Genomic DNA, 115,343 nt, shown 5'->3' on the forward strand with positions numbered 1-115,343 from the left:
TTAATTAAACAAACGTGTCTAACTTTTTGGGGTCACTTCAGAAAGGGCAGCTTTTTTTGCTGTATCAGAAAGAATATACTTCACGACGAATCAATCTGATACACCATGAAAAACGAACGTTAAAGAAGGACTCGATACCTTCTTCGAGCGGGCTTGTAATGAAGTTTTTCTTATTTGAGTACAAGTTCAACGGTGATGCGGAGAAGCGGGGGTAAAAAAAGGGAAAGGTAGGCTTCATCGGCGAGGGTCTCCCCCAGTCGTCGCTGCGTGTTGTCCGGATAGTCCAGCTCATCAATGTCCGGTTGCGCACTCGGCAAAGGGGCTGTTCTTCCACAGTCGTAAACGGTCAGCAGTTTAGAATTTTTCCAAGAGCTCGCATACACCAAGTACGCAGTGCCTTCCACGAAATTGTATTGGCAGCTGCCATATGGGCTGAATACATGGATCTCTGTGGAAGAAGGACCTTTCCAACTCTTGCTGGCGGCGAATGTAATGTCAAAGCCGCTTTTCTGCTTCTTCACGCTGGTAACAGTTCCGACAAAGACGGCAGCGGCTCTGTCCATGGCTTCTTTCGCCGTGTCGGGGATGTCACAAGAGCAAGCATGAGCTGTTGACGGGATAAACGACATAGGAACGAGAACAACCATGATCAAAAGCAAGCCGATTTTTAGGATGGAATGCATGCTATCACCTCGTTAAGAAGACGAGGATAACAACGAAAACGTTTCCTTTTTATGTAAATTCCCTCTTATTGCGACAAGTCCTTCTCTTCCGGCAATTTGTCCCACACCACGATGATCAGCGTGGCGAGTGGGCCAAGCAACAACGATAAGAAAAACCAATTCAGGCCGCTGCGGTTTTTTCCTTGAGCGAGCCCCGCATTGATCAGTGCAAGCGTTCCCCAGCCTACAAAATATTGATTATCCATTTTGTTTTTCCTCCATGAGACTTAATGAACATATTCCGCCTGATAAGAATTGGCCCCAGCATGGACGGACAGCAGGGTGTTCGCGTATCCAACCAGTCTGTTGACCAGTTCTTCTGAGATTTGGTATACCAACGGGCTCACTTCAGGCATGCATAGGGCGGGATCGTCGTAGATGATCGTCGTATTGATGAAAACGTCCCGATTGCCGTAAAGATCATAGTGAATGATGACTTTTCCGGCTGCTCCGCCGGTCTGCGGATCTTTATAGCCTGGCAAAAATACATACCATTCCTCTGCGGTCGCCGAACGGAAATTTTTCGTAAAGGTCAGGCCGCTGATTTCTTCTTCGGCTTTCTTTTTCAACTCGGGGGTAAGAAGCTGGCGGATCTTGTCCATGTTCGATCACCTGGTTGGGGGAGATGGTATTTCCAATTTTAATATGGTTCATTGGGAAAAAGCGTACTCATTCATCCACCAATCTGCTGATCTCAAGTCCATACCACTGGATGTGGCCACAGCGGGCGCAGGTCAACGTATGCGCTTGGCGATTGGCAAAATCGAGGTTGAAAAACGTCAAACCGGCCGTATTTAATAGCTTGTATTGATGATGGAACTTATTGTGCTTGCAATGCGGGCAAAATATTTCCAGGCCGGCCGCTTCGTAGCTTTGCGGTTCGCGGATTTTCTCTATGTTCTTTCCGAGCAGCTTGAAAAAAAGCTTCACGTTGGACATTCATTCACCCACTATCATTTTTCTTTAAGACGCTATGAAATCATTTTTGGTAACAAATATATAAATATTTAACTAGATAACGAAACAATCCTTCGATATAATAATTCCTTGTGTTCTACGGCCCGATCTTTTTGCAAGAAAAAGATCAATAAAAATCAAACCAGAAAAGAGGTAATCATGAACATTACACAATGGAAAACGGAATGGGTGTCCAACATCCGCGGAGATATTTTGTCTGGGATGACGGTTGCATTGGCGCTGATTCCAGAGGCAATCGCCTTTTCGATCATCGCAGGTGTCGATCCGATGGTGGGGTTGTACGCCTCCTTCTGCATTGCCTGTGTGATCGCCATCGTCGGGGGAAGACCGGGGATGATCTCGGCGGCTACCGGCGCGATGGCGCTGGTCATGGTGACTTTGGTGAAAGACCATGGCATCGAGTATTTGTTTGCGGCGACCGTGTTGACGGGGGTGCTGCAAATCATCATGGGTGCGCTGCGGATAGGGAAATTCATCACCTTCATTCCGCATTCAGTGATGATTGGTTTTGTGAACGCGCTGGCCATCCTGATCTTCATGGCGCAGCTGCCGCACTTTGTGGGAGAATCATGGGTCATGTACGCCATGGTAGCGGGAACTTTGCTGATCATCTACACATTGCCCCGCTTTGTAAAAGCAGTTCCGGCGCCGTTGATTGCCATCATCGTTATGACGGCATTGGCGATCTTTACAGGGCTGGACATCCGTACAGTAGGAGACATGGGAACAATCACGCAGACGCTGCCTAGCTTCCATCTGCCGGCCGTACCGTTTTCGCTGGAGACATTGTCGATCATTTTCCCGTATTCCTTCGCCCTCGCACTGGTGGGAATTCTGGAATCGCTCTTGACCGCCACGATCGTGGACGAGATGACCCAGACGAAAAGCAATAAGAATACAGAGGTAAAAGGACAAGGCATCGCCAATATCGTCACAGGATTTTTTGGCGGCATGGCCGGCTGTGCGATGATCGGACAGTCCGTGATCAATGTGAAGTCGGGAGGGAGAGGACGACTCTCCGCGTTTGTGGCCGGCAGCTTCTTGCTGTTTTTGATCATGGTCTTGGGCGATGTGGTGACACGCATCCCGATGGCCGCTCTCGTAGGTGTGATGGTGATGGTATCGATCAGCACCTTTGACTGGCAATCGCTGCGGGATCTGCGCAAGGTGCCGTTGAGCGATTCCATCGTGATGATCACGACGGTAGCGATCGTGGTGGCCACGCACGATCTGTCCAAAGGTGTCATCGCCGGTGTGATCATGAGCGCGTTGAATTTCGGCTGGAAAATCGCACGCTTGAAAACGACCGTCACGCATAACCTGGAGGGAGCGATCGTTTATACGGTTTCCGGCCAACTCTTTTTTGGCACCATGAGTCATTTTGTCGAGCAGTTCGATTTTGCGAATGACCCTGAGCAGGTCGTCATCGATTTCAGACATTCGCATGTATGGGATCATTCCGCAGTGACGGCAATCGCGAAGGTGCTGCAGCATTATGAACAATTGGGCAAGCAAGTGACGATCAAAGGGCTGAACGAAGAAAGCCAATCCTTGATAAACCGGATAGGGCTAAGCGTCTCGGGTCACTAGGCGAATCGAAACGACGATAAGGAAAAGGTCTTGATGAGCGGGGATGGCTGCGCTGATCAGGACCTTTTTTTGAGCGGATGTTGAGTAACCCATGCAGCGAGGCACGCAAACAGCGCGACCGCTGGATTGCGGCTGTTTTCCAAAGCAGACTGGTTCCAGTGGAAACGACTTTCTGATATGTTTTGATAAAGGGACTGCCTGACTCATCGACAGAGGGAAAGGGAATGTATGACGTATACCATGGTTCATCTAGGGGAGATAACAATCAATGCGGATTCACGCCGCAAGCCATTGAACGAAAGGCAAAGGGCAGCGATCAGCAAGGAAAAGCGTTATCCGTATATCGGTGCGAACAATATCATCGACTACGTGGATGAGTATCTGTTTGATGAAAAAATTCTTTGTGTGGCGGAAGACGGGGGATATTGGGGCGCCGGGGAGCATTGTGCGTTTCTGTATGAGGGCAAATGCTGGGTGAATAACCATGCTCACGTACTGTTGGAGACGAGCCATGCCAAGCTGGAATATGTGAGGTTTTATCTCAATCATGCCGATTTATCCAGCCATATTACCGGTACCACCAGAGGAAAATTGACCAAGGCGGATCTAGAGCGAATCATCCTTCCGCTGCCATCGATACCCGAGCAGGAAAAGCTGGTCGCCATTTTCCAAGAAGCGGATGATCTGATCAACAAGCGGAAAGAAGCGCTGCTTTTGCAAGATCAGCTGCTGCAATCGTATTTTCATGAGCGCTTCGGGGATCTTGTCCAAAACCCCAAAAGCTTTGAAATCTTCCCGCTGCAGGAGCTATGCGACGTGAGGGATGGCACCCACGAATCACCTCGGTACGTGCAGGCTGGCTATCCGCTTATTACGTCACGGAATCTGGCGGGAGGAGACATCGATTTTCGCGGGGCAAAATGCATCAGCGAGAAAGATTTCCACGAGATCAACAAACGCTCGAAGGTGGATCGGGGAGATATATTGCTGCCGATGATCGGGACGATTGGCAATCCGGTGCTTGTACAGACTGATGCTGCGTTTGCCATCAAAAATGTGGCGCTGCTGAAGTTTCCGGATCAGGGGCGGATCACCAATCGCTATATGAAGGGTGTTCTCGATTCACATTATTTCACCAATTGGGTGGAAAAGGTCCATCGCGGGGGGACGCAGCGCTTCATCTCATTGGGCGATCTGCGGGCGATGCCGATTCCGCTGCCTCCCCTCCGTGAACAGATGGCTTTTGGGCAGCTGGCCGAGCATATCGAACGGCAGAAACGGATGATGCAAGCGCAGCTGACCGCCTTGGAGGAACAGGCGCAGAGTATCCGTCACTGCGCTTTTCAAGGGAAGCTAACCGGATAAATAGGCAAAGGCTTGGGGAATCCAAGCCTCTATTTATTTGTGTTTATCTTTTTGGTAATTGTATTAATTTTCATAAAAATCTGTCAAATATAATCAAATCTTTGCAAAACCCATTACGCGCTGGTTCGAAACGAAGTATAGTAATAACCAGAAAAGAAAAGGGGGAATATGGAAATGAGGAAAGGCTTGTTTGTTGCAGTCAGTTCGCTTGTTGTTTTCGGAACGGCATTGTCAGGATGCGCGAGTCAGCAGGCTAATCAGCCGCCAGGGAATCAGACCTCCGAACAGACCGCACCCCAGGCATCAGGAGAGCCCCAAGTGCTTCGGCTGAATTTACACTCTGAGCCACCCACTGCCGATCCGGGGCTAGCCGAGGATACCACTTCCGGAGCGGTCGTGCGGGCCACTTTTGATGGATTGACGCGAACCGGGGAGGATGGAAAGCCGCACGAATCGGCAGCCGAAAAGGTGGAGATATCCCCAGATCTGCTAACCTATACATTCACGATCCGGGAAGCCAAATGGAGCAACGGCGATCCGGTCACTGCCCAAGATTTTGAATATGCATGGAAACGGGCGCTCGACCCGAAAACGGCCTCCAACTATGCATATCAGCTGTATTTCATTAAAAATGGTGAGAAGTTCAACAAAGGCGAAGCGACGATGGATGATGTCGGCGTGAAGGCCCTGAACGATAAGACCCTCCAGGTAGTCCTAGAAAATCCAACTCCGTTCTTCCTCGAACTCACTTCTTTCTATACCTATTATCCCGTGCACAAAAAAACCGTAGAAGCCAATCCGCAGTGGGCAGCCGAAGCCAAGACCCATATCGGCAATGGGCCGTTCAAAATGACAGAATGGGTCCATAAGAGCAAGATGGTCCTCGAAAAAAATGAAAACTACTGGGATCAGGAGAAAGTGAAGCTTGACCGGATTGAATTCTCCATGGTGGAGGATGAAAATACTGAGTTAGCCATGTTTGAAAATGGGGAAATCGACTGGGCGGGCGCACCGCTGAGCGCATTGCCGACCGACGCGATCCCGGCCTTGAAGGATTCCGGCAGAATGGTCACGATTCCGATCGCTGGAACCTATTTATATAAATTCAATACGGAAAAACCGCCGTTTACTAATGAGAAGATTCGCAAAGCATTCGTCTATGCGATTAACCGGCAGGCCATCATCGATAATGTGACCCAAGCCAACCAAGAACCGGCGCTTGGATTCATCCCGACGTCCACTTCGGTAGGCAATGCCGCTTTCTACAAAGATAACGACATCGAGACGGCCAAGAAGCTGCTGGCTGAGGGTATGAAAGAGCTGGGCATCAGCAAGCTGCCGCCAATCGGCATCTCCTTCAATACGTCAGAGGCGCATAAGAAAATTGCGGAAGCTGTACAGGATCAATGGAAAAAGGCATTCGGAGCAGAGATCAAGCTGGAAAACAAGGAATGGAAGGTATATATCGAGGACCTGCATTCCGGGAACTTCCAGGTTGGCCGGATGGGCTGGCTGGCCGATTATAATGATCCGCTCACGTTCCTCGACCTGTTCAAGGATAAAGAGGGCGGTAACAACGATACACGCTGGGAAAACCCGCAGTACAAGGACTTTCTTAACAAGTCTGCGGTCGAGCAGGATCCCGAAAAACGAAAACAGCTGCTCGCTCAAGCCGAACAAATTTTAATGGCAGACATGCCGATCGCGCCCATCTACTACTACACGCAATCCTGGGTCAAAAAGGACAATGTGAAAGGCGTCTTTGTGGATGGTCTTGGACACGTCGATTACAAATGGGCCTATCTTGAATAACGATTGGCTCGATCGGATGGCCACTGGGCAGGAGGATTTTTGCCCAGTGGTTTTTTCTTGCACACATAGGAGCAACCGTCTTGAAACTCTCTGGCTGGCATGACTTGGAGAGTTCTGCCAGTTATAATAATAAAAAGAAGCTAACAAGCATCCATACATAATCGATTCTATTCCTCAATGAAAAGGGGTTGTACAGGCATGGAAATCTTGTTCCACGGTCATTCTTGCATCCAAATTACAGAAGGGGAGCACTCCTTAATCATCGATCCGTTTCTCAATGGGAACCCGGTCGCTGTCACTAAACCGGAGGATGTGCGTGTTCAGCACATCCTGTTAACGCATGGACATGGCGATCATATTGGAGATGCGGTGCAAATTGCGAAGCAAAACGACGCAACCATCATTTCGATCGTAGAGTTGGCAAGCTATCTGGGCTGGCAAGGCGCCAAGACAGTCGGCATCAACCTCGGAGGCTCTTATGCACTGCCGATAGGCCGGGTGAAAATGACGCATGCGTTCCACAGCTCGGCAGTCACGACAGATGAGGATCAAAACATTGTCTATCTTGGCATGCCCGGCGGCTTCTTGCTCGAAATCGGCGGCAAAACGATTTATCATGCCGGAGATACCGGACTGTTCGGCGACATGAAAATGCTTGGCGAGCTGAACCAGATCGACCTGGCATTCCTGCCGATCGGCGATCACTACACCATGGGACCAAAAGATGCAGTGATCGCGGCACAGTGGTTGAATGCGAAGCATGTCGTGCCGATCCATTTCAATACATTCCCGCCGATCAAACAGGATGGAGAGCAGTTTGTAGCGGCATTGGCCGAAAAGAACATCAAAGGAACCGTTGTAAAGCCAGGGGAAAGCATCACCCTGTAAGCCATGATAGATAGGGATGGGGAGTATGCATATTGATCGATTGGACCATCTCGTGCTGACAGTAGCAAACATCGAAGAGACTTGTGCCTTTTATACGCGAGTTCTCGGGATGGAAGTGGTCCGATTTGGAGAAAATCGGGTGGCTTTGCAATTTGGGGAACAAAAAATCAATTTGCATCAGAGCGGCCATGAGTTTGAGCCAAAAGCGGGTCGCGTGATGCCAGGCTCGGCTGATTTATGCTTTCTGACAAGCGTGCCGATCGATGAGGTCGTAAAGCATCTGGAGGAGAGTGGTGTGCAGATTCTGGAAGGGCCTGTTCCGCGGACTGGGGCGACTGGGAAAATCCTTTCTGTCTATCTGCGCGATCCAGATGAAAATTTGATTGAAATCTCCAATCCTCTGGAAGGACGTTAACTTCCGGGAGTGGTTCAGCAATGTGTCGGGAGGCAAAAAGGAATGGCGGAAGCGAACGAGGACAGAAAGCAAACGGATATCATGAATAAGCTGAAGCTGCATCGTCCAGGCATTCTCGGAGAGCAGCAATTCAAGAAAAATGCCGTTCTTGTGCCGCTGGTAACTACAGAGGAAGGAAAAACGGCTGTCCTGTTCACAAAAAGGGCAGCCAGTTTGCGTCGACAAGCGGGAGAAATCTGTTTTCCAGGCGGGCATTGGGAAGAGGATGATCGGACCGAATGGAATACAGCCTTGCGTGAAACGGTTGAGGAGCTGCGCGTTTCCCCAGAATCCATCGAGCATGTGGGGGATCTGGATATCTTCGTCACGCCTGCGGGGCTGATCATTTATCCGTTTGTAGGGAAAGTGACTGTCGCAGAGCCGATTCGTCCCAATCCCGATGAGGTGGACAGCTTTTTTACGGTTGATCTGGAGACGCTTTTGGCCATCCAGCCGCGCATCCATCATACGCGGCTCAAGGTGGAGCCCTCGGAGGACTTTCCGTACCATCTCGTGCCCAATGGTGAACAGTATCAATGGCGGACAGGTACGTTCCCTCAATATTTTTACGAGGTAGACGGACATGTCATCTGGGGATTGACGGCGAGAATCCTGTCCCACTTCTTGGACGTGATTCGCAGCTAGGGCCGGGTAGCAGAAGTCTGCTCATTTGAATGAATAATGAGGAAGGAAATCGGAGAAAACAGAGGGGGAATCCCCTCTGAATTTTTTCTCTTGCATACGTTAGGGGGGTATAGTATTATAAAGATGTAAACCATATGGAAAGGTGAGATCAACCATGCAACAAATCTCTCTGCAAGTGGAAGGAATGTCCTGCAATCACTGCGTAAACAGCATCGAGGGTGCTTTGAAGCGTGAATTGGCTGTAGATGCGAAAGTCGATCTGGCCGAGAAAAAGGTGAACGTTTCTTTTGATGAAACAAAAACCTCTCTGGAGAAAATCAAAGAAGTGATTGAAGAGCAAGGATACGATGTTGTCTCCGCGTAAGGATCATTGAGAAAGTGCCTCTGCTGGCTTGCATGAGGCGCTTTTCTTTTGCCTGCGGAAAGGATACAATCTGCGAAGACACCGGTTTATGCAAGGAGAGATTTCATGCCGAAATGGTGGTTACTGATTCTGTATGCAGCGGTCTCCATCGCTGCAGTTATCTACAAAGAGCCGCTTCTGCACTGGCTTGAGCAAGGGGAAACCAGAGATATCCCGTTGATGATTGGCGCAGCAAGCCTGTTTGCCCTTTTTCCTGTCCTGCCTTATGGCGTATTGGGCGGTGTAATGGGGGCCAAATATGGGGCCTTGACCGGCGGAATCATTAATGTGACAGGCTCAACCGTTGCTGCGGTGATCATGTTTTTTCTCGTTCGCTATGTGTTTGCGGAACGGGGACGAGCTTATGTGGCTCGGGTGAAACGATTGGAGCAGTTCACCGTCCTGATGGAGCGCCACCCTTTTTTCGCGATTCTTTTCGCACGCCTGATCCCGATCCTTCCGGCGGCAGCGGTGAATATCTATGCCGGGATCAGCCGGATTCGTCCGGTCATTTATATCGTCGCGACGATCGTAGGGAAATTTCCTGTCATGGTAGCTATGGCGATAGCTGGCGAGCAGTTGTTCAGCGAGCAGGGGAATGTGCTTGGGCTTGCAGTAGGGTACACGGTTTTTCTTGCGGCCGTCTACTTGCTTTATCGATGGTGGAGAAGAAGATAAAACGAAGATATAGGTCTTATGTACCAATTCCGATATGATGCCAAGGAAATTGTTACCGCTTTCCCAGCTTTTACAGGTAAAATAGATAAGAAATTACATTTATTCACCTACTACATACATCTCGAATATACGGAGGGTTGGTGGAGCGATGAAAAGACCTGTTGCTTCCGGGATCGCTGGACTTGATTATTTGCTGCATGGAGGGTTCCCCGCAGGTGCCTCCGTCTTGGTGGAAGGAGCGCCGGGTACGGGAAAGACGACCTTGGGCATGCAGTTTCTGTATCATGGAGCGACTGTTGATAAAGAGGCAGGCATCTATCTCACTTTTGAAGAGCTGCCCGAACAGATTTACGAAGACATGCTGGCGTTTGGCTGGGACCTGCGCCAGTTGGAAAAGGAGAATCTGCTGCGCGTCATCTGTATCTCGCCGGAAATCCTGTTGGAGCAGATGATGCAGCCCGAAGGACTTTTTGAGCAGATCGTGCGGGAAATGAACTGCCGCCGCGTGGTGATCGACAGCATCAGCCTGATGCATGACGGCCTGGACGCAGAAAGCAGAAAGAATGTTTACCGAATCCGAAATATTCTGCGAAAGCTATCGTTAACCTCTCTCCTGTTACGCGAGCAAACCGACCCGGAGCGTACGGAAATCACCTACGAGCATTACGTGGCGGACGGGGTTATCCGGCTTGCTTTACAGAAGCATATGGAAAAGTATCGGAAGCGCACGCTTGAAATCACCAAAATGCGCGGTACTCGGATCTTGGAGGGCGAGCACGTCTATCGGATTACGGATAAGGGGATTCATCTGATTCCTGCGCTGTCCATGGTGGAAGATCGCGGCCTTCGCAAGGATGTATCAGTCGTACCTACCGGGATTGCGCGATTGGACGAGCTTCTCTGCGGCGGAATCGCATCCGGCACCGCTTTTATTTTGGATACCAATAGCAAAGCCAACTATAAGTACATCATGGGCTCCATATTTGCCCAGCGCTTGCTGGCTGGAGAACGCACAATCTCCATGGTGCCCAGCATTTCAACATTGTTTGATTCCAAGCGAATCATGGCGCTCTTTGGTGTAGATCTGCTTGAGGCGGTGGAGCAAGGAAAGGCCTATTTTCTCGACCATTTCGAACGCCCTGCGCCAAAAGGATTTGAGCAGGCGGTCATTCAGCTGAACCATGTTTCGGATGAGGAATATCATCAGTACCTTGATGAAAAGCTGGGACCCATTGTTAACGAGAGCAGGGACAAGGGAGAAAATTGGTTTGCCTATTATGATTTGAATACGATGTTTTCCGAGCGTGGAAAATCGTTTGTCAAACGCTTCTTTGCTGAGGAGGTCAATCGGGCAAGGGCTGTAGGGCTTACCTTGATCATCCTTTGCAACTTTGCGGAAATCGATGATGAGACGTCAGCATTCCTGGAGCGGACCTGTAACGGGGTGATTCGGACGTGGGTAGACGGTGCCTATCAGTATCTGCAGGTGACCAAGTCGCCGCACGGCCGGATGTCAGAGCCGCTATTAATTGAAAATATTGCGGAAAAACCGTTTATTCGGTTGATATAGGAGGGGAGAAACATGAGTGACAGCTATATCGTCCCATTGCAAATGGAATGTACACTCTTCTTTCAAATGAACCCCCATGCTTATGAAACATTGGATGGATTGGCCTTGCGGTTGGGCCGAACGCCGGAGCATCTGGATCAGGTCCTGCAGAAGCTGGTTACCTTGAGCATCTTGAAACGGATGGGTGAAGGCGAACGTGCCATATACAGCTACAATCAACCAGATATGATTCACGTGAGTTAGCCTATGGAGAAAGTGCGAGAGCAAAACAAGTTGCAGGATTTGCAGGATGCCTATGCCGCATGGATGAACCGGACGATATGGATCAGCGATCGAGAGGGGAAGGCGCTCACAAAGCCTTCTGCGCTTACGCCCTTGACTACGCTGCTATTTGTTCACGATTTTTCGTCCTTGTTTGAACGGACGCGCCCCCTGATAACGGCAAGGCATCACGGGAATCAACCCATTGTCTTTGATGCGCAGCCGGGGATCAAAGTCATAGTGGCACCGGTCGTGATCGAGGGAGAGACTCAGGCTTTCATTTGGTCGGGTGTCTATATGGAAGCTCATGCGAGAGAGATGATCACCGAATATATTCGCACACAGGTAGCGGACTCTGCCCACTGGCTGGAGGCATTGGGAGAACAGAGCCCGCATCAGGACGGGGAGACACAGCAGGACCTGCAACGAATGGAGCAGCTGGCAGGAATTGTGGAAACGCTCGTGCAGGAGCATCAGCAAAAAGAAGGCCAGCAACCGTCTATGCAACCATTCATGGAGCTTTCATCCACCATCGTGAAGCAGGAGCGTTCAACGGCGGAGTGGCTGGAGCAGATCGAACTGGCAGGGCGAGAGCTGCAGTTTGCGGGATTTGCCTCAAAAGAGGATGACGGCAGCTTTGTGATACGTTCGGTCAGGGGAGAGAATGCCGATCGCCTACTGGATGCATGCTTTACGATCGGTGAAGGCTTCCTCGGCTTACCTGCTTTGACTGGTGAGAACGGGTATTGGGAGCAGATTGGACGTGATCCGCGTGTGCTCTTTTTTACGCAGAGAGGCGTTCACCCTCATGCTTTGTTTTGTTTACCGATCCTGCGGGAGAACACCATCATCGGACTGTTGTTTGGCGGGGCTGTGACAAGTCGGTCGATCCGTAGAGATACGATGGAGAAGGTGACGCTTCTCGCTTCTCTTTTCGGTCTCCAGTTGTCTTACTATTCCATGCAGAAGAGTATGGAAAGCCAGCTTTTGTACCTTGATACATTATTGCTGATTACCCGTACCATGACTTCTTTGCGTGATGTGAACCGGATCCTGTACATACTTGTCGACATGAGCCTTCACCTGGTCAAAGGCACGTCCAGCTGTGTCGTGGTCAAGACGGACGAAGCGCAAATACAGGTGATTTCACGGGGGATGGACAAAGCGCATGCGGACTCCTATGGAAAAGAAATCGCTGAGCATTATTTTTTGACTGAGAAGCACGGTAGCTCGAATGACACGGTGTCCTATCGAAAGCATGGGGACAAGACGTACGCGGAGTATCCGCTTATAAGCAATGGGCATGTGCAAGCCGTACTCAGTGTGACATATCCCCATTTGAATGAAGCGACAGCAGAGCACGACAGCTTTCTCATGAGCCTGGCCTCTGTGGGGGGAGCAGCGCTGCAATTAGCCAGGGAAACAGCGGAGCATACGGTCAGCAGCAGATATGCGGAGCATTTGCACAGGAGCTTGCGGCAATGGGACCCGGATTCCTATGCGAGTGCGAGCGAGGTCAAGGAGCTGCTTGAAGCTTTTGGGAAGGGACAGGACAAGCCGGCTGCGGAAATGCGCCCGCTGGTCCAAGCGTGCTTAATCGCAGCGTTTGATCTGGATATTTTGCGGGAGACCATCCCGGAGCAGACCAAGGTGCTCTCGATTCTTTCCGAGTACCGTGCTTTGCAGGAACGCAATCGGCTGCGAGATTCACTAGGAAACGTTTCCTATTCCTATGAGGCACAGCTGCTTTCTTTTTTCTATGATTACGTGAAGAATGGCAAGAAGCTGACCAGCCTCCATGAACCAATCAAGGGATATGATCCTGTTTTGTGCCAGCAAGCGTATGCCTTTTTGCAGAGCAGAGAGGTCATGGATCGCACGGTTACCTTGGGCAGCTCTGCTGACACCGCTGAAGCAGAAGGGGATCTGACCGCGCCGCTGCGTCAACGGATCGTGGATATGCCGCTTCTTTCCGGGAGGGAGAAAGAGGTGCTGGTTCTCGTCGTGCAAGGTGCGACCAACCGTGAGATTGCAGAGAACCTTTACATCAGCGAACATACCGTGAAGAACCATTTGACCAACATCTTCCATAAAATGCAAGTCACCGATCGTACACAAGCGATCGCATACGTCTATCAAAAAGCGTTGGATGCGAAAGAGTCATAGTCTGGAAAATACAGCTCCCTTCGAAAAGGGGGCTTTTTTTGTTCTACCTACCTTCCTATTCGCAATCTAGCAAAAACAGGAAACCATGGGGATATCCTTCCGCTGCAGAATTAGACAAAATATGGATAACGAGGGCGGCGGATGGCAAGCGCCTGTGAATGCGAAAAACGGGGTGGATGGTATGGTAGAAGAGTTTGTGGGGAAGAACAGCGTTTGGGAAACGACGAAGGTGGACCCAGCGGTTCGGCGTAAGCTGCAGTTGATCAAGGATCTGCAAGGTGCCCAAAAGCGTGGAGAAATGCACATTGCCTACCAGCCCAAGATCAATCCGTATAAACAGCAAATCGTAGGGATGGAAGCTTTGGTAAGGTGGGAGCATCCCGTGTACGGAAGGATTTCCCCCGACGAATTCATCCCGTTTGCAGAGCGCACCGGAACGATTATCCCACTCGGTTCCTGGGTCATCCGCATGGCCTGTCTGCAGCTGAAAAAATGGCATTCCGCCGGTCATTCGCAATTGCATATGGCTATCAATCTATCAGCCTATCAGCTGCAAGTGGAGGGCTTTGTAGAGAATGTGTCACAAATTCTCCAAGAATTGGAGTTAAGTGCAAATTTTTTGCAGTTTGAGGTTACAGAAAGCGCCGATATTTACTACAATCAGATAGGAATCAAAAGACTCCACGAATTGAAAAGATTGGGTATTCAAATTTACATGGACGATTTTGGCATTGGATATTCCGCCTTGAGCTGCTTGCAGCGAATGCCGGTTGACGGAATCAAAATCGATCGCGCCTTGACGAAGCAGCTGGGGAAGGATTCGGTCTATCAGATGATGAAAGCCATGATCCAGCTTGCTCAAGGATTACGCCTGAAGGTGGTCGTCGAAGGGGTAGATTCAGATGAAAAGATGTCTATCCTGAAAAAGTGGCATGTGCATGAAGTCCAAGGCTTTTTATTCAGCCAGCCGTTTCCGCCTGATGAGCTTACCCAACTGCTTGATCAAATCGGAGGGGATGAGGGATGAGATTGGCTGATCAAGTAAAGGCGCTGCTGGAACAGATCGAACGAAAAAAACAAGAACTGCTCGAACTGGCCAATCGGCGTTTTAGCCCACTGGATGCAGGATGTGTCTTGGAAAAGAGTCAGGAGCTTGATTTATTGATCGTGGAATATCAAAAGATGATCATGAAAAAATAAGAGTTCCCACACGCGGCAATAGTTGCTGGCGTGTGTTTTTTGTTTCTGTGCCCCATTTGCCAGTTTTCTTCACACTTTGTTCATTTACGCAAACGAAGATAGCCCGGTTGGGTCATACAATCCAGGACAGGCAACTTCGTATACTGATAAAGCGAACATACTGACAAGTTCACACGAATGGAGGAAACGATAAATGAAAAAAATGGCTTCACTTCTAACCGCTGCATCGCTTTCGCTGGCACTGTCCGTACCGGCATTCGCCCATGATGGCTGGTCCCAGACCAATGCGCCGATCATCGCATCTGGCGAGGTCTCCTATGTCGAGCTGCTCCTGGGGAACCATTCCAACCATCATGCCAGCTATCGGATTGAAGGAAAATGGAGCACCGATACATCCAAAGTGTTCGTCACGACCCCAGCAGGAAAGAAATCGGATATTACCGCTACTCTCTTTTATACGGGGGAAATGAAGGAAACGGAAGAGCCCGGTAAAAACAATTCATACATATCCACGTTTTCCGCATCCCAACCAGGTGCGTACATCATCTCGGTAGAGGGAGACAGCATTTTCAAAAGCGGGGAAGTGGCCAGCCGCACCCTGCGGAATGCAAAATCCTTTGTGGCGGTAAGCGACATTCCCACGTTGGAGAGGGTGAAAGGGCTGAAAGGCTTCAGCAAACCGGTAAGCCCGGATCGGGCAGAGCTGGTGCCTCAATTCAACCCGGCAGCCATCACTCCTGACCAAAACGTGTCGGTGCAGCTGCTGCTGAAAGGAAAGCCATTGGCGGATACCGAGGTCAGCATCATTCGCCGCAGCACTTCGGACGCTCAAGTGCTTAAGACGGATAAAGACGGCCTCATCAGCTTCAAAACCGGTCCAGCGGATTACTATTTGCTCCGGGCAAAGCCGACTACCGCAGAAAAAGAAGCCGGCAAATACGATACGACCAACTATGAGGCAACCATGACCTTTACCGTGCAAAACGGCAAATCCGCATTGTCGCCATCGGCTGCTGCAGGTAAACCGGCGCTCTATGTGAATGGAAAAGCAGTAGATGTGCAAGGCCTGGATATGCAGCAAGGAAAGTTCGTTCTCCCTGCAGAGCAAGTGAAAAACGCAGTGGATCCATCGTTCAACGGAACAGGAACCGTCGAACTGGACAAAGCGATCGAATCGCTCGGCGGGTCCGTCGAAGTGCTCGCACCGGTAGGCGCCATTCCGGCAGCGATCCATATTCACACTGACAAATAGAAAGCAAAGCGTGGAGAGTGAAGTCGCCGATGCGTGTCGGCGGCTTCACTATGTAAAAAGGGGGGGAGAAGGAATGAGACAACGAGGGATTGCACACTTCCTATGGCTATTCAGCATGCTGGCTCTTCTGCTATGCCCAACGATCGCTGACGCACATGCCTACATCGATCAATCGACCCCTATCCAGGAGTCAGAGATCGAGGAATCGCCCACGCAAATTCGTGTCCAGTTTTCGGAAAGCATCAATACGAATCTAAGCACGCTGACACTGCTGGATGCAGCCGGCAACACCATTCCGGGAACAAAGGAAGGAATGGGCGACAATGGGCTTGTCCTGCACATCAAGCCGTTGGAAGACGGTGTTTATAAAGTGGTGTGGCAGGTATTGTCGGTAGATACGCATGTCACGGAGGGATCCTACCGTTTTGCGGTGGGAGTGCCGCTGCCCAAGGCCCGACCGGCGGAAACCCAATCGCTGGATGAACCGGAGTCGGAGCCTGCCGCTGCATCAACGTCAGCACCAGAGGCCCAAACGCACAAGCAGGAAAAACCGATTGCCAACACTCCAGCTGCACCGGCTCAAGCCGTGGTCAAACAGCCGGTTGTGACCGTTGATCAGGAGAAAAAAGCTGAGGAAGCGGCTGTCACACCTGGACAGAATGCCAAGCAAGAGCAGCCCCGTGCGAGTGAAGCAATCTCCACCATAGCACAGGGTGGTCCATCACAAGGGGGCAAAGCGGAGCAGGGAACCAAGGCGAGCGAGGGATTAAAAACGCCGGAGGTACAGAAGGGATTGGATGCGAAAAGCGAGGCTCTCCCGGCAGAGGAAGGAAGCGTTGCTGATGTCATTCTGGAGACAAAGGGGCAGAAGGATCCAACGGCCGCCAATTCCTCCGAACCTGCCCCTCTATTACATGCACATGAACACGACTCCCCAAGCCCCTCCCATGCGGTCCATACGCGAATCCGCATCGTGGAAATTCTCATTGCGACAATGCTTGGAGCTATGGTATTCCTCCGCTGCTGGAAGCCGTTTGGAGAAATGATGGGAGGTTCCATACAGCGAGACGCTGGAGCGGAACGGTTCCTTTTGGCCGCAAGCCTTGTCGTGTTCGTGGTGGCAGGAGCGAGTCATGTATATGGCCTGGCCGCGCAATTGCAAGGAACCACAGGCAAGGTGGGCGACCTGGCATTGACCATTCTCTCCACTACGCTGATCGGATTCGTAAGCTGGTTCAGGCCCGTGCTCGTATTGCTGCTCATGCTGCTGGCCCGCTGGACATCCTGGCGGGAAACGGTTGTACAGATGGGAAGGGCAGGCCTCATCGTTCTCCTGATGCTGACTTTTCCGTTGACTGGACACGCGATGGGCTCGACGGGTTCGATCTGGATTCCGATCCTGCTGCATACGATCCACTTTTTGGCAGGTGCGGTATGGACCGGAGGATTGGCCGGATTGACCATCGCCTCCTTCACACTGAACAAAGAGGCTAAGGGAGTGGTACTCTTACACAAAGCAACCGCCCACTTTTCGCGGATTGCCCTCTTTACAATCGGTGTGGTCATCGCTACGGGATTGGTGTTAAGTGCCGATCGGCTCGATGATATGGATCAATTGATCACCAGCAGCTACGGCAGCACTTTGCTAGTCAAGCTCTCTATTTTTGTGGTTGCGCTAATCCTGGCAGGCTATCATCGCTTTTATTTGCTGCCGCGCATCCATCTTGTGATGCAAGCGGGAGAAAACGGAGGGGAGCAAATAAACGTATCCTCACTTTTCCACAGCTTGCGTGCCGAATTCGTGATCGCTTGTGCGGTTCTCATAGCGGCAGGTTTTCTATCGACCACCGCTCCGCCTCAATAAAAATAGAGAAAAGGCAGTTTCCTGTAGTCCGGGAAATTGCTTTTTTTAGTTCCAAAAGCCGCGTGAGGAAGGAAAGACCGGGACGGGCGGAGTCTTTGCCACACCAACAGAGGTGGAGCTTGCAAAAACGGTACATGCTTGTTGCTCAACCTCTACGTATGAGTACGCTTCCTTGAAACTTTTGCGCGACGTACCGTTTTAGCAAGCGGAACCGGAAAGTAACCGCTTCCTTGCAGGTGTGGGAAGAACGCAGCCAGCCCGGTCTTCCCTTCCCCCGCCACAATGTTCGCACAAATCCAATAAAACTTTTCTTCCATGTTGAAGAACTAGGCAGATCAAGGTTATGATTGGTAAATAGAGTATAAATTGCTTACAAAGACATAGGACAAAAGGGGGAAGTAAGCAATGAAGTTTTTACGCAATTATAAAATTTCGAAAAAGATTATGGTGCTTCAGGTCCTTGTCGTCATTTTCATGCTGGCAGTCGGGATGACCGGATTCCTGAACATGACCAAGATGAAGGCGAATTCGGATGTGATGTACCAAGACAGCCTGCTGTCGATCAAGACGCTCAATGATATTCGGTCCTATCGGGGGGAAATCGAATCGTATGTGCTGGAGATGATCCTCTCAAATGCGAAGGAGCAAAAGCAGGGAACCAAACGTAAGATCAATGACTTGCTGAAAAAAACGGACGAGCTGATCAAGCAGTATGAAGCTTCCCAACTCGATCCCGTGGAAAAAAAGAAATTCGCTGATTACAAGAAGGTGCTGAATGACTATCGCAATGAGCTCTTGGTCGTCATGCAGGAAGCGGAGCTCGATCATCAGAAAGAGGCGTATGAAGAATACGTAAACTATCTGTACAATTACCGGACGCAGGTAACGACTCTTCTCAATACGCTAGTCGAGCACAATGTCACCATGTCAAAGGAGCTGAACGAGGAAAGCTCCAAGCTCTCGCAGATGGCTTATCTCATCATGATTGCCATTACCGTGCTGGCGATTGTTCTGGCTGTGCTCGTAGGCTTGTTCATCACCAGGATGATTACGAAACCGCTCAGGGATATGCAGCAGTTGATGACGCAGGCGGGAAGCGGAGATTTGACGGTGCGGGGAACATATGAGTCGAAGGATGAAATTGGCTCGTTGACCACTGATTTTAATCGAATGATGGACGGTTTGCGCGAGGTTGTCACCAAGGTGAATGAGAGTGCCAATTATTTGTCGGCTAGGGCGGTAGAGCTTTCTGCCAGTGCAGAACATACCGTGCTGGTGGCCCAACAAATTTCGGAATCGATTCAAGAGGTTGCTGCCGGAGCCGAGACGCAGGCGGTCGGTGCGACGGAAAGCGTGAAGGCCATGGGAGAAATGGCGATCGGCATCGGACGGATCGCAGAGTCCTCTTCAACTGTATCCGAAGCCTCGCTGGAAACAGCGAAAGAGGCGGAGCTGGGGAACGAGGCGATCCAAAACGTAGTGCGGCAGATGGATTCCATCCGCGCCTCGGTCACAAGCTCTTCCCAAGCGGTGCAGGAGCTGGGAATACGCTCGCAGGAGATCGGCCAAATTGTAAGCGTAATCGTCGACATTGCCGCCCAAACCAATCTGCTCGCCTTAAATGCAGCGATCGAAGCGGCACGTGCGGGCGAACATGGCCGCGGCTTCGCGGTGGTGGCTGATGAAGTGCGCAAGCTTGCGGAGCAGTCCAAGCGATCTGCTGACCAGATTACGTTATTGATTACGGAAATTCAGTCAGATACAAGCCGGGTTGTCACGGCCATCGAAAAAGGAAACACCGAGGTGGATTCCGGGATTCAGGTCGTACAAGAAGCAGGCGAGGCGTTCCAGAAAATTTTGCGCTCGGTCCAGCATGTAGCGGAACAAATCCAGGAAGTATCCGCCGCGTCCGAAGAAATGTCTGCAGGCACAGAAGAAGTGACCGCATCCGTCGAGGAAATGTCCCGCATAGCGCGTGATACCTCGCTGCATACGCAAAGCGTCGTAGGGGCATCCCAAGAACAGCTGGGCATTATCAATGAAATCTCTAACGCGGTTCAATCGCTCAGCGAGATGGCCAAAGAACTGCATGATGCGGTGAAACAGTTCAAATTGGAAAAATAATCCCTCCACTGCTCGGGTCCATTGCGCCGGGCAGTTTTTTTATGCGAGCTTTCTACTTCAATTGCTTGATGGACAGATTCACCCGATAGTTTCCGAAGTGAAGGATATCATCGAGCAGCGTGTTTAACTTCTCCTGATCAGAGACAGATACTTTCAGTAGATAACAACCCTCGCCGCTGATGCGATGAGCCTCGATAATCTCCGCTTGCTTCTGGATAAAAGCTTGGAAGGGAGCATGATCGGATGTCTTCATAAAAATGGTAACAAGCGCGTGGATCGATGGCTCCAGCTTGCCCGGATTCAGGCGGACTGTATAGCCTTCGATGATCCCCAGCTCCTCCATTTTGCGGATGCGTCCGCCGACGGCTTGGCCGGTGAGATGCACCCGTTCGCCGATTTCGCGCCATTGAGCTCGGGCGTTTTCTTGCAAACATTTGAGAATCGCCATATCAATTGGATCCAGCACAGCTGTTCGTTCCTTTCATCGTGAAAAGAGGGAAAGCTCACTCTTTTCGCGGGGATAGGGTGGATCTATATATAATCGTCATAGGTAAACATACCATGTTACGCGGAGGGATTCACGATGAAAATGCAATTGGTGCGACATGCAACCTTGTTCATTGAGTATGGAGGGAAACGGTTTTTGGTCGATCCGATGTTCAGCCCCGCAGGCTCCTTGCCTGCTACGATCAATACACCGAATCAAAAAGAGAACCCGCTGGTAGAATTGCCGGTCGATTCGGAGCAGCTGCTTGCTGTGGATGCCGTGATCATTACCCATCTGCATCGGGACCATTTGGATGAGGAAGCGCTGGCTCAGTTGTCCAAAGAGATTCCCGTGATTGCGCAGCCAGTCGATCAAGAAAAGCTGAAAGAGCACGGATTTCAAGCCGTACATCCGGTAGAAGAACAGATGCAATGGGAGGGCATTACGATCGCGCGTACGGACGGTCGTCATGGAACCGGAGAGATCGGCAAGGCGATGGGGATTGTCGCCGGGTTTGTTCTGCGCAGCGAGCTGGAGCCGACCCTCTATATTGCCGGTGACACGATCTGGTGTGAAGAAGTGGAAATCGCGCTAGCAACGTATCAGCCGGATGTAACGGTGGTCAACGCAGGAGCTGCTCGTTTTCTGCAAGGGGACCCCATAACGATGACGAGCGAGGATGTGATGCAGGTGTGCCAGCATGCGCCTTTTACGAGAGTCGTGGCTGTCCACATGGAAGCGTGGAATCACTGCTTGCTGACGCGGGCGGAATTGAAGCAAGCCGCTGAAGCGGAAGGGCTGGCTGGGCAGGTGCACATTCCGCAGGATGGCGAATGGATGTCATTTGACAAATAAACACGCACGTAATAAAATGTTTTTACGTGAATAATATGTTTTGTGTGAGGGGGTGATGCTTTGCTGCAGGAGATGATGGAATCGTATGTTGTCGAGCAGCCGGAACAGGCGATGGTGCTGTTAAATCCGCTGCGTGCAGAGCTGCTTGGCAAATTGGTCGAGCCGGCCTCTGCGGCAGAGGTTGCCCGCACCATGGGTGAAACGGCGCAGCGGATCAACTACCATTTGAAGGCGTTGGAAAAGGTCGGGCTGGTTCGCCGCGTGGGGACGAGACAGGTGCGCAATCTGGTAGAGGTCTTGTATCAAGCGATTGCGAAAACCTTTATCTTGGCCGAATCACTCGGCTGGAAGGATGAGATGGTCCAAAAATTAAAGGATCAAGGCTCATTGTCCCACCTGGTAACGACCTCCGAGCGGATGAAGCGGGATGCGCTGCTTCTTTTGGAACGTTCAGATGGGGAAGAGGAAATTCCCAGCGCTACGCTGCAGACCAGTGTTGCGCTGGCTAACCAGGAAGAGCGGCAGGCATTCGTAGCGGAGTATGTGCACATGTTGCAGCAGCTCGTGAAAAAGTACAATGCGTCCAGTGATGGTGAGCAGCTTTTCCAAGTGATCATGGCTGTCTATCCACAGATTGAACCGGGAGGCGATCAGAAATGAATCCAGTGCTTGTATGGCAGGTGCGTAAAAAGGAAGACGTCCCAACCAAGGCAAACATGGTCAATCTTGTCGAGCAGACAAAAGAGGGACGCGTCATCCCGTTCCCTACAGCCACAGACAAAAGCGGGATCGTCCAGGAGTCGACGGTAACCCAATGGACGGTGGAGCAAGAGCAAAGCCCAAGTGCTGAGCCTGTCAGAATCACGATGGTGTCGTCCGGCTTTGGTGAAGCGCCAGCGAAAACAACGGCTCCGCAAGCCAGCATGCGCCTGGCTGCGTAGGCAAGCGAAAGGAGATGTTCAGATGAATTTGGTGCCTGTAGTAGTGGAACAGACGAGTTATGGGGAAAGGTCGTATGATATTTACTCCCGCCTGCTGAAGGACCGCATTATTTTTCTGGGCAGTGCGATCGATGATCAGGTCGCCAATGCCATCGTTGCACAGATGCTGTTCCTCGCAGCGGAAGATCCCGAGAAAGATATTCATCTGTACATCAATTCTCCAGGCGGTTCGGTGACCGCAGGCATGGCGATTTTTGACACCATGCAGTTTATCAAACCGGATGTCTCCACGATCTGTGTCGGGATGGCGGCATCGAAGGCATCAGTCTTACTCGCGGCGGGCGCGCCGGGCAAACGCTATGCCTTGCCCAATGCGGAGGTCATGATTCACCAGCCTTGGGGCGGCACTCAAGGTCAGGCAAGCGATATGATCATTGCGGCAGAGCGCATACTCAAGATGCGAGAGATGCTGGTACGGATCATCTCGGAGCGCAGCGGGCAGCCTTTTGACAAGGTCATGAAGGACATGGACCGCGACTACTACATGTCTGCAGAGGAAGCTTTGCAGTATGGGATCATCGACAAGGTCATCGAAAGGCTGTAAAACAAAAACAACGAGCCGAAACAGGCTGGCAGCTCTCGAAAAGAAGAGCTATTGCCAGCCTGTTTTTCGTTCCGGCTGAAACCAGATGTTTTTGAAAGGAACCCAGCCAAACGAGCTGAGCGTGACTCCTTTCAGGGATGGATCATAGTACGTAGTCTGCTTGTGGCGGCAGAGCGGTATGATGGCCCCGTGGTCAATGATCTGCTGAGCCAACCCTAAGAGTCGGGAGAACTGCTGCCCGGAATCGGGCTCGCGTAAAATCTGCACGATCTCCGCTGTCAGTAACGAGCTCAATGTCTCCCCGATCTGCGTATGAAAATAGCTGTTTTCGGTCTGCAAGGTTTCCAATAAGGAAAACAAAATATCGTCATCAAAGACCACGTCGGAACACATCAGATCGGCTTCGCGCCCCTTATCGGTAAACAAAATGTCCTCGATAGGGTGCAGGGATACTTCGATCGATATACCGACCGCCCGAGCCATTTCGGCGATCAGAAGGGATTCCTTTTCACGATGGGGATGGGTATAAAATTGCAAGGTCTCCCCTCGGTACCCGGCTTCCTGAAGCAGTCTTTTGGCCAGCGCGGGATCATAGGCGGAGGCAAGCTCCCTTGGCTCTTGCTCTGCCAAGAGACAGCTGGCCAAGACAAACGTTTTGTTGGAGAGTTCCTTGATTAGTCGCTCGTAGTCCACAGCATGCTTTAACGCTAGACGAAAGGAAGGATGCTGCTGAGGCCCCTGTTTGGACAGGTTGAGCGACAGATACTTGCAGCCCGCCTGCAGCTGCTCGATTCCCTTCCATCCCGGCAGGATCGTGTGGGAGGAATGGGAGGACAGATAGCGCATCTGGAACATATCAGTCTGGGCCGTACCATCTTCTGTCTTTGCCAGCGGTATGAACCAAATCTCCAAGCGATCAAGGTGGGCGCGCTCTTGAAAATAGGAAGGAAACGCCTCGAGAATCAGCTTAACATCATCATACTGGGTGACCTGAAAAGGCCCTGTCCCGACAGGCAATTGAAAAAAGGCCTTCCCTTTCTCGGCGACAAGCGCTTCCGGTAGGATGGAGACATGTGGAGCGGCCATGTAATGAAGAAACAGATGGTTTGGCTCTGCCAACCGGAACACCAGCGTATGGGAATCAGGGGTGAGGATGTCACGGACCTGTGTAAACATCCAGCGGTACGGAGAGCGTAGCTGGGCATCCATCAAGCGGCGAATGGTAAAAGCGACATCCTGCGAAGTGCACTCTTGGCCGTTGTGAAACAAGATATCCTTGCGCAAATAAAATGTCCACTCGGTGCGTGTGGAATCGGCTTCCCAATAATGAGAGAGATGCGGTTTGATCTGCTTATTGACCGGATCAAAGCTGACCAGCGTATCGAACACCTGCCGGACGATATGTGCTTCCTTGGAAAACAAAGCAAAGGCCGGGTCGATCGTACCGAAGGGGTTGCTTAGTGGAAACCGCAGCGTATCCACTTTCTTCTTTTCGCGTGCTTCTGTATAAAAACCGAATTGGCTGTTCAGCCACTCGACAAACTGCGTTTTATGGCGTGAGCTGATGTGGGCATCATTAATCAGGTCCAACGCCTCGCGAATTTCTCCTTTGCGCACCTGCTCTTGAGCTAGCTCAAGCAGGAGGCTCTCCGCTTCTGCATGAAAAGTGAGTTGAGAAAGATTTCCGCGGCCCCGCCCCGCTGTCCAGGCGATCCAGTGAGCCTCAATCATCCGTTTTAGCAGAAAATTCGCATTTCTGGTGGTGCAGCAGAGGATATCAGCGAGCTGTTGCAGGGATACAGCGACTCCTGTCCCTTCCTTGATGGCGGGAAAGTGGTTCCGCAGGCGTACATAATGGTTGACCAGGTGCATTCAGGTGCCCCCTCGAAAAAGATGAAAAACTCTGCTTTCACATTACACTTTTTCTTCATCTTTATCCAGATAGAATATAGCTATCGACAATATAGAACTGGCAGCTGAAACGTAACGAATAGAGAGAGCGGGTGGGTGGAGAATGGAATATCTAAGGCAATGGAAAACGCGGCTTACAGGCATGTACGACCGCTATGATACGGCCATCTGGGTGCGAGCTTGGGGGACAGCGCTCACGTCGTTGACCGGTTTTATGCTTCGGCCTTTTCTGGTTCTGTACTTGTATGAAAAAATGGGCGGATCCATCCTGATTCCGATGATTGTCGTGGGATTGCAGCCTTTGACAGGCATCCTGCTCAGCCTGTGGGGAGGTGGCCTTTCCGATCGCTATGGGCGAAAACCGGTGATGCTTGCGGCGCAGTTGATCCAGACCTGTTCCATGTTTGGCTTTATGTTTGCAGAGGAGGTCTGGCATTTTGCTTTTATCACGGTATTGAATGGATTGGGTCAGGCGCTGTTTTCCCCAGCGGCCAACGCACAGGTTACCGATGTGGTGCCACAGGAGCAGCGCGCTGAAGTGTTTGCCCTGCTGCATACGGCTCTCAACGTCGGAGCTGCAGCTGGTCCTCTGCTCGGTCTGGTGCTCTTCACGCAAAATCCAGTACTGGTCTTTGGGATCTCGGCTGCCGCTATGCTCATCTATGCGGTGATCCTCTGGTGGAAGGTGCCGGAAACTCTGCCATCTTCCCCGGAAGCGAAGAAACAGCAGGAAAAAGCTCCGCGGCTGGTCATACGGGAGCATGCCCCGTTGTTTTGGATGACGCTTCTGGCGGTACCCATCAGCATGCTGTATGCGCAGGTGGAAACGGTATTTCCGCTTCACCTGAAGGAGCGATTCGATCACTACCAGACGATTTTCGCTTGGCTCATGACCATCAATGGAACTACGGTGATCTTCCTGCAAATGTGGATCGCGAGGCGGTCGGAGCATATCGCCTCGTCAAAAGTCATCTTGTTTGCCTATGTGACCTTGATGGTGGTCGCGCTTGGCTATGGATTCGCCCCGAGCTTTGCGCTATTGGTTGCCGTAGAGATGCTGTTTACCGTAGGAGAAATGCTCGTCGGACCGCATATGCAAAAAGCGGTGTCGCTGATTGCCCCGCCGGAAATGAGAGGAAGATACTTCTCGGTGTATGGCCTGAACTGGCAAATCTCAAGAGGCATCGGTCCTGTACTGGGCGGCTTGGCCTTTGCGCAGTGGGGCGGGGAAGGGACGTTTGCCATCGTAGCGATCATGATGATTCTCGCTGGCTTGCTGCAATACCGGATGATACAGCGGGTTGAGCGAAAATGGGAGCAAGGGAACATGAACATGTCGCCCATTGCCCGATAATCAGGAGAGAAGCGCACCGTTCATCGTGGATGGTGTGCTTTTTTTCGATGGTTTGTTCCTTTTATTGTAAAAAATTCTCAAGTAACCAAAAGAAAAGTCCGATAAAATAAAGAAAAGGACTACCAATCTGGCTGAGGAGAGAACCCATGCACAAAGCAAACATACGAAGAACCTTATGCAAAGCCTTTTTCTCATTCCTGCTGACAGGCGCTGTTTTTGCCGGTGCTCTGAATCAACCGATCCATGCGCAAAGCGGCACCGTATACGTACAAGCGGAGCAGCAAGATGGAGAGGTGGCAAAGCTTACCGTCAACACCAAATCCGTGAAGCTGAAAAAAGGGGCAACGCAGCAGTTAGCGTTGACAGCCACCTATAAGAACGGGACGAGCGCGGATGTAACCGCACTGGCGGATTGGAGCTCGTCGGATAATGAGCTCGCCCGTGTAGAAGCGGGGCTGGTGACAGCCGTTGACTCAGGCAAGGTAAAGGTATATGCCAACTACAAAGGCAAAAAAGTGACCATCCCGGTCGAAATCGACGTGGTCTCCAAGCTTGCCGCAAACGAAAAGAAACTGACGCTGCGGGCAGGAGCGGCAGAGAAGCTGACGATTACAGCGACGTACTCGGATAAAACGAAGGCCGACGTGACGGAGCTGGTAGAGTGGACCGCTCAAGAAAGCGGGATTGTTCAGATTGAGAAAGGGACAGTTACCGCGATCGGTTCCGGAAAAACGAAAATTACGGCGAAGTATGCAGGCAAGTCTGTGACGATCCCGGTAGAGGTGGACTTGGTTTCCAAGCTGGAGCTGTCCGCGAAAAAGCTCTCCCTGCGCCAAGCGGAAACGGAGCAGCTGACGCTAAACGCCGTCTATTCGGACAAGACGAAGACCGTGGCTACAGAATCGGCTGAATGGACCACAGAAAACATCGCAGTAGCGACCGTTGAGAAAGGCGTCGTAAAGGCGGTCGGCTCAGGAAAGACAAAAATTACGGCCAAATATGGCGGAAAAACCGTTACAATCCCGGTGGAAGTTGATTTGATCTCCAAGCTGACCGTAGACCCGACAAGAGTAACCATGAAGGCCGGGGAAACGAAAACGCTGACCGCCATGGCGACCTATTCAGACAAGTCGTCGGATGCGGTAACAGACAAAGCGGAATGGACGTCTGCGGATAAGACCGTTGCGAGCATCGAGGGCGGTGTCATTACCGCACAAAAAGCAGGGAAGACGACCATTCTGGTAACGTACGGTGGGAAAATTGTAAAAGTGTCCGTCACTGTAAAATAACCATGGCAACCAAGCGCACAAGAGCAGCCGTTCTTGCGCGCTTTTTTATTTGAAGTTGTGCAATGCCACTACTGGATGAAAAATGTGCGTCCTTTTCTGGTTCGGCTTCAAGGGGCAGCTGGGCAGATAGGAGGGCACATCCGAAAAAAGCTTCTATCAACTCGTATAAAAGTAAGATGCAATAAACAAAACGCATTTTTCGACGTTTATCGACAAAATTTGCGTTTTTTGTTTTGAAGAAATCGTTTTGTGGTATAGGAATATGTAGGATGACAATATGTAGTTGCGACTGATGATGGAAAAATAGAGATGAGGGAAAAACGTGAAAATAAGGGGAAAACTAATTGTTGCAATAGGCGGAATGCTTCTGATTCTTTTAGGTTATACGGGGTTAACCAGTTGGTCGACCAATCAGATTACGTCTGATTATCAGGAAATGATGGGCGATCAAGAATTGCGGTTTTTAGTAAAAAACGTGCAGTATCGTATAGCCGGCATTTCGAATGATGAACGGGGATACTTCTTGCATGGGGATTCAGAGTTCGTCAAAGAGACGGAAGCGAAGGCTGACGATGTGCGCAAATCGCTATCGGATATGAAAAGCTATGCAGCAGATGACAAAAGTGAAATCGAAAAAGTAGAAAAGGCATTCGATAGCTTTTACCAAGCGAGCAAAGAAGCACGAGAGGCATATGCGGCTGGGCATAAAGAGGAAGCGATAAGCATACAGACCGGAACAGAACGGGATGCAAGAAAAGCATTGGAGCAGGAACTTGACGCGTTATCTAATCAAATCGGTCAGGAGTTGCTGGCTGATCTGGACTATCAAAAAGAACAAGATTCGGTTCGCATGACGACACGCATCGGGATTACCATGACTGCCATTATCTTCGGACTCATTATCGGATTTTTCCTTTATCGTTCCATCGCTGTCCCTATTCGTCATATTAACCAGCAGATGAAAGAAATCGCGGAGGGCGAGGGCGATTTGACCCGCCGATTATCCGTGACCACAAAGGACGAGCTTGGTGAGTTGAGCCATTCTTTCAATGCGATGTTGGCTAACTTGCGTGAGCTGATCCTGCAGGTGCGGGCCAATGCTGATCAAGTGGCAGCTTCCTCCGAGCAATTGACGGCAAGCGCGGAGCAAACGAGCAAAGCTACCGAAAATATTGCAATGACTACACATAGCGTGGCAAGAGGTACTGAGCAGCAGGTTGAGAGTGTAAGAAGAGGCTCGCAATCTATCGGACAGCTTTCCGCAGCCGTGCAGCAAATATCCGGAAATGCGGAGTCTGCATCCGCCAAGGCGCTGTTGACGGCAGAGCTTGCCCAGACAGGTAACCAAGGGATGGAAACGGCTATCACGCAGGTAGGTACCGCCCGGCATACGATGAATCAGCTGGGAGAAGTCGTCAAAGGTCTGGGGGTTCGCTCGCAGGAAATTGGCCAGATTGTGGAAGTGATTACGGGCATTGCTGCCCAAACCAATTTGCTTGCGCTAAATGCAGCTATTGAAGCAGCGCGTGCAGGAGAACACGGGCGGGGGTTCTCCGTCGTAGCGGACGAGGTCCGGAAGCTGGCAGAGCAATCCTCCCAATCGGCACAGCAGATTGCACAGCTGATCACGGATATACAGGCGGAAACCAGTAAAGCGGTAGACTGGATGGAAGCCGGGAAAAAGGACGTGACGGAAGGTATTGGTCTGGTTACAGCGGCAGGAGATATCTTTGCAGAAATTCATCAGTCGGTTCAGGTGGTTGCCCAACAGATCCAAGAGGTTTCGGGTTCCTCCCGTCACATGATGGAATCGACGGCCCAAGTGGTCCAAGCGATTGAAGAGATTGCAGGCACTGCAGATTCGGCAGCAGCCGGCACCCAGGAAGTATCCGCGGCAACCGAAGAGCAGCTTGCTTCCATGGAGGAGATCTCGGCGTCAGCGGCAGCCCTCTCGCACATGGCGGAAGAGCTGCAGGCATTGATTAGTCGGTTTAAAGTTTAAAAATGAGTTACTTTAGCAAAAGGAGCCGTCCCTGTAAGTTGGGCGGCTCTTTTTTACGTTGCTGCGGTGGGGAGAGCATGTTTCGCAACTCCGCTTCATTCTACGCCCTACTGGGAAGCGGAGACTGTCCGCTCCGCAGCAAATCGCGGGGGAGACGCAAAAGGTGTAGCCGCTACGTAGCCAGGGCATGTTGCGCTCCTTTATCCCGCGATTTACCGCTCCGCTGAGTAGGGCTCCGCAGGCGCTCCGTTCCGAAACATGCTCTCCTGCGTGGTCGGAGGCTATTTCAAAAAGATGAAACTGTAAATGATGCCCTCATCCTTTCTTTAATCTTTTATCCTTTCGATTTTATGCAATCGTCACGTGAGGAAGGGAAGAGAGGGACGGGCGGAGTTTTTGTCACACCTGCTGAGGTGGAGCTTCCCAAAACGGGACACGCTTGTCGCGCAACCTCTACGTATGAATAGGCTTCCTCGAAACTTTTGCGTGACGGACCGTTTTTGGATGCGGAACCGGACAGTCCCACCTCCCTTGTGGGTGGGACAAGTTCGCAGCACCGCCCTCTCTTCCCTTCCCCCACCACGATGTATGAACATCCCTACTTCAATCCCCACAGTGACATTCTCCGATATACCAGGAAAATCAACAGATTCCCCACGGCAGCTGCCAGAAACACATAGGAAGTGCCAAACCATTCGGCAATCCAGCCGGAGCCGAAAATCGTAAACACCATCCCCAGCTTGAAAATGGAACCGGTAATCCCGCTGATGCGACCGATCAGCCGTGTAGGCGTAGTCTCCTGGCGAAATGTCCAGATGCAGATGTTTTCAACCGTCCCGACCAGACCGCTGATGAACAGCGACACACACATCAGCCAGACATGATCGGCGAAGTACATCAGCAGGTAGGCCAGGCCGAGCGTGAATATGGTGAATCCGAGCAGCTTGCCGGTAGGGAGGTAATTGCGACAGGTTTCCACCAGCATGCTCCCGACCAATCCTCCCAGGCCGGCAGCGGAAAGCACAAGACCCAGCTGAGCGTTATCAAGCTGCAGATGATCTTTGGCAAAAAAGATGACCATGGCATCGAACATCCCGGCCGTGGCATTCAAAAAGATGACGAGAAGCGTGATCAGCCAGAGCGGACGGTTGCGCAGCAGCTCCCGCCATCCCTCCTGAAAGTCGTTCCAAAAGGAGCCTGCTGCAGGCTTCGCTTCAAATTGCTTTCCGTCCAAGAAGGATACGGTGAGCAGCGCCAGAAAAAAAGCGACAGCAGTGAGGATCAACCCATCGTGCAGGGAGGAAAAGAGCAGGATAAAGCCGGATATCGCAGGTCCCATGATCTCGATAAAGGTGCTGATAAAGGAAAACTTGGCATTTGCAGAGGTCAAAAGCGGTTGCGGCACCGCCTGCTTTACGATGCTCATGCGCGCATTGCCATAGCCATAGTTAAAGGTCATCAGCAGGAAGCCGCCCAGATAGAAATGGTATAAGTGAACCATCCCGGTTTCCACCAATGCATACAGGCCGAGGAGGATCAAGGCTTGCACGGCCACCATGGTTTGGATCCATTTCTTTTTATGAAAGCGGTCGACCAGCACCCCGATGAACATGGCGAGCAGCAGATTGGGGAAAAATTCGATCGCCCGCATGGATGCCATATAGATAGAGGATTGAGTCATCTCGTAGATGATCAGAGGCAGGGCCAACTCGTAAACTTTGCTGCCGAAGCTGAGGACGGCCCCCGACAAAAACAGGATGAAGAAGCTTCGATTGCGCCAGACACTTTGGATGAAAGGCTGATCCGCTCGAGCGGAAGAAGCGTCAGCGTTTAGGTGAGACATGGAAAACCCTCCTTCTTTGCGTACTCCTATTTTTCAATGGAAAAAGGGGAAGAAAAAGTGTAAGCTTATTGCGATTAAATTTCCCCTTTTGCGGGTGAAGGGACGGACAATATGCAGCTGGCTTATCATTACCTGCGGCTGTGCACTCATTTTTCCAGCGAGCGGGTTGACAGTCCGATCCAGACGACGCTGCAGGAGCTGACGGACGTTTTGTGCTGTACCACGCGCAACGTGAAGCTGATTCTCCGCCAAATGGCAGAGACGGGATGGATTGAATGGCTTCCGGGGCGCGGGCGGGGAAACCGCTCCTGGTTGATCTGTCGGGTCGAGATGGAGGCAATCCTCACACAGCTAGCACAGGAGCATGTGTTAAAAGGCAACGTGGAGGAAGCCATCCAATTGCTGCACGAGTGGAGCATTCGCTCCGAGGGGAAGGATCGTTTTTTTACCTGGCTGCTTCAGCATTTTGGCTATCAGGTCGAAGATACCCCGCAGCAGCAAGTGGATATCCTGCGGATGCCGTTTTATCGGCCGATACCGGCGATTGACCCGGCTTTTACGGTAAGGCGTACCGAATCCCATATGGTGAAGCAGGTGTTTGACACGCTCCTTCGCTATGAGGCTGCGACGGACAGGTTTGTGCCGCTGCTCGCCCACCATTGGGAGTGTGATGAAGAGATGCGCTGCTGGACCTTTTATTTGCGCAAAGGCATTCTTTTTCATCACGGGAGGGAGCTGACGGCAGATGATGTGAGAGCGACATTGCAGCGTATCGCCAATCCTGCTGTCAAATCGCCATTTGCTTGGATGGTCGCAGAGATCACCCATATAGAGGTCGTGAAGAAAACGGTCGTGCGCATGGAGCTGGCCAGACCGAATCCGCTCTTTTTGCATGTTCTGGCTTCCGATCGCCTGTCCATCGTGCCGGCTGAGATATGCGTGGAAAAAGGCCGGGACTTTTCCCGTTTTCCAATCGGGAGCGGCCCTTTTCGTCTGGTGCGTAATGACGATGCGCAGTTTGTGCTGGAGGCTTTTCCCCAGTATTTTCTGGGCAGGCCACATCTGGATCGGGTGGAGGTCTGGGTATTGCCCGAGCTGGTGAAGCACGGCGTCAAGGAGGGAGTGGACGGCTATCGTCTCGCTTACCTCCCGTTCAAGCGACAGGATGAATATCCGGAGCGTTGGCGATATATGGACAATATCGAGGTCGGGGCGAAATACGTGACGTTTCAGCTGAACAAGCCAGGGATCCAGCAGCATAAGCCGTTTCGCTTGCTGATGGAGCGGCTGCTGGATAGAGAGAAGCTGATCGCTGATTTGGGCGAAGATCGGTATTGTGCTGCCCACAGCTTTTTTCCGCATCGCAGCTGGCAAGTACAGGAGCAAAAAAAGGAAGGGCAACTTCTAGCGGACCCCGCCGAGGAACTGAGACAGTGCGGCTATCAAGGAGAGACGCTGCGATTATATACCTATGAGGGAGCGGGGAACGAGAAGGATGCGGCCTGGATCGCGCGTGAATACGGACGTTACGGGATTCGGATCGATCTGACCGTGCTGACGATCTCTCAGTTGAAGGAAGCCGTCCATGCCGGAGAAGCCGATATGATTCTGGCTGGCGAGGTGATGGATGAAGATATTCAACTTGCCATCGTGGAAATGTATCGGACGGAAAACAGCTTTTTCCGCTACCAGCTGAACGATGAGCTGCGCATGGAACTGGATGCGAGGGTGCAAGCCGCTGTAGAAGAGCAGGAAAGGGATGTGCGCTTGCAGAAGCTAGAGGAGATTGAAAATTTACTGGTGTCCGAGCAGACGATGATGTTTCTCTATCATTCCCGACAGCAGTCTGCCCACGATCCTGCGCTCAAGGGCGTTACGCTGAATTCGCTCGGCTGGATCGATTACCGTAATATTTGGTTTTAACGGAAAAGAGGGGAAGGCTATTGAAAATCTTTCGGTTTGACGCGCAGAGCGGAAAGGTGATTCATCAGTACGATAGCATCAATGTGGTCATGTCCCGGATCGTCCGGACTGCGGAAGGGGCGCATATCGGATGCATGCACATCGCAGCCGGCGGTGTCGTCGGGTATCATCAGGCAGGGATGCCCCAGCTGTTTCTGGTCGTCCAGGGAGAGGGCTGGGTAACGGACGAATCGCGGAGCAAAGTTCCGATAAAAGCCGGGCAAGCTGCATACTGGACGGCTGGCGAATGGCATGAGTCGGGTACGGATACCGGGATGATGGCGATCATCATCGAGTCGGATCATATGGACCCCAGCCGATCGATGACCGAGCTCATGCAAGGAATATCCGGAAAATAAAGACCCCTTCTCGGCAGCGGGCTGCAAAAGGGGTAAGGGTGAAACGTATAAAGGGAGGAGAACCAATGCCTGAAAAGATGGTAACAGCAGCGGTTCCTACTCTATCTGTTCCCGCTGAGTAAAAGCAGTAAACTGGGAAATTTTGAGCAAAGAGGGAGGAAAAAAATGTTTCAGACCCGATTTTGTGACAGCTTTCAAGTGCGATTGCCGATCGTCCAAGCAGGCATGGCAGGCAATATTACCTCACCCGCTCTGGTTGCCGCTGTCTCTGAGGCGGGGGGGCTGGGTACGCTGGGCGGAGCGTATATGGCGCCGGACGCACTTCGCTCAGCCATTCGGGAAATCAAGGCCCGGACAAACCAGCCTTTTGCAGTCAATCTGCTGCTGTATCCCGAGGTGGCAGCTCCGGCTGTGACGGAGGCTTATCTCGCCTGGCTGAATGAACAGCGCTCCCAAGTCGGCTTGCCGCCAAGCACAGGGGAACTGCCGCTGCAGCCAGATCCGATTGAGGAACGGTTTCAAATCATTCTGGAGGAAGGCGTGCCTGTGTTCAGCTTTGCTTTTTCTCCCTCTGGCACATATGGGGCAAGAGCAAAGCAAGCGGGGATGAAGCTGATCGGCATGGCGACCACGCTGGAAGAAGCGCTGGCATTGAAAAACGAAGGAGTCGATGCCATCGTGGCCCAAGGCGGGGAAGCGGGTGGACACCGCGGGACGTTTGCGGTCGGTGCGGAAGGGGATGGAGCCGTTATCGGCACACTGCCTCTGGTCAGTCTGATCGCCCAATCGATCCCTGAGCTGCCGATTATCGCAGCAGGAGGGATCATGGATGGGCGCGGCATGGTGGCGGCACTGTCCCTTGGCGCAGATGCTGTACAGCTGGGGACTCGCTTCCTCGCTGCACGCGAAAGCACGGCACATCCTGCATACAAATCACGGCTGCTCCAGGCCAAAGAGACGGATACGTGTGTGACGCGTGCATTCTCAGGACGCCCGGCACGCGGATTACATAACCGATTTATCCAATCGTTGAAGGATCATCAGGTACAGCCCTTGCCGTTTCCGCTGCAAAACCGGGTCACGAACCCGATACGCTCCACGGCTGCACAGAACAGCGACAGTGAAGCCATGTCCATGTGGGCAGGACAGGGGGTTGCCCAGCTGCGGGAAGAGGAAAGCGCGGCGGAGATCATCCAAAAGCTGTGCGCTGAGGCAGAGCAAGCGGTATCCCGTGTCGATCGGCTCTGGAAGCTATTGGACGGGAGGTAGGGCGCCATCGACTTTCGACTGCTGCAGACCTTTGTCATGGCGGCCACGAGTGAAAATTTTCACCAGACCGCGGAGATGTTGTTTATCGCCCAGCCAACGGTGAGCCAGCATATCCGCCAGCTGGAGCGGAGCCTGGGCATCCCGCTGTTTGAGCGAGTGGGCAAACGGGTGAGACTGACTCAGGCTGGTCGGCGCTTTTTGCCCCACGCCAAACGGCTGCTCGAGGACTGGAACAGCGGCTTGGAGGATTTGCGGGCATGGCGGCAGGGCTATACGGAAAAACTGCAGATCGTCGTTTCCCCGATGATCGCACGCACCTCGCTCGCTCATCTGATTCACCGCTATACCCGCCTGCACCCCGATGTGGACATTGCCATTCGCATTGAGGAATCCGTCGAGATCGGCGCCTATGTGCAAAATGGCGATGCCGATCTCGGCTTGTCCCGGATGATGCCGGGAGAGCTGCAGGTGGAGGCGCATGTCTTATCCAGAGACCCGATCGTTTTCGCTGTGCCGCACAATGGAGGAGATATGGACGCTCCCTTGCCGGATTGGGAGCAGGAGCTGACGACCCAGACATTGCTGACCCATAATCACCCCGGTTATTGGGATGAGTTGCTCCTTCAGCTGCGCCAGCGTGATTACTCGTTGCGCACCATGGTTGTCTCCCAGGTGGATATTACAAAGCGCTTCATCGAAGAAGGCTTGGGTGTATCCTTTGTCCCGCGCTCAGCGATCACACGTGAGGTCTTTGAAAATCGCTTCATGGAGCTGGAGACGCCGGGCTTGATCCTTCCCACTGTGGCTTCCTATCTGATCTTGCCGAAAGCCAGGCTTTCCAATACGGCCAAGCAATTCGTCGAAGTGCTGACATCGCTGTACGCTCCGTTATTGAAGGTGGATGAGTAATCTGCCTTGCTGCCCCATTGATTACGTTTTGTAATTAATATGGCGCTTTCATTCTATTTTTGCTTTCCATTTTTCCTTGGTATACTGAAAGATAACAATTGGATACAGAAAGATGAAGGGGTGGAAATGCATGAGTGGAAATATCGTCGCAATCGGTTTGGAAGGAATCGTTGTGGCTGAGACTGACCTGAGCCTGGTGGATGGACAAAACGGGTTGCTGGTCTACCGCAATCACTGGGCACGGGATCTCGCCATCAATCATACATTTGAAGAGGTCGCGCATCTTCTCTGGTACGGACATCTGCCAAGCGAGCAAGAATTGGCAGAGCTGAAAGCAGCGCTGACAGCAAATCGCGAGCTGCCAAGCCATGTAAAAACAGCCATCGATGCCATTCCGGCTGATGTAGACATGATGAGCGTATTGCGCACAGGGGTTTCCCTCTGTGGCAGCGCCGGGCACGGCTGGCCGCCAAGCCTGGAGCAAGTGATCTCCTTGACAGCAAAAATGCCGACCATCGTAGCGTATCGCAAAGCACGTCTGGATGGACGTGAACCGGTGTCTCCGCGCAGCGATCTTGGCCATACCGCCAACTACCTGTACATGTTAAAAGGGGAGGAGCCTTCCGCTGCACACGTGCGTGCATTGGACGCTTATCTGATCCTTACGCAAGAGCATGGATTGAATGCGTCCACCTTTACCGCGCGCGTCATTGCCTCGACCCAGTCTGATCTGGTGTCCGCGATTACCGGGGCGATTGGCTCCTTGAAAGGGCCACTGCATGGCGGAGCGCCTTCCGAAGTGACCGAGATGATCGAAGCGATCGGCACCAAGGAAAATGCAGAGCCATGGATCAGAGAGAAGCTGGAAAAAGGCGAGCGTCTGATGGGCTTTGGCCACCGCGTCTATAAAACGATCGATCCACGTGCAACCGCGCTGCGTGTCGTAGCTCAGTCGCTGTCTGGTGACGACCCGTGGTTTGACTTGGCTACCCATGTGGAAAAGGTAGGGATGAAGCTGCTGGCTGAGTACAAACCGAACCGCAAGCTGCACACCAACGTTGAATTCTTTGCCGCAGCTGTGATGCGTGCTGTCGGCCTCGATGACGAGCTGTTCACGCCATCCTTCGCGGTAAGCCGCGTCGTAGGCTGGTCCGCCCATGTGCTGGAGCAGGCGAAGAACAATCGGATCATCCGTCCGCAATCCAATTACACCGGCGTCATTCCGGAGTAAGCTGCACTTTTATTGAACCATGCGATAAAAAGGATGTCTATGCGAAGACATCCTTTTTTTATGGCTATCTTGTGAAAGTTTTCACCAATTAAAAAGGCATATTGCACCGGTAATTTAATTGAGCCTAGTAAATCGAAAAGAACCCATTTGGCTGACTTTCTCGGGGCCATTTCGTTCGGGACTTATGTACTCATTTTGGAAATGTCATTGAAATCAAATGGTTCAAATGGTGAAAATATGATTGTTCATGACGGGAGGGTGATTTCAGTTGTATGAAAAAAAGTAGGTTTATCTATTGGGGTTTGGAGTAATTTTGTTACTTGTACTATTGTATGGGTGCTCTACATGTTCTGAAACAGGAGAATCAAGCGCTTCAGTTGGATCCGATATTGAAGCAAAGCAAAATTAGGAGAATTAAAGGGAGTTTCTATTGGTATTAGCTCCACCAAAAAAGAAGTAATAGAAAAGTTTGGACAACCAAATCAAGCCGGAAATGCCGAATACGGATTTTCATTTTACTATGACGGTTTTAGTTTTGAATTTGAGGATTATGCAAACTCATTAGAAGAACTTAACGAAAATAGTAGAGTTGTTCTTATAAACGCTGATTCTAAAAAGTTGACATTACAGGTAACCCAGTAGAGGTTAAAAAATGATAGCACTCCAACACGTGAGTTTGTTGATGACACGGGTAACGATGCCTATATTTTGGAGTATGTCCAAAATGACTATCTGTTAAGGGCTACATTTGAGAGCGGCGATAGTCCGGTTAAACTCTTTACTATTCAGATTAAATGAACCGGGCTTTTTTTGCACCATAACTAGCATGATCGTGATCAACAGCATCTTGGACCATTACTAAACTAAATGTAGATATCTTGTAAAGTTGAAAAGCAATGAAAGAACAATGTATAGGTTGAATTGATCCAAATGAATGGCGGAATGAAATGGGACGCAATTGATCCAATTGCGTCCTTGTTTTTTTGTTTCAATATACGTCATGGGAAAATTAGTGAAAAAAGTGAACCGTTCAGTGGATTCATGTATCTATATACATGAGAAACAAACTTCATCGGGGGAAGGAAGTTGTTTGTGGAAGATGTGACACTGATTAAAGCTTGCCAACAGGGTGATTTGGAGGCATTCGAGCAATTGGTAAAACGATACGAACATACCACGATAAAAACAGCGTACCTCATAACAAGAAATAGGGAGTTAGCGAAAGATATTGTTCAAGAGGTGTTTATTCAATGCTATACCCAAATTCATTCCTTGCGACAGCCTGAGTACTTTCGAACCTGGTTGTATCGAATCCTCGTAAGATTAAGCTCTCGTGCGTTACAGAGAGAAAGGTGGAAGTCAATTTTTTCCCTGCAAAAATCAAACATTGATTGGGGTTATGACCCTAAAATAGTTGAAGAAGTTGAGAATAAAGAAACTTACAATGCTTTATATGATTCGGTAAACGCGTTACGGGAAAAATTCCGTGTGGTAATTATTCTTTATTATTTTAATGAGATGACTACAAAGGAGATCGCAAATATATTATCGATTTCTGATGGAACAGTAAAGTCGAGGCTTCATAAAGCAAGAAATCAAATCCACAAGTCATTAACATCCAAAGGAATAGAACATTCAATCGTTTCAATGGAGGGAGGAAGCAGTAATGTGGGAGACATACTTAAAAAAAATGCTGAAAGAACAAGCTGAGACAGTTGAAAATATGCCCAGCATATGGGAACAAATTCAAACGAAAGTTACCCGGCAATCTGTGAAAAAACACGGAAAAGCAAGAGGGAAACTCGTTCTTACTATTATCACCTGTAGCATGCTTCTGATATCTGGTGGTGTCTATGCGACGCAACAATATTACTATTGGAAGGTTCCCCGAAATGCGGAAGAGGTTAAAAAAAGTGAGGAACTTCACCAAATGTTAACCGAGAAAAAACTGAGTTCTGATGAATCAATAGCAGAGACCTTTCATCTTAATTTAACGAATTATAATTCAATCGATGTCAATGGATTATTTAAAAGCGATAGCTATGATCCTTTAGTCGATGTCGTAAGTAACATCATGGATCGGCAACAAGTGAATGATCGAAAACCAAGCGTATATATTCATAAACAAAATCAAAATGAAGGATTGATTTTGGAAGAAAGGGTAAACGCGTACGTTGTTCATTTCATTGAAAGAGCGAACGAAGAATGGAGAGTTAAAGAAAACAAAATCATAACAAAATGATGGCGTGTTTTAAAAACGAACAAAGTGTGTGAAGATATTTCTTTTGTGTGCAGAAGCTTTGAAGAAGAGGTCGGTGCATGCTATAAGGCAGTTCTTAAAACTGATCAATGGAAAGGGGATTATGTAATGCTTTCCAATCTAAAAAGATCACTTGGTGTCGGGATTTTAGGTCTATGTCTAGCTTTATCTGGAGTTACTATTGCTGCAGCTGTCAAAGATAAAGCACCTTATCAGCAAAAGTATTCGATGGAAATTAAGAATAAAAATGTGAAGGCGCATCACATTCAAAATTTACAGTGGCTAAATATTAAAACAAATTTGGATTCTTTAAGAAATTTAGACATTGTAACTGATGATGAAGGTGATTCATGGATTTATTGCTCCTTCTTAGAAAGTGGGTTGTTAATCGATCAAGTAAGGGAAAAATATTCAAAAGAAGCCGCCTTGTCTTTCAATGATGTGCAAGAGCGACTTCTGGATGATTTATCGAAAAAAGGCGATACAATGCCAGTCATATTAATTAATGAGGACTTAGATGAGGCAAAGTTTATCTTTACCCGTGAAGGTGGAAAGGGAGAAACAATCAAAAAAGAAATGACCTTTGACGAGGAAAGTCAGACATGGAGCCTTGTTCAATAATATAAGAGATGAGCAGCTGCCTCTAACGAGGATAAACAACTGAATAGTTGGAACCTGATGAATTACCCCCGAATCTCGGGGGTTTTTTAAAGAGTTTGCTGAACATTTACTGTTTAACAAAGATACCATTGCAATTGAGTTAGTAGCTAGAAATACAACCTTGAAAGGTTGACAAGCTGGCTGATCCCAGCACGAAGCTGTTGTTCATTCATATAGGAATAGCTTAATCGAATCCAGGACTGCTTCTCCCGCAGCGGATCGCAGATCGATCCGGGCACAAAGGTGAGAGAGTGCTCGATGCTTTTGGCCAGCAAGTGATCCATCGGGATGGTCTCCGGCAGCGAGATCCATAGATTGAAGCCGCCAGTCGGACTGATCCATTTCCAGTCGGTGACGGACAGCGCTTCTTCCATGACTTCTTTGCGGATGGCGAGAGCGGTGCGCAGCTTCCCGAGATGCTGCTGCATCCGTTCGGAAAAGAAATAATGCAAAAAGATCTTTTGGTTGAGCAGAGGCGCTCCGCTGTCTGACAAGGATTTGGCGGCCAGCAGCGCTTTCATGTAATAAGGACGGCAGGCGATGCAGGCAATCCCTAAGCCGGGTGCAATATATTTGCTGAAGCTGCGGATATAGATGACACAGCCAGCGGTGTCGTAGGAAAACAGCGGCTGTGGGGGCTCTTCCTCAAAATAAATATCGCGGTACGGATCATCCTCGACCAGCAGGCAGTGGTATTTTTCCGCAAGCTCGACCAGCCGTTTGCGCTGCTCGGCAGGGACGGTATAGCCGGTCGGATTGTGAAACGTCGGATTCATGTAGAACAGGCGGGGCTTATGGGTCTGCATCAGCCGTTCGACCTGCTCCAGATCATAGCCGCAGGGATGGATCTCGACCGGGATGATCCGCGCGCCCTGCCGGGAAAAGACATCGATGGCGGGGCTGTAAGTTGGCCGCTCCAGCAGCACCGCATCTCGCGGCTTGACCAGCACCTTTGCAACCAGATCGATCGCCTGCTGGGAACCCGTAGTGATCATCAGCTCATCGCGAGACAAGTAAAACTGATGCTGCTTGCTGAAATAATCGCACAAAGCCTCGCGCAGTTCCGCATCGCCCTGGGTGCCGGAATAGGTGCCCAGCACCTTGGGATACAGATCAAAAACCTTTTTCACATATTCGGAAAAATACAGATTGGGCAGCAGGTTCGGGTCAAGTAGCGCGATGGAAAATTGAAAGGCGGCCTGCACCTGATGAATTTCCGAGAGGTGGCTCTTCTGCACATAAGCGGACAGTACCGGATCATGCGTGGAATCGATCGTCATCCTGCCGCCGGGCTGCACGTAATAACCGGATTTATCTTTCACATAGACATGCTGCTGCTGCTTCAACAGCTGGTACGATTTCAATACCGTCAGCCGATTCACGGAAAGCTCCTTGGCCAATACCCGCACGGAGGGAAGCTTCTCATGCTCCTGCCACTCGCCGCGCTTGATTCGTTCCAGAACATAATCATACACACGCTCAAACAGCTTTTCCGATTGCGCGAATATAGGCTCAGCCTCTATCCTCTTCATGCACACTCCTCCCCTCCCTTCCATCATACACGTTTCCATTTCTCATCTGTTCTATTTTATCAAATCTGTTCTATTCCTTTAGCGTTATGATGAGGAAAAAAGGAGGGGGAGCAGGGATGATACTGTTCAACTATGTACTGATGTGTCTGATTTTCGGAACAACGTTTCTGGTGATCAAGGTAGGGATCGATGCGGGAGCGCCGCCTTTTTTCACGGCGGGGATGCGCTTTTTTCTGGCAGGATTGATCCTGTTTTCATGGATGGTGTGGAAACGAAAGGCGAGCGTATCGCTCTTGCTGCGCAAGGAGATGTTCTTTACGGGGCTGGGTCTGACCTTCGGGACATTCGCGACCTTGTATTGGGCGGAGCAATACGTGACTTCGGGGATTGCCGCGATCTTGTCAGCGACAGGGCCGCTGATGATTCTGTTGCTGCAGATGGGGATCTCTCGCCAAAAGGCTCCTGCGACTTCCGTAGCGGGCTGCATCATCGGATTTGCTGGTGTCTTGATCCTGCTTTTGCCTAGCGTGACGGTCAGCGTCAGCATGCTCTGGCTCTTTGGTTGCCTCGCGATTTTAATCGGAGAGCTGTTCTATTCATCGGGAGCCATCTATTCCAAGCGCGTGATCCAGCGTTTTCAGGAGACCTCTCCGATCGCTTTGAATGCTGCGCAAATGATGTATGGCGGCGGCATGCTGATGATCTTGTCGCTATGCACAGAGCGAGTGGAGGCGGCCGACCTGCTGGCGCCGAATGCGATCTTTTCGCTGCTGTATTTGACGGTCGTCGGCTCCATGATGGGGCACACCATTTTTTACTGGCTTGTCGCGAAAACCAATCCGGTGCTTCCATCGACCTGGCTGTATATTTCTCCGCTGCTTGCCCTGGGGCTAGGAGCTGTCCTGTACAATGAGCCGTTGTCGTTTTTCTCGCTGGCAGGGGGAGTCACGATCATCCTCGGGATTGTGCTGGTCAATCTCGAGACGTTGCGGCAGCTGGTGAACCGAAAAGCGCAGCAAACGATCTAAAAGAATTTATAAAACCATACAACGGTTGTTAAAATGGTCATAGTCAGATAGATTACGCCAAAACGCTGATAGTGGCGTTTCGTTTGTTTGCCATAGTTGGCTTCGGCCGGATTGATCCCGATCATGATGGTTCCGGCAAGGGCGATCACCATCAACAAGATGCTGGCGATTAGAATTGAGGTCATGCTCATCACAGTCACCTCCTGCTTGATGGCTTTATCATAACAATCGGCCGTTATCCTTTCTGTGATCGGTGTCACACTTTTTGCACGCGTCCAACATTTCAGGAACGTGGCTGCGTCTCGTCTACGTAAGAAAAACTTCCATAGAAGCCCTCGCGAAGAGGTTGTCGAGTCCTTCTTTAGAGGAAGTATTTCATGCTGTATCAGGCTGATTAGTTATGAAGATTATACGTTCTGATACAATAAAAAAGAGGGCTAGTCATGATGACGACGCCCTCTTCTTGTATGGTTATGAAGGTTACAGCAGGACGAGACCCATCGCTTCCTTCACACGCAGAATCACTTTTTCGGCTTCGGCCGCTGCTTTTTCGGCGGAATCGCGGAGAATCTTGTCCAATTGGGCAGGGTCATCCAGCTCGCGGTAGCGCTGTTGAATGGCGCCCAGCTTTTCGCTCATGACTTCGACGAGATCCTTCTTCAGATCGCCGTAGCCGCGTCCTTGGTAGCGCTCGACCAAGGTATCCACCGGAATATCGGCGAACAGACTGTAGATGGTGAGCAGGTTGGAAACCCCTGGCTTGTTCTCCCAGTCAAAGCGAATCTCGTTTTCCGTATCGGTCACGGCACGCATGATTTTTTTCTTGAAGACGTCCGGGCTCTCCAGGATCGCGATCCGGCTCGCTTCATTCTCAGCGGACTTGGACATCTTTTTGACAGGGTTGTCCAGCGCCATGATGCGTGCGCCAAAGGATTGGATGTGCGGCTCGGGAATGACGAAGACATCCTTCTCATAGCGCTTGTTAAAACGCTCCGCGATGTCGCGAGTCAGCTCGATATGCTGCTTCTGGTCATCGCCGACAGGTACATGGGTGGCATCGTAAAGCAGGATGTCAGCCGCCATCAGCACTGGATACGTAAACAGTCCGACCTGTACGTTGGCTTTCCCTTCCGATTTATCCTTGAATTGTGTCATCCGGTTCAATTCGCCCATGTAAGAGGCGCATTGCAACAGCCAGCCCAGCTCCGCATGCTGTCTCACATGGGATTGGATGAAGATGGTCGCTTTGGCAGGGTCCACACCGCAAGCCAGGTAAAGCTGTGCGATGGAACGCGATGCTTTCCGCAGTTCTTCGGGATCCTGCGGGACGGTCAATGCGTGCAGGTCCACGACGCAATAAAAAGCTTCTGCTTCATGCTGAAGTTCCACGAACTGTTTCAGGGCGCCCAGATAGTTGCCGATTGTCAGGTTGCCGGATGGTTGTACACCGGAAAAAATGCGTTTCATCTCTTTGCCTCCATCTCGCTATGTATCCCTTTATTTTACTGCAAAAAAGCGGACAAGCAAAGAAAAGAACGCATTTCCCGGAGCAGCTGGAAAATACGTTCTTGCAAGCACTCAATCCTCGACACGTGGCTTCGTAGGGTCGCAGTCCGGCGCATCGACTTCGGATACAGACGCCAGCTTCAGCAGGTAGTAGCATTCCTCGCGTGCCATATGGTCAGGCATGAGGGGAGAAAGCGCGCCGAGCAGTCTCGCGTCCAGATCCAACTCCTCGATCTCTTCCAGGAAGCGGGAGAACAGACGAATCTCCAGATCGACCTCTTGATTAAAGCGGGCCAGGGCAGGGAAACGCTCCAGATTGGTGCGCAGGTATCCGGCCAGCTCGGTGGCTTTGATATAGAAGGCTTCGAATTGCTGGGCAAAGTCGCTGCCTCTGGCGATGATCGGTTTTTCCACCGGATCGCTCAAGCTGGCGATGGTGCTCGCATGTCCCGCAGCATCCGGAAGCCAGAGCAGGTGATAATGTAGCGGATGGCAGGCAGGCGGCAGATCCTCTGCTACGAGGAATTGCGCGATCCGCAAGTACTCATCCACTTCATTGACCATGTGATTGAGGAAGGTGGGAGGCAGATTGATCGAGATATCGCCTTCCAATTGTCTCGCTAAAATGCTCAGCTTAAAGGTGCGTATTTCGGCAGCCTGTAAACAAGCCTGCTGATTCAAATGGAGAATTTCCCCATGGGATAGATCACGACGGGCAGTATCCAGAAGTTGGTCGAAAACGTTGATGAAATGATTGGCTGTGCATACCGCTTCCACTTCTGCAGGGGAGAGCGAGCTGAACAGAAAGCGAGCATGGTCGCCAAGGATTTGCAGCCAAAAGCGCTGCTCAAACAAGGCTGCCTGATCATAATGAACAGTACTCATGAATTTCCCTCCTTCATTACCAACAGCATTTTATGAAAGGAGGCGTAGGTAGGTGCCTATATGACTAGGAAAATTCCGGGTAACCGCGCTTTTAAACCTTTTAAACAAATGATTAAACCTTAGGTACAACCCCCGTCACGAGTGCTTTTTCTCCGCGATGGTCGGATCGGGCATGTCGATAAATTCATGGATGTCTACCGCCAAACGCTCGATCTTGGTAGGGACACCGCGGTAAAACACATAGCGGCCGCGTCGTTCGCTCCAGATAAAATCGGTTTCCAAGAGCAGCTTGATATGCTTGGAGACAGCCGGTTCGGTGATCCCGTGCAGATCCGCCAGCTGCTGAATGCAATAGGGGTGATCCAGCAACGATTTGAGAATGGCAGTCCGCGTCGGATCGCTGAACACTTTCATTTTCGCGATAAAGTCGCTGGCAATCGCCGTTTGTGCGGCGGTTCCTGGCACGTCGACGTGCATGCCCACCGAAATTTTTTCCGGGTAATGTCCCAGCATGAGATGAGGATTTACAAAGGAAGAGGGAAACAAATAGATGCGCTTCAAATCCGCATAGTTGAATTGATACGTCTTCGCCTTCTGAAACTGGACAAAGGTATCGTGCAGCTGCATGCGTGGGTGAATGCCGGATAAAAAGTGCAGCGGGTCTTCCTTCAGTGCTTCTTCCGTATCGTGCACAGCACGGATGAGCCAGGGCTCCACACGCCGTTCCTCTTTGCGGAAATAGGGGAGATAGGCATGGCAAAAATCCAGGAAGGAACGCTTGATGTTCTTTGGACGGACAATCACTTCACGCTGCTCCGGTTTTACCTGCTCATACAAGTCATCGGTTCGTCCCTTCATCCACGCTTCGACCTGCTGGCGGTGATAGATGGGGCCGATCATCCCTTCGATAAATTCTTCCGGAGTCAGGGCTTCGATGCGCTCCAAGGCGGCCTCTATAGACGGATAGGCGTGTTCGTTCCACGGTTCGATGAAATCGAGAATCTCGAGGAAATTATTGGATAAGGTACGGTAATAGGGCAGTTGTTCCACCAGCTTCGACGGGAGCTCCGCTCGCTGCTGTGTCGCCCAGGCTAATCGCGACGTATGATGCTCCGGGTTGGCCAGTACGTGCAGGCTGAGGAAAAATTCGTAGGCTGGCAAATAAAAGATGGAAACATGCTTTTTCAGCCACAGCTGTAAGTCTTGCAAGAACGGTATCCCCCCATCTATCATTATATGAATTAACTGCTTGGTTAATTTATAGATTGAAGTGCGAAAATTATAATTATTATGGAGATATAGGGATACTTTGTCAATCGGCAAATATGGGCACTTCTTCTGGACAATGGTGAAAGCCCGAAGCGTGCATGCAGCTGTCGCTTCGGGCTCTCTGCTTGTCTTTATCCATTTTTCAGAGCTTGAAAGCAGCTCTCCAAATGAGCCAGCTCTTCTTTTGACAGCGCCTGCTGCTGGTAACGATGCCGGTGGTACAGATCGGTAATTTGCGAAATCAGCGCGAACCGCCGGTCATTTCCCCACTTCTGCCCGATGCGCAGCAGGAACTCCTGGCTGGTTTCATCCTTTTGCATCGGCATGCCCTGCGCTTTCATGTAGCGTAAAAACTGGTAGTACAGATAGCGTGCCTGATCATCTTTTGGTGCAGAGAAACGTTCCATGAAAGATTGGACCATTCCTCCAAGGCCGGAGCCTGCCTTGCCCTGTGCCTCGACGGGGGAGATGCGGCCGGAAGCGCCCGCAGAATGAGCCTGTTCCACAGGCATTCCGGCAGGATAGCGCCGCTGCCACATTTTCCGGCCTAACCAGATTGCAAAACCTAGCACGATCAGCGCGATCAAATATGGCTGCAAGAGGGAAAATAGCGTCTCCTCCTGTCCAGACATGCCGTGATCGATCGTGTTCCCCGGTTGACCGTCATTGCCCGTCACGAGATCAATGCGCTGATCTTTGGACAGAATCTGGGCCAATTGGTTAATCCACTGCTCGATCAGCGCCAATAGCGGCGCAAACACAGTAAAAAGCAACGAGCCCAAGGGATTTTTGACAAGCGACCAGAGGACGGAACCGGCAAAGAGCAAGGCACTGACGATGGCCAGATAAGCCGCCAGCCCAACCAGCTTGATTTGCCCCAGCTCTGCGGCTATTCGCAGGCGAAGTGCGGCTGGAACGGACAGTCCCGCTGGTTTTTCCCGCGTGAGAAACTCGCCTTCGCTCGTGATCAGGTAGGTGAGGAGCAGCACGCTCAGCATGCCAAACAAGTCGCTGACTCCGGTCGTGCTCTCGGACAGCGAAACATAGAGAGCTTGATAGATCAGCGAGGCCAAAAAAATGAGCGTGGCGAGTCCAAACCGGCGCAGCAAATCAAAATGATACAGCCGCATGGTCACGATCGTATGGATCCGCCAGTAGAAAGCACCCGCGATCGCAAGGGCTGCGATCCACGAATCGAACCCCAGATAAGCGGCGATCCCCGCAAAGGCGATCAGCGGATAGAGCAGCAGATGGATCCACATGCTGCGCCCTCCGCCTTGATACAGCCACGCCCCCAGACCGAGCAAGCCGGCTGCCGCTGCCGAAAAGGCCAGCATCGGCCAAAAGCGGGTTGCCAAATAGCCGAACAAGGAGAGCAGCCCCGCTGCCATCAAAGCTTCGAGCCAAAAAATCGCCATCCAGCGCCACAGCATACGTCTGTTCACCGCGCTACGCCTCCCTTCCCAGCAGGAGGGGAAGCCACGGCAATCTGCTGATAGACAGGCCGTTCACCGGATACATCCATCAGGAGTACGGTGTGGCCGCGCCGCAGCAGTCGCTGCATCGACTCCCTGATAAAATCGTCCATACGGGGCGTGACGATCAGCAGTGCCTCTTTCTCCCGGCTATGCTCCAAGCGCCGCAGCAGCAAGGGAAGCGAGGTCGGTATGTATTGACTCAAGCGGGCGAGCTGCGTCATCGCCTGCACATAATGTTTCTTTCCGCTTCCTTTCGGCAAGTCAAAATGCTCCTTGCCGCGAAAACGTACGTTGAGCAGCAGCTCATAGGACAAGCCTTCCTGACGGCATCGCGTCGCCAGAGCGGCCAGACATGAGATGGTACGCTCATTGACGGCATCGTTAAAACGCATCAGGGTGGGTTCGTATGATGGCAGGATATGGCCGACGATTCGCCAGGAGGCACGGGCTGTGTACTCGTATTGCCGTGTTTGCAGCTCGCTGGTCTTCGCGCTCGCCTTCCAATCGATCGAGCGAAGCCGATCTCCGGCCGCATAGGGACGCAGCCCGCGTAAAAAAGTCGGGTCATCCTGCGTACGCTGACGGGACAAGCGATTCCCGACCGCTTCCGTCTCGCCCAAGGAAAACGACGGTAAAGGTAAAATGGCCGGATACACCAGCAAGGAAAACGGCATGGGTAAGACCATGGGACAGCCATCCCCGCCAAAAGGGTCCAACGCTTCCCCCTGCAGCTCGCTTAGCCAGATCACGCCGCGCTGCGAGGGGATCAGAGTCAAGCTGCGTTCCACCTGAGATTTTCGTGGAACACTGAGCCAGAGCTCGGCGATCGCGCGCTTTTGGCTGACTGTTACGGAGTCGGCACCCTCAATGTGGACATGCTCAGGCAGCGAAAATTGCAAGCGAGTCAACGGGAGCGGAAGCCATGAACGGTTCACCAGCGTCAAGAGTATCTGTACAGGGGTTCCCGGCATGACACGGCTTTGATCGGCCTCCCACGACACCGTGACCAGCTGCGGCAGTTTGGTCAGCCACCAGCGGCGCATGGCGTACAAGGCAAAAAAGCTTGTCCCCAAAAGCCAGAGGAACCAGCTGCCCGAAAACAAGGCGAAAAACAAAATGAGCGTCCCGAGAAGATGATAAAGCTGACGCAGACTCAACATGTTAGCGAACGCCCTCTTCCACCGGAGTCGGCACGCTTTGCAGGATCTGGGCGACCACTTCCGCTTCCGTCACATGCAGCTCCGCCTCCATGGAAAGCTGGATGCGATGAGTGAACAAGGCAGGCACCGCCAGCTTCACATCATCCGGCAAGACGTACGTGCGACCAGCCAAAAAGGCGAGTGCCTGTGCGGATCGTACCAGCGCCAACATGGCCCGCGGGCTGATTCCGACCGCTACCGCTTTATGCTGACGGGATGCCTCAGTCAGATCGAGGACGTAGCCTTCTACCGCCTCGCTCACATGGATTTGCCGCACCTGTGCCTGCATCGCGATGATTTCTTCCACAGACACCACCGGCTGTATCTGCTCCAGCGGCGAATCGTCGCGGAATCGGCGGAGAATCTCTCTTGAATCATCCCGAGTGCCATAGCCAAGGGAAAGCCGGAAGAGAAAACGATCAAGCTGTGCTTCTGGCAGGGGATAAGTGCCCTCTGACTCGATTGGGTTTTGCGTAGCGATGACAAAAAAGGCAGGGGGAAGCGGGAGCGTGACCCCTTCGATGGTAGCCTGCCGTTCCTCCATGCACTCCAAGAGGCCAGACTGCGTACGAGGGGTGGCCCGGTTGATTTCATCCGCCAGGAGCACATCGGTGAAGACGGGACCGCGCCGCAGCTCGAACTCGCTTTTTTGCGGGTTGAAATAGTGCAAGCCCACGACATCGGTCGGCAGCAGGTCGGAGGTAAATTGAAGACGGTGGAAACTGCCGCCGATCGCCTGCGCCACAGTTTTGGCGAGCATGGTTTTTCCCATGCCGGGCAGATCCTCCAGCAGCACGTGACCGCGAGCCAGCAAGGCGGCGATCAGCAGGCGAATCTGCTCTTCTTTTCCGACCATGACGCGAGAAACTGTATCGAGTAAGGCAGTTGTTTTTGGCTGGGTCATGTGAAAGCTCCTTTTCATAAAATCAATTGGGGATATATGGAATTATGTCATAGATCAACCGAATTTTCACACTTTTCTTTTCCCGCTCTTCGAAAAGGAGGCAGGAAGAAGGGGGAACCAAAATCATACTGTGACTATAGTCACCCGCGACCCAGTAGACAGATTTGGGTAAATTTGTCTGTCAACTGCGAAGCAGGACGAATTTTTTTCACCTGCTTTTCCTAGGAAACGTCCGCATTCGACGACATTTTTTGCGGGAAAAGACCCGTATCCGGCTGAAATGAAAGTCATAAGTGAACAAAAAGCCCGTAAGATAAAAAGGTGTTTGCCTGAAAAAACGTTTCGGCTTTTGACGAAATGACACCATGCACAAAATGTAGAAAAACACATGGAAATGGGAGGGATTTCGACAATTTCATCCCGTTGTCAGTCAATAAGTAGTCCGATAGTATTAAAGCTGCTGGGAATTGTTGGCTGGTAAAATATGAATGCGAAATATGGTGGAATTGTCATGAAAGGGATGTGGCAAGATTTACGCGTTTGCTTGTTCATTTTTCGCTGGTTCGTTTTTTTGGCCTCTTTTCTCTTTTTCGTGGAAGAGACGACTGGGGAATTCATGCTTTTATATTTCTTGGTCGTGATGAATTTATTTTATACCGTCCTGTTGTTTCGGCCGACGCAACGTTTTTTCATGATCTTGCTCACCTTGTTTGATTTGCTGATCAATATCCGATTGATCGCGGAGACGGGCGGGTGGAACAGTCCATTCACCATATACGCCTATACCACTCTGTTTTGGTTAGGAACCTATCTGGCTGGTTGGAAGCTCGTACTGACAACCATTCTCTTTTTTATCAGCAGCCTCGTATATGCAACAAAACCCACGAAAACCTACACCTTGTCTGATTCCTCAAATGAACTCATCATGTTTTTCCTGCAAGTGATCACCCTGTGCAGCATCTACTTTGCTCTTGTCTTCATTTCTTCCCATCTCATGAAGTTGTATCGACGCGTGATTACCTTCTATTTATTTTTGCGGAAGCTTTCGCATACCCAACAGACGGCAGAGCTTTGCCACTCTACGGAACGATTGCTGCGCCGTTTATTTCGGACCCATCACGCCTATCTTTGCTGGCTGGATGAGCCGCAGCCGACCACGGATTGGCGCCGGCTAAGCTACATGACCGAGCTTGCCGAGCGGGGCATGCTGGAGAAGAGCAAGCCGATGCTCCATACCTTTATCAATTACAACGGCAAGGAAGAAACGATTTATTGCTTTCCCCTGCGCGATGGGGGACAACACTACGGTGCTTTTCTTGTCTCGCTAAAAGAACCGCAGATGCCCTCGAGACTGATCTTTTTATACCTGATGCTGGTCTCCTCGGCAGTCATCAACCAGAAAAAACAACTGCAGATGAACCTGGAGATTGCTGCCGCTCTCAATAAAGAAATGCGCAACAAGCTGGCCCAGGATATGCACGATGGCTTGGCGCAGCAGCTGTTTTTTCTCTCGGCGCAGCTGTTTCAGATCAAGCAATCGATAGCTGCTGCAGCAACGCCTGATATCATCAGCAGGTTTGAGCATTTGGAAGAACAGGTGAAGCATTGTCATCTGGAAGTACGCGGCTACATTCACCATCTGTATGATACGAGAGAGACGGGGCAAATCTTTCAAGCGGTGCAAAAGCTGCTGCAGCGGATCACGACAGGACACGAGATTGAACTGGAATACATCACGCGGGGCAGCTACGCAGAGGAAAACCTTAATCTGCTCGAGGTGATCTACCGATTTGTGGAAGAAGCGGTCTACAATGTGCTGAAACACGCGCAGGCGACTCGATTGGAGGTCACCATCGAAGTCACGTCCGTCCAGTGGACGGTCAAAGTGGCGGATAACGGCGTTGGATTGCCGACCGAAAGGCTTCCTGAGCAGGAGGGGCATTATGGAGCGACTGGAATGAATGAACGGATCAAGCAGATGTCGGGTACCTTCCAGATTCGCTCGTGGCCTGATCGCGGTACGGAATTAATCGCTATTATTCCTAGAAAGGCAGTGAAACGTTATGTCTGAAGTACGGTTATTGCTTGCTGATGACCACAAGATCATCAGGGAAGGATTGAAGCTGATCTTAAACAGTTCTCCGCGATACCGCGTCATTGAAGAGGCGGCGAATGGAGACGAGCTGGTACGCAAAGCGATGGCCACCCATCCGGATCTGATCATATCGGATTTGAAAATGCCCGGTCCTTCCATATTGGAGACGTGCAAAATGCTGAAAGAGAGCATACCGGATGTGAAAGTGCTGATTTTAACCGCGTATGACGAAAGTGAGGACATCTTCCGCGCACTGGAGTCCAGCGTTGACGGATATATCAAAAAAGACACGCTCCCCGAGCAGATCCTGAGTACGATCGACATGGTGCTGATGGGGTACTCCTGCTTCCAGCCCAAGCTGAACCGGAAGAAAAAGGAGGAGGAGAGCGAGATCGCGCTGACCGAACGTGAACACGAGATTTTTCAATTGATCATGGAAAATCTGAGCAATCAGGAAATCGCGCAGCAGCTCTTTATTTCCGAAGCCACGGTGAAGACCCATGTCAGCAGCATTTTACGGAAAACGGGGCAGCCCAACCGGTCGCAGGCTGTGCTGTATGCCCTCAAAAAGGGATATGTGCAGGTCCCTTCCTAGTCAATCGGAACAGTATGGAAAAAGATAGCGAGGTTATCGGATGGAAAAAGTAAGAGACGAGATTCAACGATCTCTGGCGGAGCGAATTGTATTTTGCATGGCGGTACTCGTGACCATTGCTTTTCTCTTCGTATTGGGACAGTCTGTTTCCAGCGCGAAGCCATTGATGCAGGATCATTTGCTGTATGGGTGCGGGATGTGCGTGCTCGTGTACTGGTCCATATCACTGCTCCATCGATCGCGCACCTTGCGAACTTCTCTCACGATCAATGCAACCGCATTTTTTTGCCTGCTTCTGTTTTCATTCGGTGCGTTTTACAACCCGTTGCAAATCAAGGAAATCTGGATCGGCTTTCTCCTCTACCCGATCATCATCAGCCTCTTCCAGCATCGTCAGCTGTATCTTATCTGGTGTACCGCTTCCTTTTTGGTCTATGTCTTCTATTTTATGAGCCATCTGGAGGAGATTGCGCTTCCGGAGGCGCTCTCCATCGCCATCATCAGCAAATTGATGTATGCGCTGGTGGCCAATTCTCTGGGCTATTTGATCATCGAGCATCTGGAAGGGATGAAGGCCAGGTATTTACGCCTGAGCGATGAGCGCAATAAGGACTACATGTTTCATGTGCTTTATTCCTTGATTCCGATCGTGGAGAGGAAAACGCAGACATCGAGCAGTGAGATCGAGGAGTCGGCCCGCTTGATGAAGCAGATCGCGAGCTTCTATCCGCAGGAAAAGATTCACGACTGGGAGTTTAATCTGCTGGCGGTTCTGCACTATGTAAGCCGCATCAAGTGGCCGGATTATGTGTTTGAAAAAACGGGCCGGCTGACGACGTTTGAATACCAGATCGTCCAGGAGCATTGCTTTTTCGCCAAGGAAATCATGTATGGACAGCAGGAATGCGAGCGGATCATGGACGCGCTCAAATACCATCATGAACGATTGGACGGCTCCGGGTATCCGTATCAGCTGACCGCTGATGATATCCCGTATTTGGCACAGATCTTGGGAATTGTGGACAGCTATATGGCGATGACGATGTCACGTCCTTACCGAGCGGCTCGGTCGGAAGAGGAAGCGTTTCAGGATATTCAATCGTTGTCAGGCAAGGCGTATCATCCAGAGCTGGTGCAAGCACTATATCGTGCGATCGGATCGCCCGCTATCGAGGAACGGACGCGGGCGGAGCGAAATCTCCCTGCCTATGTAGGAGAAAATCAGTATGTTGGCTAAGGAATATCCGCCTCGATGATGATGTTTTCCGTTTCCTCGTCCTGCTAGGCTGAGAGAAAAGGGGTAACGGAGGGCTGTCATGCTGAAAAAGAGATGTGATCGTTGTAAACGGAGCTCGTTTGGCAACGATGAAATGAGAGAGTGGATCTGTCCGTATTGCCAAAAGGATATTACCCATATAAAGTCTGAGCCGCCCGTCTATTTTACCGTGCGCAACCATCATGCAGCGAAAGACCGCAGACGCAATGACAACCAGCCGAAATCCATTCTGCGGATAAGGGATTTGGCATAGCCGCGTATGGCGTGTATGCAGAGGAATTGAGATCAACCTCATGGAACCATAACAGCCTGCAGAGCTCCTCCTCAAAAAAGGGAGGAGTCTTTTTTTCTCAAGATCGGGTTTTCTCATCCTCAAGGAGGAGGTACCCTCAGCCTGATCGCCAATGAAGTTCCACCTGACAAGGGAGCAACGTCCTTCTGATGATGGAAGAGAAACGATCGAGTGGGACGCTACAATAACCAGAAGGAGGTATCGCCATGTCTCGCAGGGGCTTGCTTCTTGTCTTACAAGTTCTATTAGGTCTATTCGTATTGATGAATTTGTTTCTCTATGTATCTGCCAAATGGACACCAGAGAGAATGCCAGGAATCGCAGGCTGGCGAGTGCTCTCTGTGCTGACGGGCAGCATGGAGCCTGTCATCCGGGCCGGCGATATGGTGATTGTCGCAAAATACCAGGCCGATCATCCCCAGGTGGGTGACGTCATTACGTTTTGGCAGGATGAGGCCAGGAGCTCCCTGATCACCCATCGCGTCATGGAGCGGCTCGATGAAAATGGATATGTACTGACAAAAGGAGATGCCAATCATGAGACGGATGGGGGTTGGACGGCTCCGGATCGCATTCTGGGCAAGGTCGTGCTGACGATTCCCTACGCCGCAGCCCTGCAGAACTTTTTGCGGCACCCTGTTGTTCTTGGGTTGATGATATTGCTTCTGCTGGCTACCAGCTATCGACAATGGAAGCAAAGGAACCGGGGATCTGGTGAGACTCTTGGAAGAAATAAGGAGGATATGATTCATGAGCAGTCGGTTTGAAAAGATGAAGAATTGGCCCTGGAAACGGATCATGATCGGAACGGCCGTCATCTCTTCCATTGCGGCGAGCTCGAGCTTCGGCACCTATGCGTACTTTACCAGCCAGGTGCAAGAGACGAGTGCCTTTACAGCCGGCAAGCTGGAAATCGGGCTGGGGACGACCGAGACCAGTTTTCGTGCAGAGGGAGATGAGCCCTTTTTGCCAGGGGTTCGTTTTGAGAAAAAGCTGCGCATCGAAAACATGAGTGATGTCCCCGTGAAATATGCGCTGTTGGCCAACAAGCAAGGCGGCGATGATATCGTCTATGACCAGCTCATGGTGGAAGTCCGCAGAGGCGGAGCGGATGGAGATTTGCTCTACATGGGACGCGTCAGCCAGTTGACCCGCGCGAATGTCATCATTTCCGAGCTGGAAAAGGAAGCAGGAGATGACCTCCATTTTTCGGTCTACCTGCCGGAAAGTACGGGCAATGAAGTGCAGCAAAAATCGGCAGAAGTGGAATTTGGCTTCCTGGCCACCCAGATCGAAAACGGCGAGTACTTTGCGCAGAGTGGTCCTGTGATGACGCTGACTCCCTCCGATTTTGAAGAAGGCATCATGAAGGCGACCGAACGGGTGATGAAGGATACGGTGCAGGGTACGACCTTCATTTTGGCAGAAGGAAGCTACAGCCTGCCAAACGATTTTACCTTCCCGGCCCACTCGACATGGAAAGCGGAAAAAGGCAAAGAAGGCAAGGTGGTCCTTGACGCCGAGGACTTGAACGTGAAAGAGGTATCGTTTGACGGCATTACCTTCAGCGGCTCGGGAGTCGGCCTCTATGTCGATACCAATGTCAGCATTTCCAACAGCACCTTCGAAGGCTATGAAGCGGCGATTCAGACGACTCCTGGCGACAGCGAGGGACGCAAAGGGCTGACTGTGAAAGACAGCACCTTCAAAAATGTAGACAAAGGGATCGTGCTGGATCAGGAAATGAAGGCCGTGGTCATCGCAGGCAATACGTTTGAAAATGTGGAGCATGCGGTATCCGCTACGGGCGAGAAGGCATCGGAAATTCAAATCGTCGGCAACGACTTCACCAAGGTTAGCGGCTACGCGGTAGACAGCGACGGCGTCCGCATCGGGGATGGCATCACCGGCTTCAAGGAAGCGGCAGACGAGGACGGATCAGGCGAAGGGAAGCTGGCCGTGCATGTCCAGCAAGCAGACTTCTACCTGGAAGCGAACAAGTATAAATGATCGCAGACCAGAGTCAGTAGGGCGAAAGAGGGGAAACCACGTTGAGTATCAGGGACAAATGGATAAGCGGCGTTTTTCTCTTCGGTGTGACCGTTGCTCTCTGGGTGCAGCCATCCCATACGTACAGCTGGATGTGGAACGAGGCGAAGGACACGGGCCATGAGTTTTTCGTCGGCTTGCTCGATATCACCAGCAGCTCCTTTGACGAGAAATGGAAGGTTGTGAAAGGCGGAAATCAGACAGTGGACCTGGGGAAAATGATCCCGGGCGATGAACGGCAGCTGGAAGCGGTCCTCTCCAAAGGGGACAGCGATCTCGATTTTCGCTATAAGATTACCGCGGAGCTGAAGGACGGATCTGCTCCGGATGCGATTGCCAAGCTGGCACAGGTGCTCCGTATGCGCATTGAAAGCCAGGGAGATATCCTGTTCGATGGCTTGGCGAGTGAGCTCTTTCCGATCCGGCCAGGTGAGGAGCCGGTAACGGAACCGGTGACAGAGGAAAAAGAGAAGCAGAAAGAACCGGCATTGAGGGAAACGAAGATGGAACTGGTGCATCGAAAAGGCGAACCAAACAAAGTGTTTCTTATCACGGTGTACTTGCCGAACGAGGGTGTCGATGCTTCCTATCAAGGCTTGGCTGCCAAGCTTCAGCTGAGATTTGAGGCGAAGCAGGATACAACCGGCGCGATATACGCAGAGTAGGAGGGATCATGTGAAAAAGGCATTGCTATATGTAACCACGTTTTCCTCCCTCTGCTTGCTATTGCAACTGGATGGAACATCCGCCTATTTGACGAGTGACAAAATGCAGGAATCCTCCGTATCGCTCGGCACCAATCGGGATATGTTTGTCTTTGAGGAAAGGGACCTGGTCCTGACCACGTCCGTGCACAAGAAGACCAAGATCACTCGTACACAAGGGGCGGGCGGTCAAGGGGGAAGCTCATCATCCACCTCGGACACGAGCATTGAAAGAGGCAGCGCGGTCATTGTTTTCCAACCGATGCGGCCTCATTTGACGCTGGATGCGTCCAATTTTACCGTCACAGGCGACGCGGAGGATTATGTGTCGATCTCCCCGGCCCAATTGCCGGACCGGGCAACAGGACTGGCGTTTATCGTCGAGCACAAACTGGATGCGGTAAACAAAAAGAACGAAACGGTAACCGGACAGCTTCATGTGCAGGCATTGGGCGGATTTTATCATGTCACGGTACCGATAAAGATCCGCACGAATTATAAAGAGACCACGGAAGTGACGACGGTCAGCGCACCACCGCCAGCTCCCGGTACACCGTCAACTCCGCCAACTCCACCGCCATCAACCGATCCTCCTCCAGACTCGGGGACACCTACTCCAGGCGGTTCCGGGGGGAGTACACCACCGGATAGCGGCAGCAATCCGCCAGATGGGGGTGGCACGCCGAGTGATGGAGGCGGCTCTACGGACGGGGGTGGCTCTACGGATGGGGGTGGCTCTACGGATGGGGGCGGCTCTACGGATGGGGGCGGCTCTACGGATGGGGGCGGCTCTACGGATGGAGGCGGCTCTACGGATGGAGGCGGCTCTACGGATGGGGGCGGCTCTACGGATGGGGGCGGCTCTACGGATGGAGGCGGCTCTACGGATGGAGGCGGCTCTTCAGATGGGGGCGGCTCTACGGATGGGGGCGGCTCCTCGGATGGAGGCGGCTCCTCAGATGGAGGCGGCTCCACAGATGGGGGCGGTTCTTCGGATGGAGGCGGCTCCACAGATGGGGGCGGTTCTTCGGATGGAGGCGGCTCCTCAGACGGAGGTAAATCCTCTTGATGCAGTTACCCATATACCCGTTGTATGTGCAGTAGACCCAGTGAGGATCCAATCTTCACTGGGTTTTTTCTTGCCGGCGAACAGGTCCGTATCTGTCGAGTCCCCCCGCGGATGAGAGTGCCCTCCTACTTGAGGATGAGAGAGGAGGAGGCGAGGTTGTAGGCGGGGTTCATTCGTACATCTGCCCGATTTCACCCTGATGCAGGAAGTTAGCTGCTGGAAAAATCCGTATGATTAAAACTGTGAACGGCATACGCGAGCCGCACGAAGAAAGAGAGGAATGCTTACTGTGGCAGTCGTCAAAAAAATCGTATCAGTGCTGACCACGACGTTTCTGGTACTGGTGATCCTGCTGAGCGTGTTCATTTTTGCCGGAAAGTTTAACGGAGGCAAAACGACATTGTTTGGAAATGAGCTGTTGGTTGTACTCAGTGGCTCGATGTCACCGACCTTTGATACGGGAAGCATCGTGGCAATCAGACCGGTTCCTTTCGAACAAATTCAAAAAGGGGACATCGTAACCTTCAAGGACAAGGATGATTTGACCGTCACCCACCGTGTGATCGACTTTGTCGAGAACAAAGGGAAAAAACAATTGGTCACTAAGGGTGATGCCAATGACGGCAAGGATGGCAATCCGGTTCCAGCTGATAAGGTTCTGGGCAAAGTGCAGTACTGGGTGCCGCTGATCGGCTATCTGATCGAGTTTGTCCGCTCGAAGGTTGGCATGCTGCTCTTCCTGGTCGTTCCCGGGCTGTACATCATCGTGAGCCAGATCTGGAAGCTGATGGGCATGATCAAGCAGCAAGAGGCAAACACAAACAACCAGACGTAAGGTGCGGATGGTATCTTGTAGCATGGAATCAGCCGCGTGCTGATTCCAGGTTGCAAGTCATCATATAAAAACTAAGAGATAATCGGGAGGAATTTCAAAATGAACCTGAAAAAACAATTTGCACTGACTTTGGCTTCTGTAGGTTTGGGCGCAGCACTCATCGGTGGAGGAACGTTCGCTTACTTCAGCGACACTGCAGAAGTGAACAACACATTCGCAGCTGGTACGCTGGATCTGTCCGTCGATCCAACTGTCGTGTTCGACCTCGAAAACATGAAGCCTGGTGACTGGTCCACTCGTGCATACAGCATCATAAACGATGGCACCCTGGACATCGGCAACGTATACCTGTCTACCGAAGTAACGGAGACAGATGCAAAAGGCGACAATGGCGGCGAAAGCTTGGATGAGCACATCTACGTAAACTTCAAATGGAACATCGACAACGGTTCCGTTCCAGTATTCGATATGTCCCTCGCTGAGCTGAAAGAAAAAACCGGCACAGATCGTCCAAACATCGCTGAAGCTTGGTGGGCTGCTACTGGTACTGACCTGCCTCCTGGCGACCTCGACGACATCCTGGTTCAAATCGAGTTCCGCGACAACGGTGAAAACCAAAACAAATTCCAAGGCGATTCTATCCAAGTGAAATGGACCTTCGAAGCTACTCAAGGCGAAGGCGAAGCGCTATAAGAAAGCAATGGCTGAAGGTGGGTGCAACGCCCACCTTCTCCTTATAGAGAGAAGCTTTTTTTCCTAGACAGAGATAGAACTGACGCGTTGGAGGCGATCGGAAAATGAACTTGAAAAAGCGATTTGCACTTACCTTGGCATCCGTAGGGCTGGGGGCAGCCTTGGTCAGCGGAGGCACATTTGCTTACTTTAGCGATACCGCAGTCGTCAACAACACCTTTGCCACGGGTACTCTGGATTTGAGTGTGAACCCGACGGTAGCCTTTGATGTCGCCAATTTAAAGCCTGGCGATTATATGGTGCGCTATTTTGAAATTACCAACAGCGGCACGCTGGATATCCAGGATGTCCTGATGAAGACGACCTATACCATCGAGGATGCAAAAGGCGACAACGGTTCCGAGGATTTCGCCAACTACCTCAATGTCGAGTTTTTGACAAGCGATGGACAGGTCGTGCTGCTCAACCAATCGCTGGCAAAGCTAAAGCAGCTCAGCGATAGCGGCAAAGCGCCGGATATCTCCTCCCTGTATGGCTTCATGAAGCATCTGCCGGTAGGCGATTCTGATGTGATCTGCATGAAAATCGTCTTTACCGATACCGGCCTTGATCAAAATATCTTCCAGGGCGATAAGGTGAATCTGAAATGGACACTGGAAGCACATCAAGGTAAAGGGGTCGCCAAGTAAGGGACACAAAAGAGGAAATGGGGAGAAAGCTCGGCGGGTCTAGTGCCTGACGGGCTTTTTGACTGTTTGGAAGAAGCGTGCTATGTTGGACTTATTGGAAAATTTCGGAACAAGGAGGCGGGTTGCATGTTCAAACGGCATGAAGTCCTGTTCAATCAATTGCAAGCTTATCGGGATGAGACGCTTCAGCTCGTGGGAGATGTAACGGAAGAAATGGCGGATCGTATTCCGGCAGGCTTTCGCAATAACATTCGCTGGAATCTGGGGCATATTTATCTGGACCAGTACTTGTGGATTCAGCATTTGACCAAAGAGACGATTCAAATGCCGGACGGGTTTCAGGAGTGGTTCGGCTATGGGACTAGCCCTGCGGATTGGCAAACGAATCCCCCTTCTCTGGAAGCGCTTCAGGAGCTGCTGAAAGGCCAGCCTGGGCACATTCGCGATACTTATGGCGAGCGATTGGAAGAAGAGTTTCCTGCAACGGAAATGGGCATGCATACGATCGAGCAGGTATTGATTCGCACGATATTCCATGAAGGAATGCATATCGAGGCGATCAAGGCGATTCGCAGATTTTTATGAGCCAACATACAAGAAGGAGCTGGCGATAGCAGCTCCTCTTGTCATGATCGAAAGATATTCCGTTATTTCAATGTAAAATGGGCCGCTGCATCAGCCAGTTCTTTCGTTAGACTGTCAATTGTATGCACCATTGACGCCAGCTGTTGGACCCGCGCTGACTGCTCGACCATGGTAGCGGTCACTTCTTCAACGGACGCAGACACTTCTTCGCCGGATGCCGACAGGTTTTGGGCAGATACCATGACTTCGTCTTTTTCCTTTTCCATGAGGGAGACTTCCTCCACCACCCGTTTAATCTGTTCAGTAATATCGGTGATTTTTCCCAGAATGGCATGAAAGGCTTCTTGTGTCTGACCGACATACTCGTCTTGCTTGCAGGCGATTGTACGGATCTCATTTACACTTTGATTATTCTCGGCTACATAAGCCAGATTTTGTTGGATGATGGCATGTATTTCGTTTGACTGGTCAGAGCTTTGCTCGGCAAGTTTGCGAATTTCAGCTGCCACGACTGCAAAGCCTTTTCCATGTTCTCCTGCCCGTGCGGCTTCAATCGAGGCATTTAGGGCAAGCAGATTGGTTTGGCGCGCAATCTCGCTGATCGCACCGGTAATGTTGCTGATCAGATTGGAGCTTTCCTGAAGCTTCAATGTGATCGTGGAGATCTTTTGGACCTGTTCTTCATTCTGTTCGTTGATCTGGATCAGCTCTCCGACGACATGTTTGCTGCTGTGGAACACGTTGATGATTTCCTCCGACCGTTCTCGTACGGCTAAAGCCTTGGCGCTCATGGAAGCGAATTTTTCCCCGAATCCGTAAAACTTGTTCACGATATGTTCGGTATCCTGTGCTTGAGATTCCATCGCCTTGGCGATCTCCTGGGACGTGGTTGACGTTTCGCTGACCGAGGTGGCGGTTTGCTTAGTGGAAGCATCCAGCTCATTCGTGCTGATGGACAGCACCTCTATCGACTTATTCATTTTCGTAATCAATTCTTTGTTTTGCTCAACCATGCGATTGAAACTGTCCGCCAATATTTTGAATTCGCTACGGTACTTGTCATCAGCCGTAACCGTGAGATCACCCGTCGCCAGCTGCTTGAATAGTTTGGTTATTTCCATAAGCGGGTTGACAATCGAACGGGAAAGCACCAGCCCAAAGCCAATCGCAAATAGAATGATGACGATCGTAATGATAGCGATGATCACAAACATATCCTGTATCGGCTGTTGGATGTCTTCATAAGAGTCGAGAATGGTAATGGTCAAGTCCGCCCCCGGAATTTTGTTAATCCGCATGTAATCCCCATTCAAGTCCATGCTGGAGGCTTTTATCTCTTTGGTGGCCCGTTCTTTCAGGAATTCCTCAACACCGGGTCCTTCCAGCTTTGTCCCAACTTTGGCATCGTCCTGGGAGTTGTAGAGGATCGTTCCGCCGCGGCTTACAATCTCGATCCTTCCTTCGCTGTTGATCTTGATATCCTTCAGCTTCCCTACAAAAAACTTGCTGTCCACGGTGGTTGCGAATACCCCCAGGATTTTTCCGTCACTGTCCTTGATTGGCTGAGAAAAGGCTAATAATATTTTCCCGCTGCTTTTCGAGATGATGGCATCGCTGATGAAAGCTTTTCCTTTGAGCGCTTCGGTAAAATACTCCCGATCCGAGCGGGACTGGCCAATATTGTCAACATTGGTTCCGGCCAAGATGGTCCCCTTGGTATCCAGGATCAAATAGGATTCCGTATCACTTGTCCCTTCCAAGCTGGATTTCAACGTCAGGTTAACATTGTCGAAAAAGGGATTGCGTGAAGAGAAAAAGTCCGCATCTGACATGGTCCCGGCTTCCCGGAGCTTCAGCAAATCACGATAGGAGCTGTGATTGGAAACCAGGTAGGTTGCTTGCTCCTGCAATTGGAGTGCAGTCCACAAGCCTTCTCCGAGCCGGTCCGCCATGCTGTTGATTTCATCTTTGCTTTTTTGCAGCACCAAATCAGAAGAATAAATATAGGCTGCCGTGGAAGTTGCCAGAAGTGCGGTAATGACCAATAAACTGATCAGAATAGGCAATTTCACACGAATAGAGGCATTTCTTATTCTATTTGCGAAGCTTCCATCACGACGATTCATACAATTCACGAACTCCTCTTGTTTTGATGTTTATATAACGGCGATTTCGCTTAGGAAGTTAATACCAAAAGATACTCATGTTACGTGCATATCTGATCTTTCTCTGGAAAGAATACCATTTGATGTATTTCCTTAATCCGTTTCCCCCAGAGGAGATCAATGAAACATGAACAATGAGCAAACAGCTGTGGAAACGAAGATCCGGACAGGCCCTTTCTTCGCCGTGATGTTTATCGGGGCGTTTATTGCGTTTCTCAATCAAACGCTGATTAATACCGCTTTGCCGCAGATCATGGACGTTTTTCGGATCGAAGCCGCGACGGCAGACTGGCTGATCACGATTTACATGCTGATCAACGGGATCGTCATACCGATTACGGCCTTTCTCCTAGAACGGTTCACGACCAGACAGATCTATCTGACGAGCATGGGGCTGTTTACGATCGGGACGCTCATTTGCGCGCTTGCCCCCGGTTTCTATACCATTTTGATCGGTCGGGTGGTCCAAGCGGCAGGTGCCGGGATCTTGATGCCGCTCATTACCAACGTGATTTTTACGTTGTTTCCGGTGGAGAAGCGCGGTTCGGTCATGGGGATGCTGGGGATTGCCATTAACTTTGCGCCTGCCGTCGGGCCCACGTTGTCAGGCTGGATTGTCGATGTTTTTTCGTGGCGTGTGCTGTTCTACATTGTTTTTCCCATTGCCTTGGCGAATTTGCTCTTTTCGCTTTTCTTTATCAAAAATGTGTCGGAAACCGCTCGTCCGAAACTGGATGTGTGGAGTGTCATTTTGTCCACGATGGGCTTCGGCGGTGTTTTGTATGGTTTTGCACAAGCAGGTACTGCGGGGTGGAATGATCCGCAGGTGGTCACCATCCTCATCGTCGGAGGGCTTGGCCTGATTGCCTTTATATGGCGGCAATTCACCGTGAGCCATCCGATACTAGAATTCCGGATATTTCAAAATCCGATTTTCTCGCTCACGACGGTGATCAATGTGATTGTCACGATGGCGTTATTCTCGGGAATGATTCTGATCCCGATATACATGCAGCACGTACGGGGGTTTACAGCCCTTCAGTCTGGGCTCATGCTTTTGCCGGGGGGCATTGTCATGGGGCTGATGTCACCGGTGACGGGGCGTTTGTTTGATCGATTCGGGGTGAAATGGCTGGCCATCATCGGGCTTGCGATCACGGTCTTGACGACGTATGCGTTAACGAAGCTGGATACAGATACTTCATTTTCTTATGTGACATGGGTCTATACGCTGCGCATGTTCGGGATGGCGATCTTGATGATGCCGATCTTTACAGCGGGGCTGAATGCGCTGCCGCTGCACCAGAACCGGCATGGCACTGCGATGGTAAATACTTTGCGCATGATGGCTGGGGCGGTTGGCATGGCGTTTTTCGTGTCTGTGATGACGAATCAGACGGCTGCCCACATGAGGGAAATCACGGCAGGAGCGCATGCTGCTTCCGTTGATTCCGGATCGATCCTGGCGAACCCGGCGATCCTGGATTTGAGAAATTTGACCACCGGGGTGCGGATCGCGGCTGCCTCAGATGCCGAGATGGCGCTTGTTGCGCAGGCGACGGTCATGGCGATCAATGACGCGTTTATGATTGCGACGGTGCTGACACTCATCTCGTTGCTTTTCGCGTTTTTTATTCGAAGCAAGGATCCCATGGACAAGAAGGCGACGTAAAAATAAAGCATCGAAAACGAACAGACACCTCTCGCGAAAAGAGGTGTCTGCTTGTTTGGGCAGGGTTTATACGGAAACGGGAACCGCCTGTTTTAATGCCTGTGACAAATCCTCCAAGATATCGTCGATCGCCTCGGTCCCAACAGACAGACGGATCAGCGTAGGACTGACACCGGCCAGGCGCTGTTCTTCCTCTGTCAGCTGCTGGTGGGTCGTGCTTGCCGGATGGATGATCAACGATTTGGAGTCTCCCACATTGGCCAAGTGGGAGAATAGCTGGACGGATTCGATCAGCTTGCGGCCTTCCGCCACTCCGCCTTTGATGCCAAAGGTGAGGATGGCTCCCTGTCCCTTGGGCAAATATTTCTGCGCCAGCGGGTATTGCGAATCTCCTTCAAGCCCCGGATAGCTGACCCATTCGACAGCTGGATGGGCAGCAAGGAATTTGGCGACAGCCAGTGCGTTTTGGCTGTGACGCTCCATCCGCAGGTGCAAGGTCTCCAAGCCTTGCAGGAACAAAAACGAGTTGAAAGGCGATACCGCTGCGCCAATGTCGCGCTGCAGCTGGACACGCGCTTTGATGATGTAAGCGAGATTGCCGACCGCTTCGGTATATACGACGCCATGATAGCTGGGATCAGGGGTGGTCAGTCCGGGAAACTTGCCGTTATTCCAGTCGAATTTTCCAGAATCGACAATGATGCCGCCAATCGAGGTGCCGTGGCCGCCGATGAATTTTGTCGTAGAATGGACCACGATATCCGCTCCGTGTTCGAAGGGACGGGCCAGGATCGGGGAGGCGAAGGTGTTGTCCACGATCAAGGGAACGCCGTGTTCATGGGCGATTTCCGCGATTGCCTCGATATCGGCAATGTCGATGCGGGGGTTGCCGATGGTTTCGACAAAAACAGCCTTCGTTTTATCAGTAATGGCCGTACGGAAATTTTCGGGATTGGATTGATCGACAAAATGAACCTTGATACCTAATTTCGGCAGCGTATTACTGAACAGATTATACGTGCCGCCGTATAGGCTGGAAGAAGAGACGATTTCATCACCGGCTCCGGCAATGTTCAGGATGGAAAAGGTGATAGCGGCTTGGCCGGATGCGGTGGCTAGCGCACCTACGCCGCCTTCGAGCAGGGCGACGCGCTTTTCAAACACATCTTGGGTGGGATTCATGATGCGGCTGTAAATATTGCCGAACTCCTTCAAGGCAAACAGATTGGCTGCATGATCGGCGTCGCGAAACACATATGATGAGGTCTGATAAATCGGGACAGCGCGCGAGCCCGTTGTCGGATCGACTTCCTGCCCGCCGTGCAGTGCAAGCGTTTCTAATTTCCATTCGCGTTTTTCTGCCATTTCCCATCTCTCCCTTTAGAAAATAATAAAAGCCTTCCTCTGGATAGAAGAAGGCTGCGTAGCTGCTTTCACGCGTGTTCATCTCCCAGAATCAATTGGATCCTGCAGGATTTAGCACCTTGCATGCTTGCCATGCCGGTTGCCGGGTTTCATCGGGCCAGTCCCTCCACCACTCTTGATGAAAAATATGGAATTCGTAAGCGTTGTTTCCATTTTACGTAAGGGAAAGTGGGCTGTCAACTCTTTTTTCCGAGTAAATGGATAGGAATAAGGAGAATGGAAAAGTAGGATAAATCACGGTAGGAAAATAGCTGTAGTTCCACTTGCAGCAAGGAAAAATGGACAATTTTTTATAAGCAAAAGGACCTATGGATCAACCGGCTAAAATGGGGGAGGACAAAGTGGGTAGAGTGGGGAGTGATGACAAGCGAACAAGGTGTGGCGAACGAATGTTTCATTATATGCGCGGATTTTTAATTCCAGTTCATTTGAGAATACAGAAAAATGCGATTATTTTAGGAAAAAAGGACTTTTTGCGTTTTTTCTAAATTGTCCACACATGGTATAATTTTCCTTGTACAGTAGTAACGGCTCCTCAAGGGTGGTCGGCTCATCCCGTTGAAAGGGGGTGGGTTTATGACAGTCTATGAGTCGATATCAGTGATGATCGCCTTTGGCACGCTGATAGTGGCAATGCTGTCCTTCGCTAAAAAGAAGTAGATCACCCTTGAACACATCCATCCAGGTGATCCACAACAAAGCCGTATGAGTCGCCCCCCTTGTGGGGAACGCCTATTGTACAGGACCGTTGGTGTAGCCGCACCAGCGGTCTCACTTTATCTCCGCAAAAACCATCAACATATTCCATTTTACCATAATGGTTCCAAAAAATCTACAAGAAGTATCCCCAAAAAAATTACAAGGTTGCTCGATTTTTGTCGTCATGGCGCAGCAGCCAGCGGTGGTATACATACTCGATGATTCCTAAAATCAAGGCCGTTAAAAATACGGCATCCAGAGGTATTCTGGCCCCCGGGAGGAACACATCGAAGAGCAGGAGAGCCACAATTGTCACCGCGATATCCAGTCCAGTGGTCATCCAGAGAGTGCCGCTGCGCAAGAGTGACCGCTCCATGAAGTAGCCAATCACTGCCAAGACCAAACCTACCAGGATGGCTTGCGTAAAGGAAGGGAAATACAGACTGCCGATCAAATAATCCAGAAGCAGTACAGTGATGGGGATGAGTAGCAGTTTGATCAGTAATCGGGACAAGCTGACCCCTCCATATCTACATGTTACCATGTATGTTTGCGATTTGGCGGTTTTTGTATACGTTTTTTTTTCACACTGCGCATCATGGCAGCGGGCTCATTAGAAAATCATGACAAGCTATGGTATGATAGGGCGAGAGAAGGACTACGGACTGGAGGTTTCACGCATGGAGATGGAAGTGAAGGAAGTTACGCCGGTTGAGGTATTGGAAAAGCTGAAAAACGGTGAAGACATTCAATTAATTGATGTACGTGAAGTGGAAGAGTGGAATGAAGGACATATCGCACAGGCCAAGCTGATCCCGATGAGCAGCTTGCCGGCCCGTATGGATGAACTGGACAAAGAGAAGCCGATTATCATGGTATGCCGCAGCGGTGCACGCAGCCATCGCACCTCTGAATATTTGCTACAGTATGGATTTGATGTGGCGAATATGGTAGGCGGTATGCTGGCTTGGCCTGGGGACATCGAAAAAGAATAAGGCAACCATAATTAGCCCGCTTTGCGCTGGATAGTAACGCAAAGCGGTTTTTAACGGAATAAGAAAGGTTACGCTTCGCACGACACCTTTGAAAAGCTTCAATCGAAGCTTTTTTTAAGACGAGCGGGGCTGCTTGCTCTCCAGTGTGATGGACAACAAGTTTTTATGGAGGAGGGAATCCAGGATGAAAGGCATGTGGTGGACTGTTTTACTCGCAGTATGTCTCGCGATCGCTGGCTGCGGTAGTGAAGACACGGCAAGTAACGGTCCGTTGACCTTGACAGCCACAGAAGGCAGCTACCAAGGAAAGCTGGCGGTTTCATCGGCGATTGTCGGGCCAAATACGTTTACGTGGTCGCTCACCGACGCCAACAATCAGCCTGTAACCAATGGGAAGGCTGTGCTCCACTTTTCGATGGAAGGGATGGACCACGGAAAAAGCGAGCTGGCGTTGCAAAAGGAGCAAAACGGCACGTGGACAGCAGATGGCCCCCATCTCATGATGGAAGGGGACTGGAAGCTTCAGGTCGTATGGACGGATGACCAGGGAGAGAGCCATCCGTTTGACTATACCTTAGAAGCAAAAATCAAGTAAGGTGGGAATGGTTGTGCAAGAGAAGGGCTTTATCCAAAGATATGGGATCTATCTGGCTGCGCTTGTTCTGGCAATAGCGGCGGCCGGGGTCATGTACTACAATCACCAGTACAATCAAAAGCTTCCGGTGCTCAAGCCGATGGAGGACTTTACACTGGAACAGCTGGACGGCAAACCGTTTCATTTGTCGCAAACCGACGGAAAAGTGCGCCTAGTCTCCTTTATTTTCACGAATTGTCCGGATGTCTGTCCGGCGACGACCGCTTATATGGTACAGATGCAGGAGCAATTAAAGCAAAAGGGATTGTACGCCTCACAGGTCGATTTTCTGAGCATTTCCTTTGATCCGGAGCGAGATACACCCGAGGTGCTGCAAGAATACGCCGACCGCTTCCGTGTCGATCAGAGCGGCTGGCACATCTTGCGAGGAGAACAGACGGCCGTGGAGAAAGTGACGAAATCCTTTGGCATCGGAGTCTTGAAGCAACCGGACGGAAGCTACGTGCATACGATGGTTACCTTCCTTTTGGACAAGCAGCATAATCTGCGGAAGATGTATGGCATGGGTGCCGATATGAACACCGAGGAAATCATGAAGGATATGGAACTGCTGGCTGACGAATAGGATTCATTGTACGTTCTTCCTGCTGAAAGCGGACAGACAGCACCTTTTCTGTGCGAGTTTCAAAGGTAATCCGCACAATAACCTCATATCGCTGCTTCCCTTCTTTCAGCCATAGCCGGAACGTTTCCTGTGCGGCAGAGGGGGAAAGCTCTTTACGGCCGACATGTTTGTAATCGACAATGTCGGCCTTTGGGTATTTTTTCTTGGTCTCCTTCATCGCCATTTGTCCCCACTTGGCATAAGCGGGCTCAGCGTGTGTGGTCATGGCAGGAGTTACGAACAAGGGAACACACGCGCAAAGGCTGATTGAGAGCACAGTCGACAACAGATGGCTAGTTTTTTTCATCAGACTTCCTCCCGGCAAAGTAGATGTTTGGCCCAGCCATGCTTGCGCTGGATAGGCCGCAGACACAGTATGCCCGAAAGAAATAACACCATGTGAAATGTGGTATACTTAATTTCCATGCAAGGATTGGTAAATACTAAGGGAATGGATGGAAGTACTTGTGTTACAATAAGTGAAGAGTGCGTGTGAACGGCCATCAATGGCATTGACGATATAGGAGGTATTAGCTTGAGTGAGGTTAGAATTTTCGCCATGGGCGGATTGGGAGAAATTGGGAAAAACATGTACTGCGTCGAGGTGGAGGACGAGATCGTCATTATCGACTGTGGTGTAAAGTTCCCTGAGGACGAGATGTTTGGGATCGATCTGGTGATCCCGGATATCACGTATTTGAAAGAGAATGAACATAAAATCAAGGCAATGCTCTTGACGCACGGTCATGAGGATCATATCGGAGCGATCCCCTATATCTTCAAGCAGATCAATCCTCCCATCTATGGAGGCCGGCTGACGCTGGGACTGGTCAAAGCGAAGCTGGAAGAGCATCGGATGCAAAACGATGTGCAATTAATCCCGATCAATGAAGACACAGTCATTCCTTTCAAACATATGGAGGCGTCTTTCTTCCGCACCAACCACAGTATTCCGGATTCGTACGGAATCGCGATTGAAACGCCGGAAGGTACCGTCGTACATACAGGTGACTTTAAATTTGACATGACTCCAGTGGGAGCGACTACCGAGTACGCCAAAATGGCACGCTTGGGCAACGGCGATGTCTTGGCGCTGTTGTCAGACAGCACGAATGCGGAAAGACCAGGTTTTACGATGTCGGAGCGGGCGGTTGGCGAAGGTATCATGGAAGTGGTTGCCCAAGCAAGAGGCCGGATTATCCTCGCGACCTTTGCATCCAATGTCCACCGTCTGCAGCAGGTGGTAGAAGCGGCCATGGCATATGATCGGAAAGTAGCCGTGATCGGCCGCAGCATGGAAAAAGCGTTTTTGATCGGACAAGAGCTAGGGTATATTCAAGTGCCAGAGGGCATGCTGATTGATATCAAAACGATTGATAACTACGCGGACAATCAGATTCTCATCATCTGCACGGGAAGCCAGGGGGAACCGATGGCAGCGCTGACTCGGATTGCTGCCGGATCTCACCGCAATGTGCAGATCTACCCGGATGACACCGTTATCATGTCTGCCTCTCCGATCCCGGGCAATACGGTAAATGTATACCGCACCATCGACAAGCTCTTCCGCGCAGGGGCGAATGTCATTTACGGCACTTACTTTGATATCCACGCATCCGGGCACGGCAGCAGTGAAGAACTGAAGCTGATGCTCAACTTTATCCGTCCGCGTTACTTTATCCCGATCCATGGAGAGCATCGGATGCAGCGTACCCACGCGAAGCTGGCAAAGCAAGTGGGGATCGATGACAAGAATATTTTCATCATGGACAACGGGGACGTGCTGAGCTGCACCCGCGAAAGCGCGCATCTGGAAAAAGTGCATGCGGGAATCGTGCTGATCGATGGAAGCGGAATTGGCGATGTCGGCAATATCGTGCTGCGCGACCGTAAGCATCTAGCGGAAGATGGCCTCATGGTCGTAGTGGTCAGCCTGGATATGAAAAATTTCAAGATATTGACCGGTCCGGACATTGTGAGCCGAGGGTTTGTTTACGTAAGGGGATCTGAATCCCTGATCCAGGAAGCGACGGATCTGGTGAAACAGAAGCTGACGCAGGCTCTAGATCGAAAAACGAGAGAGTGGAGCGAACTGAAAGCACAGATCAACGAGGTGCTGAAACCGTACATTTACGAGAAAACAGGGCGCAATCCAATGATCCTGACTATTTTGATGGAAGTATAATCATGTGAAAGTGTCCCGAGGCATTCTCCTCGGCCAATAGAAGGGATATAATAGCGGTAATGGCATGTTGCAAAGTTACGATAAAGGAGAGGTTTCCCCATGATGTCCTATGAAGCATATATGAGTCAGGTCATTCAACCAATGCGCGATGAGCTTACTCGAATTGGCTTTCAAGAATTGAAAACGCCTGAAGATGTAGATCAGGCCTTTACCAATATGAAAGGTACCGCGCTGGTTGTGGTCAACTCCGTGTGCGGCTGTGCAGCAGGTTTGGCTCGTCCGGCAGTAGCGCATTCCCTCCAGCATGATGTGAAGCCGGATCATCTGTATACGGTGTTTGCCGGCCAAGAAAAAGAAGCGACAGCGAGAGCCCGTGAATATTTCGAAGGGTTTGCGCCATCCTCGCCATCTTTTGCACTGATGAAAGATGGAAAGCTGCTGGGCATGGTTGAGCGTCATCAAATCGAGAACAATGACCTGGCAACCATTTCCGGACTGTTGACTTCTATGTACGATCAACATTGCAAATAAGAATAAAGGTTTGATGAAGGCGCCTGCGAGGGCGTCTTTCTCTTAGGGGAGAGGGGTTATGCTTCGTGCTGCGGTGGAGGAGAGCATGTTTCGAAACTCCGCTTCATTCTCCACCCCGCTGTGGGTCCATGACTGTCCGCTCCGCAGCAAATCGCGGGGTGTGCAAAAGTGGGGACGCTTCGTTGCTGCGGTGGAGGAGAGCATGTTCCGAAACTCCGCTTCATTCTCCACCCCGCTGTGGGTGAGACTGTCCGCTCCGCAGCAAATCGCGGGGGTGTGCAAAAAGTGGTAAACGCTTCGAAGCTTAGCCAAGTTTGCCCCCCTTTGCCCGCGATTTACTGCTGCGCTGGGTCGGGTTCCGCAGGCGCTCCGTTTCGAAACATGCTCTCCTGCGTAGCAAAAGCTTTTGTAGAGGAATAAAGTTGAATGCAGCCCTTCGGAGCATCCAAATGATTATGTTTACTTTCAAAAGGGCTTCAATTCCTTTGCCTTTATTCCGTCTGAGATTTTTTTCAACAACAGCCACGTGAGGAAGGGAAGAACGGGACGGGCGGAGTCTTTGTCACACCTACCGAGGTGGAGCTTGCAAAAATGGTACACGCTTGTCGCGCAACCTCGACGGTTGAATACGCTTCCTCGAAACTTTTGCGCGACGTACCGTTTTTGCAAGCGGAACCGGACGGTAAACACTCCCTTGCGGGTGTGGCAAGAACGCAGCTCCGCCCGTTATTCCCTTCCCCCACCACTATGTTTGCACTACAACACAAACTACAGGAGGAGCACACCATGCAAACAAGAGCGTTCGGACGTGATCCGCATCAAGTCTCGTTGCTCGGTTTCGGCGCTCAACGAATTGTCGATGAGCACGATTGTACCGAGGAGGAAGCAATCGCCATCATCCGGCGAGCTGTCGAGCAGGGTGTCAATTATTTTGATACCGCTCCCAGCTACAGCGCAGGTCAATCCGAGACAAGGGTTGGCCTTGGCCTTGAAGGCTTGCGTGATCGCGTATGGCTGGCCACGAAAACAGGCGGGCGGACACGTGATCTGGCTCTGCGAGACTTGGAAGGCAGCTTGAAAAGGCTGAAAACCGATTACGTCAATGAATGGCGCATACATAATGTCATGCAGCCCCACGATCTGGAAGCGATTTTCGCCAAGGGCGGGGTATTGGAAGCGATGTTAGAGGCAAGGGAGCAAGGTCTCGTCAAAAAAATCAGCATCAGCGGACATACGGATCCACGGTTGTTGGCCGAGGCGATCCGCCGCTTCCCCTTTGACAGCGCACTGGTTGCCTTGTCAGCGCTCGATCATTTTATTTACAGCTTCGCCCATGAGTTTGTGCCATTGGCTGTCGAAAAAGGAGTAGCGGTCATTGGCATGAAGGTCATGGCGCTCGGAAAGCTTGCTCCCTGGACGGAGCAGGCGCTTCGTTATACGTGGAGCCTGCCTGTTTCCACCGCGATCCTGGGTGTCAGCAAAATGGACGAGCTGGAAGCAGACCTGCAGGCAGCACGACATTTTCAGCCGATGGACGATATTGAGCGTGTTGCCTTTTTCCAAGAGATCATGCCGCTGGTAAAAGCCGATGTTCTTCGCTGGAAAGCCGGTGAGTGGATGTCCGGGGAGTGGTATCGGTTGCCGCAGCTTTCTTTTGACGCCTAAAAAGGAAAAATGCTGACACAAACAAAATGAGGGCAGGACAGAACACAAGAAAGATGTTCTGCCCTGCTTTTACTCATATGTGAACCCACCTGACGAATTATCTAAAAATTCTAATTGTAAACCTTTACATTTCTATTGTAGAATATCACTAGGAAAAAACAGGCAGATACAGCTTATATCATCCAACATTTATGTAAACCTTTACATGCAGAGAGAAGTTGATGATCACGATGGCAACCATACATGACGTAGCAAGGCTGGCAAAGGTATCCATTGCCACAGTCTCCAGGGTCATGTCAGGGGCAGACCCGGTTAATCCGAAAACGCAGCAACGAGTCATGGAAGCGATGGAGCAGCTCAATTATACGCCAAATGGATTGGCCCGCAATCTGCGCAGTCTAAAAACCAATGTTATCATCGCGCTTGTCCCCGATATTAAAAATCCATTCTTCTCGGAGGTGATCCGCGGCATTGAGGACGGGGCGAGAGAGGCAGGGTTTCATGTGCTGGTCGGAAGCACGGACGGTGACCGGGAGAAGGCCAAGGCGTACATGGCACTGCTTGAGGAGAGCCGGGCAGACGGCCTCATTTTGACGACGGCCCAGATGGACCAGGCATTCATTGAAGATTTTGCTGCCCGCCGGCCCATGGTCCTCGCATGCGAATACATCGCAGGAAGCGAGATTCCGTGCGTCTCGATTGACAACGAAAGTGCGGCAAGGAAGATCACCAAGCATTTGCTGGCCCTGGGCCATACGCGGATCGCCCATATCATGGGGCCGAGCAATGTCGTTTTAAGCCAGGCGCGCCTGAATGGATACAAGCAAGCACTCAGGGAACACGGTATGCCTGAGGATGAGCTGCTCGTGCAGGAAGGTGATTTTTCGATCGAATCGGGATATGCCGTTGCGAAAAAGCTGCTGTCCATCGAACGGCTTCCGACAGCCATTTTTGCGGCTAGCGATGTGATGGCGATCGGCGCACTGCGGGCCATCCATGATCACGGCCTGCGGGTTCCCGATGATATCGCGGTGGCGGGCTTTGATGACATCAATATGGCTTCGTATGTTTCCCCAGCGTTGACGACGATCCATCAGCCGCGATATGAGATCGGTCAGCGATCGGTACAGATGCTGGTCAAATTGATGAAGGCGGAAGAGCTGGGGCAGGCGCAAGTGGTGCTGGAGGACACGATGATCATTCGGGAATCCAGTGGGAAAGGACATGAAGAGAAAGGGTGAAGGAATTTTGGCAGAGGTACGAAAAGGTCATAAACCGTTGCGTGTAGGGATGATCGGTTACAAATTCATGGGCAAGGCGCACACCCATGCGTATCGAGATGTTCCGTTTTACTTCGATTCCCCGCTGCAACCGGAGCTGACAGCCATCTGTGGCCGGGATGAAGCGGGCGTGAAGGAAGCGGCGGAGAAATTCGGATTTGCATCCTATGAAACCGACTGGCGGACTCTGATCGAGCGGGACGATATCGATTTGATTGATGTGGGGACGCCCAATAACTCGCATGCGCAAATCGTCCTGGAAGCTGTAAAAGCGGGCAAGCACATTATCTGCGAAAAGCCGCTGGCGATGACATTGGCTGAAGCTGCTGCGATGTGGAAGGCTGCCAAGGAAACAAACATCGTACATATGGTTTCCCACAACTACCGGTTTGCCCCAGCCATCCAGCTGGCAAAAAAGCTGATCGAGGAAGGCAGACTGGGCAAGCTCTATCATATCCGCGCGGCCTATCTGCAGGATTGGATCATGGATCCGGATTTTCCCCTGGTCTGGCGTCTGCGCAAGGAAGTGACAGGCTCGGGAGCGCTGGGTGATATCGCTTCCCATATCATCGACCTGGCTCGCTTTCTGGCAGGAGAAATAGCGGAAGTGACCGGCATGATGGAGACTTTTATCAAGGAACGGCCGCTTGGCGAGATGGCAGGAGGTCTGCACGCCTCCAAGGAAGCGGGAACGGGAAAGGTTGACGTGGATGATGCGGCGGCTTTTCTTGCCCGCTTTGAAAATGGCGCACTGGGTGTGTTTGAAGCGACTCGCTTCGCTGCGGGAAACCGCAATCGCAACTGCATCGAAATCAATGGCTCCAAGGGTTCGCTTCGCTGGGATCTGGAAAATATGAATCTGCTTCAGGTCTATTTCACGGACGACGAGCCCGGTGTCCAAGGCTTTCGTACGATCAATGTCACAGAGAGCATCCATCCGTATACAGGCAACTATTGGCCAGCTGGTCACATCGTCGGCTATGAACATACCTTCATCAGCATGCTGTATGAGCTGATGAAAGGGATTGCCACAGGTACGGGCGTGACCCCTTCGTTTGAGGATGGTCTGCGCAACCAGGCGGTGATGGAAGCGGTGGAAAGATCGGCTGCCCAAAAAAGCTGGGTAAACGTAAACAAACTGCTCCAGGAGGCCCTGCAAGAAGCGTAATCTTGAAAACGATTACAACTAGGCGAAGACAACATTCTTACCATCATTCATTCTTTTATGAAACATACAAGGGGGATGTCGATCATGAAGAAGTGGAATGTCATTTCGAAGTTGGCTTTGACGGGAATTCTTGCAGCAGCGTTGGCCGGCTGTGGGGGAGGTAAGGAAGCAGCACCAGCTAGTGGGCAGCCAAGCGCAGGCGGGAGCAGCCAGAGCGCGGAAAAGGTCATCGGTCTCAGCTTTCCGTTCGCCGATCACGGCTGGATGGGCGCGGTCATCGACTATGCGAAAAAACAAGGGGAAGAGTCTGGCGTCAAGGTGGAAATGACCACGGCGGATAACCCGAATAAACAGATGAATGACGTAGAGGACCTGGTCACGAAAAAGGTCAATGCGATCGTCATGCTGCCTATGGAGACCGACGCGTTAACCCCTGCGGTAGGAAAGATCAAGGAAGCCAATATCCCGCTGGTCGTCTTTGACCGGGAAGTGGCAAACGGCGATTACACCGCTTTGATCAAAGGAGACAACGAAGGCATCGGGAAGAACGCAGCCGAGTATCTCGGGGAAAAGCTGCAAGGAAAAGGCAATGTCGTCATCATCTCCTCTGACCCAAGCTCGGTCAATACCCAGCGTGTCGGCAGCTTTACCGATGTCATGAAAGCAAAATATCCGGATATCAAGATCTTGGCTGACCAAAACGGAAAGTTTCAAAAGCAAAAAGGCTATGAAGTGATGCAAAACCTGCTGCAGGCGAATCCACAAATCGATGCGGTGTACACCATCGACGATGAAATGGCACTGGGTGCGCTGCAAGCGATTCGGGAAGCGAAACGAACCGACATCAAGTTTCTGACGGGCGCGGGCGGAGCGAAGGATTTCTACAAGGAGATCAAAGAGGCGACAGATATCACGCTCGCTACGTTTACGTACACCCCCTTGATGGTGAAGGAAGCGGTAAAAACCGCTGTGGATATCGTGAATGGCAAACAGCCTGCGCAAAAAGACACCGTCCTGCCAGCGGAAAAAGTCACGAAGGAAAACGTGGACCAATTCTATGTAGCGGATGCCCCTTACTAAACCACCCATTCGGGCAAGCGTCATGCTTGCCCCTTTTTCTAGCTGAATCGGTCAGGTAACCATCGGGGGGGTGACGGTGTGAATCGCATTCGATTGGAAATGAAGGGCATTCATAAAGCATTCAGCGGTGTTCATGCCCTCAAAGGAGTGGACTTCACGCTCCAAGAAGGGGAAATTCATGCGCTTCTGGGGGAAAACGGTGCAGGAAAAAGCACGCTGATGAACATTCTCGGCGGCGTATTCCAAGCGGATGCCGGCGATATTTTGCTGGGCGGTGCCAAGGTGCAGATCATGAGCCCGCAGGATTCCAAAAGTCTCGGCATCAGCTTCATTCACCAAGAGCTGAATCTGATTCCCGATTTGACGGTCTATGAAAATCTGTTTCTGGGCTCGGAGATCATCACCCGGTATCGTACGGTCGATACCAAGCGGATGATCGAAGAGGCGGAGCGGATCATCGACATGGTCGGTGTCCAGCTTGATCCGAAAGCGCTGGTGGGCGACTTGGACAGCTCCTTGAAGCAGGTCATCGAGATTGGCAAGGCGTTGCTGCAGGAGTCCAACGTGATCATCATGGATGAACCGACGACATCGCTTACGGATAAGGAAATTGACAGCATTTTTCAAGTGATTCGGACCCTGCGGGACAAGGGGGTATCGATCATTTTCATTTCCCATAAGCTGAAGGAGGTCATCCAATTTTGCGATCGGTATACCGTGCTGCGGGATGGAGAGCTTTCATCGACAGGCTGCATCCGGGATACCGATGAGGAGCGGCTTGCCCAGGCCATGGTCGGGAAAGACCTGTCCCACCAGCAGGTGTATCGGCGTCGGACGCTTGGACAGGTCGTGCTAGAGGTAAAAGGGCTGTCGAGCGGGCATGTATGCAGGGAAGTGGCGTTTGCGCTGCGAAAGGGAGAGGTGCTGGGGATCACGGGCCTATCCGGAGCGGGTCATTCGGAAATGGTGGAGTGTCTGATCGGCTATCGGAAAAAAGAGGCGGGAATGATTCGCGTCCACGGGAAAGAGGCATATATTCGCCATCCGAAGCAAGCGCTGGCTAGCGGGGTGGGACTGGTTCCGAAGAATCGCAAGGAGAACGCCATCATCAAAGATTTAAGCATCCTGGAGAATTTCAGTTTGCCATCACTAGGCAAATTTCTGCGAGCGGGGATGATTCGGAATCAGCTCGAACGACAGCGCTATCTGGCCCATAAAAGCCAGATCAACATCAAGGCGAATGATCCGTCGCTGCCAATTACGAGTCTGAGCGGAGGCAACCAGCAAAAGGTCATTCTGGCCAAGTGGCTGGAGGCAGATGCCGATATCATCGTGTTGGACAATCCGACCCAAGGAGTCGATGTCGGGGCGAAGAATGAAATCTATCAACTGATCATGAAGCTTGCCGGAGAGGGAAAATCATTTATCGTGCTGTCATCGGAGATCCCGGAGATTCTCAAGCTGTGCGATCGGGTCATTGTCATGTACCAAGGGGAAATGACCGCTTGCTTGGAGCGGGAGGAAGCAACGGAAGGGAGGATCATGATGTATGCAACCGGTGCAAAGTCATGACATCGGCACGAGAAAGCCGGCGATGCAGCTGCAAAGATTATGGGAGAAATACAGCGTCGGCATCGCTTTTGTCATTCTGATCGTGATCGCCGCGGTGATCAACGAAAACTTTTTTACCTCGGGAAATCTGATCAATATTTTGCGGCAGGTGTCGATCATCGGGATCATCGCCTTGGGGCAGACCATCGTGATCCTGCTCGGAGGGTTTGATCTGTCTGTAGGCGCCTCGCTCGCGCTTTCCGGGGCGATGGGCATCACGGTCATGAACCAGACGGGGAGCATTACGCTCGGAGTATTGACCACCATCCTCTGTGCAATGGCCATTGGTGCGATCAATGGCAGCATGGTCACCAAAGGGAAAATCGCTCCGTTCATTGCCACGCTGGGCATGATGGCAAGCGCCAGATCCATCGGACTCTATTACTCGGATGGCGGGAGTCAAACGGGGAAGGTAGAAGGCTTCGCAGAGCTAGCTAACGGGGAAATCCTCGGTATCTCCTATCCGGTGTATCTCTTCTTTCTCATTACCGTCCTGATCTATCTGCTCATGAAGAAAACGCGCTTTGGCCGGTATGTGTATGCGATTGGCAGCAATGAAAAGGCGTCGCTGTTATCGGCGATTCCGGTGAACCGCATCAAAATGCTGGCGTACACGCTGTGCGGCATGCTCGTCGGGGCGGCGGCGGTCATCGAATCATCCCGCCTCAATTCCATCTCCTCCTCCAGTTCGGGGATCAGCTACGAACTGGATGCGATCGCCGCAGTGGTGATCGGCGGCACTCGCTTGTCCGGCGGAAAGGGAAGTATTTGGGGTACCTTGTTTGGCGTGTTGATTCTCGGTGTGCTCAACAATATGATCAACCTGATGAACGTATCCCCTTATTTGCAGGGACTCGTGAAGGGCTGCATCATCATCATTGCCGTACTCTTGCAAAAAAAGGAGTAGGTAGGAACCTTAGCCTTTTCATCAGGCTAAGGTTTTTCTGTAAAGAGGCTGAGGTAGGGAGAGCCTGTTTCGCAACTTCGCTTCATTCTACGCCCGGCAGTACGGGAGCCCCGCTCGCTTTTCTCCCCCCCATCACTACGGTTGCTCAGCGAATATTCCCCGAGGGGGGTTCTTCCCTATTTCCCAACATTTGCAATTTAGACAAAAATGTTGTAAGAAGGAAAAAGAGATTAATTACGGCAAGCTCTGGATGAGGGGTAAAAGCATGGATAAGCATGGGCATATGGATCATCTACCCGAAGCGTTTATGGTGTTGGGAGAGCGGTTTCAAATCATGTATGCAAATGAGGCAGCCGCTCATATGATGTCATGCAAAAAGGAAGACCTAGTGGGAACATGTTTGTGGGATCGGTATCCGGAAGCTTTTCGCTCAATCTACGGGGAGCAGTATCAAAAAGTGATCGACGGCCAGGAGTCAGTCCGTTTTCAGGTGTACAATCAGCGGTTTGAACACTGGTACGATGTACTAGCCTATCCTTGCGGGGAGGGGATCGCAGTCTTGTTTCACGATATTACGGAGTTGAAACGGGACGTGGCCAAATACAAAAAGGCGGAAATGCTGCTGAGAGAAAGCGAAGAGCTGTACCGATTCATCTCGGAAAACTCGCAGGATATCATCTCCTACAGCACCCCGGATGGTATCATTCGTTACGTCTCGCCGGCGATTCGCACCGTGCTTGGGTATGAGCCGGAGGACGTCATTGGAGAAAATAATTTGGATTACTACCATGAGGACGACCTGAAAATGCTGGCTGAAATGGACTTTCAAGAGAAGCAGGTGTTTGCTTGCCGATTTCGCCACAAAGATGGTCATTACGTCTGGATGGAAAATTCGGTGAAGCAGATTCGCAATGAGCAGGGGGAAGTCGAAAAAATTTTGGAAACCTGCCGGGACATCTCAGAACGCCGTGCGTCCGAGGAGTATCTGCGCCGGACAGAAAAACTCACGATGGCAGGACAGCTCGCGGCGGGGATCGCCCACGAGATCCGCAACCCGCTCACGGCCATCAAAGGGTTTCTCGACATGATGCTGCAAGGACAAAAGCTCAAGGATGAATATTTGGGCATCATGAAATCGGAGATCAACCGGATTGAAGCGATTTTAAACGAGCTGTTGATGCTGGCCAAACCGCAGGATATGAAGGTGCAGGACAAAAATCTCCAGGACATTTTGCTGCAGGTCGTGCTGCTTCTGGAGACCGAAGCCCATATGAAAAACGTCACCATCACCACCAGGCTAGAGGAACCTTCCTTGATCATTAAATGCGATGAAAATCAGATCAAGCAGGTTTTCATCAATTTTATCAAAAATGCAATCGAAGCGATGCCGGCAGGAGGAGAAATCGTGGTCTCAACCCAGTCGTTTGAAGGGTATGCCATGATACAGGTGTCGGATCAGGGACATGGGATCGCGCTCGAGATGATGGAAAAGGTCGGTCAGCCTTTCTACACGACCAAAGAGAGAGGAACGGGGCTCGGGCTAGCAGTCAGCTTTACGATTATCGAGAATCATCAAGGAAAGGTCACCGTGACCAGCGAAGTGGACAAGGGGACGACGTTTTTGGTGAAATTGCCGTTAGTGGAAACTGCCATACAATAAACGGGCGTGCTGAAACATTTTCCATCCTTTTTTCTTGTGGACATGTGCTATATTGGCTTTGTGAAGAAGTATTTCACTTTATGAAATAAACCTTCTGGAGCACAACCATGTACAAAACAACAAGAAAGAAGGATGAGTGGATGAAGTACCCTTATTCCAAGAAAAAATGGATGAGCCTGATGCTGACTGCGGCTGTGATGCTATCATTCCAACCGGCGGGAACTCAGGCAAGCAGTGATACAAATACGACAACTTCTCAGGAGCAGCCAGCGGGCGAAGCGATCCATATCACCGTCAATGGGAAGGAGATTCAGCTTCCGGGTGCCGAGGTGTACATCGAAGCAGGCAGCCAACGGACGATGGTGCCTGTTCGCTTTGTGAGTGAATCGCTGGCAGCATCGGTTGATTGGGCAGCCGAGAAAAATCAGGTAACCATTACCCAAGCCGGAAAAACGATCGTCATCACCATCGGCGAGGCTAAGGCAAAAGTGGGAGAGCAAGAATTGACGCTTGATGCGCCGGCTTCTCTGCGCAATGGACGTACGTATGTGCCATTGCGGTTCATCAGCGAGGCATTGGGAGCGACTGTCGACTGGAAACAAGATGAACGCTTGATTTCCATTCAGACAGCAAGCGCAGCGACGACTCCGGATACTACGAAAGCAGAAACTGCGCCTTCGACCGTAAAACCTGCGGATGTCCTGGTTTCCCCGGACGTAGCCAATCCGCCAAACCAGACGGAAGTATTTGAGCCAACCGGATCAACCTTGGCCATGGCGGATGCCGTGAAATTGGCCATGCAATCCAATGCGGATTTGAACACATTGCGCTTGGATGCCAAAAATGCGGATATTAATGCGCGTCTGGTCAGCTCATCGGTAAGGGATATTCCTTCCGAGATGATTGATTCACTGCAGATGGCGCAGCAAAAATATGTGAACAATGCAAAAGCTGCGATGGCCAAAAAGGTCAATGAGCAGTTCCTGAAGGCAACGGAAAGCAAGATCAAGCTGGCAGTCGAAAAAGCGTACTATGACCTGTTGAACGCAAAGGATGATCTCGCGTTGAAACAGCAGGCATTGAAGCGTGCAGAGGCCCAGTTGAAGATTGCCAAAGTCTCCTACGAAGTAGGTACACGCGCAAAAACGGATGTATTGCAGGCAGAAGCGGGTGTATCGGCAGCAAAAGCAGCGCTGGCAGTCTCTGAAAGCAATGTCAGCATTGCCAATATGAAGCTGAATGATGTGATGGGCACATCCCTTACGAAAACGTGGGAGGTTGTCCCAGAGGCGCTTTCCGCAGAAAGCCGCAGCATGAGCGTAGACAGTGCGATTGCGCTTGCCGTCAAACAGCGTCCGGAAGTCATGCAAAAGCAAGAAGAGCTGAAAGTAGCGGAGATTAACGTGGAGCTGATCGCCAAATATTCTGCGCTCTCCACCTATCCGGGGAAAATCAGCCGCAACGATGTGGAAAAAGCCAAGCTGGCGATCGGTGAAGCGGAAAGAGCTGTTTCGGTAGAAGCCGCTCAGGCATATTACAACATGGAAGCAGCGCGCAAGGCTTTGGAATCCTATGAAAAGGCGAAAGCCGCTGCCGAGGAAAACTATCGTCTCAGCATGCTGCGCTATGAAAACGGAATGGCGACAACCTTGGAAGTCTTGCAGGCAGACGAGGAGCTGTCCAACCGTGCAAATCAGCACCGGTCTGCAGTGTATCAATACAATCTCGCCATCATCAGCTTTGATAATGCAATAGGCAAATAAGCAAAAACCTGAAAAACAGCCTTTCTCCTCCTAGGTGAAATGAGCTGTTTTTTTCTTTGTGAAGGATTATTAAACATTCTTACAGAATATAATTATGGTTTTTATTATGCTATATTTCCAATTGTTTACTTCCGCTGAAAAAAGGAAAGGAGAGGAAAATAATTGGATGTGAAAGACGCGAAAAATGACTATGTGAATAATGAATTCCATTTAAGCCAATTGGCCTCGGTAGGTCAAATCGCTGCGGGAATTGCCCATGAAGTGAAAAATCCGTTGACGGCTGTAAAAGGATTTTTACAATTGCTAAAAGAAAACCATGTGGATGAGTATGTCGATATTGCGCAGGCTGAATTAAACAATGCCATCTCGACCTTGGAAAATTTGCTGCATGTGTCCAAACCGGATCTGGAGGATGAACCCTTCCAGTCGGTTTCGATGTCTGCTGAATTAGAGCTAATGTCTCATCTCTTTCAAGACCAGATGTATCGTGTCCAGATTATTAAAAATTTTACCGATACGGATGCGAAGGTATTTGGAAAGAGGAACCAGTTGAAAAAAGCGCTGTTCAATCTGTTTAAAAATGCGTTTGAAGCCATCCCGGACAAGGGAACGATCAAAGTTGAGCATTATGTGCAGGATCAGTATATCGTGATCTCGATTGAGGATACTGGGGTCGGCATTCCCCAAGAAAAAGTAAAGATGCTGGGGACTCCTTTTTTTACGACAAAAATACAAGGCACTGGTATGGGCTTGACACAAGTGTTTTCGGTGATCTATCAACATGCGGGCAATATTCATGTCCAGAGTGAAGAGAATGTGGGAACCAAATTTGTGATCATGCTGCCGAAAGAGGCGGAACTGGCTGGAACTGGGGTGAACGAGTTGGCGTTAAGCTATACGGAAGGGCAACAATTGAAGGAGTTTTTTTGGGAAAATAAAAACGATTTTGAGAAAGCGTTGCTGGCCCATGCCGTAAATGTTGAGGGAAAAATTGAAGAGATTCAGAACGTAGGTAATATCGATTTATTGGCGAATGCGCATCGACTCGTACTCTACATTGTGGAGGGGCGAGAGCATGAAATGATCTCCTTTGCCAGGGCCGAAGGGATTGCTTGGGCCAAATACTCGTTGACCATTGCCTTTAAGCTGGAATGGGTACAAGCGATTCGGCGTGTGCTCTGGGACTTTTTATATAATTTTGACCGGCTTTGCGGTCGCACCGAAGATAGCTTTGAACGATTTTACGTGCAGGAAAAGAAGATTAACCAGCTTGTCGATCAATTTCTCACTTACTTTTTTATCAGCTACACGGAGTATAAAGATCTAGTACTGCAAAAACAAAGAGAATTGGTCGAGGATCTGTCTGTTCCGATCATTCCGCTTACGGGAACGACGTGTATCGTTCCGCTGATCGGGAATATCGATGCCTATCGGGCAAATACCATCGAAGATAAAGTAATCACCCATGTGGGGACATTGAGAATCGAGAACCTGATTTTCGACTTGTCCAGTGTCGCAGAGATTGAAAACGAGGCAATCTTGCATTTTATGAGGATCCTTGACGGATTGAACATGATGGGCTGCAAACCAGTGCTGACCGGCTTGCGACCTGAAGTCGTGAAACAAGTCATACGCCTCAACCTTCCCTTCGATAAAAAAGCCGATGCGAAAGGTAGCTTGCAGCAAGCGCTGGCAGAGTTTTTGGGAAGATGAACATCATGGTCACGCCATAAGTGGCCTCGGATACATAATTGTAAACAAAGGTGGGCTGCATGTTGCGGATTATCTGCAACATGCAGCCCTTTTTTGGCCTGTGCAATCGATTGATCGGATTGTACGTCGTTTTCCTTGCTCATCTCTTCCTCCTTCATCGCCTTTCATAAGTTAGGCTTGGCCGCATAGATATGAAGATGAGACGAGCACTGGAGGCGATGGAAAACCATGCAAGCGAACAAACCTTGGTATCAGGTCCCGGTAGAGGAGGCAACTGATCTGCTGGGAAGTGACAAAGAAACCGGATTAGACCGGACTCAGGCAGAGGAGAGGCGAAAGCGCTACGGCCCCAATGTGCTGCAGGAGTCGAAGCGGGTCTCCCTGATTAGCGTTTTTTTGGGGCAATTCAAAGATTTTATGGTTGCGATACTGGTAATTGCGACTGTGATCTCCTTTTTTCTGGGTGAGTATCTGGATGCGATCACGATTGTCGCGATTATTTTCATTAATGGTGTGCTCGGCTTTATTCAGGAGGCAAGGGCAGAACGCTCCTTGCAAGCATTAAAGGAAATGGCCGCACCGATGGCGAGGGTCATGCGGGAGGGGAAGATTGATTTGATTCCAGCCTCCTCGCTGGTGCCGGGCGATGTGGTCCTGCTCGAAGCAGGCGACCGCGTGCCGGCGGATTTGCGGCTGGTGCAGGCTTCCCGATTGGAGATTGAGGAATCCGCGCTGACGGGTGAATCCGTGCCTGTGGGCAAGCAGACAGATGTTGTCCGAAATGGTCGCGATGGCGAGCAGATTCCGCTCGGCGACCGCAAAAATCTGGCTTTCATGGGTACGCTGGTCACAGGCGGTACGGGCAAAGGGATTGTTACTTCCATCGGCATGGACACCGAGCTAGGCCGCATCGCCCATCTGATCAATGAGGCAGAAACTTTGGAAACGCCGCTGCAGCGACGTTTGGAGCAGATGGGGAAAATGCTTGTTGTGGTTGCCATCCTGCTGACGATTGTCGTCGTGCTGGCAGGAGTCTGGCATGGGCATGAGCTGTTCACGATGTTCCTCGCGGGTGTCAGCCTGGCGGTGGCGGCGATTCCGGAAGGGCTGCCCGCAATCGTGACGATTGCCTTGGCGCTCGGGGTGCAGCGCATGATCCGCAGAAATGCCATAGTCCGCAAGCTTCCTTCCGTTGAGACACTAGGCTGCGCATCCGTGATCTGCTCCGATAAGACAGGGACGCTGACGCAAAACAAAATGACGGTCACACATGTCTGGCAGAGCAACAAGAGCTACGAAGTGACTGGCAGCGGCTATCATCCGGCAGGGGAGATCAAGCTGGGGGGAAAATCGATCTCCCTTGCCCGTGAAGAAGGGCTGCTGCAGTTGTTCAGGGTGGCGGAACGCTGCAATAATGCCCAGCTTCTCACTGAGCAGGAGGAGGAAAAATACGGACTCTTCTCGGGAAAACGGGAGCCTTCCTGGCGGGTGATCGGGGATCCAACCGAAGGAGCGCTGCTAGTCCTGGCAGCAAAAGCGGTCGGAAAACAAGGCGCAGGGAAGCGGCTGCTGCCTGCAGGGCAACGGGTAGATGAATTGCCGTTCGATTCGGATCGGAAAATGATGTCGGTCATTGAAGAGACTCCTAATGGAAAACGCACCTTGCTGAGCAAGGGCGCAGCCGAGGCAATCCTGGCACGCAGCACGCACATCGTCTGGGACGGGGAAGTGGTGCCGCTGACCCAACGATTGCGTCAGACCATTGCTGAGGTAACCGAGCAGATGGCTGGGAAAGCGCTGCGTGTCCTGGCTTTTGCTTACCGCCCGCTGGAGACATCACAGCGAGTGACGCAATCGATGGGGATGGAGTCAGGGTTGATTTTTCTCGGCTTGGCAGGGATGATTGATCCGCCCCGCCAGGAGGTCAAACAAGCAATCGGGCTTTGCAGACAGGCAGGGATCAAGACCGTCATGATCACGGGCGACCACAAGATTACAGCAGAAGCGATTGCCCGCGAGATCGGGATCCTGCGTCCGGGCTCGGAGGTGCTGGAAGGCGCGGAGCTCAATCGGATGAGCGATGAGCAGCTTGCCCAGGAGGCCGATCATATTGCCGTCTATGCGCGTGTCTCCCCTGAGCACAAACTGCGGATCGTACGGGCCTTGCAAAGCCGCGGCCATGTGGTTGCGATGACAGGCGACGGGGTCAACGACGCGCCTGCCATCAAGACGTCCGATATCGGGATCTCCATGGGCATTACCGGCACCGATGTCACGAAAGAAGCATCCGATCTCGTATTGCGTGATGACAACTTTGCGACGATCGTTTCCGCGATTGAGGAAGGCCGCAACATCTATGACAATATCCGCAAGTTCATCCGGTATCTGCTGGCCTCGAACGTTGGGGAAATTTTGGTGATGTTTTTCGCCATGATGATCGGTCTCCCTTTGCCGCTCGTACCGATCCAGATTCTCTGGGTCAATCTGGTCACGGACGGACTTCCGGCGATGGCTCTCGGAGTTGACCCAGCCGAGGACGATACCATGTATCAGCGGCCGCGCAGAAGAAACGAAAACATTTTTGCTCGCGGACTTGGCTGGAAGATTATCAGCAGAGGCTTTTTAATCGGGTTGATGACGTTGGGTGCTTTTTGGCTGACTTTGCGTGAGAATCCAGACAATCTGGTCCATGCCCAGACCGTTGCTTTTGTTACGCTGGTGATGGCCCAGCTGATCCATGTATTCGACTGCCGCAGCGAACACTCCGTCTTTCATCGCAATCCGTTTGAAAACATGTATCTGGTCTGGGCCGTCATCTCCTCCTTGCTCCTGGTGCTGGTCGTGATCTACTGGCCGCCGATGCAGCCGATTTTCAAAACGACCGCGCTTTCTTTCCGCGACTGGGCGCTGGTTTTCGTGGCAGGAGGGATTCCGACCTTTGTAGCAGGAATCGGGGGAGCGCTTCGCCGGAAACCGAACGAGGCATGAAGCCGGAAAAAGTTGCTGTCCCATCTTTTGTCGATTTTCAGGTATACTGAGAAAATGGACAAAAAAACGGGCAAACCGTTTACATCAAAGTGTGATGGGATAGAGGTGCGTACTGCTTGAAATTGCGGACAAAAAGCATTTTGTTTTGCTTGCTCTTGCTGTTGGTCGGCGGCGCAGGCTATTACGGCCATGCTTTTTATTCTTTCCTTACAGGTGTTCAAGAGCCGAATATCATAGCGCCGGGCAAAACCGATGAAGAACCAAAGAAACCCGAGAGCGAGATTCCGGTCTGGGGCGGAACGGAGCGGGTAAATATCCTGCTGATGGGAGTCGACCGCAGGGAGCTGCGGCCGGATGAGCATCCGCGTTCCGATTCCATGATTGTGGTGAGCATAGATCCGGAAACGAAAACATACGATCTGTTCTCCATTTTGCGTGACACCTATGTGAAGATCCCCGGCTACGGCTCTTCCCGCATTAACAGCGCGTTGGCAGAGGGAGGACCGGAGCTGGCGATGTCAACCGTCAGCGATTTTACAGGGGTCCCTGTCGATCGCTATGTTATTACCGATTTTGAAGGCTTTAAAAGTTTGATTGATGCAGTAGGCGGCGTGGAAATCGATGTCGAGAAAAATATGCGCTATCGCGACCCGACAGACAAAGGTCAGTATGATATCGATCTGAAAAAGGGACTGCAGCGTCTGGATGGAGATAAGGCGCTCCAATACGTGCGTTTTCGTCACGATGCCACGTCTGATTACACCCGGACGGAGAGACAGCGCAAACTGCTGGCGGCCTTGGCTGTCCAGATGCAGAAGGGCACCAATCTGATCCAGCTTCCAGCCATTTTGGACAGCGTCCGCCCATACATCCAAACGAATATGAGCAGCGCCGATATGGTAAAACTGGCAGGCTTGTCGCTTAGCCTGAAGTCCGACCAGGCTGGGCAGTTCCAACTCCCGCCCATGGGGGCCTTCCGGGAAGAGAATCGAGGCGGCTCCGTACTTGTGCCGGATGAGGATGCGGTGAAGCAATTCGTCCAGGAGCAGATGGAACGTGGACAGCTGGCAACTGAGCAAACACAAACAGAGCAATAAACTTGATGGAAAACAGTGCGATTTGGTTGCACTGTTTTTTTATTTGGAATTAATCAGATCGATATGTTCAACAGCTACGTGAGGAAGGGAAGAACGGGACGGGCGGAGTCTTTGCCATACCTACAGAGGTGGAGCTGCCAAAGACGGTACAAGCTTGTCGTGCAACCTCATCGGATGAATACGCTTCTTTGAAACTTTTGCACGACGTACCGTTTTTGGAAGCGGAACCGGACAGTTTACACTCCCAAGCGGGTGTGGCAAGAACGCAGCCCGCCCGTTCTTCCCTTTCCCCACCACGATGTTTGCACAAACTCCAAACTTCCCGGAAGGATACTGGAAAAATTGCTCATACTAAAGCTGAATCTTTCCACACGCAGGGAAGAGGTGAAAAAGCTTGGATAAAGAGGTATGGAAGAATTGGTTTTCCCACACCGGGGACATGCAGGTCATAAATGTGGATGAAACGGAAGGGCGGATCAAGCTTTACTATTTATCCAGCATGGCGGACCAAAAAGTGATTCATGAAAGACTGCTGCCCCGCATGAAGCGGTTGGACTTGAAAACGGCGAGTATCAGCCAGCTCGAGCAGGAATTGGCGATTCCGGCAAACCAGAGGGTAACCAAGCCGGAAACCGTCATTGAGAGACTTCTCCAAGGCAACATCTATATCCATGTTGATCAGGAAAGCTATGGCTTGTCCATTCCGACTGAGGGGAAAACACATCGGAATGTGACAGCACCCGAGATCGAAGCGATTGTCATTGGGGCGCAAATCGCTTTTGTGGAAGAGCTTGATACAAACCTGTCCATCATTCGCAAATATTTGCCAACCAGTAATCTGTATTGCGAAAAATATGTAGTGGGAGTATCGATTCCAACGGAAGTGGCTGTCCTCTACATGAATGGAATTGCGGAGCAGGAAAATATCAATACGATGCGGCAACGGATCGAGTCCTTGCAGGTAGACAGCATTGTAGACGCCAGCGTATTGGCTCAATATTTGAGCGATAACGGTTTAACGGTATTCCCGCTCATGCAGCAGACCGAACGTCCGGATCGCGTTGTCTCCGGGCTCATGCAGGGACAGCTGGCCGTGATTGTGAACGGAAGCCCCTTTGCGATATTGGGGCCAACCAGCTTGATTCAATTTCTTCATTCTCCCGACGATTTTTACTTTCGCTGGGGGATTGGTACCTTCGTTCGGCTGCTGCGATTCGTTGCGATCATTCTTTCTCTTTTGCTTACGCCTGCCTATGTCGCTTCTCTTACCTTTCACTATGAGCTGATTCCAGCCGATTTGCTCATCTCTTTGGCACAGTCGCGTTCCCGCGTGCCATTTCCGCCGTTGATAGAAGCGCTGCTGCTGGAAGGCGTGATTGAACTGCTGAGAGAAGCAGGGGCACGATTGCCTACCAAGGTAGGTCAGACAATCGGTATCGTGGGTGGTATCGTCATTGGGCAAGCGATTGTGCAGGCTGGTTTTACGAGCAACATTCTGATCATTATCGTTGCGCTGGGGGCGTTATCTTCATTCATTGCTCCAAGCTATATGTTGGGGGCGACTGTGCGTGTAATCCGTTTTCCCATGATTCTTTTGTCGGGCATGTGGGGTGGTATTGGCATTGCTGTCGGGTTCAGTTTTCTGATCACACATCTTCTGCGGCAGAAGAGCCTGGGGAGACCGTACCTCAGTCCATTTTTTCCATTGCGCATTTCGGACTTGAAAGACAGTGCCGTACGATTGCCGATCAAGTACTTCTCCCGGTTGCCGGTTTTTTACTCGCGTGACCCAAAGCGCCGCTTTTCACCAAATGAAGCGGATAAAATTGACGACATCGATGATTAGGTGATGCAGATGAAGATTAATGTAACACCCAAAGAAAGCAACATGCTCCCTACTTATTTGGTATGGGTGCTGATTTGCTCGAATCAGATCGGTGTTGGGATCCTTGGATTTCAGCGGATTATAGCCGAGAAGGCAGGGCATGACGCATGGATATCGGTCATCGTGGCTGGGATTATGGCACACTTCACCATGTTGATCATCGTCAAGACGCTAAAACGGTATCCGTCCGCGGACTTGTACGGGATCCATATTGATGTGCTGGGGAAGCGGCTGGGCAAACTGGTCAGCCTGTTCTTCATCCTTTATTGCATTGCCACGGCGATGATGATTTTGCGCAACTATATTGAAGTGATCCAGACCTGGGTGTTCCCGGAAATCCCGACAGGTTTGTTCGCAGCGGTTTTTTTGTTCCTGGCGCTGTATACCATGTTGGGTGGAATCCGAGTGATCGCCGGGTACACCTTTCTCACCGTGATTGTGGTCATCTGGCTTCTCCTGGATTTGTATTACCCGTTGCAGATTGCCGAATGGAACCATTTGCTGCCGGTGATGGAGGCGGACATCTCCAAGATCTGGGGCGGTGCCATGTCGATGTCGCTTACCATTATCGGCTTTGAAATTATTTACGTCTTGTATCCATATATCAAAGAAAAAAAGAGTGTAGGAGCATCGGCGCAATTCGGCCTTTTCCTTACCAATCTGATTTATTTGGTGCTGATGGTCGTGGCACTGGTCTTTTTTAGTGAAGGACAATTGGCCAAGACGATCTGGGCAACCCTTAACTTGAAAAAGATGGTGTATCTGCCGTTCTTGGAAAGGTTTGAGTTTGTCGCCATTCCTTTATGGCTGTTTGTCATCATGCCGAACATCATGCTGTATTCATGGGCAGCCGTACGTGGTTTAAAGCGAAATTTTAATTGGAGCCAACGGAAGTTTAGTTATGTGGTGATCATTTTGATGTTTATCTCTTCCCTCTTTCTCATTACTCGTCAACAGATCGAGACTTTAAATGACATCATTGGCAGGGTGGGGCTGATCGGTTCTTTTGCCTATCCATTTATCCTCTATTTACTGGTGGTTATCAAACAGGCGTGGAGACGGAAACGGGAGGCGATCAACGATGAGTCTGCAAAATAGATCGTTTCATCAAACATTCAGATGGGTCATGGCGCTGCTAGCACTAACGACGGCAGGCTGTGCGGAAAAACAAATTTTGGATGAGACTGGTCTTGTGACGGTCATTGGTTATGATCAAACGGAGGATGGGTTAATCCGTGGAACAATTCTGGTTCCTGTGATTAATCCGGAGGCGGATGAAAAGATACAGGTCGCTTCAGCGGTAGGGTTGACGAGCAAAGGCATCCGGGATAAGGTCAATCTGCAGATGGACAAGCGTGTTCTGGGTGGACAGCTTCGGGTAGCGCTGTATGATGAAAAGCTGGCCAGGAAAGGGATCATCAGCATTGTGGATACGCTGTACCGCGATCCTACCATTGCAAGCCGCCTTTATTTGTGTGTGACAACCGAAGAAACCAGCAAGATTATCACCTTTCCCTATAAGGAGGAAGGGAACATCGGCATGTACCTGTACCGTATGATCGACCAAAATGTGCATGGGGAGAAAATTCCTTCATCGACGATCCACGAATTCCTCCGTTCTTACTTCAGTGCGGGTAGCGATCCGTTTCTCCCGCTAATCGAGCCAAAGGGGGATGAGCTGCGGATCAAAGGGCTTGCCCTCTTTCATAAGGACAAATACATCGGCTGGATTGATACCAATGAAGCATTTTTGATCAAGCTCATCCGCGATTTTTTTGAAGCCGGCAGCTATGAGACTTCCCTGCCGCGCTCCGCACTCGGGCTTCCGAACAAAAAAAACAGCGCCAGGAGGGCAGACCGCTTTTATCTGGTGTTTGACACGTTGTCCAGTCAATCGAAGGTGAAGGTGACGCGGAAAAGTCCACCCAACTATGAAGTAACCATCAAGCTGAGTGCTCGCATCTATGAACTGGGGGAGCCCATCTCTTTGACAAAAGAGATGCTAGCCAAAATAGAGAAGGCCTTGGAAGCGGATTTGGAGCAGAAACTGAAAAATATGCTCAAAAAGCTGCAGAAGCTCGAGGTTGATCCGATCGGGTTCGGAGAGATGTACCGGGCGAGCACACGTGGAGCCCGTCAGATGAAGCATGACGAGTGGCACAATCTGTACAAGCAATCCACGTTTCAATGGAAGGTAAAGGTCAAGCTGGTTCGCTCCGGAATCATGGAATAGCAGGCCGTTTTAATAGAAAATATTTTACTGTTTTTTCTATTGACATGGCATGGGTAATTTACTAATGTTATATTTGCTTCCTAAATAAACATAGTAAATTGGTTGGAATTATCAACCATACAAAATAGATTCGATTTGCGGCAACGATGAGGCAGATCAGATAGGGGAAGGGAGGGACAGCTGATGATCAGTCTGAAAGGAATTACGAAAGTATTTAAAAATCGATTCGGTTCCTTCCACGCGTTGGATAATGTTGATTTATCCATCAACAAGGGAGAAATCTTCGGAATCATTGGATACAGCGGTGCAGGGAAATCTACCTTGGTCCGCATGATGAACTTGCTTGAGACTCCTACTAGCGGCGATGTCTCCGTCGGCGATACACAGCTGACGCAATTGCCGCAGAGCCAATTGCGCAAGGCACGTCGGAAGATCGGGATGGTCTTCCAGCATTTTAACCTGCTATGGTCCCGTACTGTGGCGGACAACGTAGCTTTGCCTCTGGAAATTGCCGGCGTACCCAAGCGAGAACATGCACAGCGAGTGAAAGAATTGCTGGAGTTGGTTGGTCTGGCAGATAAGGCGGATTCCTATCCATCCCAACTCTCAGGCGGTCAGAAGCAGCGTGTCGGGATTGCCCGAGCTCTGGCCAATCAGCCGGACGTGCTCCTCTGTGACGAGGCGACCTCCGCGCTCGACCCGAAGACGACCGATTCCATTCTGGAGTTGTTGAAGGAGATCAATCGCAAGCTGGGCCTCACCGTCGTATTGATTACGCACGAGATGCACGTGATTGAAAAAATCTGTGATCGCGTGGCGGTGATGGAAAGCGGACGAGTGATTGAACTGGGCGATGTGGTCGATGTCTTCTCCCGTCCGAAAACGACGACAACCCGTGAATTCATCAGTCAGGTGACGGGGGCGGAGCAGCTCGAGGATGAGGACCTGCGACAAATTGGACCAGGGACATTGCTGCGCTGCACCTTCTTGGGAGAATCAACGAATCAGGCTGTCATTAGCCATCTGATCCGCGATCTTGGCGTAGAGGTATCGATTATCCAAGGTCAGATCAAGCGTTTGAAGGAAATCGCCTTCGGTACGCTGTACATTCAAGTGCACGGTGATCTGGATGTAGAAGCGAAGGCAGTGGCTTACTTGAAAAAACAAGGCGTCAACGTAGAGGTCTTGCAAAGCGTGGAAGGAGGTGGAGCGAAGTGATGGAATTTCTGCTGACAACCATGCCGGATGTAGTCAAGTTTTGGGATTTTATCGTAAAAGCGATCTGGGAGACGATCTACATGGTTTCCGTATCCCTGTTGTTTTCAGCGCTGATCGGAATTCCGCTTGGCGTGCTCCTGGTGATCACGAGCCGCAACCATTTGACACCGATGGTCGGTTTTAACCAGATCCTGGGCTTTATTATTAATATTCTTCGTTCCATTCCGTATATTGTGCTGGTCATCATCTTGATTCCTGTATCGCGCAAATTGATCGGGACATCGATTGGTCCGGAAGCGGCGATCGTCAGTCTCGTGGTCGGCTCTGCGCCATTCATCGCAAGGCTCGTGGAGACAGCGGTGCGCGAGGTGAACCGCGGTGTGATTGAAGCCGCACAGTCCATGGGTGCAACGACCTGGCAAATTATCTGGAAGATCCTTTTGCCGGAATCATTGCCTTCCATCGTCTCAGCGGTGACGGTAACGGCAGTCGGCTTGATCGGCTACTCGGCGATGGCTGGGGTGGTAGGCGCTGGCGGTCTGGGTTCCATGGCCTTTACGCATGGTTTCAATGGATTTAAAGAAGATATCCTGTTTGTCACCACCGTATTTCTCATCATATTGGTCCAAGGGATTCAGATGCTCGGGGATTACATTTCCCGCAAGCTGGATCACCGTTAACCACATACAAAAAACAAAAAATGGAGGGAAAACCGAAATGAAAAAAATCCTGTCAACGCTGATGGTTGGTGCGCTTGCTCTGTCTCTGGCGGCTTGCGGACAATCCAGCACAGAACAAAAACCTGCTGAAGGTACGGATCATGCAGCACATGGCGGCGGGGAAGCCATCACGCTGAAAGTGGGAGCTACAGCAGTTCCTCACGCAGAAATCCTCAACCAAGTGGTAAAACCACTGCTGGAAAAAGAAAATGTGAACCTTGAAGTCGTGACCTTCCAAGATTATGTATTGCCGAATACACAGCTGGCTGAGAAAGAACTGGATGCCAACTACTTCCAACACATTCCTTGGTTGGAGCAAACCAACAAAGAGAAAAACCTGAACCTGACTTATGCAGCGGGCGTACACATCGAGCCAATGGGTGTTTACTCCAATAAAGAAAAAGCATACAAAGATCTGGCTTCTCTCCCTGCTGGAGCAAAAGTAGCGATCACAAACGGACAAGGTGAGCATGGCCGCGTGCTGGCGCTCTTGGAAAAAGCGGGCCTCTTGAAACTGAAAGAAGGCGTAGGCATTAACGGTACGATCGCCGACATCGTTGAGAAAAAAGTGGAACTGGTTGAGCTGGAACCACCAATGCTGCCACGCGCTTTGGATGACGCAGCAGTTGATGCAGCGGTAATCAACTCCAACTTCGCGATGGAAGCAGGTCTGAATCCTTCGAAGGACGCCATCTACCTGGAGTCCGGTGAGAACAACCCATATGTAAACGTATTGGCTGTTCGTGAAGACAACAAAGACAGCGAAGGCATCAAAAAGCTGGCGAAAGCCCTGACTTCTCCTGAAGTAAAAGACTTCATCGACAAAACATACGGCGGTTCCGTATTGTTCGTAGGCGAAGTAAAATAAGAATCGTCTTGAAACGACCGACCCATTTCCCGGGTCGGTTTTTTTATTGAACCAATAAGCGATGCTGCGCTGAGGAGAGCATGATTCGTGGCTGCGGTGGGGAGAGCATGTTTCGCAACTCCGCTTCATTCTACGCCCCGCTGTAAGTGGGGACTGTCCGCTCCGCAGGCGCTCCGTTACGAAACATGCTCTCCTGCGTAGCAGAAGCATTAATAAAAGATAAAAAATCTACAGAGCAATTCACTCTGACTGCATGCTATTAATCATTTTTCGTTTCAACATATGCAATCGCCACGTGAGGAAGGGAAGAGAGGGACGGGGCGGAGTTTTTGCCACATCTACAAAGGTGGAGCTGCCGAAAACGGTACACGCTTGTCGCGCAACCCCGTCGGTTGAATACGCTTCTTTGAAACTTTTACGCGACGTACCGGTTTTGGAAGCGGAACCGGACAGTCTCCGCTCCCATGCAGGTGTGGCAAGTTCGGAGCCCCGCCCTCTCTTCCCTTCCCCCACCACCATGTTTGCACAGTTATTAATGATTCTTTATGAAGGGTACAGGACGTTAATAATCGTTAAGATTTTTTAACAATGACATAAAATTTAATTAAATCTAAACATAATGTATTTTCAGATATCTCCGCAAAGTGTATATTATTCCCAATCGTTAGATAAACAAGGGGGATATAAAGATGATGAATAAGAGTGTTTTTGCCTTGATGAGCACCGTCGTGGCTCTCAGTGCAGTAATCGCTGGATGTGGCGGCGGCAATCAAGCGGCACCGGCCAATACACAGACTGCGGACAACAGCGCTGCTCCTGCAAAAAGCGATGTGCCTCAAGTACTGCGGATTAACATCCACCAAGAGCCATCAACTGTTGACCCGGGCATTGCGGAGGATAACGTCTCTGGCGGGATCACACGCGCGACCTTCGACGGTTTGACTCGTCTTGACAAGGATGCGAAGCCGATGAACTCGATCGCTCAAGACGTGAAAGTGTCCGAGGATGGACTGACCTATACATTTACCCTGCGCGATTCCAAATGGTCGAATGGCGATCCGTTAACTGCGCATGACTTTGAATTTGCTTGGAAGCGCGCGCTGAATCCGAAAACCGCTTCCAACTACGCATATCAGCTCTACTATGTGAAAAACGGGCAGAAGTTCCACACTGGCAAAGGTACAGCGGACGAGGTAGGAGTAAAGGCGCTGGATGACAAGACGCTGGAAGTGAAACTGGAAAACCCAACTCCATATTTCCTGGAGCTCACCGCTTTCTACACCTACTACCCGGTTAACAAAAAGGTGGTAGAAGCCAATCCAGACTGGGCGAAAGAAGCGGCAACCCACGTTGGCAACGGTCCGTTCAAAATGACCTCCTGGGAGCATAAGAGCAAAATCGTTTTGGAGAAAAACGAAAATTACTGGGATAAAGACAATGTGAAGCTGGAAAAAATCGAAATGGCCATGATCGAGGATGAAAACACCGAGCTGTCCATGTTCGAAAATGGCGAGCTGGACTGGGCCGGACAACCGCTGAGCCAACTGCCGACCGATGCGATTCCAGCCTTGAAAGATGCGGGTACGCTGGTGATCCATCCGAAAGCTACCATGTACTGGTACAAATTCAACACAGAGAAAGCACCATTCAACAACGCAAAGATCCGCAAAGCGTTCGCTTACGCAGTAAACCGTCAGGCGATCGTGGATAATATCACGCAAGCAGGCCAGGTGCCAGCGATGGGGATGCTGCCGCAAACGATGGCGGTCAAACCGGAAGGCTACTTCAAGGATAACGATGTGGAAACAGCGAAGAAGCTGCTGGAAGAAGGCATGAAAGAGCTGGGTATCACCGAGCTCCCGCCGATTACCCTCTCCTACAACACGGTAGAGCGTCACAAGAAAATCGCCGAGGCTGTTCAAGACCAATGGAAAAAGGCCCTGGGCGTAGATGTGAAGCTGGCCAATAAAGAAATGAAGGTACACTTGGAAGACTTGCACCAAGGAAACTATCAAATCGGTCGAATGGGATGGAACGCCGACTTCAACGATCCGATCAACTATATGGAAATGTACCGCGATAAAGATGGCGGAAATAACGATACACGTTGGGAAAATGCGCGCTACAAAGAGCTGATCATCCAATCTGCGAAAGAGACAGATCCGGAAAAACGCAAAGCGCTTTTCGCGGAAGCAGAGCAAATTTTCATGGATGAAATGCCGGTAATCCCCATCTTCAACGACGTAGATGTATGGGCACAGAGTGACAAGGTAAAAGGCGTGCAAGTGGATGGACTTGGTTTCGTTGACTTTAAGTGGGCGGAAATGCAGTAATAATTCCCAAGAAAGAAGTGCAAAGTAAGGAAGAGGAGAAAACCTCTTCCTTTTCTTTATGCGTACAAGCCTTTTTATCATTCTTAATAAAGTTTATAAATCAATAAAATTAAATTAAATATTGTTCAATTATGTTTCAAACAATTTTGAAAAGCGGTATATTGATAAACAGATTTAGAAAGGGGGATTTACGGTAACATGAAAAAGAATATTTTTGTTGCGATGAGTTCAATCCTCGTTCTTGGCGCTGCCCTTGCTGGTTGCGGCGGCGGAAACGCTGGAGATAATGCAAATAGCGGACAAACAGCACCTGCTGAAAGCACAGGACCAAAAGTACTGAAAATGAACCTGCACTCCGAGCCGCCGACTGCTGACCCGGGTCTCGCAGAGGATACTACTTCCGGTGCGGTAGTACGTGCTACATTTGATGGTTTGACTCGAAATGTTGACGGTAAATCAAAAGAGTCGATGGCTGAAAAAATCGAGGTTTCTCAAGACCTCATGACTTATACGTTCAAACTGCGTGATGCAAAATGGAGCAACGGTGACCCAGTTACCGCGAAGGACTTCGAATTTGCATGGAAACGCGCGCTCGATCCAAAAACCGCTTCCAACTATGCGTACCAGCTGTATTACATCAAAAATGGTGAGAAGTTCAACAAAGGCCAAGCGAAAATGGAAGACGTTGGCGTAAAAGCGCTCGACGACAAAACGCTGGAAGTGAAATTGGAAGCGCCAACTCCATTCTTCCTCGAGCTGACTTCCTTCTATACGTACTATCCAGTGAACCAAAAAGTAGTGGAAGCGAATCCAAAATGGGCTGCTGAAGCTGCTACCCACGTAGGTAACGGTCCGTTCAAAATCGAGACGTGGGAACACAAAAACAAAATGGTTCTCGTGAAGAGCGACACTTACTGGGATAAAGATGCTGTCAAATTGGACAAAATCGATTTCTCCATGGTAGAAGACGAGAATACCGAGCTGTCCATGTTTGAAAACGGTGAAATCGACTGGGCAGGACATCCGCTCTCCGCGCTGCCAACCGATGCGATCCCTGCTTTGAAGGATTCCGGCAAAATGGTGACTCAACCAATCGCGGGTACTTATTTCTACCGTTTCAATACGGAGCAAGCCCCTTTCAACAATGCGAAAATCCGTAAAGCCTTTACCTATGCAATCAATCGTCAAGCGATCATCGACAACGTATTGCAAGCTGGACAAACACCAGCAATGGGTTATATTCCGCAATCCATGTCTGTAAACGCTGATCCATTCTTCAAAGACAACGACGTGGAAACAGCGAAAAAACTGCTGGAAGAAGGTATGAAAGAGGAAGGCATCACCAAGCTGCCACCGGTCACTCTTTCCTACAACACCTCCGAAGGTCACAAAAAGGTTGCAGAAGCGATCCAAGACCAATGGAAAAAGGCATTCAACATCGACGTGAAGCTGGAAAACAAAGAGTGGAAAGTATATCTGGATGACGTTCACCAAGGAAAATACCAAATCGCTCGTGCGGGCTGGCTGGGTGACTTCAACGATCCGATCAACTTCCTCGAAATGTTTAAAGACAAAGACGGCGGAAACAACGATACTCGTTGGGAAAATCCGAAATACAAAGAGCTCCTGAACAAGTCTGCGCTTGAAGTGGATCCAGAGAAACGCAAACAACTTCTGGCACAAGCAGAGGCGATCCTGATGGAAGATATGCCAATCGCGCCGATCTACTACTACACCGATTCTTGGGTAAAAGCGGATAAAGTAAAAGGCGTATCGGTTGATGGTCTTGGACACGTAGACTTCAAATGGGCTACTGTTGAATAAAAAGTAAGCGATTAAAGAAAAAGGCACCCGCGGGTGTCTTTTTTCTTGCGCAATCGGGACATCCGACCAAACAAGTATGCCGCCTCCATCATAGAGTAAAGAGGGAAGAAGCTTTGTGATCAGAAGGAGGAGTAGGCGTGGATCTTAGTAAACTGCTTGGTGTGGTTAAATCAGTCCCGAAAGATAAGCTGAAGACCGATTCCGGTTTGAAAGAAGTAATTCGAGAGTTGGCCAGAAAAAGCGGGAAAAGCTTGAGCGAATCCGAGCTCAACGGATATGTCTCCCAATTCCGTAGAATGCAGCGCACGGAATCGGTAGGCAGCTTGCTGGATAAGTTGTCGAAGAAAGGCGTAAGCCAAGGGGACCTCTCTGCCATCAAAAAGAAATTTAAAAAGTAATGCAGCAGGGCGCAGCATGGCATAAGGAGGTGTACCCTTATCAGCAAGCGAGCGAAAAAGCGCACAAACAGGACGAACGAAAAGTTTTCCCAACTGATGGACCAGATGAACCAGATGACCGAGACGCAGCGGCAGTCGAATGACAAGGTCCATGAAGAGATCACACTGGTTCGTCAGAATATTGATGAAGTAAAAGAAATCTTGCAGCAGTTCAAGGTGGTCTCACGCTCCAAGCGCGAGTCGCGCAGGGGACTCTTTACCCGTCGCCGCCGTCCGATCCCCGTCGAGGTGGTGCCAGAAACCAATGTAAAATCACCGCTGCGGCTCGATGAATTGCTGCCGCTCCTGCCTCAGTTAGGCGGGATGATTCCGCAGCTCAACAATCCGAAGGTCGCAGAGACGCTGAAGATCCTGTCGAATCCGGCTGTGGCTGGCATGATTCAGCAATTCATGGCCAATACCGGAGGAAAGGCAAAGGCGGCGATGCCGACGCGAAGAAGGGCATAGTCATGGCGCCCACACGACAGAAAGTTGCCGTGTGGGCATCCCTAAAAAATACCGTGCTGTAATTTTGGTTCCAATCACCTATAAACTTTTATAGACAATCTGCGTCTAACTTTATGTCGAAAGCTGGCGGATAATAGACGCATGAAGGAGGGCGTGATGAAAAGAAGTACCTTGTTGATCTGTTTCTTATTGGTTTTGGTGATGTTTGGAGGTGGACAGGCTTTCGCCGCATCCGCAGATGAAGCGGTACAGCTGATGATGGATGGAAAGCTGATTACACCGGATGTACCGCCGCTTGTGAAGAATGGACGGACCTTGGTTCCTGTTCGCGTGATTGCGGAAGGGCTGGGTGCAGAGGTCGGCTGGGATCAAGCTACTTCGACGGCTACGATCACACGCGGGGGACAGCGAGTTGTCTTGCAGCTCAACAACAAGCAAGCGTACATAAACGGAAAAGCGGTGACAATGGAAACACCGCCGCTCACCTACCATCAGCGGATGCTGCTGCCTTTGCGCTTTGTCGGAGAGGCGTTGGGTGCGACGGTCGGTTGGGATGACGCGGCCCGCACAGTGATTGTGCATCACACGATTACACTGACGCTCAACCAGCAGGATGTCACCTCACAGTTCAGACCGCTTTTGCTGGGAGAACAAGCCTATATTCCGGCGCAAAAACTGGCCGAATACATGGGGGCTCCCCATCTGGAAAATCTGCTGCAAGGGGTCGCCAGCAAAACGCTGGACGGACAAGCCTATGTAACCATCGATCAGGCAGAAAACATACTGGATGCCCGGATCAAATGGGAGCGAGAAGAAAATCGGATTGAAGTGAAGCGGGAAACCGAGCTGGAAAAGATTGAAGCGGAAGACACGACGATTTTTCTTGCAACGTCCAGAGCGATTACTCCGAAGCACTTTACGCTGCAGGGACCGCACCGGATCGTTTTGGATTTGCCACAGACCGTACTTTCCGATGATTTGGAAGAATCATTGAATGCCGATGGTCAAGGGACAGCGCGACTGCATGAGCCTGATGAAGATGAAGAAGACCAAGTAGAGCTGGACACAGAGCAGTCGCTGGAACAGGCAGGAGATGACGAGAATAGCGGCGAAGATCAAATGAGTACGATGGAAGATCAGCTGGCAATAGCCGAGTCTGCATCCGAATTGGCGGAATCATCGCAAGCATCTGCCGAGGAGGACAGCTTGATCAAAGCGATTCGTTACTCCCACTATACACAGTCGCCTGATTCCGTGCGAGTTGTCATTGAGCTCAATCAAAAAAGCAAGTACACGGTGGAGCAAAAAGAGGACGGCTTGCAAATCACGCTCAACCCGATCCCGCGCAAGACCGGCTACCTGATTGTCGTGGATGCTGGCCATGGCGGCAAGGATAATGGAGCCAAAGGGGTCAGCGGGAATGTGGAGAAAGATTTCAACCTGAGCGTCAGCAAGATGCTGGTGGAAAAATTGAAGCAATACCCCGAGTTTCAGGTCGTAGCGACGCGCAGCACGGACGTTTTTTTGGAGCTTTCGGAACGGGTAGAGATCGCGAATGAGCGCGATGCGGATCTGTTTATCTCCATTCACGCCAACTCAGCTTCTCCGACATCACGGGGAACGGAAACGTTTTACTACAATCAAAACAGTCAAGTGTTCGCTCAGGTGGTTCATCGTCACCTGTTAGCGGCTACCCAATTCCCTGACCGGAAAGTCAAAAATACCGGCTTTTACGTCATCAAGCATACCAAAATGCCAGCCGTCTTGACGGAAACCGGATTTCTCTCCAACGCCATCGAAAATCAAAAACTGAAATCGCCTGAGTTCCAGCAAAAGGTCGCGGCTGCGTTTGCGGCAGCGATCCGAGAATACTACCTTACCGTTCAGTAGTTCATAGAAAAGGGGGGCTTGTCGTATGAAACGCATGATCATCGTACTGTCACTGTTCTTGATTGCCCTGCTTAGCGCTTGCGGTACAAAGCCCGTGGAACAGACCAAGCCGGCAGAAACACATACGTCGGCAGTGGCGCCACAGCCACAGCCCGCAGAAAACAGTGCAAATAGTGGAGCGCAGACGGTGCCCAAGCAGAACGTAACCAAAGAAAAGATCGCGGTCTATTTTACGGATGCGGATCTGACACAGCTGATCAAAGAAGAACAAGAGATTCGCTACAGCGATCAGGTGGACAAATACAAACAAGCCATCGCATCTCTGGAAAAACCAGCGAACGCCGGGCATGTGAAGCTATGGGAGAATTTCGGGTATCATTCGGTTACCTTCAGCGAGGGAACGGTAACCATCGACACCAAAGGCAGTAACATCTATAATGTGGGTGCATCAGGAGAAGCTCTCGCGCTGGATGCCCTGAAACAGACCTTGTACCAGTTCCCCGAGGTCAAAAAAATTGTCGTGCTGCAGGATGGCCAAGCCATCGAGTCGTTGATGGGCCATATGAGCCTGGAAGAGGCATTGGCAAAATAACTACCGGTTGAATACGCCTTGATCCTTGTGATCGGGCGTTTTTTCATCATTTCTTAACGCTGTCTCCACGCTGCCTTTGCGGCTGTCTGCTACTGTTAACAGGAGTGCAGAAAGGGGGCATATAGATGGATATTCAGATTTCATTGGCAAATCGTGAAGACTTTACGGACATGATTTTACTGGCAGGGGCAACCTTACCGGATCGAATGAATTTGCACGAGCTGAAAAAATACTTTGAGCTATTCCCCCAGCTGCTCTACAAGGCGACGGATCAAGGCTGCCTGATCGGCTTTGCCTGTGCGGGGGTAGATATGTTCCAAAAAACAGGCTGGCTGCTTTACAGCAATGTGGCAGAAGGCTATCAAGGGAAGGGCATCGGAAAACGCTTGATTGAAGCGCGAATCAATGCCCTCAAGCAAATACCGAGCATCGAGCGCATTCGTGTAACGGTCAGCGAGACGAACACCGCATCGATCAAGGCACTGCAGGCCCACGGCCTTCGCTTCTCCCATCAAGAGCTGAATTACTACGGCCCCGGCAAGCATCGGGATATCATGGAGCTGTCCATCATACCAGCAGTTGCGGATCAAGTGAATCTGGCGCTGATGCAGGAGCTGCCGGAAGCAAGATAAAGGTGAACCTCCTCCCTCTTTTTTCTGTGCTATGATAGACTGAAATGAAATATTATTTCAGAAAAATGGAGCATGTTCGTGAAAGAGCGGGAGGAAATCATGAAGTCATTCGCCATACTGGAGAAAATCGAAAACCACATGGAGCATTTTACGCAAGCAGAGAAAAAAGTGGCGGCCTACATCATGACACATGCAGAGCTGGTCCCCAACATGACAACCAAGGATGTATCCAAGCATGCGGGTGCCAGTGAAGCGAGCGTCGTGCGGTTTTGCAAAACGATCGGGGTATCCAGCTTTAAAGCTTTCAAAATCGCCCTGGTTCGAGAGCTGACGCGCTCCGATTCCAATATCAGCGATTTTTCCGTGATCCAGACACAGGATGCGCCGTATGATCTGTTTCAAAAAGTGCTCTACCACAATAAAACGGCCATCGAGGAGCTTACCACCACGCTGGAGAAAAAAGAGCTGGAGCGGGCGATTGAGGCCATTTTAGCGACGAAAAACATCATATTCTACGGGGTCGGAGGATCCTCGTCGGTATCGCTGGATGCCAGTCACAAATTTCGCAAGATCGGCTATCATTCCGACATCACCACCGATTATCACATGATGCTGCCAATCCTCTCCAACCTGGCCAAGGGGGATGTGCTGGTCGCCATCTCGAACAGCGGCAGCACCCGTGAAGTATTGGATGTGGTACGCTTTGCCAAGAAAAAAGAGATTACGATCGTGGCCATTACCAGCCTCATGAAATCACCGCTTTACAAGGAAGCGGATATCCGGCTGTGCACGCCGAATATCGAGCCGGACTTCCGGATAGGCAGCATTGCGTCACGGATCATGCAGCTGACGATCATCGATACGCTCTTTGTCAGCATTTTCAACCGGATTGGCGGTTCAGTGATCGACAAATTCAATGAAGTGCGTGAGGAGATTGTACAGTCACGGAGATGAGGCTTGCTGTTATCGGCAAGCATTTTTTTGGTCTAAACTGAAATTTTAATTCATATATTTAGATAATTACGTTGATTTATTATTTCATGATGGTACAATGAAAGCGTAAACAAAGTGAGGTAGAGGGTGAATGCATGCTGGATAAACTAGTCACCGAAACCCGGAATGAACGAACCATGAACCTAGATGAGATGTCGATTATGGAAGTCCTGCAGGTGATGAATGAGGAAGACAGCAAGGTTCCGCAGGCGATCAAGAGCCAGCTTCCCAAAATCGAACAAGCCATCCAGCTGGTCATTCAGTCATTCAGAAAAGGGGGACGGCTCATTTACGTAGGGGCTGGCACGAGCGGACGCCTGGGCATCCTCGATGCAGTGGAGTGTCAACCTACCTTTGGTACTGATTTTGATATGGTTCGCGGCTTGATCGCAGGAGGCACCGATGCCTTTACCACGGCGGTGGAAGGGGCGGAGGATGATCAGGGACAGGGAGCGAAGGATCTGGAGGAGATCCACCTGTCTCCTCTGGATACGGTCATTGGCATCGCGGCTAGCGGACGCACGCCCTATGTCATCGGGGCGCTACAGCACGCCAAGCGGGTCGGGGCGAGCACAGCGAGTCTGGCTTGCAATAAGGACGCTGAGATCAGCCGATACGCGGATGTGTCCATCGAGGTCGTGCCCGGACCCGAGATCTTGACGGGCTCCACACGATTGAAGGCAGGATCGGCGCAAAAGCTGGTGCTCAACATGATCTCTACCTGCTCCATGATCGGAATCGGCAAGGTGTACAAAAATTTGATGGTCGATGTGCAGCCTACCAATCAAAAGCTGGTCGAGCGTTCCAAGCTGATCATCATGCAGGCGACGGATGCCAGCTATGAAGAGGCAGCGCAGGTCTACGAGCAAGCAAACGGCAATGTGAAAGCGGCGATCGTCATGGTACTGACCCGTTGCTCGTATGCGGAAGCGGTGGAGCGTTTGGAAAAGGCAGAGGGCTTCGTCCGCAAAGCGATATAACGATACGGATACACACTTTTTATATAGAAAAAGGGGGATGAAGTATGAAAGTTCTGTTTGTCTGCTCCGCTGGTATGTCGAGTGCCATCGTGGTGAATGCGCTGAAAAAAGAGGCGGAAAAACAAGGGCTGCAGGTGGAAGTGAAAGCGGTCAGCACACAGGAATTTGGAGAGGAGGTGAAGCAGGGCTGGGATGTCGCCATGGTCGCTCCGCAAGTCAGACACCGTTTTGATCAGTTAAAGCAGGAAGCGGATGCCGCGCAGGTGCCATGCGAGCTGATTCCGCCGCAAGCCTATACACCATTAGGCGGTCCGCTGCTCTATAAAAAAGTGATCGAATTGGCAAAGAAATCGTAAATCTTTTGAGGGGAATCAGGGGGGATTTGCATGGACAAGATTGTCAATTTTCTGGATCAGCACTTTTCCGGACCAGTTGCCCGGCTAGCGGAGCAACGTCATTTGCGAGCGATCCGTGACGGTGTGATCTCAGCCTTGCCGTTCATCATCATCGGCAGCTTCTTTCTGATTATTGCGTTTCCGCCTGTGCCGCAGGACTCTGCCATCGCCCTGTGGGCAAAAGCGCATGTAGCCGACATCTTGATTCCTTATCGTCTCACGATGTTTATCATGTCGCTGTACATTGCATTCGGGATCGGGCACAATCTGGCCAAAAGCTATAATCTGGATACGCTGGCAGGGGCGCAAATCGCGATCTGTGCGTACTTGCTGACCATCATGCCAAAGGTCATGGACGGCGTTGGCTTTGTCCTGCCGATGAGCAATCTGGGCGGCCACGGACTGTTCGTAGCGATGCTCTCTTCGATTTTCGCGGTAGAAGTGCTGCGCATTTGCAAGCAGAACAAATTTACCATCAAAATGCCAGATCAGGTGCCGCCATCTTTGATTCGTTCGTTTGAAGCACTTATCCCCATCGGTATCGTTATTATCATCATGAGCCTGCTCACGGTTGTCTTGGGCCTTGATCTGCATGCATTGGTGGATAAAGCGGTTGGCCCGCTTGTATCTGCCGGAGATAGCTTGCCGGGTATCTTGATCCCGATCTTTTTGATCACGTTCTTCTGGTCCTTCGGGATTCACGGTGTCTCCATCGTGGGAACGATCGCGCGTCCGCTGTGGGAAGTGTACCTCGCGAAAAATGCGGAAGCCGTTGCGGCAGGGCAGCCGATCCCACACGTAGCCCCAGAGACGTTCTTCCAATGGTTCGTCTGGATCGGTGGCTCCGGTGCCACGCTGGGCTTGGTGCTGTGCATGCTTTTCTTTGCAAAAACCCAGTATACCAAGACACTGGGCCGAACCGTTTTGGCTCCAGGCATCTTCAATATTAACGAACCGGTCATTTTCGGGATGCCAATCGTGTTGAACCCGACCTTGATCATTCCGTTTGTCATCGTGCCGCTTGTCAATGCAACCATTGCCTACTTTGCAACCGTTCTCGGCTTGGTGAATCCGACTTATATCATGCCGCCGTGGACGTTGCCGGCACCGATTGGAGCATATCTGGCTACAGGCGGCGACTGGCGAGCCATTGTGCTTGTCCTGATCAACATCACGATTTCCTTTGTTATCTACCTGCCATTCTTCAAAATGTACGAGAAGAAGCTGATGGAACAGGAAAAAGAAGCAGCAGGTGAAGGAGTTACCGCATAACGCAAAGAACGTGTAAGCAAACCATATGCATCCTGGAGGGGTATAGATGGAAGAGAGCAAATTCATCCGCTTTCGCTTTAAGAGCGCCTTGTTTTTTCTGACGTTTGCGGTGGTGTGCAATCTACTCTGTACCCCTCTATTGCTTGCGATGGGGCTGTCCAAGCAGCTGGCGATGTTCCTCATCAACAGCATCGCTGGCAGCATCGGTGTAGCCATCGTGGTCCTGGTGCTGGAAGGCAGGTACAAGGGAAGAATGCATGCCCTGCGTTTTTGTCTGGGGACAGCGGTGATCGTGTTTGCGTCTTGCTACTATTTGGTATACCTGAGCTAGGGGGGAGAGCATATGCGGAAAGAGGGAGTAAAGATCGTCACGATCGGCGGCGGCTCCAGCTATACGCCTGAGCTGGTCGAAGGCTTTATCAAGCGCTATGCGGAATTGCCCGTCCGTGAATTGTGGCTGACAGATATCCCCGAGGGCAAGGAAAAGCTCGAGATCGTGGGGAATTTGGCCAGGCGAATGGTGAAAAAAGCCGGGGTGCCGATGGAGATCCATCTGACCCTGGAGCGAAAAGAGGCATTGCCTGGCGCCGATTTTGTCACCACCCAGATGCGTGTCGGTCGGCTGGAAGCACGCATCAAAGATGAACGGATTCCGCTGTCGCACGGCATCATCGGCCAGGAGACGAATGGCGCTGGCGGATTGTTCAAAGGCTTGCGCACGATTCCGGTGCTGCTGGCGATCGCAGAAGAAATGCAACAGCTTTGTCCCGATGCCTGGCTGATCAATTTCACCAATCCTGCAGGCATGGTGACAGAGGCGTTGCTGCGCTACGGGAAGCATCTCAAGGTGCTGGGCATTTGCAATGTTCCGATCACGACCAGGATGACGATCGCATCCATGCTGGGTGTCGAGGCAGATCGCCTGCATATCGATTTTGCCGGCTTGAATCATCTGGTCTACGGGCTGCGTGTCACGGTGGACGGCGAAGAGGTGACGGGACAAGTATTGGAGCTGTTGGCCGACCCGGAAAAGCAGCTGTCGATGCGCAACATTGCCCCGATGCCGTGGGAGCCAACCTTCCTGAAAGCATTGGGTGTGATCCCATGTCCGTATCACCGTTATTACTACAAGACCGAGCAGATTCTGGCGGAAGAGCTGAAACAGTTTGCGGCAGGAACCACCCGTGCCGAGGTGGTGAAGAAGCTGGAGGATGACCTGTTCGCCCTGTACCAGGATGAACAGCTCGAAACCAAGCCGGACATTCTGGCGAAGCGGGGCGGTGCCTATTACAGCGACGCTGCCTGCAGCCTGATCTCTTCCCTTTACAATGATAAGCACGATATCCATACCCTGAATATCCGCAACAATGGCACGATTGAGGGGATTCCGGATGAATCGGCCGTAGAGGTGAATTGCATCGTAACCAAGGAAGGTCCCAAGCCCATACCGGTCGGAGCGCTTCCGGAAGCGGTAAATGGACTGGTGCAGCAAATCAAGTCCTTTGAACGGGTAGCCGCAGAAGCAGCCGTCACAGGCTCCTACGACAAAGCATTGCTGGCGATGACCATCAATCCGCTGGTACCAAGCGACTCCATCGCCAAGACGGTATTGGATGAAATGCTTGCGGCACATCAGGAATTTCTGCCGCAGTTTGGCAAACACCTACAAGAAATGATGGGATGAAGATGGGATACATCATCGGGTTAATGTCGGGGACCTCGCTGGATGGAATCGATGCGGCGCTGACGAGAATCGAGGGCAGTGGGATGGAAACAAAAGTCGAGCTGATCGATTTTCTGACGCTGCCCTTTTCCAATGAAATCAAACGGGAAATCATGGCGGGGACCTCGCCGGAGCTGTCCAATGTGCAGCTCCTTTGCAGTTTGAATGTGAAGCTGGGGGAGCTGTTTGCGGACGCTGTGGAAGCGATTTGCCGGAAAAACAGCCTTCCTTTTTCACAGCTGACGGCCATCGGCTCCCACGGCCAGACCATGTACCATCAGCCTATGCAGGAAGGCAAATATGTCCCGTCCACCCTGCAAATCGGGGAACCGGCCATCATCGCTTACCGGACGAACACATTGGTGGTTTCCAATTTCCGTACGATGGATATGGCAGCTGGCGGTCAGGGAGCGCCGCTTGTGCCGTATACCGAGCTGATCCTGTACCGCGATGAGCAAAAATCGCGGCTGCTGCAGAATATCGGCGGCATTGGCAATGTGACGGTCATCCCCAAAGGGGCGGCGGGAGATGATGTTTATGCTTTTGACACGGGGCCGGGCAATATGATCATCGATGAGCTTTGCAGGATGCTCTTTGATCTGCCCTATGACAAAAATGGCGAGCTGGCTGCACAGGGTACGGTGGACCAAGCGCTGCTGGCTTCCTGCATGCGGCTGCCGTTTCTCACCCAGTCACCGCCGAAATCAACGGGCCGGGAATTGTTCGGCAAGCATTTTGTGGAGCGGTTGGTCCGGGCGTTCGCTCATGTGTCAAAGCATGATCTGTTAGCGACCATGACGATGTTTACCGCTGCATCAATCGCAGAAAGCTACAAGCAATTTGTTTTTCCTAAGCAGCATATCGATGAAGTCATCATCGGCGGCGGAGGCAGCTACAATTTGACGCTTCTGCGTATGCTCCGCGAGAGGCTGGGCGAGAATTGCCGGGTATTGACCCAGGAAGATCTCGGTTTTTCCTCGGAAGCAAAGGAGGCAATCGCCTTTGCGATCCTTGCCAATGAAACACTGCATCGGCTTCCGGGAAATTTGCCGTCTGCTACCGGGGCAAGAGAACCCGTGATCCTGGGGAATCTCACTTTGCCGCCAAGAACCACACAGAGAGGGAATCAAGAGGGAGGGATTGGAGATGGATCATTTAAAAAAGGATGAGGAGTCCATTTTCAACATTATCGTACATAGCGGAAACGCGCGCGGCTATGCGTTTGAAGCAATGGAGGCGGCGGAGCAGTACGATTTTGCCAAAGCGGACGAACTGATGCGCCAGTCAAACGAAGAGCTGCGTCTGGCCCATGAAACCCAAACGACGTTGATTCAGGCAGAGCTGAATGGCGAAGGGCCGGAAAAATCACTGCTCATGATTCATGCTCAGGACCACTTGATGACCGCGATGAGCGAGCAAAAGCTGATCGAGCATATGATCCGTATCGTGAAAAAAATAAAGGAGGAGTGCCAGTCATGAACCGTCTGGGCATCTCCATCTATCCGGAGCATTCGACGCCTGAGCAGGATCAGGCTTACATCGCGCTCGCACACAAGCACGGCTACACCCGCATCTTTACATGTCTGCTTTCCGTCGAAGGCGACCAGGAAACGATCATGAAAGGCTTTCGAGATACGATTGCCTATGCCAATCAGCTGGGCATGGAGGTCATCGTGGACATCGCCCCGCGTGTCTTTGGCGCATTGGGCATCTCGTATCAGGATCTCTCCTTCTTCCATCAGCTTGGGGCGTACGGCATTCGCATGGACTTGGGCTTTACCGGCAACGAAGAGTCGATCATGACCCATAATCCGTATGGGCTGAAAATCGAGCTGAATATGAGCAGCGGCACCAAATATATCGACAACATCATGACCTATCAGCCGAATCGCGACAATCTGATCGGTTCGCATAACTTTTATCCGCATCGCTACTCGGGTCTGTCGCTGAAGCACTTCCTCAGCTGCAGCGAGCAGTTCAAGCAATACGGCATTCGCACATCCGCGTTTGTCAACGCCCGGACGGCCACCTACGGTCCCTGGCCGATCATGGAGGGCTTGTGCAGCCTGGAGATGCACCGGACGCTGCCGATTGATGTCCAAGCCAAGCATCTCTTTGCCACCGGGCTGATTGATGATGTGATCATCGCCAACGCCTATGCCACGGAGGAAGAGCTGCAGCTGCTGCAGCAAGTGAAGCCGGGGATGCTGACGTTCAAGGCCGATCTGTATGAGACGATTACCGACTTGGAACGGAAAATCGTGCTGGAAGAGCTGCACTTTTACCGCGGGGATGTATCGGATTATTTGATCCGTTCAACGCAATCGCGGGTGAAATACAAGGCGGAGGAATTCAAGCCGACGTATACGCCGCCGATTCGCCGCGGCGATATCCTGATCGAAAACGAGCTGTACGGCCAATACAAAGGGGAACTGCAAATCGCCCTGCAGGACATGGAGAACTCCGGCAAGACAAATGTGGTCGGACGTATCGCGGAAGAGGAGCTTTTCCTGTTGGATTACCTGCAGCCATGGAGCAAATTTGCCTTCTCCGCAACCGCCAAGTAGGAGGCTGGTGATGGATTACATCATCGGTGTCGATGGCGGCGGGACGAAAACGGAAGCGATCGCCTACAGCATGCGGGGGGAAGAAGTAAGCCGCGCTGCCAGCGGCTTCGCCAATGTCCTCGTGGACGCACCGAAGGCGATCGGGCATATCCTCGAGGCGGTTCGCGCGTGCATCGCGGCTGCTCCGTCAGAGGGTACGTGCCGGTTTTTGGGGCTGGGTCTTGCGGGGATCGACAGCGGCAAGCATCGAGATCGTTTGGAACAAGCTTTGCAGGAAAGCTTTTCGTTTCCGTACCAGATTGTCAATGATGCCCGGCTCGCTCACGCTGCAGCCTTGCAAGGCAAAGACGGCATCCTCACGATAGCCGGAACGGGCTCAGTCGCTTTCGGGCTCAAAGCGGGCGACAGCCAGATGACCGGAGCATGGGGGCATCTGCTGGGCGATGAGGGGAGCGGGTACTGGATTGTCATGGAAGCGTTTCGGCAGATGATCCGGGAAGAGGAATGCGACCTTTCGCTCGGGTCTTTGAGTAGGGTGCTGATGGAGCGTCTGGCGATTAAAGCGGTACCGGAGATCAAGCGATTTGTGTACGGAGCTGCCAAAGGGGAAATTGCAGCGTTGGTTCCGGCGGTGGTCGAGACAGCCGGGCAGGGAGATGCTTTTGCCTCCTCGCTATTGCGGTCTGCCGGGAAGGAACTCGCGGAGATGACCCTGCGCTTGTATCGGAAGCAGGGATTTGCGGAGAAGGAGTATGTGCCGATTGCTCTAAAGGGAAGCATCTTGACCAAGATTCCGCTGGTTCAGGAGGCGTTTCTGCAGACAATGCGTACAGCGATTCCGACAGCCCAGTTTGTCATTGACGAAGGCTCTGCTGCAAAAGGGGCGTATTATCTGGCTTTACAGCAGTTTTCATAGAGTAAATTACGATGAAAAGGGATGCCATTCGTGGGCATCCCTTTTTTATCGTGAGCAGGTTAGGTTGAGCGGGTTTTATTTATATAGCCGCCCTCTCTTCTCTTCCCCACCACAATGATGGAACCAAAAAAGAAAAGGCTTATGTAAAGTGCCTGTCCGCAGAATCTTAAAAGAAGCTTAACAATTCATAAACATCCGCACAACATAGGACAGGTATAGTTAACTCATGAAAGAAAACAAGGAAACATTAGGGGAGGATTTTTCACTCATGAAACGTATGAGCAAGTTGTTCATGGCTTTTGCATTTGCTGCCACTGTCTTGGCCGGATGTGGTACTGGTAGCACATCGTCCACACCTGCACCTGCAACGACAGAACAACCAAAACAAGAAGCAAGTCAAGCTGCAGCACCTAGCAGCGAGCAGACCACTTCCAGTGAACCGGTTACCGCTGTTGGTTCTACTGCAATGCAACCCCTTGTTGAACAGGCTGCAAAAGATTTCATGGCGAAAAACGCTGGCGCACAAATCCAAGTGCAAGGCGGCGGTAGCGGTACAGGCTTGAGCCAAGTGGCTGAAGGCGCTGCAACGATCGGTAACTCTGATATTTTTGCAGAAGAGAAAAAAGGCATTCCAGCAAATGAACTGGTAGACCATAAAGTGGCTGTAGTCGGCATGGTTGCCGCAGTTAGCCCAAAAGTAGGCATCGATAATCTCACGAAACAACAATTGATTGATATCTTTACCGGCAAAATCACCAACTGGAAAGAAGTTGGCGGCGCTGATATGAAAGTGACGCTGGTAAACCGTCCGAAGAGCTCCGGTACCCGCGCTACTTTCCACACATTTGCTCTGGATAAAAATGAAGAGGCTGAAGGCATCACAGAGGATTCCTCCGGTACTGTTCGCAAAATCATCGCAGAAACTCCTGGCGCAATCGGTTACTTGGCCCTGTCTTACATCGATGACTCTGTAAAAGCGTTGAAATTGGATGGCGTAGAAGCGAATGCAGAAAACATTTCCACCAACAAATACCCAGTGTGGGCTTATGAGCACATGTATACAAAAGGTGAGCCAACTGGTACTGCGAAAGCATTCCTCGACTACATCCTGAGTGAAGAAGTGCAAAAGAAAACCGTTACTGAGCTTGGTTTCTTGCCTGTAACGGATATGAAAGTGGAACGTGACGCTGAAGGGAAAATCAAATAAGCAAGCAACTACCTAACCAAATAGAAAAGAGGGGTATACGCTACCCCTCATTCTGTTTGTTTTCGGAGGGAGATATATGAGCCATCAGGGTACTGAAGGAACATTGTTGACGAACAATGTGCAGACAAACAACATAGAGAATGCAACCGCCGTTACTGCGATCCAGCAAAAACTGACCACTCGCAATCGTAATATATATAGAGAAAACCTATTCGGGCGTATTGTTGCGTTAATTTGCGCAGCGTTATTAATTCTGCTTGTTCTTTCCATTACGTATTTTATCGCCTCAAAAGGATTGTCTACCTTCTTCGTAGATGGAGTCAGCATAAAAGAGTTTTTGACCGGATTGAAGTGGGATCCAGAGGATGAGCCTGCGCAATTTGGTGTATTTCCCTTTATTTTAGGTTCGTTTTTGGTCACTCTGCTTGCAGCGGTGATTGCGGCGCCGCTTGGGATTGGCGCTGCCATTTTCATGACCGAGATTTCTCCGGGATTCGGAAAACGGGTATTGAAACCTGTTATTGAGTTATTGGTGGGGATCCCATCCGTTGTCTATGGTTACGTGGGATTAACCCTGTTGGTTCCTTTTATCCGGGAACAGTTTGAAGTGTTGGGCTTCAGCGTATTGGCTGGTGGCTGCGTGTTGGCATTGATGATCTTGCCAACCATTACAAGTGTGACAACAGATGCGATTGAAGCGGTACCGCAGGATTTGCGAAATGCCTCCTTGGCGTTGGGTGCGACACGCTGGCAGACGATCTGGAATGTGGTGCTGCATAGTGCCTTGCCTGGCTGCCTGACCGCCGTTGTCCTGGGGATGGCGCGCGCGTTTGGGGAAGCGCTGGCGGTTCAGATGGTGATTGGGAATACTACGAAATTGCCAGAGAGCATTCTCGATCCGATCAGCACGCTGACAAGCGGAATCACCCTGAACATGGGAAATACCATTGCCGGTACGCCGTATAACAATGCACTGTGGTCTATGGCATTGATTCTGCTCCTCATGTCGTTTGCATTCATTATGATTCTTCGCATCATGGGCAGAAAGAAGCTGAGTAACCGATGAAAGTAAAAGCAAAATCGCTTGATCATATAGCTACCTTTCTTTTGACCACCATCGCGGTACTGATCATTGGCGTATTGGTCTTGATGGTTGGATATATTTTGACCAAAGGCTATGACAAGTTCACCTTTGATTTCCTTACCTCGCCCCCGAATATCTCTGAGGCGGGGGGAGGAATTGGCCCTCAATTGTTCAACTCGTTTTACCTGTTGGTTTTGACGATGATCATTGCCCTGCCGTTGGGAGTCGGAGCAGGGATTTACATGGCTGAATACGCGCCGAATAACAAGTTTACTCAATACATTCGGATCAGTATTGAAGTGTTGTCTTCCTTGCCCTCCATTGTCATCGGTCTTTTCGGATTGCTCGTCTTCGTGACGATGACCGGTTGGGGATATACGCTGCTATCCGGTGCGTTAGCCTTAACCGTGTTTAATTTGCCGCTGCTCGTCCGTATCACGGAAGACGCTCTGCGCAACGTTCCTCCGAGTCAAAAGGAGGCAAGCTTGGCCTTGGGCATATCCAAATGGAAAACGATCACCTCGGTCATGCTGCCGGCAGCTTTGCCCGGGATCATCACCGGTTCGATTTTGGCATCGGGACGTGTATTTGGAGAAGCGGCAGCGCTGTTATTTACGGCGGGTATGTCTTCACCTGACTTGAATTTTAATACG

General features: G+C 51.0%; 108 protein-coding genes and 1 riboswitch (1 of these 109 running past the window's edge). Of the genes, 89 read left to right on the plus strand and 19 right to left on the minus strand.

The genetic code is table 11. The annotated features are described in order from the left end of the window. Nucleotides 1–170: 170 nt before the first annotated feature. The 4 genes from EIZ37_RS14695 to EIZ37_RS14710 form a co-directional block, all read right to left on the minus strand. Complete coding sequence (locus EIZ37_RS14695) at nucleotides 171–683, minus strand: hypothetical protein (RefSeq protein WP_134685417.1); 513 nt, start codon at nucleotides 681–683, stop codon at nucleotides 171–173. 65 nt (nucleotides 684–748) lie between these two features. Then, entirely contained in the window at nucleotides 749–928 is a 180-nt protein-coding gene (locus tag EIZ37_RS14700; RefSeq protein ID WP_134685419.1) for a hypothetical protein, read from the minus strand. Nucleotides 929–949: 21 nt separating this feature from the next. Continuing rightward, entirely contained in the window at nucleotides 950–1,324 is a 375-nt protein-coding gene (locus tag EIZ37_RS14705) for a hypothetical protein (protein ID WP_134685421.1), read from the minus strand. Nucleotides 1,325–1,391: 67 nt separating this feature from the next. Next, the gene (locus tag EIZ37_RS14710; protein WP_205683837.1) at nucleotides 1,392–1,661 is read right to left on the minus strand and encodes a hypothetical protein; all 270 of its coding nucleotides are present in this window, start codon (nucleotides 1,659–1,661) and stop codon (nucleotides 1,392–1,394) included. 177 nt (nucleotides 1,662–1,838) lie between these two features. On the opposite strand from EIZ37_RS14710, the gene EIZ37_RS14715 reads away from it, so the two are divergent. The 16 genes from EIZ37_RS14715 to EIZ37_RS14790 all read left to right on the plus strand — a co-directional run bounded on the left by EIZ37_RS14715 (nucleotide 1,839) and on the right by EIZ37_RS14790 (nucleotide 19,972). Continuing rightward, nucleotides 1,839–3,290, plus strand: coding sequence for a SulP family inorganic anion transporter (locus EIZ37_RS14715; RefSeq protein WP_134685423.1), 1,452 nt, complete (start codon nucleotides 1,839–1,841; stop codon nucleotides 3,288–3,290). Nucleotides 3,291–3,518: 228 nt separating this feature from the next. Then, nucleotides 3,519–4,655 carry a restriction endonuclease subunit S gene (locus EIZ37_RS14720; RefSeq protein ID WP_134685425.1) on the plus strand — a complete coding sequence of 379 codons (1,137 nt, stop codon included), beginning with the start codon at nucleotides 3,519–3,521 and terminating at the stop codon, nucleotides 4,653–4,655. Between the two features lie 174 nt (nucleotides 4,656–4,829). Beyond that, nucleotides 4,830–6,467, plus strand: coding sequence for a peptide ABC transporter substrate-binding protein (locus tag EIZ37_RS14725; protein WP_134685426.1), 1,638 nt, complete (start codon nucleotides 4,830–4,832; stop codon nucleotides 6,465–6,467). 198 nt (nucleotides 6,468–6,665) lie between these two features. Beyond that, entirely contained in the window at nucleotides 6,666–7,355 is a 690-nt protein-coding gene (locus EIZ37_RS14730) for a metal-dependent hydrolase (RefSeq protein ID WP_134685428.1), read from the plus strand. 25 nt (nucleotides 7,356–7,380) lie between these two features. Beyond that, nucleotides 7,381–7,770, plus strand: a complete 390-nt coding sequence (locus tag EIZ37_RS14735; RefSeq protein ID WP_134685430.1) for a VOC family protein — start codon at nucleotides 7,381–7,383, stop codon at nucleotides 7,768–7,770. 42 nt (nucleotides 7,771–7,812) lie between these two features. Beyond that, the gene (locus EIZ37_RS14740) at nucleotides 7,813–8,454 is read left to right on the plus strand and encodes an NUDIX hydrolase (protein WP_134685432.1); all 642 of its coding nucleotides are present in this window, start codon (nucleotides 7,813–7,815) and stop codon (nucleotides 8,452–8,454) included. 154 nt (nucleotides 8,455–8,608) lie between these two features. Next, nucleotides 8,609–8,818, plus strand: a complete 210-nt coding sequence (locus EIZ37_RS14745; RefSeq protein WP_134685434.1) for a copper ion binding protein — start codon at nucleotides 8,609–8,611, stop codon at nucleotides 8,816–8,818. Nucleotides 8,819–8,923: 105 nt separating this feature from the next. Then, nucleotides 8,924–9,535 carry a TVP38/TMEM64 family protein gene (locus EIZ37_RS14750; RefSeq protein WP_134685436.1) on the plus strand — a complete coding sequence of 204 codons (612 nt, stop codon included), beginning with the start codon at nucleotides 8,924–8,926 and terminating at the stop codon, nucleotides 9,533–9,535. A gap of 148 nt (nucleotides 9,536–9,683) precedes the next feature. Next, nucleotides 9,684–11,105 carry an ATPase domain-containing protein gene (locus EIZ37_RS14755; protein WP_134685438.1) on the plus strand — a complete coding sequence of 474 codons (1,422 nt, stop codon included), beginning with the start codon at nucleotides 9,684–9,686 and terminating at the stop codon, nucleotides 11,103–11,105. Between the two features lie 12 nt (nucleotides 11,106–11,117). Beyond that, on the plus strand, nucleotides 11,118–11,348 hold the full coding sequence (locus tag EIZ37_RS14760; protein ID WP_134685440.1) for a hypothetical protein: 231 nt from the start codon (nucleotides 11,118–11,120) through the stop codon (nucleotides 11,346–11,348). Nucleotides 11,349–11,351: 3 nt separating this feature from the next. Continuing rightward, nucleotides 11,352–13,532, plus strand: coding sequence for a LuxR C-terminal-related transcriptional regulator (locus EIZ37_RS14765; RefSeq protein ID WP_134685442.1), 2,181 nt, complete (start codon nucleotides 11,352–11,354; stop codon nucleotides 13,530–13,532). 121 nt (nucleotides 13,533–13,653) lie between these two features. Continuing rightward, a complete protein-coding gene (locus EIZ37_RS14770; RefSeq protein WP_167568887.1) occupies nucleotides 13,654–14,559 on the plus strand; it encodes a putative bifunctional diguanylate cyclase/phosphodiesterase in 906 nt (301 codons plus the stop codon). Next, on the plus strand, nucleotides 14,556–14,732 hold the full coding sequence (locus EIZ37_RS14775) for an aspartyl-phosphate phosphatase Spo0E family protein (RefSeq protein ID WP_134685446.1): 177 nt from the start codon (nucleotides 14,556–14,558) through the stop codon (nucleotides 14,730–14,732). Before EIZ37_RS14770 ends, EIZ37_RS14775 begins: the two co-directional genes overlap by 4 nt. A gap of 193 nt (nucleotides 14,733–14,925) precedes the next feature. Continuing rightward, nucleotides 14,926–15,984 carry a DUF4198 domain-containing protein gene (locus tag EIZ37_RS14780; protein ID WP_134685448.1) on the plus strand — a complete coding sequence of 353 codons (1,059 nt, stop codon included), beginning with the start codon at nucleotides 14,926–14,928 and terminating at the stop codon, nucleotides 15,982–15,984. A 73-nt stretch (nucleotides 15,985–16,057) separates the two neighbouring features. Next, nucleotides 16,058–17,848 (plus strand): copper resistance CopC/CopD family protein, encoded by a 1,791-nt coding sequence (locus EIZ37_RS14785; RefSeq protein WP_134685450.1) that lies wholly within the window; start codon nucleotides 16,058–16,060, stop codon nucleotides 17,846–17,848. A gap of 405 nt (nucleotides 17,849–18,253) precedes the next feature. After that, nucleotides 18,254–19,972, plus strand: coding sequence for a methyl-accepting chemotaxis protein (locus EIZ37_RS14790; protein WP_134685452.1), 1,719 nt, complete (start codon nucleotides 18,254–18,256; stop codon nucleotides 19,970–19,972). A gap of 52 nt (nucleotides 19,973–20,024) precedes the next feature. Here EIZ37_RS14790 and EIZ37_RS14795 read toward each other — a convergent pair whose 3' ends face one another. Beyond that, nucleotides 20,025–20,438 carry an Lrp/AsnC family transcriptional regulator gene (locus EIZ37_RS14795; protein ID WP_134685454.1) on the minus strand — a complete coding sequence of 138 codons (414 nt, stop codon included), beginning with the start codon at nucleotides 20,436–20,438 and terminating at the stop codon, nucleotides 20,025–20,027. Nucleotides 20,439–20,555: 117 nt separating this feature from the next. Between EIZ37_RS14795 and EIZ37_RS14800 the strand changes: the two genes are divergently transcribed. The 4 genes from EIZ37_RS14800 to clpP are packed head-to-tail and all read left to right on the plus strand — an operon-like array spanning nucleotide 20,556 to nucleotide 22,859. Beyond that, nucleotides 20,556–21,314, plus strand: coding sequence for an MBL fold metallo-hydrolase (locus EIZ37_RS14800; protein ID WP_134685455.1), 759 nt, complete (start codon nucleotides 20,556–20,558; stop codon nucleotides 21,312–21,314). Between the two features lie 60 nt (nucleotides 21,315–21,374). Then, nucleotides 21,375–21,974: a winged helix-turn-helix domain-containing protein gene (locus tag EIZ37_RS14805; RefSeq protein ID WP_134685457.1), complete on the plus strand. Its 600-nt coding sequence runs from the start codon at nucleotides 21,375–21,377 to the stop codon at nucleotides 21,972–21,974. Next, a complete protein-coding gene (locus EIZ37_RS14810) occupies nucleotides 21,971–22,255 on the plus strand; it encodes a hypothetical protein (RefSeq protein WP_134685459.1) in 285 nt (94 codons plus the stop codon). The genes EIZ37_RS14805 and EIZ37_RS14810 overlap by 4 nt, the downstream gene beginning before the upstream one ends. 22 nt (nucleotides 22,256–22,277) lie before the next feature. Next, nucleotides 22,278–22,859, plus strand: coding sequence for an ATP-dependent Clp endopeptidase proteolytic subunit ClpP (gene clpP, locus EIZ37_RS14815; RefSeq protein WP_134685461.1), 582 nt, complete (start codon nucleotides 22,278–22,280; stop codon nucleotides 22,857–22,859). Nucleotides 22,860–22,907: 48 nt separating this feature from the next. Here the strand turns inward: clpP and EIZ37_RS14820 are convergent, their stop codons facing one another. Further along, nucleotides 22,908–24,731, minus strand: a complete 1,824-nt coding sequence (locus tag EIZ37_RS14820; RefSeq protein WP_134685463.1) for an ABC transporter substrate-binding protein — start codon at nucleotides 24,729–24,731, stop codon at nucleotides 22,908–22,910. A 142-nt stretch (nucleotides 24,732–24,873) separates the two neighbouring features. Between EIZ37_RS14820 and EIZ37_RS14825 the strand changes: the two genes are divergently transcribed. From EIZ37_RS14825 to EIZ37_RS14835, 3 genes are all read left to right on the plus strand, one after another. After that, nucleotides 24,874–26,124 (plus strand): MDR family MFS transporter, encoded by a 1,251-nt coding sequence (locus EIZ37_RS14825; protein ID WP_235828038.1) that lies wholly within the window; start codon nucleotides 24,874–24,876, stop codon nucleotides 26,122–26,124. 146 nt (nucleotides 26,125–26,270) lie between these two features. Beyond that, a complete protein-coding gene (locus EIZ37_RS14830) occupies nucleotides 26,271–27,413 on the plus strand; it encodes an Ig-like domain-containing protein (RefSeq protein WP_134685465.1) in 1,143 nt (380 codons plus the stop codon). A gap of 361 nt (nucleotides 27,414–27,774) precedes the next feature. Further along, a complete protein-coding gene (locus EIZ37_RS14835) occupies nucleotides 27,775–29,415 on the plus strand; it encodes a methyl-accepting chemotaxis protein (RefSeq protein WP_134685467.1) in 1,641 nt (546 codons plus the stop codon). A gap of 598 nt (nucleotides 29,416–30,013) precedes the next feature. Here EIZ37_RS14835 and EIZ37_RS14840 read toward each other — a convergent pair. Further along, nucleotides 30,014–31,258 (minus strand): MFS transporter, encoded by a 1,245-nt coding sequence (locus EIZ37_RS14840; protein WP_134685469.1) that lies wholly within the window; start codon nucleotides 31,256–31,258, stop codon nucleotides 30,014–30,016. Between the two features lie 111 nt (nucleotides 31,259–31,369). On the opposite strand from EIZ37_RS14840, the gene EIZ37_RS14845 reads away from it, so the two are divergent. The 8 genes from EIZ37_RS14845 (at nucleotide 31,370) to EIZ37_RS14880 (ending at nucleotide 39,869) form a co-directional block, all read left to right on the plus strand. After that, nucleotides 31,370–33,181: an SgrR family transcriptional regulator gene (locus tag EIZ37_RS14845; RefSeq protein ID WP_134685471.1), complete on the plus strand. Its 1,812-nt coding sequence runs from the start codon at nucleotides 31,370–31,372 to the stop codon at nucleotides 33,179–33,181. Nucleotides 33,182–33,201: 20 nt separating this feature from the next. After that, nucleotides 33,202–33,579 carry a cupin domain-containing protein gene (locus EIZ37_RS14850; RefSeq protein ID WP_134685472.1) on the plus strand — a complete coding sequence of 126 codons (378 nt, stop codon included), beginning with the start codon at nucleotides 33,202–33,204 and terminating at the stop codon, nucleotides 33,577–33,579. 165 nt (nucleotides 33,580–33,744) lie between these two features. Next, on the plus strand, nucleotides 33,745–34,848 hold the full coding sequence (locus EIZ37_RS14855) for an NAD(P)H-dependent flavin oxidoreductase (RefSeq protein ID WP_134685474.1): 1,104 nt from the start codon (nucleotides 33,745–33,747) through the stop codon (nucleotides 34,846–34,848). A gap of 6 nt (nucleotides 34,849–34,854) precedes the next feature. Beyond that, nucleotides 34,855–35,757, plus strand: coding sequence for a LysR family transcriptional regulator (locus tag EIZ37_RS14860; protein WP_134685476.1), 903 nt, complete (start codon nucleotides 34,855–34,857; stop codon nucleotides 35,755–35,757). Nucleotides 35,758–35,887: 130 nt separating this feature from the next. Beyond that, nucleotides 35,888–36,988: a citrate synthase gene (locus tag EIZ37_RS14865; RefSeq protein WP_134685478.1), complete on the plus strand. Its 1,101-nt coding sequence runs from the start codon at nucleotides 35,888–35,890 to the stop codon at nucleotides 36,986–36,988. Nucleotides 36,989–38,080: 1,092 nt separating this feature from the next. Continuing rightward, nucleotides 38,081–38,698: an RNA polymerase sigma factor gene (locus EIZ37_RS14870; RefSeq protein WP_167568891.1), complete on the plus strand. Its 618-nt coding sequence runs from the start codon at nucleotides 38,081–38,083 to the stop codon at nucleotides 38,696–38,698. Continuing rightward, complete coding sequence (locus EIZ37_RS14875) at nucleotides 38,655–39,230, plus strand: hypothetical protein (protein ID WP_134685482.1); 576 nt, start codon at nucleotides 38,655–38,657, stop codon at nucleotides 39,228–39,230. The genes EIZ37_RS14870 and EIZ37_RS14875 overlap by 44 nt, the downstream gene beginning before the upstream one ends. 126 nt (nucleotides 39,231–39,356) lie before the next feature. After that, nucleotides 39,357–39,869 (plus strand): hypothetical protein, encoded by a 513-nt coding sequence (locus tag EIZ37_RS14880; protein WP_134685484.1) that lies wholly within the window; start codon nucleotides 39,357–39,359, stop codon nucleotides 39,867–39,869. A gap of 146 nt (nucleotides 39,870–40,015) precedes the next feature. On the opposite strand, the gene EIZ37_RS14885 is transcribed toward EIZ37_RS14880, so the two are convergent. Continuing rightward, nucleotides 40,016–41,440, minus strand: a complete 1,425-nt coding sequence (locus EIZ37_RS14885; RefSeq protein WP_134685485.1) for an aminotransferase-like domain-containing protein — start codon at nucleotides 41,438–41,440, stop codon at nucleotides 40,016–40,018. Nucleotides 41,441–41,556: 116 nt separating this feature from the next. On the opposite strand from EIZ37_RS14885, the gene EIZ37_RS14890 reads away from it, so the two are divergent. Beyond that, the gene (locus EIZ37_RS14890; RefSeq protein WP_134685487.1) at nucleotides 41,557–42,468 is read left to right on the plus strand and encodes a DMT family transporter; all 912 of its coding nucleotides are present in this window, start codon (nucleotides 41,557–41,559) and stop codon (nucleotides 42,466–42,468) included. On the opposite strand, the gene EIZ37_RS14895 is transcribed toward EIZ37_RS14890, so the two are convergent. The 7 genes from EIZ37_RS14895 to EIZ37_RS14925 all read right to left on the minus strand — a co-directional run bounded on the left by EIZ37_RS14895 (nucleotide 42,465) and on the right by EIZ37_RS14925 (nucleotide 49,709). Further along, complete coding sequence (locus tag EIZ37_RS14895) at nucleotides 42,465–42,659, minus strand: hypothetical protein (protein ID WP_134685489.1); 195 nt, start codon at nucleotides 42,657–42,659, stop codon at nucleotides 42,465–42,467. The two genes, EIZ37_RS14890 and EIZ37_RS14895, sit on opposite strands and share 4 nt — an antisense overlap. Before the next feature lie 289 nt (nucleotides 42,660–42,948). Beyond that, complete coding sequence (gene trpS / locus EIZ37_RS14900; RefSeq protein WP_134685491.1) at nucleotides 42,949–43,935, minus strand: tryptophan--tRNA ligase; 987 nt, start codon at nucleotides 43,933–43,935, stop codon at nucleotides 42,949–42,951. Nucleotides 43,936–44,046: 111 nt separating this feature from the next. Continuing rightward, nucleotides 44,047–44,859 (minus strand): DUF2935 domain-containing protein, encoded by an 813-nt coding sequence (locus EIZ37_RS14905; RefSeq protein WP_134685493.1) that lies wholly within the window; start codon nucleotides 44,857–44,859, stop codon nucleotides 44,047–44,049. 135 nt (nucleotides 44,860–44,994) lie between these two features. Then, nucleotides 44,995–46,068 carry an ArsR/SmtB family transcription factor gene (locus EIZ37_RS14910; RefSeq protein WP_134685494.1) on the minus strand — a complete coding sequence of 358 codons (1,074 nt, stop codon included), beginning with the start codon at nucleotides 46,066–46,068 and terminating at the stop codon, nucleotides 44,995–44,997. 191 nt (nucleotides 46,069–46,259) lie between these two features. Next, nucleotides 46,260–47,573, minus strand: a complete 1,314-nt coding sequence (locus EIZ37_RS14915; RefSeq protein WP_134685496.1) for a DUF4129 domain-containing protein — start codon at nucleotides 47,571–47,573, stop codon at nucleotides 46,260–46,262. Beyond that, the gene (locus EIZ37_RS14920; RefSeq protein ID WP_235828041.1) at nucleotides 47,570–48,766 is read right to left on the minus strand and encodes a DUF58 domain-containing protein; all 1,197 of its coding nucleotides are present in this window, start codon (nucleotides 48,764–48,766) and stop codon (nucleotides 47,570–47,572) included. The genes EIZ37_RS14915 and EIZ37_RS14920 overlap by 4 nt, the downstream gene beginning before the upstream one ends. 1 nt (nucleotide 48,767) lies before the next feature. Next, entirely contained in the window at nucleotides 48,768–49,709 is a 942-nt protein-coding gene (locus EIZ37_RS14925; RefSeq protein WP_134685498.1) for an AAA family ATPase, read from the minus strand. Nucleotides 49,710–50,220: 511 nt separating this feature from the next. Here EIZ37_RS14925 and EIZ37_RS14930 point away from each other — a divergent pair. The 12 genes from EIZ37_RS14930 to EIZ37_RS14985 all read left to right on the plus strand — a co-directional run bounded on the left by EIZ37_RS14930 (nucleotide 50,221) and on the right by EIZ37_RS14985 (nucleotide 60,591). Further along, nucleotides 50,221–51,780 carry a sensor histidine kinase gene (locus EIZ37_RS14930; RefSeq protein ID WP_167568893.1) on the plus strand — a complete coding sequence of 520 codons (1,560 nt, stop codon included), beginning with the start codon at nucleotides 50,221–50,223 and terminating at the stop codon, nucleotides 51,778–51,780. After that, complete coding sequence (locus EIZ37_RS14935; RefSeq protein ID WP_134685502.1) at nucleotides 51,773–52,399, plus strand: response regulator; 627 nt, start codon at nucleotides 51,773–51,775, stop codon at nucleotides 52,397–52,399. The genes EIZ37_RS14930 and EIZ37_RS14935 overlap by 8 nt, the downstream gene beginning before the upstream one ends. A 40-nt stretch (nucleotides 52,400–52,439) precedes the next feature. Continuing rightward, nucleotides 52,440–53,636 (plus strand): HD-GYP domain-containing protein, encoded by a 1,197-nt coding sequence (locus EIZ37_RS14940; RefSeq protein WP_134685504.1) that lies wholly within the window; start codon nucleotides 52,440–52,442, stop codon nucleotides 53,634–53,636. A 79-nt stretch (nucleotides 53,637–53,715) separates the two neighbouring features. Beyond that, complete coding sequence (locus EIZ37_RS14945; RefSeq protein ID WP_134685506.1) at nucleotides 53,716–53,928, plus strand: hypothetical protein; 213 nt, start codon at nucleotides 53,716–53,718, stop codon at nucleotides 53,926–53,928. Nucleotides 53,929–54,173: 245 nt separating this feature from the next. Further along, complete coding sequence (locus tag EIZ37_RS14950) at nucleotides 54,174–54,734, plus strand: signal peptidase I (protein WP_134685508.1); 561 nt, start codon at nucleotides 54,174–54,176, stop codon at nucleotides 54,732–54,734. Next, nucleotides 54,718–55,977, plus strand: coding sequence for a right-handed parallel beta-helix repeat-containing protein (locus tag EIZ37_RS14955; RefSeq protein ID WP_134685510.1), 1,260 nt, complete (start codon nucleotides 54,718–54,720; stop codon nucleotides 55,975–55,977). Before EIZ37_RS14950 ends, EIZ37_RS14955 begins: the two co-directional genes overlap by 17 nt. A 41-nt stretch (nucleotides 55,978–56,018) precedes the next feature. Further along, the gene (locus EIZ37_RS14960; RefSeq protein ID WP_134685511.1) at nucleotides 56,019–56,681 is read left to right on the plus strand and encodes a zinc-binding metallopeptidase family protein; all 663 of its coding nucleotides are present in this window, start codon (nucleotides 56,019–56,021) and stop codon (nucleotides 56,679–56,681) included. A gap of 10 nt (nucleotides 56,682–56,691) precedes the next feature. Further along, complete coding sequence (locus EIZ37_RS25995; protein WP_167568895.1) at nucleotides 56,692–57,789, plus strand: hypothetical protein; 1,098 nt, start codon at nucleotides 56,692–56,694, stop codon at nucleotides 57,787–57,789. Nucleotides 57,790–58,078: 289 nt separating this feature from the next. Next, nucleotides 58,079–58,624 (plus strand): signal peptidase I, encoded by a 546-nt coding sequence (locus EIZ37_RS14970; RefSeq protein ID WP_167568897.1) that lies wholly within the window; start codon nucleotides 58,079–58,081, stop codon nucleotides 58,622–58,624. Nucleotides 58,625–58,723: 99 nt separating this feature from the next. Then, on the plus strand, nucleotides 58,724–59,317 hold the full coding sequence (locus tag EIZ37_RS14975) for a TasA family protein (protein WP_134685515.1): 594 nt from the start codon (nucleotides 58,724–58,726) through the stop codon (nucleotides 59,315–59,317). A gap of 104 nt (nucleotides 59,318–59,421) precedes the next feature. Continuing rightward, nucleotides 59,422–60,006: a TasA family protein gene (locus EIZ37_RS14980; RefSeq protein WP_134685517.1), complete on the plus strand. Its 585-nt coding sequence runs from the start codon at nucleotides 59,422–59,424 to the stop codon at nucleotides 60,004–60,006. 126 nt (nucleotides 60,007–60,132) lie between these two features. Beyond that, entirely contained in the window at nucleotides 60,133–60,591 is a 459-nt protein-coding gene (locus tag EIZ37_RS14985) for a DinB family protein (protein WP_134685519.1), read from the plus strand. A gap of 62 nt (nucleotides 60,592–60,653) precedes the next feature. Here EIZ37_RS14985 and EIZ37_RS14990 read toward each other — a convergent pair whose 3' ends face one another. Then, nucleotides 60,654–62,717, minus strand: a complete 2,064-nt coding sequence (locus tag EIZ37_RS14990; protein WP_134685521.1) for a methyl-accepting chemotaxis protein — start codon at nucleotides 62,715–62,717, stop codon at nucleotides 60,654–60,656. Nucleotides 62,718–62,883: 166 nt separating this feature from the next. Between EIZ37_RS14990 and EIZ37_RS14995 the strand changes: the two genes are divergently transcribed. Further along, nucleotides 62,884–64,428: a DHA2 family efflux MFS transporter permease subunit gene (locus EIZ37_RS14995; protein ID WP_134685522.1), complete on the plus strand. Its 1,545-nt coding sequence runs from the start codon at nucleotides 62,884–62,886 to the stop codon at nucleotides 64,426–64,428. A 66-nt stretch (nucleotides 64,429–64,494) separates the two neighbouring features. Here the strand turns inward: EIZ37_RS14995 and EIZ37_RS15000 are convergent, their stop codons facing one another. Continuing rightward, entirely contained in the window at nucleotides 64,495–65,793 is a 1,299-nt protein-coding gene (locus EIZ37_RS15000; protein ID WP_134685524.1) for a homocysteine synthase, read from the minus strand. A 75-nt stretch (nucleotides 65,794–65,868) separates the two neighbouring features. Then, nucleotides 65,869–65,978: riboswitch (SAM riboswitch) on the minus strand. Nucleotides 65,979–66,429: 451 nt separating this feature from the next. On the opposite strand from EIZ37_RS15000, the gene EIZ37_RS26445 reads away from it, so the two are divergent. Next, complete coding sequence (locus EIZ37_RS26445; protein WP_268898754.1) at nucleotides 66,430–66,513, plus strand: putative holin-like toxin; 84 nt, start codon at nucleotides 66,430–66,432, stop codon at nucleotides 66,511–66,513. A 196-nt stretch (nucleotides 66,514–66,709) separates the two neighbouring features. Here EIZ37_RS26445 and EIZ37_RS15005 read toward each other — a convergent pair whose 3' ends face one another. Next, a complete protein-coding gene (locus tag EIZ37_RS15005; protein ID WP_167568899.1) occupies nucleotides 66,710–67,066 on the minus strand; it encodes a DUF2512 family protein in 357 nt (118 codons plus the stop codon). Between the two features lie 166 nt (nucleotides 67,067–67,232). Here EIZ37_RS15005 and EIZ37_RS15010 point away from each other — a divergent pair, with 166 nt between their 5' ends. From EIZ37_RS15010 to EIZ37_RS15020, 3 genes are all read left to right on the plus strand, one after another. Beyond that, entirely contained in the window at nucleotides 67,233–67,547 is a 315-nt protein-coding gene (locus EIZ37_RS15010) for a rhodanese-like domain-containing protein (protein WP_134685527.1), read from the plus strand. A 184-nt stretch (nucleotides 67,548–67,731) separates the two neighbouring features. After that, nucleotides 67,732–68,142 carry a FixH family protein gene (locus EIZ37_RS15015; protein WP_167568901.1) on the plus strand — a complete coding sequence of 137 codons (411 nt, stop codon included), beginning with the start codon at nucleotides 67,732–67,734 and terminating at the stop codon, nucleotides 68,140–68,142. Nucleotides 68,143–68,149: 7 nt separating this feature from the next. Continuing rightward, nucleotides 68,150–68,767 (plus strand): SCO family protein, encoded by a 618-nt coding sequence (locus EIZ37_RS15020; RefSeq protein ID WP_134685531.1) that lies wholly within the window; start codon nucleotides 68,150–68,152, stop codon nucleotides 68,765–68,767. Here EIZ37_RS15020 and EIZ37_RS15025 read toward each other — a convergent pair. After that, nucleotides 68,733–69,113, minus strand: coding sequence for a YqzG/YhdC family protein (locus EIZ37_RS15025; RefSeq protein WP_134685533.1), 381 nt, complete (start codon nucleotides 69,111–69,113; stop codon nucleotides 68,733–68,735). The two genes, EIZ37_RS15020 and EIZ37_RS15025, sit on opposite strands and share 35 nt — an antisense overlap. A gap of 228 nt (nucleotides 69,114–69,341) precedes the next feature. Between EIZ37_RS15025 and rnjA the strand changes: the two genes are divergently transcribed. The 40 genes from rnjA to pstA form a co-directional block, all read left to right on the plus strand. Next, nucleotides 69,342–70,991, plus strand: coding sequence for a ribonuclease J1 (gene rnjA, locus EIZ37_RS15030; protein WP_134685535.1), 1,650 nt, complete (start codon nucleotides 69,342–69,344; stop codon nucleotides 70,989–70,991). Nucleotides 70,992–71,090: 99 nt separating this feature from the next. Then, nucleotides 71,091–71,522: a BrxA/BrxB family bacilliredoxin gene (locus EIZ37_RS15035; protein WP_134685537.1), complete on the plus strand. Its 432-nt coding sequence runs from the start codon at nucleotides 71,091–71,093 to the stop codon at nucleotides 71,520–71,522. Between the two features lie 58 nt (nucleotides 71,523–71,580). Further along, entirely contained in the window at nucleotides 71,581–71,814 is a 234-nt protein-coding gene (locus EIZ37_RS15040; RefSeq protein WP_134685539.1) for a hypothetical protein, read from the plus strand. 494 nt (nucleotides 71,815–72,308) lie between these two features. Beyond that, entirely contained in the window at nucleotides 72,309–73,187 is an 879-nt protein-coding gene (locus EIZ37_RS15045) for an aldo/keto reductase (protein ID WP_134685540.1), read from the plus strand. Nucleotides 73,188–73,417: 230 nt separating this feature from the next. Further along, nucleotides 73,418–74,428, plus strand: coding sequence for a LacI family DNA-binding transcriptional regulator (locus EIZ37_RS15050; protein ID WP_134685542.1), 1,011 nt, complete (start codon nucleotides 73,418–73,420; stop codon nucleotides 74,426–74,428). Then, nucleotides 74,412–75,635, plus strand: coding sequence for a Gfo/Idh/MocA family protein (locus EIZ37_RS15055; RefSeq protein ID WP_235828043.1), 1,224 nt, complete (start codon nucleotides 74,412–74,414; stop codon nucleotides 75,633–75,635). The genes EIZ37_RS15050 and EIZ37_RS15055 overlap by 17 nt, the downstream gene beginning before the upstream one ends. An 84-nt stretch (nucleotides 75,636–75,719) precedes the next feature. Then, nucleotides 75,720–76,715 (plus strand): substrate-binding domain-containing protein, encoded by a 996-nt coding sequence (locus EIZ37_RS15060; RefSeq protein ID WP_167568903.1) that lies wholly within the window; start codon nucleotides 75,720–75,722, stop codon nucleotides 76,713–76,715. Nucleotides 76,716–76,793: 78 nt separating this feature from the next. Next, nucleotides 76,794–78,287 (plus strand): sugar ABC transporter ATP-binding protein, encoded by a 1,494-nt coding sequence (locus EIZ37_RS15065; protein WP_235828044.1) that lies wholly within the window; start codon nucleotides 76,794–76,796, stop codon nucleotides 78,285–78,287. Then, the gene (locus tag EIZ37_RS15070; RefSeq protein ID WP_134685546.1) at nucleotides 78,265–79,233 is read left to right on the plus strand and encodes an ABC transporter permease; all 969 of its coding nucleotides are present in this window, start codon (nucleotides 78,265–78,267) and stop codon (nucleotides 79,231–79,233) included. Before EIZ37_RS15065 ends, EIZ37_RS15070 begins: the two co-directional genes overlap by 23 nt. 265 nt (nucleotides 79,234–79,498) lie before the next feature. Continuing rightward, complete coding sequence (locus EIZ37_RS15075) at nucleotides 79,499–80,893, plus strand: PAS domain S-box protein (RefSeq protein WP_167568905.1); 1,395 nt, start codon at nucleotides 79,499–79,501, stop codon at nucleotides 80,891–80,893. Between the two features lie 140 nt (nucleotides 80,894–81,033). Further along, a complete protein-coding gene (locus EIZ37_RS15080) occupies nucleotides 81,034–82,656 on the plus strand; it encodes a stalk domain-containing protein (protein WP_167568907.1) in 1,623 nt (540 codons plus the stop codon). A gap of 168 nt (nucleotides 82,657–82,824) precedes the next feature. Beyond that, nucleotides 82,825–84,369, plus strand: coding sequence for an ATP-binding protein (locus EIZ37_RS15085; RefSeq protein WP_235828049.1), 1,545 nt, complete (start codon nucleotides 82,825–82,827; stop codon nucleotides 84,367–84,369). A 228-nt stretch (nucleotides 84,370–84,597) separates the two neighbouring features. Further along, on the plus strand, nucleotides 84,598–87,357 hold the full coding sequence (locus EIZ37_RS15090) for a calcium-translocating P-type ATPase, SERCA-type (RefSeq protein WP_134685552.1): 2,760 nt from the start codon (nucleotides 84,598–84,600) through the stop codon (nucleotides 87,355–87,357). 116 nt (nucleotides 87,358–87,473) lie between these two features. Next, nucleotides 87,474–88,454: an LCP family protein gene (locus EIZ37_RS15095; RefSeq protein ID WP_134685554.1), complete on the plus strand. Its 981-nt coding sequence runs from the start codon at nucleotides 87,474–87,476 to the stop codon at nucleotides 88,452–88,454. Nucleotides 88,455–88,848: 394 nt separating this feature from the next. Beyond that, nucleotides 88,849–90,300, plus strand: coding sequence for a spore germination protein (locus EIZ37_RS15100; RefSeq protein ID WP_134685556.1), 1,452 nt, complete (start codon nucleotides 88,849–88,851; stop codon nucleotides 90,298–90,300). A 9-nt stretch (nucleotides 90,301–90,309) separates the two neighbouring features. Next, on the plus strand, nucleotides 90,310–91,437 hold the full coding sequence (locus EIZ37_RS15105) for a GerAB/ArcD/ProY family transporter (protein ID WP_134685557.1): 1,128 nt from the start codon (nucleotides 90,310–90,312) through the stop codon (nucleotides 91,435–91,437). Next, nucleotides 91,421–92,572 (plus strand): Ger(x)C family spore germination protein, encoded by a 1,152-nt coding sequence (locus EIZ37_RS15110; protein ID WP_235828045.1) that lies wholly within the window; start codon nucleotides 91,421–91,423, stop codon nucleotides 92,570–92,572. Before EIZ37_RS15105 ends, EIZ37_RS15110 begins: the two co-directional genes overlap by 17 nt. A 183-nt stretch (nucleotides 92,573–92,755) precedes the next feature. Next, on the plus strand, nucleotides 92,756–93,790 hold the full coding sequence (locus EIZ37_RS15115) for a methionine ABC transporter ATP-binding protein (RefSeq protein ID WP_134685559.1): 1,035 nt from the start codon (nucleotides 92,756–92,758) through the stop codon (nucleotides 93,788–93,790). Continuing rightward, entirely contained in the window at nucleotides 93,790–94,470 is a 681-nt protein-coding gene (locus EIZ37_RS15120) for a methionine ABC transporter permease (protein WP_235828051.1), read from the plus strand. The genes EIZ37_RS15115 and EIZ37_RS15120 overlap by 1 nt, the downstream gene beginning before the upstream one ends. 37 nt (nucleotides 94,471–94,507) lie before the next feature. Next, on the plus strand, nucleotides 94,508–95,377 hold the full coding sequence (locus EIZ37_RS15125; RefSeq protein WP_134685563.1) for a MetQ/NlpA family ABC transporter substrate-binding protein: 870 nt from the start codon (nucleotides 94,508–94,510) through the stop codon (nucleotides 95,375–95,377). Nucleotides 95,378–96,069: 692 nt separating this feature from the next. Then, on the plus strand, nucleotides 96,070–97,710 hold the full coding sequence (locus tag EIZ37_RS15130) for a peptide ABC transporter substrate-binding protein (protein ID WP_134685663.1): 1,641 nt from the start codon (nucleotides 96,070–96,072) through the stop codon (nucleotides 97,708–97,710). Nucleotides 97,711–97,908: 198 nt separating this feature from the next. Next, on the plus strand, nucleotides 97,909–99,534 hold the full coding sequence (locus tag EIZ37_RS15135) for a peptide ABC transporter substrate-binding protein (RefSeq protein WP_134685565.1): 1,626 nt from the start codon (nucleotides 97,909–97,911) through the stop codon (nucleotides 99,532–99,534). 137 nt (nucleotides 99,535–99,671) lie between these two features. Beyond that, nucleotides 99,672–99,932 (plus strand): hypothetical protein, encoded by a 261-nt coding sequence (locus EIZ37_RS15140; RefSeq protein ID WP_134685567.1) that lies wholly within the window; start codon nucleotides 99,672–99,674, stop codon nucleotides 99,930–99,932. Between the two features lie 105 nt (nucleotides 99,933–100,037). After that, nucleotides 100,038–100,439: a hypothetical protein gene (locus EIZ37_RS15145; RefSeq protein ID WP_134685569.1), complete on the plus strand. Its 402-nt coding sequence runs from the start codon at nucleotides 100,038–100,040 to the stop codon at nucleotides 100,437–100,439. 156 nt (nucleotides 100,440–100,595) lie between these two features. Continuing rightward, entirely contained in the window at nucleotides 100,596–102,329 is a 1,734-nt protein-coding gene (locus EIZ37_RS15150; RefSeq protein ID WP_134685571.1) for an N-acetylmuramoyl-L-alanine amidase family protein, read from the plus strand. A 25-nt stretch (nucleotides 102,330–102,354) separates the two neighbouring features. Further along, nucleotides 102,355–102,921, plus strand: coding sequence for a GerMN domain-containing protein (locus EIZ37_RS15155; RefSeq protein WP_134685573.1), 567 nt, complete (start codon nucleotides 102,355–102,357; stop codon nucleotides 102,919–102,921). 125 nt (nucleotides 102,922–103,046) lie between these two features. After that, a complete protein-coding gene (locus tag EIZ37_RS15160) occupies nucleotides 103,047–103,553 on the plus strand; it encodes a GNAT family N-acetyltransferase (protein ID WP_134685575.1) in 507 nt (168 codons plus the stop codon). 99 nt (nucleotides 103,554–103,652) lie between these two features. Next, nucleotides 103,653–104,507 carry a MurR/RpiR family transcriptional regulator gene (locus EIZ37_RS15165; RefSeq protein WP_134685577.1) on the plus strand — a complete coding sequence of 285 codons (855 nt, stop codon included), beginning with the start codon at nucleotides 103,653–103,655 and terminating at the stop codon, nucleotides 104,505–104,507. Nucleotides 104,508–104,641: 134 nt separating this feature from the next. Further along, nucleotides 104,642–105,526 (plus strand): N-acetylmuramic acid 6-phosphate etherase, encoded by an 885-nt coding sequence (murQ, locus tag EIZ37_RS15170; RefSeq protein ID WP_134685579.1) that lies wholly within the window; start codon nucleotides 104,642–104,644, stop codon nucleotides 105,524–105,526. A gap of 44 nt (nucleotides 105,527–105,570) precedes the next feature. Beyond that, entirely contained in the window at nucleotides 105,571–105,882 is a 312-nt protein-coding gene (locus tag EIZ37_RS15175) for a PTS sugar transporter subunit IIB (RefSeq protein WP_134685581.1), read from the plus strand. 30 nt (nucleotides 105,883–105,912) lie between these two features. Then, nucleotides 105,913–107,193, plus strand: coding sequence for a PTS sugar transporter subunit IIC (locus EIZ37_RS15180; protein WP_134685583.1), 1,281 nt, complete (start codon nucleotides 105,913–105,915; stop codon nucleotides 107,191–107,193). Nucleotides 107,194–107,239: 46 nt separating this feature from the next. Next, nucleotides 107,240–107,524 (plus strand): hypothetical protein, encoded by a 285-nt coding sequence (locus EIZ37_RS15185; RefSeq protein WP_134685585.1) that lies wholly within the window; start codon nucleotides 107,240–107,242, stop codon nucleotides 107,522–107,524. A 12-nt stretch (nucleotides 107,525–107,536) separates the two neighbouring features. Beyond that, nucleotides 107,537–108,877, plus strand: coding sequence for a 6-phospho-beta-glucosidase (locus EIZ37_RS15190; protein WP_134685587.1), 1,341 nt, complete (start codon nucleotides 107,537–107,539; stop codon nucleotides 108,875–108,877). 2 nt (nucleotides 108,878–108,879) lie between these two features. Next, nucleotides 108,880–110,085, plus strand: coding sequence for an anhydro-N-acetylmuramic acid kinase AnmK (gene anmK, locus EIZ37_RS15195; RefSeq protein WP_134685664.1), 1,206 nt, complete (start codon nucleotides 108,880–108,882; stop codon nucleotides 110,083–110,085). After that, nucleotides 110,063–110,395: a PTS lactose/cellobiose transporter subunit IIA gene (locus tag EIZ37_RS15200; RefSeq protein WP_134685589.1), complete on the plus strand. Its 333-nt coding sequence runs from the start codon at nucleotides 110,063–110,065 to the stop codon at nucleotides 110,393–110,395. The genes anmK and EIZ37_RS15200 overlap by 23 nt, the downstream gene beginning before the upstream one ends. After that, the gene (locus EIZ37_RS15205; RefSeq protein ID WP_134685591.1) at nucleotides 110,392–111,483 is read left to right on the plus strand and encodes a DUF871 domain-containing protein; all 1,092 of its coding nucleotides are present in this window, start codon (nucleotides 110,392–110,394) and stop codon (nucleotides 111,481–111,483) included. The genes EIZ37_RS15200 and EIZ37_RS15205 overlap by 4 nt, the downstream gene beginning before the upstream one ends. A gap of 10 nt (nucleotides 111,484–111,493) precedes the next feature. Next, entirely contained in the window at nucleotides 111,494–112,399 is a 906-nt protein-coding gene (locus EIZ37_RS15210) for an N-acetylglucosamine kinase (protein ID WP_134685593.1), read from the plus strand. A 268-nt stretch (nucleotides 112,400–112,667) separates the two neighbouring features. Next, nucleotides 112,668–113,606 carry a phosphate ABC transporter substrate-binding protein gene (locus EIZ37_RS15215; RefSeq protein ID WP_134685665.1) on the plus strand — a complete coding sequence of 313 codons (939 nt, stop codon included), beginning with the start codon at nucleotides 112,668–112,670 and terminating at the stop codon, nucleotides 113,604–113,606. Between the two features lie 76 nt (nucleotides 113,607–113,682). After that, nucleotides 113,683–114,672 (plus strand): phosphate ABC transporter permease subunit PstC, encoded by a 990-nt coding sequence (gene pstC, locus EIZ37_RS15220; RefSeq protein ID WP_134685595.1) that lies wholly within the window; start codon nucleotides 113,683–113,685, stop codon nucleotides 114,670–114,672. Then, on the plus strand, nucleotides 114,669–115,343 hold the 5' portion of the coding sequence (gene pstA, locus EIZ37_RS15225) for a phosphate ABC transporter permease PstA (RefSeq protein WP_134685597.1). Its footprint extends 225 nt past the window's final position; only the first 675 of its 900 coding nucleotides appear in the window; the start codon lies at nucleotides 114,669–114,671; its stop codon lies off the right edge, out of view. The genes pstC and pstA overlap by 4 nt, the downstream gene beginning before the upstream one ends.

It is taken from the genome of Brevibacillus migulae, assembly GCF_004521915.1.
Taxonomy (GTDB): domain Bacteria; phylum Bacillota; class Bacilli; order Brevibacillales; family Brevibacillaceae; genus Brevibacillus_F; species Brevibacillus_F migulae.

What these genes read in the sequence shown, in the direction of transcription:
- EIZ37_RS15045 (WP_134685540.1), top strand. Translation starts at nt 72,309, where the DNA reads ATGCAAACAAGAGCGTTCGGACGTGATCCGCATCAAGTCTCGTTGCTC.
- EIZ37_RS14785 (WP_134685450.1), top strand. Translation starts at nt 16,058, where the DNA reads ATGAGACAACGAGGGATTGCACACTTCCTATGGCTATTCAGCATGCTG.
- EIZ37_RS15035 (WP_134685537.1), top strand. Translation starts at nt 71,091, where the DNA reads ATGATGTCCTATGAAGCATATATGAGTCAGGTCATTCAACCAATGCGC.
- EIZ37_RS14725 (WP_134685426.1), top strand. Translation starts at nt 4,830, where the DNA reads ATGAGGAAAGGCTTGTTTGTTGCAGTCAGTTCGCTTGTTGTTTTCGGA.
- EIZ37_RS15135 (WP_134685565.1), top strand. Translation starts at nt 97,909, where the DNA reads ATGAAAAAGAATATTTTTGTTGCGATGAGTTCAATCCTCGTTCTTGGC.
- EIZ37_RS15175 (WP_134685581.1), top strand. Translation starts at nt 105,571, where the DNA reads ATGAAAGTTCTGTTTGTCTGCTCCGCTGGTATGTCGAGTGCCATCGTG.
- EIZ37_RS14845 (WP_134685471.1), top strand. Translation starts at nt 31,370, where the DNA reads ATGCAGCTGGCTTATCATTACCTGCGGCTGTGCACTCATTTTTCCAGC.
- EIZ37_RS15020 (WP_134685531.1), top strand. Translation starts at nt 68,150, where the DNA reads ATGGTTGTGCAAGAGAAGGGCTTTATCCAAAGATATGGGATCTATCTG.
- EIZ37_RS14750 (WP_134685436.1), top strand. Translation starts at nt 8,924, where the DNA reads ATGCCGAAATGGTGGTTACTGATTCTGTATGCAGCGGTCTCCATCGCT.
- EIZ37_RS14940 (WP_134685504.1), top strand. Translation starts at nt 52,440, where the DNA reads ATGGAAAAAGTAAGAGACGAGATTCAACGATCTCTGGCGGAGCGAATT.
- EIZ37_RS14735 (WP_134685430.1), top strand. Translation starts at nt 7,381, where the DNA reads ATGCATATTGATCGATTGGACCATCTCGTGCTGACAGTAGCAAACATC.
- EIZ37_RS15115 (WP_134685559.1), top strand. Translation starts at nt 92,756, where the DNA reads ATGATCAGTCTGAAAGGAATTACGAAAGTATTTAAAAATCGATTCGGT.
- EIZ37_RS14920 (WP_235828041.1), bottom strand. Translation starts at nt 48,766, where the DNA reads ATGTTGAGTCTGCGTCAGCTTTATCATCTTCTCGGGACGCTCATTTTG.
- EIZ37_RS15070 (WP_134685546.1), top strand. Translation starts at nt 78,265, where the DNA reads ATGCAACCGGTGCAAAGTCATGACATCGGCACGAGAAAGCCGGCGATG.
- EIZ37_RS14800 (WP_134685455.1), top strand. Translation starts at nt 20,556, where the DNA reads ATGAAAATGCAATTGGTGCGACATGCAACCTTGTTCATTGAGTATGGA.
- trpS (WP_134685491.1), bottom strand. Translation starts at nt 43,935, where the DNA reads ATGAAACGCATTTTTTCCGGTGTACAACCATCCGGCAACCTGACAATC.
- EIZ37_RS14995 (WP_134685522.1), top strand. Translation starts at nt 62,884, where the DNA reads ATGAACAATGAGCAAACAGCTGTGGAAACGAAGATCCGGACAGGCCCT.
- EIZ37_RS15205 (WP_134685591.1), top strand. Translation starts at nt 110,392, where the DNA reads ATGAACCGTCTGGGCATCTCCATCTATCCGGAGCATTCGACGCCTGAG.
- EIZ37_RS14830 (WP_134685465.1), top strand. Translation starts at nt 26,271, where the DNA reads ATGCACAAAGCAAACATACGAAGAACCTTATGCAAAGCCTTTTTCTCA.
- EIZ37_RS15200 (WP_134685589.1), top strand. Translation starts at nt 110,063, where the DNA reads ATGGATCATTTAAAAAAGGATGAGGAGTCCATTTTCAACATTATCGTA.
- EIZ37_RS15185 (WP_134685585.1), top strand. Translation starts at nt 107,240, where the DNA reads ATGGAAGAGAGCAAATTCATCCGCTTTCGCTTTAAGAGCGCCTTGTTT.
- EIZ37_RS15130 (WP_134685663.1), top strand. Translation starts at nt 96,070, where the DNA reads ATGAATAAGAGTGTTTTTGCCTTGATGAGCACCGTCGTGGCTCTCAGT.
- EIZ37_RS14755 (WP_134685438.1), top strand. Translation starts at nt 9,684, where the DNA reads ATGAAAAGACCTGTTGCTTCCGGGATCGCTGGACTTGATTATTTGCTG.
- murQ (WP_134685579.1), top strand. Translation starts at nt 104,642, where the DNA reads ATGCTGGATAAACTAGTCACCGAAACCCGGAATGAACGAACCATGAAC.
- EIZ37_RS15105 (WP_134685557.1), top strand. Translation starts at nt 90,310, where the DNA reads ATGAAGATTAATGTAACACCCAAAGAAAGCAACATGCTCCCTACTTAT.
- EIZ37_RS15000 (WP_134685524.1), bottom strand. Translation starts at nt 65,793, where the DNA reads ATGGCAGAAAAACGCGAATGGAAATTAGAAACGCTTGCACTGCACGGC.
- clpP (WP_134685461.1), top strand. Translation starts at nt 22,278, where the DNA reads ATGAATTTGGTGCCTGTAGTAGTGGAACAGACGAGTTATGGGGAAAGG.
- EIZ37_RS14715 (WP_134685423.1), top strand. Translation starts at nt 1,839, where the DNA reads ATGAACATTACACAATGGAAAACGGAATGGGTGTCCAACATCCGCGGA.
- EIZ37_RS15145 (WP_134685569.1), top strand. Translation starts at nt 100,038, where the DNA reads ATGAACCAGATGACCGAGACGCAGCGGCAGTCGAATGACAAGGTCCAT.
- EIZ37_RS15060 (WP_167568903.1), top strand. Translation starts at nt 75,720, where the DNA reads ATGAAGAAGTGGAATGTCATTTCGAAGTTGGCTTTGACGGGAATTCTT.
- EIZ37_RS15075 (WP_167568905.1), top strand. Translation starts at nt 79,499, where the DNA reads ATGGATAAGCATGGGCATATGGATCATCTACCCGAAGCGTTTATGGTG.
- EIZ37_RS14760 (WP_134685440.1), top strand. Translation starts at nt 11,118, where the DNA reads ATGAGTGACAGCTATATCGTCCCATTGCAAATGGAATGTACACTCTTC.
- EIZ37_RS14880 (WP_134685484.1), top strand. Translation starts at nt 39,357, where the DNA reads ATGCTTTCCAATCTAAAAAGATCACTTGGTGTCGGGATTTTAGGTCTA.
- EIZ37_RS14905 (WP_134685493.1), bottom strand. Translation starts at nt 44,859, where the DNA reads ATGAGTACTGTTCATTATGATCAGGCAGCCTTGTTTGAGCAGCGCTTT.
- EIZ37_RS14935 (WP_134685502.1), top strand. Translation starts at nt 51,773, where the DNA reads ATGTCTGAAGTACGGTTATTGCTTGCTGATGACCACAAGATCATCAGG.
- EIZ37_RS14740 (WP_134685432.1), top strand. Translation starts at nt 7,813, where the DNA reads ATGGCGGAAGCGAACGAGGACAGAAAGCAAACGGATATCATGAATAAG.
- EIZ37_RS14925 (WP_134685498.1), bottom strand. Translation starts at nt 49,709, where the DNA reads ATGACCCAGCCAAAAACAACTGCCTTACTCGATACAGTTTCTCGCGTC.
- EIZ37_RS15160 (WP_134685575.1), top strand. Translation starts at nt 103,047, where the DNA reads ATGGATATTCAGATTTCATTGGCAAATCGTGAAGACTTTACGGACATG.
- EIZ37_RS14730 (WP_134685428.1), top strand. Translation starts at nt 6,666, where the DNA reads ATGGAAATCTTGTTCCACGGTCATTCTTGCATCCAAATTACAGAAGGG.
- EIZ37_RS14820 (WP_134685463.1), bottom strand. Translation starts at nt 24,731, where the DNA reads ATGCACCTGGTCAACCATTATGTACGCCTGCGGAACCACTTTCCCGCC.
- EIZ37_RS15190 (WP_134685587.1), top strand. Translation starts at nt 107,537, where the DNA reads ATGCGGAAAGAGGGAGTAAAGATCGTCACGATCGGCGGCGGCTCCAGC.
- EIZ37_RS15055 (WP_235828043.1), top strand. Translation starts at nt 74,412, where the DNA reads ATGAAGAGAAAGGGTGAAGGAATTTTGGCAGAGGTACGAAAAGGTCAT.
- pstC (WP_134685595.1), top strand. Translation starts at nt 113,683, where the DNA reads ATGAGCCATCAGGGTACTGAAGGAACATTGTTGACGAACAATGTGCAG.
- EIZ37_RS14765 (WP_134685442.1), top strand. Translation starts at nt 11,352, where the DNA reads ATGGAGAAAGTGCGAGAGCAAAACAAGTTGCAGGATTTGCAGGATGCC.
- EIZ37_RS14895 (WP_134685489.1), bottom strand. Translation starts at nt 42,659, where the DNA reads ATGAGCATGACCTCAATTCTAATCGCCAGCATCTTGTTGATGGTGATC.
- EIZ37_RS14825 (WP_235828038.1), top strand. Translation starts at nt 24,874, where the DNA reads ATGGAATATCTAAGGCAATGGAAAACGCGGCTTACAGGCATGTACGAC.
- EIZ37_RS14705 (WP_134685421.1), bottom strand. Translation starts at nt 1,324, where the DNA reads ATGGACAAGATCCGCCAGCTTCTTACCCCCGAGTTGAAAAAGAAAGCC.
- EIZ37_RS14855 (WP_134685474.1), top strand. Translation starts at nt 33,745, where the DNA reads ATGTTTCAGACCCGATTTTGTGACAGCTTTCAAGTGCGATTGCCGATC.
- EIZ37_RS14710 (WP_205683837.1), bottom strand. Translation starts at nt 1,661, where the DNA reads ATGTCCAACGTGAAGCTTTTTTTCAAGCTGCTCGGAAAGAACATAGAG.
- EIZ37_RS15125 (WP_134685563.1), top strand. Translation starts at nt 94,508, where the DNA reads ATGAAAAAAATCCTGTCAACGCTGATGGTTGGTGCGCTTGCTCTGTCT.
- EIZ37_RS14770 (WP_167568887.1), top strand. Translation starts at nt 13,654, where the DNA reads ATGGATAACGAGGGCGGCGGATGGCAAGCGCCTGTGAATGCGAAAAAC.
- EIZ37_RS26445 (WP_268898754.1), top strand. Translation starts at nt 66,430, where the DNA reads ATGACAGTCTATGAGTCGATATCAGTGATGATCGCCTTTGGCACGCTG.
- EIZ37_RS15120 (WP_235828051.1), top strand. Translation starts at nt 93,790, where the DNA reads ATGGAATTTCTGCTGACAACCATGCCGGATGTAGTCAAGTTTTGGGAT.
- EIZ37_RS15090 (WP_134685552.1), top strand. Translation starts at nt 84,598, where the DNA reads ATGCAAGCGAACAAACCTTGGTATCAGGTCCCGGTAGAGGAGGCAACT.
- EIZ37_RS15210 (WP_134685593.1), top strand. Translation starts at nt 111,494, where the DNA reads ATGGATTACATCATCGGTGTCGATGGCGGCGGGACGAAAACGGAAGCG.
- EIZ37_RS15180 (WP_134685583.1), top strand. Translation starts at nt 105,913, where the DNA reads ATGGACAAGATTGTCAATTTTCTGGATCAGCACTTTTCCGGACCAGTT.
- EIZ37_RS14840 (WP_134685469.1), bottom strand. Translation starts at nt 31,258, where the DNA reads ATGTCTCACCTAAACGCTGACGCTTCTTCCGCTCGAGCGGATCAGCCT.
- EIZ37_RS14835 (WP_134685467.1), top strand. Translation starts at nt 27,775, where the DNA reads ATGCTTCTGATTCTTTTAGGTTATACGGGGTTAACCAGTTGGTCGACC.
- EIZ37_RS14990 (WP_134685521.1), bottom strand. Translation starts at nt 62,717, where the DNA reads ATGAATCGTCGTGATGGAAGCTTCGCAAATAGAATAAGAAATGCCTCT.
- EIZ37_RS15015 (WP_167568901.1), top strand. Translation starts at nt 67,732, where the DNA reads ATGAAAGGCATGTGGTGGACTGTTTTACTCGCAGTATGTCTCGCGATC.
- EIZ37_RS15110 (WP_235828045.1), top strand. Translation starts at nt 91,421, where the DNA reads ATGAGTCTGCAAAATAGATCGTTTCATCAAACATTCAGATGGGTCATG.
- EIZ37_RS15215 (WP_134685665.1), top strand. Translation starts at nt 112,668, where the DNA reads ATGAAACGTATGAGCAAGTTGTTCATGGCTTTTGCATTTGCTGCCACT.
- EIZ37_RS15155 (WP_134685573.1), top strand. Translation starts at nt 102,355, where the DNA reads ATGAAACGCATGATCATCGTACTGTCACTGTTCTTGATTGCCCTGCTT.
- EIZ37_RS15080 (WP_167568907.1), top strand. Translation starts at nt 81,034, where the DNA reads ATGAAGTACCCTTATTCCAAGAAAAAATGGATGAGCCTGATGCTGACT.
- EIZ37_RS14695 (WP_134685417.1), bottom strand. Translation starts at nt 683, where the DNA reads ATGCATTCCATCCTAAAAATCGGCTTGCTTTTGATCATGGTTGTTCTC.
- EIZ37_RS14745 (WP_134685434.1), top strand. Translation starts at nt 8,609, where the DNA reads ATGCAACAAATCTCTCTGCAAGTGGAAGGAATGTCCTGCAATCACTGC.
- EIZ37_RS15165 (WP_134685577.1), top strand. Translation starts at nt 103,653, where the DNA reads ATGAAGTCATTCGCCATACTGGAGAAAATCGAAAACCACATGGAGCAT.
- anmK (WP_134685664.1), top strand. Translation starts at nt 108,880, where the DNA reads ATGGGATACATCATCGGGTTAATGTCGGGGACCTCGCTGGATGGAATC.
- EIZ37_RS15010 (WP_134685527.1), top strand. Translation starts at nt 67,233, where the DNA reads ATGGAGATGGAAGTGAAGGAAGTTACGCCGGTTGAGGTATTGGAAAAG.
- EIZ37_RS14975 (WP_134685515.1), top strand. Translation starts at nt 58,724, where the DNA reads ATGAACCTGAAAAAACAATTTGCACTGACTTTGGCTTCTGTAGGTTTG.
- EIZ37_RS14865 (WP_134685478.1), top strand. Translation starts at nt 35,888, where the DNA reads ATGAGTGGAAATATCGTCGCAATCGGTTTGGAAGGAATCGTTGTGGCT.
- EIZ37_RS14700 (WP_134685419.1), bottom strand. Translation starts at nt 928, where the DNA reads ATGGATAATCAATATTTTGTAGGCTGGGGAACGCTTGCACTGATCAAT.
- EIZ37_RS15025 (WP_134685533.1), bottom strand. Translation starts at nt 69,113, where the DNA reads ATGAAAAAAACTAGCCATCTGTTGTCGACTGTGCTCTCAATCAGCCTT.
- EIZ37_RS14780 (WP_134685448.1), top strand. Translation starts at nt 14,926, where the DNA reads ATGAAAAAAATGGCTTCACTTCTAACCGCTGCATCGCTTTCGCTGGCA.
- EIZ37_RS14775 (WP_134685446.1), top strand. Translation starts at nt 14,556, where the DNA reads ATGAGATTGGCTGATCAAGTAAAGGCGCTGCTGGAACAGATCGAACGA.
- EIZ37_RS14885 (WP_134685485.1), bottom strand. Translation starts at nt 41,440, where the DNA reads ATGAAGAGGATAGAGGCTGAGCCTATATTCGCGCAATCGGAAAAGCTG.
- EIZ37_RS15150 (WP_134685571.1), top strand. Translation starts at nt 100,596, where the DNA reads ATGAAAAGAAGTACCTTGTTGATCTGTTTCTTATTGGTTTTGGTGATG.
- EIZ37_RS14720 (WP_134685425.1), top strand. Translation starts at nt 3,519, where the DNA reads ATGACGTATACCATGGTTCATCTAGGGGAGATAACAATCAATGCGGAT.
- EIZ37_RS14945 (WP_134685506.1), top strand. Translation starts at nt 53,716, where the DNA reads ATGCTGAAAAAGAGATGTGATCGTTGTAAACGGAGCTCGTTTGGCAAC.
- EIZ37_RS14810 (WP_134685459.1), top strand. Translation starts at nt 21,971, where the DNA reads ATGAATCCAGTGCTTGTATGGCAGGTGCGTAAAAAGGAAGACGTCCCA.
- EIZ37_RS14930 (WP_167568893.1), top strand. Translation starts at nt 50,221, where the DNA reads ATGAAAGGGATGTGGCAAGATTTACGCGTTTGCTTGTTCATTTTTCGC.
- EIZ37_RS14875 (WP_134685482.1), top strand. Translation starts at nt 38,655, where the DNA reads ATGTGGGAGACATACTTAAAAAAAATGCTGAAAGAACAAGCTGAGACA.
- EIZ37_RS14955 (WP_134685510.1), top strand. Translation starts at nt 54,718, where the DNA reads ATGAGCAGTCGGTTTGAAAAGATGAAGAATTGGCCCTGGAAACGGATC.
- EIZ37_RS14890 (WP_134685487.1), top strand. Translation starts at nt 41,557, where the DNA reads ATGATACTGTTCAACTATGTACTGATGTGTCTGATTTTCGGAACAACG.
- EIZ37_RS15040 (WP_134685539.1), top strand. Translation starts at nt 71,581, where the DNA reads ATGCTTCGTGCTGCGGTGGAGGAGAGCATGTTTCGAAACTCCGCTTCA.
- EIZ37_RS14980 (WP_134685517.1), top strand. Translation starts at nt 59,422, where the DNA reads ATGAACTTGAAAAAGCGATTTGCACTTACCTTGGCATCCGTAGGGCTG.
- EIZ37_RS14790 (WP_134685452.1), top strand. Translation starts at nt 18,254, where the DNA reads ATGAAGTTTTTACGCAATTATAAAATTTCGAAAAAGATTATGGTGCTT.
- EIZ37_RS14985 (WP_134685519.1), top strand. Translation starts at nt 60,133, where the DNA reads ATGTTCAAACGGCATGAAGTCCTGTTCAATCAATTGCAAGCTTATCGG.
- EIZ37_RS14950 (WP_134685508.1), top strand. Translation starts at nt 54,174, where the DNA reads ATGTCTCGCAGGGGCTTGCTTCTTGTCTTACAAGTTCTATTAGGTCTA.
- EIZ37_RS15050 (WP_134685542.1), top strand. Translation starts at nt 73,418, where the DNA reads ATGGCAACCATACATGACGTAGCAAGGCTGGCAAAGGTATCCATTGCC.